The sequence below is a fragment of the Campylobacter sp. 2018MI34 genome (assembly GCF_016598975.1).
Lineage (GTDB): Bacteria > Campylobacterota > Campylobacteria > Campylobacterales > Campylobacteraceae > Campylobacter_D.
In genome coordinates this window covers 56,238-163,084 of the sequence record NZ_JAENKS010000001.1, presented here as the reverse complement: position 1 = coordinate 163,084, position 106,847 = coordinate 56,238, and the positions used below count along the sequence as shown (strand labels likewise).

The following is a 106,847-nucleotide window of genomic DNA, read 5'->3' as shown; positions in this document are numbered from 1 at the left end:
TGAAACTACAATGGGTGTTAGTGTAGGACTTAATGCTGATAAACAACACGATCACATTAAAGATACTTGTATCCCTACTTTTATCTTTTATAATGGAACTTTATTGTTTATTGGAAGTGTGATAGCACTCTTTTTATAGAATTTTTAGAAACTTTTTATAATGGGTATAGGAACTTCTTTTGGAACTATACCTATTATCACAACTCTTTTTGTTCCTATTTGTTTAGAATTAAATTTTTCTCTTGCTTTAATAGTCTTTATAATAGGAGTTGCAGGAGCACTTGGTGATGCAGGAAGTCCAGCAAGTGAAACTACAATGGGTGTTAGTGTAGGACTTAATGCTGATAAACAACACGATCACATTAAAGATACTTGTATCCCTACTTTTATCTTTTATAATGGAACTTTATTGTTTATTGGAAGTGTGATAGCATTATTTTAGGAATTTTAATGCTTTTAATTAAAAGCATTAATTATTTCTCTTCCTTATATAAACAATGCTCAAATATAAATTTATGATCATCTGGCAAAGCTTTAAATAAAGCATTAGCCAAATTTCTTATCTCCCAAAGAGCTGATTTTGAACTTCTAAGAGTGATAAAATTTTGCAAGCTTCTTGCATTGATACTTAAAGTAAGCTCTGTTTTATAGCTTTCTGGTAGGCAATATTTAGCAATATCTAAGCTAATACTCTTTTGCAAAATAAGACGTAAATTTTCTAAAGCCTTTATACTAGCATTATCTACCTCTTCGTTGCTACAAAGCACGAGATAACGGCTTGCATTTTCAAAATCTCCTATTTTAAATTCATCTTCATTTCTAAGTTCTTTTAAAGTATAGCGTGTGCTTTTCACACTAGGACTAGTATGACGATGGCGTGCAACCTCTTGCAAACAAGCTCTAGAAATCCCTTGTATATAAAAAGTATAGTTTAAATGCTCTAAAGTAGAAGAATGTTTAAATTGATTGCCTACACGATTGATTAATTCTTTATCTTTTTCTCCTCCACAATCACCTTTTTCAAAACTTTGCCAACAGGTTCTAGTGGCATGAGAGCACACAAAAAGTGGGGTATGATGAAGTAAAGTAATTTGCATAAAAACTCCTTATTTTTTGGAATTTTAACATATATTATCTTTTATTTTTACAATTTTATTTTCAAAACCTCTTTTTATAAGTTCATTCTCTAATGCAAAAATACATTTTAAAAAACTTTGTTTTTGAAGACTTAATAAACCCTCAACCAATCTAAAATACTCCATATATTCTCTAATAAAAAGTAAATTTTTACTCAAAAGTTCTTCTTCATTTTTAACATTTATCACAGAAATTTTAGCCAAACTAAGTTCAAGTTGAAAAGAACTGGGTTGTAAAAGCTCTAAAAGATCTTTAAAATTAAATAATTCTTGTTTTAAATTTTCTAAATCTTTGATTATCTTTTTTGCACATTCTAAATCAACATTATTTTGTTCTATGTGATTTATCTTTTGATTGATTTTATCAATAAATTTTTTACAATTTTTTATACTTTTTATAATTTTTACAAAAGCTTTCAACAAAAACTCACTTTGTTTAGCAAAACTTAATACACCCAAAGGCAAATAAGGTTTTTTTGCATCTTTTAAAAGCTCTTTAATACATAAAGCAAAAGGTTTTTCTATGCTTCCTTCTATCCTTAATCCACCCTCAGTAGCATTATAAACTTCTATACCATAACTTTTTGCTTCATTGATCATTTGTTCTAAAACTTGCTTAAAATAAACCCACGCCTCTTGGGTTTTAGCCTGTGTTTTTCCACCATAAGCTAAGGCTTTTAAACCGCAATAATAACCACTTTCATATTTTGCAGAATGTTTATAATCTTTTGGATGAGAATCCCCTTCATCATTAAAAGCTAAATCTTGACCTATAAAAATAATATTTTTAAAAGCTAAATTTAAAGCCATCACAAAAGATAAATGCGCCACACTAACAGAATAAAAAGCATAAGAAAAAGGTTTTAAATCAAGATAAAAAGCAAAAAGATAATCTCTTGGTATAAGCATAAATGAACGATTATTTTTTTCTAAAAATTCACAAGCCTTAGGAGATACTACTCCTGCTAAAATAAAAGTTATATCTTTATCAAATTCTTTAAAATCATTGTTAAAAAATTCAGCCGTAAAATCAGTTCTTTCTACCATACAAACATAATCAGGCTTAATACCCTCTTTAGCCAAAATAGGATAAGCACTATCAGCACAAAAAATTACAGCTTTTTTGGCATTTTCTTTAAGCAAAGGAAGTTGTTTTGTTAAACTAGGTCCGGTTGATACTATAATAGCATTTTCAAAAAACTTAAAACGTTCTTTAGTGAGATTTTTAAAACTAGGATGTGTGATCATTTTAGGCAAATTAATTATAAAATTTTCTAAACCCATTAAAACATCTTTTGGATCATTTCCATTGGTTAAAATCTCTTTTTTTAAATAAGACATTATAGTTTCATTGACTTTTAAAATATCTTCTTGAAATTTAAAATAATACGCGCTCATTAATTCTAAATGATAAACCTTTGCATATCTTATAAAAATAGGAATAGAATAAAAATTAGCATAATCATTTGCACTCATTTTATTAGTATAAAAAATGATTAATCTTTGCTCTTTTAAAAAATTTGAAAAATCAAATAAATGAAATGCTATATAAAGAATTTCTAATTCTTTTTCAAAAACGATAATATGCTTATGATTTAAATTTTGAAGCAAAGCTTGGAGCAAAACCCCATTTCCAAAACCATAAAAATAAAGTATAGGATAAAGTGCAAAATGATTTTGATATTTTAAAAGCTTTTCATTAATTTCGCTTAAAACATTTTTATAAAGACTCTCACCCCCCCCCATAAGGTTGATATCTAAATTATGCTCTCCTAAAACAATCTTAAATTTAGAAACTTTAAGCTGGTTTAAATCTTGTTTTAAAATAGGATTTTGCAAAGCTTTTAGATTTTTATTAAAAAGGGCTTTTTGGGTATTTGTAAATTTCATATTTTACCTTAAAAAATTATAAATTCTTACACAAAATTACTTTATAAATAATAAAACAAAAAGTTTTTTTGGGTTATAATAAAACAAAAAATTAAGGTAAATGAATGAAGCTAAAACAAACAAAATATATCTTTGTAACAGGGGGAGTTCTTAGCTCTTTAGGCAAGGGTATAGCCGCAGCATCCATTGGAACACTCTTAAAAAATTCAGGACTTAATATAGGAATTTTAAAAGCTGATCCTTATATCAATGTAGATCCTGGAACAATGAGTCCTTTTGAACACGGAGAGGTTTTTGTCACAGATGATGGAGCTGAAACCGATCTTGATTTAGGACATTATGAGCGTTTTTTAGATGAAAGTTTGTCTCAAAGTAATAATTTTACAACAGGACGTGTTTATCAAAGCGTGATAGAAAAAGAAAGACGCGGGGAGTATCTTGGAAAAACTATACAAGTAATTCCTCATATAGTAGATGAAATCAAAGATAGAATAAAAAATGCAGGGAAAAATAAAGATATACTCATTGTAGAGATCGGAGGAACCGTTGGAGATATAGAGGGATTGCCTTTTTTAGAAGCCATACGCGCATTAAAGCTTGAAGTAGGCAAAAATAATGCTATGAATATTCATCTTACTCTTGTACCTTTTATCAAAGCTTCTGGAGAACTTAAAACAAAACCTACTCAGCATAGCGTGGGAGAATTGCGTCGTATAGGTATAAGTCCTGATATGATTATTTGCCGTAGTGAAAAACCTCTTGATAAAGATTTAAAAAATAAAATAGCTATTTCTTGTGGAGTTGAAAAAAATTGCGTTATAGAAAGCATTGATGCTACAAGCATTTATCAAATCCCACTTAATTTTTTAAAACAAGATATTTTAAGTGCTATTGCAAACATTTTAGATCTTAAAAATTTAAAACCTGATATGGAAAATTGGAATAATCTTGTTAAAAGAGTGATTGCTCCAAGTAATGAAGTAAAAATTGCTTTTGTTGGAAAATACATTGATCTTAAAGAAAGCTATAAAAGTTTAACAGAAGCACTAATTCACGCTGGAGCAGCACTTGATACTAAGGTTAATATCAAATGGATAGATAGTGAGAAATTGCAAAATTTAGATTCTTTAGAAGATTTAAAAGATGTAAATGGAATTTTAGTCGCTGGTGGATTTGGTTATAGAGGGGTTGAAGGCAAAATAAAAGCAATAAATTACGCAAGAGAACATAATATCCCTTTTTTAGGAATTTGTCTTGGAATGCAACTTGCCCTAATTGAATTTGCAAGAAATGTTTTAAAATTACAAGATGCTAATTCAAGCGAATTTGATGAAAAATGTCAAAATCCTATTGTTTATTTGATCGATGAATTTATTGATTCTAATGGAACCAAACAAATTAGAACAAGCAAAACTCCATTAGGCGGAACTATGCGTCTTGGTTCTTATGAATGTGAGATAAAAAAAGATAGCTTATTAAGCAAAATTTACAATAATGCTAAATCAGTCAAAGAAAGACATAGACATCGTTATGAAGCTAATCCAAAATATAAAAAAATGTATGAGGATAAAGGACTTATTATATGTGGTGAAAACAAAGGACTTATTGAAGCTATAGAGCTTAAAAATCATCCTTTCTTTTTAGCAGTGCAATTTCATCCTGAATTTACTTCAAGGCTTGAAAATGCAAATCCCGTAATTTGTGGATTTATAAAAGCAGCATTAAGCAATGAATACAATTAATAAAGAAGATATAAAAAGAATTTTAAAACTGCGTTTTGAAAATGATATGCATAAGAAATTATGCGATTTGCCCTTGCCTTCTTGTTTAAAAGATATTTATAAAGGGGCAAATCGTATCAAAGAAGCTATAGAAAAAAATCAAAAAGTTGCTATAGTAGGTGATTATGATGTCGATGGAATTATTTCTTGTGTAATACTATCTGAATTTTTTGATGATCTTGGTTTTGATTATATAGTCAAAATTCCCAATCGTTTTAAAGATGGTTATGGACTTAATGAAGAAATCATTAAAGAATTAGATTGTGATTTAATTATAACCGTTGATAATGGTATAGCTGCTATTGATGCCGCCGAACTTTGTAAAGAAAAAAATATTGATTTAATCATAACCGATCATCACACGCCTTTACAAACTCTACCTGATGCCTTTGCTATCATAAATCCAAAACAAAAAGATTGCGAATTCCCTAATATAGAAATTTGTGGCGCACAAGTAGCTTGGTATCTAGTTGCAGCCTTAAAAGAAGTTTGCAAAATAAAATATGATTTATCTAAATTTATAGAACTTCTAGCTATCGCAATTATTGCTGATATGATGGAACTTAGAGATTTAAATCGTGCTCTTGTTAGAAAAGGAATAAAATATATAAACAAATCAAATAGAGCTGCCTTTAAAGCGATAAAACTTTACTATCAAAAAGATAAATTTGGACTTGATAATATAAGTTTTTTAATAGCACCCCTTATCAATAGCGCTGGAAGAATGGATGATGCTAGCATTTCTTATCATTTTTTACATACTAAAAAATTACAAGAAGCGCAAAATTATTTAGAACAAATTGTTAATTTCAATGAAAACAGAAAAGATGAAGAAAAACAGCTTTTTGAAGAATCTCTAAAACAAATTGATGAAAAAGATGCTTGCATCATAGTAGGAGGGGCAAACTGGCACGAAGGGGTGTTAGGGATAGTTGCTAGTCGTCTTGCTAAACATTTTAAAAAACCAGCCTTTGTATTTTCAAAAAATGAAAATAAACTCAAAGGTAGTGCTAGAAGCGTTGGAAAAATAGATATTTTATCTTTAATCACAAAAGTAAATTTCTTGCTTGAAAGCTATGGAGGACACAAAGGTGCAGCTGGATTTAGCCTTGATTTTAAGCATTTAAATGAATTTAGAACTTTAATCTTTGAAGAATGTCTTAAAATTCCCAAAAATGAATTTAATGATGCAGATGAAATTTTAGGAATTTTAGATCCTTTTGAAATTGATTTTGAAATGCTTGAAATTTTAGAATCTTTTGAGCCTTTTGGATATAAAAATCCAAGACCTTTTTTCATTTTAGAAAATTTAAATGTTAAAAATAAAAAACTAATAGGAAAAGAAGAAAAACATTTAAAACTTATATTAAATAAAAACAACAAAACATTGGAAGCTTTATTTTTTAATTTTGACAAAGAACCAAATTTAAATGAAAAAATTACCTTAGTTGGAAGTATTTCAAAGAATGAATACAGAGGTTTAATAGTTCCTCAATTTATCATTAAAGAAATTTTTTAATTTAACTTTTATTTATTATTTGTTAATATAGTCTAATATACTTAACAAATAAGAAAGGAGAGTTAATGAGAAATATTATTTTTATAATAATGTTTTTACTTTTAGGAGTAAGTATGCTAGAAGCAAAACCAAAAATCGTTATACTAGCTACAGGTGGAACTATAGCTGGATCTATAGATAATGAGTTAGAGACAACAGGATATAAAGCAGGGGTATTAGGAATTGAAACTTTAATCAAAGCTGTACCACAAATTAAAGATTTGGCACAAGTTAGTGGGGAACAAATTGCAAATATTGATAGCTCTAATATGAATGATGAAATTTGGCTAAAACTTGCTAAAAAAGCTAATGAACTTCTTAAAAAAGATGTTGATGGCATAGTAATCACCCATGGAACTGATACTATGGAAGAAACTGCTTATTTTTTAAATTTAACTATTAAAAGTGACAAACCTGTAGTTTTAGTAGGCGCTATGCGTCCTGCAAGTGCTATGAGTGCAGATGGTCCTAAAAATCTTTACAATGCTGTGGCTCTAGCTGCAAACAAAGAAGCTAAAAACAAAGGCGTGATGATAGCAATGAATGATAAAATTCAAGGCGCAAGAGATGTGAGTAAAACTCATACTTTAAATGTCGATGCTTTTTCTTCTCCTAACTATGGAAATTTAGGATATATTGTAGATGGAAAAGTATTTTTTTATAATACAAATTTAAAAGAACATACCAAAAAAACTCCTTTTGATGTAAGTAAATTAAATACTTTACCAAAAGTTGATATACTTTATACTTATTCTAATGATGGCAACGCTGTTGCTGCTAAAGCTTTATTTGAAAATGGAACAAAAGGTTTAGTTATAGCAGGAAGCGGAGCTGGAAGCATCCATCAAAATCAAAAAGAAATGTTAAAAGAACTTATGAAACAAGGTTTAAAAGTTGCTATAAGTTCAAGAGTATCAGCAGGATCTGTTGCTGTAAGTAAAGAAGATAAAGATTTAGGCTTTATTGATACACAAGGTTTAAATCCACAAAAAGCAAGAGTTCTTTTAATGTTAGCTCTTACCAAAACAAACGATATAAATACTATACAAAAATATTTTGAAAAATACTAAAAAATTTTAAGCCTTTTTTAAAGGCTTTAATATTTAATATTATTAAGCTTTAAAAAATCTCTTAATTTTTCGTATTCTCCTCTTTCCAAAAAGCGGTATTTTCCTGCTTTTAAAACTCCTAAATCAAGTGCTCCAAAAGCCACTCTTTTAAGATCCATCACTTCTAAGTCAAAATGTGCAAAAAAACGTCTTAGCTCTCTATTTTTACCTTCATTAATAACAACTCTAAGCTTAGTATAACCTCCACTTGAACCAAAAATTTCATACTCTAAAAAAGGAGCAAAACTCATAGAAGTAATTTTTGTTTTCGCGTGAGCTCCTTTTTTTTCATTTTTAATTTCAAGTCCATTTTGCATAGCCTCTATCACATTTTTACCCACTACGCCTTTAACTTTTAAATAATACTCTCTTTCTAAATCACTATGCATTAAAGAAGAAGCTATCACAGGAGAATCGGTGAGTAAAAGCAAACCTTCGCTAGCAAAATCAAGCCTACCAACACTTAAATAATTGCGAAATTGCTTTGGTAAAGTATCATAAATGATTTTTCTACCTCTATCATCTTTTTTAGAAACAATTTCGCCTTTTTGTTTATGATAGATAATCACACTAAAGCTTGTTCTTTTTTGAAGTTTTTTGCCTTTAATAAAAACTTTATCATCAAATTTTACCTCATCGCTTAAAAGGGCTATTTTGTTATTTATTTTTACTAAACCTTGTTTAATAAGTTCATCTGCCTCACGACGCGAATAATGGCTATTGTGTGATATGAATTTGTTGATTCTCATTTTTTACCTTATTTTATTAAAACTTAATCTATAATTTTAACATTTTTATTATTCGCGTTTGCTTTTCGCAATAAAAATCTAAAAAATTAGTAAAAAAAATCATTTATTGAATATTAAATATGAAAATATAAAAAACTAACTTATTTGATAAATTGCATCTTTTCTTAAATAATAATATAGCCAAAAGTTAAAGTAATTGCATTTTGACGTATTAATAAAATTGCAATATGAACTATATTATTTCAATGATTACTCTAAAATAAAAAATATAAACTTTGAAATAAATCATATTTTAATAATTTTTCATATATAAATTCATTTTAAACAATACAAAAACTATTGTTATTAATTAAATTAGAAAAAACAAATTATATTTATATAATACAAAAATCATATATCAAAACTATCAAAAAATTGACATTAAATTAGCAAAATATTTCTCTTGATTAAGAACGAAACAGAAAAATTAAGACAATTTAAATCGTTGAAAATATAAAAAATAAATAATACAAATTTGTATCATAATTAATAATTTTAAACTAATCTAAAAATCTCAATAAAAATAATTTAATGGACTTTCTTTTAAGAAGATAAAAACAAAAGCATAAAATACTTCCAATATAAAAAGCTAAATTACATGAAAAGAATTTATAAAAATAAATCATTAAATTTTAGCAAAATATAAACTATAAAAACAAAAATTCAAAGCTCTAAAAAGCTTTGAATAAATTTACATCACAAAAATAGTTGGAACTATAGTTGGGTATTTTTTGATCTTTCTAAAAATATGCTTTCTTAATACCTGTCTGATTTGATTTTCTAAAAATCTTGAATCATTTAAAACCTCATCTTTAACATTGCTAAAGAACTGAGCTAAAACTTCAGCCATTTCTTTTGAAAATGCGTGATCTTGTCTATCAGCTACTAATCCATAACTAAAAACTCTAGGCTTATTAACAAGTGTTTTTGAAGCTTTATCAAGTTGAGCTATGATAACAACTATTCCATTATCAGCTAAATTTTGACGATCGATTACTACATCATCAGCGATTTGTTTATTGATTTGATTATCTACAAAAACTTTTCCTGTTTTAACTGTTTTTACACGTTTAATATATTTTTGACAAATCTCAACCTGATCTCCATCACTCATAAGATAAATATTTCTTTCAGGAACTCCGCACTTCATAGCTGTTTCTTTATGCTTGGTGATATGATTGTATTCTCCATGAACAGGTAAGAAAAATTTTGGTTTTATTAGCGTTAGCATAAGTTTTTGCTCTTCTATGCTTGCATGGCCACTTACGTGAATTTCGCTAAATTCTTGATATGCCACTTTAGCACCCGCTTTAAGTAAATAATCAAGCACTGCAGAAACATTTGCCTCGTTACCTGGAATGGCTTTAGCTGAAATGATAATTTGATCGCTTGGTTTAATTTTTATAAATTTATGCTCATCTGTTGCCATTCTATATAAAGCGCTCATTGTTTCGCCTTGGCTTCCTGTAGTTACAATCAAAACTTCATTATCTTTATATTTATTTACCTCATCTGCATCAATAAAAATTTTTCTATCTAGTTTGATATAGCCAAGTTCCATTGTAGTATAGAGATTTCTCTCCATAGAACGCCCTATAACACAAACTTTTCTACCATATTTTAAACCATAAGTGATTGCTTGATAAACGCGGTGTATATTAGAACTAAAAGTGCTCATTATCACTCTACCTTTAGTCTTTGAAAAAATTTGATCAAAAGTAGGGCCAACCGAACTTTCACTTTTTGTATAGCCCTCTTTATAAGAATTCGTGCTATCACTTAAAAGACATAAAACTCCATTTTCTCCATATTGTGCTAAACGTCCTAAATCGCTAGGATAACCATCAATTGGAGTTTGATCTATTTTAAAATCTCCTGTGTGTATAATAGTTCCTGCTTTAGTTTTTATAGCTAGTGCAGAAGCATCAATGATAGAGTGGGTAATATGAATCCATTCTATATCAAACTCACCTATTTCATAAATTTTTCTCTTTTCTACAGGTCTAAACCATTTTCTTTCACTTTTTAAGCCGTGTTCTTCAAATTTATTTGAAATCATTCCCAAAGCCAAAGGGGTTGCATAAATTGGAAATTGAAATTCTTTAAAAAAGTAAGGCACAGCTCCTATATGATCTTCGTGTGCGTGAGTAATAATAATAGCTTTAATTTTATCCTTAATCTTTCTAACATAAGAGAAATCAGGTATGATAATATCCACTCCGTGCATAGTTCCATCAGGAAAACTCATACCTATATCTACAATAATAGCTTCATTATTTGTCTCAAAAATGGTGATATTACCGCCAATTTCACCCAAACCTCCAAGAGGAGTTATGCGGATTTTATGTTCGCTTGAATTATTATATTTAAGAGGATTTAAACGATTTTCGTGAGAAATACGATTTGCCTCTATACATTCAGCAAGAGCAATCTGCCAATCTTCATTTCCGCTTAATTTAGAAGGAAGATTTTTTCTTTTTTTCTTTTTTTCTTCTTGATTATTTTGAGTACTGACATTTGAGTTTTCTGAATTTTGAATATTTTTTTTCTTTTTATTTCTATATTTATAATGCTTGTTGTTTTTAGAGTTAAAATTTATTTTTTGTTCTTGATTTTCTTGACTATTTTCGCTCATATTCATCCTTTAATTTTTCATAAATTTTAAGGTATGAATCAACGCAAATTTCGTGGGGTCTAGCATTTTCTTTTATATTAAGACTATTTAAAATTTCTAAAACCTTATTTCTATGAAGACTTAAATTTTTAAGAAGTTGTTTCCTTGGAAATTTAAAACAATCTTTTAAAAAAACTTTAAAATCTTCTATATTACAAAGCTCCCTAAATTCTTTCTCCTTTATCAAACTCATCACAGATGAGATAACCTTTGGCTCAGGATCAAAACATTTAGGATCTACATCAAAAAGTATTTTTCTTTTGCAAATCAAAGCACTTAAAACCCCCAAAGAAGAAAATTCTTTCTCTCCTTCTTTAGCACAAAATTTAAGAGCCATTTCTTTTTGCACCATAACGATAAGCCCTAAACAATTCTCATCTTCTAAGGCTTTTAAAATCAAACAACTTGCTATATAATAAGGCAAATTGGCAATCAAAAAATACTTATTTTCATCAAAACTTCCTTTAACCTCACTTGCGTTTTGATGCAATAATCTTAATTTTCCACATTCGATTTCTTTTTGAAATTTCTTTTGCAAAAGTGGTATAAGATCTTTATCAATCTCATATGCCTTAACAAAGGAAATTTTTAAAAGCTCTTGCGTTAAATCACCTAAGCCAGGCCCAATCTCAACAATATTATTTGTTTCTTTGGGTATGGCTTGGATGATTTTATAAACTATTTCTTTACTATTTAAAAAATTTTGTCCGTAACGTTTTTTCGCTTTAATCATAAAAAATTATTTTATCTAAAAATTCTTAATTAAGTCTTTTTAGATAAAATTCTAAAAATAAATTAAGAAAGGATTAAATGATAGTTTGTGCTGGAGGTAATGAAAACTTTTCATTTGCTAAAGCTATAGGCATAGGCCTAGTAGAAGCAGCTTGCAATTTAACTAAAATTTGCCAAACTTATAATCCATCAAATCTAGTATTTATAGGAACTTGTGGTTTATATGAAAAAGGTAAAATTTTAGAAATTTATAAAAGCTCTTGTGCTTATAATATTGAATTTTCAAAAATTTCAAATAATTTTTATACACCTGCACAAAATGAAATTTATCTTAAAAATGAAAATGTTTCTCGTGAAACAATTAAAATAAATTCTTCAAATTATATTTGCCAAGATAAAAAAGCCGCTAAAGAATTTGCTAAATTAGGTTTTTTTGCTGAAAATATGGAAGCTTTTGCGGTTTTAAGTGTGGCTAAAAATTTTAATATTTTTGCAGAATGTATTTTATGTGCAACCAATTTTTGTGATGAAAATGCACATAATGACTTTATAGCAAATCACCAAAAAGCTAAAGAAAATTTAATACAATATTTAAAAAAATATAATTATCTTTAAAATTCAAGGAATAAATTTTGAAAGAAACTATAAATATTTTAGATCTTTTGCCCAAAGAATTAGAAGAAAGCATCAAACCAATGTTTCGCGTGAAACAAATTTATCAATGGATATATCAAAAATATGCTAATAATTTTTTAGAAATGAGTTCTTTACCAAAAAATCTAAGAGAAGAAATGAATGAAAAATATTATTTTAATCCTCTTAAAACAATCTATAAAGAACAAAGTAAAGATGGAAGTATAAAATATCTTTTTGAACTCAAAGATGGCTTAAGAATAGAAAGTGTGCTTTTGCCAATGAAAGAAGAAAAATTTAATGAAAAAGGTATAAAAATTGCCAATGCCAAATATACCATTTGTGTTTCTTCTCAAGTAGGATGTAAAAGTGGTTGTAGTTTTTGCTTAACAGCAAAAGGTGGCTTAAAAAGAAATTTAAGTGCTGGGGAAATAGTAGCACAAATTCTTTGGATCAAAAAAGATAATCAAATTCCTTATGAAAGACGTGTTAATATAGTATATATGGGAATGGGAGAACCTCTTGATAATCTTAATAATGTTTCAAAAGCCATTAAAATACTATCTCATAACGATGGATTATGCATAAGTCCTAGACGCCAAACTATAAGCACAAGTGGTTTGGCAAATCAAATCAAAAAATTAGGAGAAATGAATTTAGGAGTGCTACTTGCTATATCCTTACACGCTGTAAATGACACTTTACGCAACGAACTGATGCCTATAAACAAAGCTTATAATATAGCTTCTATTATGCAAGCTGTACGTGAATTTCCTATAGATCAAAGAAAAAGAGTTATGTTTGAATATCTTTTGATTGATAATATTAATGATAAAATTGATCATGCAAAAGAACTTGTCAGACTTTTAAATGGTATTAAAGCTAAAGTAAATTTAATACTTTTTAATCCGCACGAAGGAAGCTTTTATAAGCGTCCGAATTTAGAAAATGCTATCAAATTTCAAGATTATATAAGCTCAAAAGGAATAACTTGTACCATAAGAGAGAGCAAAGGACTTGATATTTCAGCAGCTTGCGGACAATTAAAAGAAAGAAAGAAAGAAAGAAAGAAAAATGAGTTGGCTTGATATTATAGAACTTATTTTTATATCTTTGGTTATTATAATAGGTTTTTGTGGAATGGTTTGGGTAATTGTAAAAGATAATAAAAATTAGTTTTTAATATGATTTTTGCAGTATAATAAGCAAAAAAGGTTTATTATGCCAATAAAACAATATAAATTTCATCCCGATGATACTAAATTTGATAAAAAAATGGTTGAAATTACAGAAAAAAAAGGTTTTAAAACTGCTGTATTTTCAATGGCTGCAATGACAATGCTAGGAAGTGTTGTTATTTCTTCGGCTCTTCCTGCCATTAATAAACATTTTGATATACTTTTAAAAAATCAAAGCGGAATTTTAACAGAATTTACGCTTGCTCATCTTGATATTTTAACACGTCTTGTTTTAACAATACCGGCTATTTTTGTAGTAATACTTTCTCCAATTGCTGGAATATTAATGGATAAATTTGGAAAACTTAAATTTATTTTTCCAGCTATGATAATTTGGACAATTTCAGGAGTAGCTGGATTTTTCTTAAATGATATTTATGCCATTCTTATTTCAAGAGCCGTATTTGGAATTGCAACGGCTTTTATCATGACAGGAGCATCAGCTTTGCTTGGAGATTATTATAGTAGGGGTGGATTTAATCGTCGCGAAAACGCTCTTTCTTGGCAAGGATTTTTCTGTGCTGCTGGAGGAGCCATTTTTATTTCTATCGCGGGTTATGTTTCTAGCTATTCTTGGCGTTATCCTTTTTTGGTTTATGGACTTGGAATTTTAATCACAATTTTAGCTTATATGTATCTATTTGAACCTAAAAAATTTAAATTTTATAATCATAGTAAAATAGAAGCAAAAATAAATTATTGGCAATTTTTTCCAATATATTTTATAGGATTTTTTATTATGGTAATTTATTATATATCTCCAACCCAACTTCCTTATTATATAGAAGATCACCTAGGGCTTGATCCAAAATATATAGGAATTTCTATGTCAGTTTCTGCCCTTTTTTATGGACTATTTTCTTTAAGTTATAAATATTTGATGAAATTTATAAATATAAAACAAATTTATATCTTAACTCTTTTCATCGTAGGAAGCTCCTTTATGCTTTTATATTTTATCCATTCCTTTAGTGCAGTAATGCTTGCTTTAGCACTACTTGGAACAGGTGGAGGAATTATGCTTGTTAATAATACAGCTTATTTATTTTCTATTTGTCCATCAAATGCTAGGGCTAGGGCTTATGGAATTTTAGCAAGTTTTATATTTTTAGGACAATTTTTAAGCCCTATAATCTCTCAACCTATAGTAAGACAAATAGGACTTATTGATGCATTTTTAGTATGGGCTATTGTAATTTATTTTGTAGCTATTTTATTTTTATTCTTTAAACAAAAAAGAGAAGTGGTATAAAAATATATTTACAATAATAAGAAGTTGATACATTTTTATTAAGTTATATTAACTAAAAAATGTATTATACATATTAAAAACCTTCAATACTTTTCACCAATCATTATTTTCACTGATAACTTAAAGAATATCTTTAAGTTTTAAAAAGAAAAAATAATAAAACTACTAAAATCTAAAGACTTTATCTTATAAAATCATACTTAAGCAAGAAAGCATTTTAAAATAACTATAATTTTATTTGATACAATAGAATAAAACTACCATTTAAAAACCTTTAACACTAGCAAAAAGATTATACCAAGTTTATTAAAGTATCCCTACTATATAGCTAACCAAAAAGATTTTAAAATTAGAAAAAGATTAAAGATATTTTTCTAATTTTTTAATAATATCCATAATAATTTATTGCTTTTCATCTTCACTTAAATTATCTTTGGTATTTTTAATAAAATATAATCTTATTATATATTGGTCAAAGTACTTCATCTCCTAATGGGTAAAGTGCGATACTAAAAACCTTCAAATTTGCAACAAGATGAATAGTGTCGTACTAGGGCTTATTACACAATTGATTTTAATAAGCTTTGCTAATTAAAATATCATCATTATTTTTAAAATTACAATTTCCTTGGATAAATTTTTATCATATCCATAAAATTCGTTTATAAAATGATCATAAACCAAATCGTAATTAGGCATTACAATATAATGTCTTAATAAATTTGTTTAAATTTTTTGCTAATTTTAAAAAAGGAATAAGTATCTAAAGTGGTATTTTTAAAGCAATACTAAAAGGATTAAACACTATAAAACGTTTAATTTTTTTGATTTAAAAAATTCTTAATTAAATTTTTATGTGCTATATTGGTTTTATCTGTGTTTTAAATTCTAAATTTTTAATCTTTTTATCAAAAATTCTAGTGTTTATTTTCCTAGTGTAAAAAACCAACCTATCTCTTTTGTTCTTTTATTAAAGACGTTTAAGAAGTTTTATCCAAAGTGTTTTGATTTTAAGTATTGTATAACTTTTAGTATTACTTTTAATAAAAAATCAATTAAAAAAGCATTTGCTTTATATGAAATAATATAATCTAAACTATATCGATTAATTTTTTCTAAATTTTCTTATTTTATGGGATTTTCTAAAATTTCAATATAATTGACAAATTCCAAACTCTTTACAAAGAAATAAAGTGTTATTTCTTGTAAAAACAATAATTTGTGCATTATAAGCATATCTAAACTTGCTATCATAAGACATCGGGTTTTAATGACACCTCTCCCCATTGAAATCTTTTATTATCACTCCTTTAAGATAACTTAAGCTAAAAATTTTAGCTTAAAACCAAAAACTACAATAGAATTCAAATTTCAAAATCTTAGAAATTTAATTCATTATTATTTTAAATCTAAAATTTATAAATATCTTTTTAATTTTAAAAGCACTTCATTTATAATCTTTAAAATATCATATGTGCTCAATTCTTCTTTAGTTTTATTTAGCAAAACATAATCCTTGTTAAAAGTTTCCCAAAAAATTATATCTTTTTCACTAAATAAACCTATGCTTGATTTTTCCAAATTTGAAGCAAGATGAATCACTCCCGTACTAGGAGATATAACACACTTTATTCTTTTAATAAGCTCACAAATATTTAAAATATTGTCATCATTTTTAAGATATAAATTCTTTGTGGATTTTCTTTAAAAAATGTCTTAAATTCTCGTATAAAATCTTTATGAACAGCTTCATAGCTTGGTATAATTATATAAATATCTTTGAATTTAGAAATAATTTCTTGGCAAAGCCTTAAATAATCTACTAATTTTAAAGTATAAAAAGCTGAAATAGAAAAAGGGTTAAGAAGTATTAGATTTTTATCTTTTATATTATTTTGATCTAAAAAATTATTTATGACATTTTTATTATAAATATTTGTTTTAATTTTTATATCAAAATTTAAATTTTTAATTTCTTTATCAAATAATTTAGGATTTATTTTTCTTGCATAATAAAGCATTTTAAATTCATCGTTTCTATTTTTATAAAATCTTTTAATAAAAGAAACAAAGACGCACTTGCATTTTAAAGAAAAAATAGAAATAGGACAATTTCTAGTAATCACTTTTTTAGCATTAGTATTTATCAAAAATTTAAGTATAAAAGTTTTAGCATGAAAAGAAATAATAAAATCTAAATTATACTTATTAATTTTCTCTTTTATGATAGGATTTTCACTAGAAGTTAATGAAGGAATTTCTTCAAATTCATCAATAAAATCAAAACAAGATATTAAATCTTTTAAATTACTTTTTCCAAAAAAAACTATTTCTGCCCTATAAAATGTTTTATCACATATAAAGCTTTTAAAGAAATTAAACTATCTCCTATACCATAAGGACAAAAAAATCCTATTACCCCCCCCCGTTAGTTTATTTTTCATTTCAACTCCTTAATTATTAAAATATAATTTCTTATAAGTTTTAATTATAAAAAATTTAAAAATTCTTTTTTCATATCTTTTTTGGAGATTATATCAAAAAATTTATTTTTGTATTTGAATTTCAAACGATAAGAATGCAAAAGCAAACGCTTAGCTCCGCAAAATTCTATCCTTTCTTTTTCTTCCATTTTTTTATCTAAAATTCTTTCAATTTGATCTTTGTTTAATCCGTATAAAGGGTCTCCTAAAATTTTATGTTTCATGTGAAACAAATGAAGTCTTATTTGATGTTGTCTTCCTGTAAAAGGCTTACAAAGCAAAAGAGTTGCATTAAATTCTGGATAAAATTCTAAAATTTCAAATTTAGTAAAAGAATGCTTTCCATTTTCACAAATGCACATTCTAGTTTTTACATCATCATAATTTTTAACCAAATCCATTTTTGTATCAACACTGAAATTTTTATTTATTAATCCTTGTGCTAAAGCTAAATATTCTTTTTGAATTTCTTTTTTTTCAAACATAGTTTTAAAATCTATTTGAGAATTTTTATGTTTTGCTACAAGTATAAGTCCGCTTGTTTCTTTATCAAGTCTATGGGCTACACAAGCTTTATTACCCCACAAATGCCAAATTTCATCACTTAGGCTATACTCACAATGCCTACCATTAGGATGAGTTAATACTCCACTTGGTTTTTCAAGTACGGCAAAATCTTCATTTTCAAAAACAATTTCTATACCTCTTGGTTTATTTTCATAAACTATAAGTTCAATTTCGCCATTTAAAAATTCATTTTTTTTATTAACCAAATTTCCATTACAAAAAAGTCTTTTTTTATCTATAAGTTTTTGAGCTTCATTTATAGAAATTTTTAAGTTTTCCATAAGAACTTCAAATGCCTTTTTTCCATTATTTGATAGCTTAATTTTCGTATAAGGCAACTTTAACCTTTTTTAAATTTTTTTAGATAAAATCATATTTTTTTATTAATAAAATTATAACCAAAAAGGTTTAAAATGGTTCAAAGATATAGCAGAGAAATAATGGCTAAAAAATGGGACTTAAGGGCTAAATATGACGCTTGGCTTAAGGTAGAATTAGCCGCAGTTAAAGCTTGGAATAAGCTTGGAATTATAAATGATGTAGATTGTAAAAAAATTTTAGAAAATGCTAAATTTGATATTAATAGAATTGATGAAATCGAAAAGACTACCAAACACGATGTCATAGCTTTTCTTACAAATGTTAGTGAAAATTTGGGAGAAGAAGGTCGTTTTTTACATTATGCAATGACAAGTTCTGATTGTATTGATACTGCTGTAGCTTTACAAATAAAAGAGAGTTTAGAAATAATTTTAGAAGATTTAGAACAACTTTTAGATGCAATTAAAAAACGTGCCTTAGAGCATAAAAACACTCTAATGGTAGGAAGAAGTCACGGAATTCACGGCGAACCTATAACTTTTGGTTTAGTAATGGCAATTTGGTATGATGAAATAAAAAATGCAAAAGATCTCTTGCTTCACGCAAAAGAAGTAATTAGTTATGGAAAAATTAGTGGAGCTATGGGAAATTTTGCTCACGCTCCTTTGGAATTTGAAGAAGAGGTTTGTAAAATTTTAAATTTAAAACCAGCCCCTGTTTCAAATCAAATAATTCAAAGAGATCGTTACGCACAAGTAATTTCAGCTATAGCAATTTTAGCCTCAAGCTGTGAGCAAATTGCTGTAGCAATTAGACATTTTCAAAGAACAGAAGTTTATGAAGCTGAAGAATATTTTTCACAAGGACAAAAAGGAAGCTCAGCTATGCCACATAAAAGAAACCCTGTTTTAAGTGAAAATATTACAGGACTTTGTAGGATTTTAAGATCCTTTGTAACACCAGCTTTAGAAAATGTTGCTCTTTGGCATGAAAGAGATATAAGCCATTCAAGTGTAGAAAGATTTATCTTACCTGATGCTTTTATTACTGCTGATTTTATGTTAAATAGACTAAAAGATTTGATTAATAATCTTTTAGTTTACCCTAAAAATATGATGAAAAATTTAAATCTTACAGGTGGATTAGTTTTTTCAGGAAGAGTTCTTTTGGAATTACCACTTAAAGGTTTAAGTCGTGAAGAAGCTTATAAGATTGTCCAAAGAAATGCAATGAAAGTTTGGAATGATTTACAAGATGGAAAATCTGCTCTCAATGAAAAAAATGAAAGTTTATTTTTAATTGCTCTTTTAAATGATAAAGATTTAAGATCAAAACTCAATGAAGAAGATATTAGAAAATGTTTTGATTATTCTTATTACACAAAAAATATTGATGCAATTTTTGCAAGAACATTTAAATAATTTTAAAGGTTGATTATGAAAGTTATTAAAAGAAATGGACGCACCGAGGAATTAGATATCTCAAAAATTAAAAAATGTACTTCTGATGCTGTTAAAAATTTAGAAGGGGTAAATCTAAGCGAATTAGAACTTGATGCAAAAATTCAATTCCGCGATGGAATAACTACTGAGGAAATACAAAAAACTTTAATTAAAACAGCAGTAGATAAAATAGATATTGATTGTCCTAATTGGACTTTCGTTGCAGCTAGACTTTTTTTATTTGATCTTTATAAAAAAGTAAATGGCATGAATCGCTACAATCATTTAAGAGAATACTTTGAAAAAGGAGAAAAAGAAGGTAGAATCTTACTGGGACTTAAAGAAAAATATGATCTTGATGATTTAAATGATTATATAAAACCTGAAAGAGATATGCAATTTACTTATCTTGGTATTAAAACCCTTTATGATAGATATCTAATAAAAGATAGCAAAGGTATGCCTATAGAACTACCTCAACAAATGTTTATGGCTATTGCAATGTTTTTAGCTCAAAATGAATTTAATCCTACAGAATGGGCAAAGAAATTTTATGATCTTATTTCTAAATTTGAAGTAATGCTAGCTACTCCTACTCTTTCAAATGCTAGAACCACACGTCATCAACTTAGCTCTTGTTATATAGGAAGCACACCTGATAATATAGAAGGGATATTTGACTCTTATCAAGAAATGGCTTTGCTTTCTAAATTTGGTGGTGGTATAGGCTGGGATTGGTCTAAGGTGCGTGCTATGGGTGGAAGCATAGATGGGCACAAAAATGCAGCTGGCGGAATCATACCTTTTTTAAAAATTACTAATGATATAGCAGTGGCGGTTGATCAACTAGGAACTAGAAAAGGAGCAATTGCAGTTTATATAGAACCTTGGCATATGGACATTAGTGATTTTATAGATTTACGTAAAAATTCTGGAGAAGAAAGAAGAAGAGCACATGAACTTTTTCCTGCATTATGGATTAACGATCTTTTTATGAAAAGAGTCAGAGCCAATGATAAATGGACTCTTTTTGATCCTGCTGATACTGCTGATTTATGTGATTTATATGGGGAAGAATTTGAAAAAAGATATGAAGAATATGAAAAAGATGAAAGCATTGTTAAAGAAATCATAGAAGCAAAAGAACTTTGGAAAAAAATATTACTTAATTATTTTGAAACAGGTATGCCTTTTTTATGTTTTAAAGATAATGCCAATAAAGCCAACCCAAATGCGCACTCAGGTATTATTAGAAGTTCAAATTTATGTACAGAAATCTTTCAAAACACTGAACCAAACTATTATCAAATTAAAGTTGTTTTCGAAAATGGTAAAGAAAAATATTTTCATGAAGAAGAAATAGTTACTGTCAATGGAAATTATCAAAAACCGGCTAAAAAAATAAGTACTTTAGATAACATAGATGGTGATAAAGTTTATATAGTTGAAAAATTTAAAAATGATGGCAAAACAGCAGTTTGTAATCTAGCAAGTATAAATTTAAGTAAAGTTTATACACAAGAAGATATAAAACGTGTTGTTCCAACTGCTATAAGAATGCTTGATAATGTAATTGATCTTAATTTTTATCCACATAGAAAAGTAAAAGATACAAATTTAAAATCTCGTGCCATAGGACTTGGAGTAATGGGAGAAGCTCAAATGCTCGCAGAGGCTAAAATTTATTGGGGGAGTGATGAGCATTTCAATAAAATTGATGAAATAATGGAACAAATTAGTTATGAAGCAATTAATACAAGTTCAAATTTGGCCATAGAAAAAGGAGTTTATCCTGAATTTAAAGGATCAAATTGGAGTAAAGGAATTTTTCCAATAGATCTAGCAAATCCAAAGGCCAAAGCTTTAACACTAAAAGAAGGATTATTTGATCAAAGTATGTGTAATTGGGATAAATTGAGAGAAAAAGTTAAAAAAGATGGTATGAGAAATGGATATTTAATGGCTATTGCTCCTACTTCTTCAATCTCTATTCTAGTAGGAACAACGCAAACTATAGAACCTGTTTATAAAAGAAAATGGTTTGAGCAAAATTTAAGCGGAATGATACCTGTAGTTGTTCCAAATTTAAATTTAGAAACTTGGCAATATTATACTCCAGCTTATGAACTTGATCAAAAAATTCTAGTAAAAGCTGCTGCTATACGAGGAAAATGGATAGATCAAGGACAAAGTCTTAATATATTCTTGTCTCTTGATAAAGCAAGTGGTGGATATCTTAATGAAATTTATCAATTAGCTTGGGAATTAGGGATTAAATCAACTTATTATCTAAGAAGTGAAAGCCCTGACAGTGAAAAAGTTAATGTTGCAGATAGAAGCATAGAGTGCGAAGGTTGTCAATAATGGCTTAAAGCCATTATTGTTCTGATGAGCAAGTAGCATTGAAGTCTTGCATAGCATCATTATTAATATCTTTCATAGGATAATTGCAACTTATTCTAATCTTTCCTTTAGCATCTTCCATATTTTGATCAGCAAAAGCATTAAATATAAAAATACTTGATAAAACTAAAAAAGAAATTAAAAATTTCATTTTATTCTCCTTATTATGTATTTAGTGTTATTTATATTATAAAATTAATTTTTATAATTTATGTAGTTTTAATTATTTAAACTATCATAATAGTTACCAAATGAAACATACTAATATTTGATTTATTTACTATTCATTCAAAAGTTAACACATATTTTAAAAAGCTCTAAGCTTTTTTTTTGTATCTTTATTATTTTTAAAAATCAAAAGGATGAAAATGTTAAATTCTATACAATTAAAAAACGAGATAAAAAATGTATAAAAATAACTCACTTGCGGAACTAACTTTTAGAGGAATGCTTCTAGGAAGTATTTTAACCATTATTTTTACAGCTTCTAATGTTTATTTAGGTCTTAAAGTAGGACTTACTTTTTCATCTTCAATTCCCGCTGTAGTAATATCTATGGCAGTATTAAGTTTTTTTAAAAATTCAAATATTTTAGAAAATAATATGGTTCAAACTCAAGCTTCTGCAGCCGGAACTTTATCTTCTGTTATATTTGTTATACCTGGGCTTTTTATGTGTGGTTATTGGACCGAATTTCCACTTTGGCAAACTTTTTTAATTTGTCTTTGCGGAGGAGGTTTAGGAGTTTTATTTACCATACCTTTAAGAAGAGCTATGGTAACTAAAAGCAAACTAGTATATCCAGAAGGAAGAGCAGCAGCTGAAATTTTAAAAGTAGTCAATCAAGATCAAAGCAATAAAAAAAGTAAAAACGGCGTAAAAGAAATAATTTCAGGTTCTTTTATTGCAGCTTTTGTTAGTCTTTTAAGTAGTGGTTTTAAGATATTAGCTACTGAAAGTAATTTTTCATTTATATGGAATAAAATGGCTTTTGGTTTTTCTACTGGTTATTCTTTAGCACTTTTAGGGGCTGGATACCTTGTAGGACTAGCAGGGGCATTGGCACTTTTTTTAGGAATGTTTTTAGCTTGGGGAGTTTTTACGCCTTATCTTTCAAATTTAGATTTCGATAGTGCTAAAAGTGCAACAGAATTGGCTACAAGTGTTTGGTCAGCAAAAGTAAGACTTATAGGAACAGGAGCTATAGCAATAGCCGCACTTTGGACTTTAATAGAACTTTTAGATCCTGTAATAAAAGGATTAAAAGAAATTATTAAAAACACCAAAATTTCTAATACTCAAAGCCTTGATCCTAAAGATACTGATCTCTCTTTAAAAAGTATTTTTATCCTATTTATTCTTATGACTATAGGACTTTTTATTGCTTTTTATAATTTCGTAACTGATGCAAATTTAAGTCTTTCAAATCATATTATTTTTGCTATATCTGGAACTTTAATTGCAATCTTGATTGGATTTTTTGTAGCAGCAGCTTGTGGTTATATGGCAGGACTTGTAGGATCTTCATCTAGCCCTATTTCAGGAATTGGACTTATAGGTATAATTGTTTCTTCTTTGGTAATTTTATTTTTAGGATCACAAGAGAAAATTTTTGCAGATGCATCATTATCTAAATTTGCTATTGCTTTAGCTATTTTTACAACTAGTGCGATTTTAGCAACAGCTGCTATATCAAACGATAACTTACAAGATCTAAAAACAGGACATTTGGTTGGAGCTACTCCTTGGAAACAACAAGTTTCTTTACTTATAGGATGTATATTTGGGGCTTTAGCTATAGTTCCTGTGTTAAATTTATTATATCAAGCTTATGGTTTTAAAGGTGCTATGCCAAGACCTGATATGGATATTTCTGCTGCTTTAGCTGCTCCTCAAGCTAATTTAATGAGTACAATAGCACAAGGAATTTTTAATCATAATATAGCGTGGAATTACATTATATTTGGAGCTTTAATTGGTGTTGCTATTATAATTATTGATAAAATTTTAAAAAAATATCAAAAATCTCTACCTCCTTTAGCAGTAGGTATAGGTATTTATCTGCCTCCAGAAGCAATCATACCACTTATAGTAGGTGGGATTTTAAATTATTATGTAATGAAATATCTTAAGAAAAAATATGCACACAATTCTCACAAAGAAGAAAAAATTGCAAAATGCGAGCAAAAAGGAATTTTATTTGCTTCAGGACTTATAGTTGGAGAAAGTATTTTTGGAGTTATCATAGCAGGTATTACAGTTTTTTCTGTAAGCAATCAAGGAAGCGAAGAACCTTTAGCTTTGAATTTAGGTTTCACAGATAATGGAATTTTAGCATCTATTGTTTTTATAGCTGTTATGTTATATTTTGTAAAACGTATAGTAAAAAAGGACTAAGATGGAAAATCTTCACGCTTTAATGCTTGGAATCATAGAAGGTTTAACCGAATTTTTACCTATATCTTCAACAGGACATATGATTTTAGGAACTACTATTTTAGGATTAGAGCAAAATGAATTTTTAAGAAGTTTTTTAATTATAATTCAACTTGGTTCTATCCTTGCTGTTTTATTTGTATTTTGGAATAACCTTTTTCAAAATATTAAACTATGGGTTAAACTTGCTGTAGGATTTTTTCCTACTGGAGTTATTGGATTTTTTCTTGCCAAGCATTTAGATCTTTTGTTTAATGGCTATGTAGTTGTCATAATGCTAATACTTGGAGGTATAGTATTTATTATTATAGAAAGATTACATAAAAATAAAAATTATCAAATTAACTCCTTAGATGAAATATCTTTTAAACAAGCTTTTTGTATTGGGCTTTTTCAATCTTTAGCTATGATTCCTGGCACCTCAAGAAGTGGGGCAAGTATTATTGGGGGGCTTTTATTAGGATTTAATCGTAAAATCGCAGCTGAATTTAGTTTTTTACTTGCAATTCCAACCATGATCATAGCTACAGCTTATAGCATTTACAAAGAACCTCACATTCTTAATGCCAATGAAACTTTAATTCCTTTAGTTATAGGATTTATAACAGCGTTTTTTGTTGCTATTTTTGTTATAAAAATCTTTTTGAAATTTATTTCAAAATTTAGTTTTATTTCTTTTGGAATTTATAGAATTTTTTTAGGATTTATATTTTTATATTTATATTATTTTGGAATTTTAGATGCTCAAAGCCATTTCTAATTTTTTAAAAATAAACTTAATTTTAAAAAATATTAAGCTTTATAAAGTTAAAATTAAGTTTTTAATCAAAACTTACAGAGTAAGTAAGCAAAGGCAATAAATGGAACAAGAAATCATCGCTTTTTTACAACAGGATAAAATCATTGATACACAAAATACAAATTGCAAAGATTTAAAAGCTATATATTTTGATAATTCTAATGAAAGTTTAGAAGTAATACGTCACTCTTGTGCACATTTAATGGCTCAAGCAATTAAAAGTCTATATCCTGAAGCTAAATTTTTCGTAGGACCTGTAATAGAAGATGGTTTTTATTATGATTTTCGCGTAGAAAATAAAATCAGTGAAGAAGATTTGATAAAAATAGAAAATAAAATGAAAGAACTAGCAAATTTAAAGCTAGATATTACAAAATATGAAATCTCTAAAAAAGAAGCTTTAATTAAATTTAAAGATGATGATCTTAAACAAGAAGTTTTATCAAAAATTCCAAATGAAATTGTAAGTATTTATAAACAGGGCGAATTCGAAGATCTATGTCGTGGTCCTCATTTGCCAAATACTAAATTTCTTAAATTCTTTAAATTAACAAGAATCGCAGGGGCTTATTTAGGTGGCGATGAAAAAAAAGAAATGCTAACACGCATTTATGGAACTGCTTTTGCAGATAAAGAAAGCTTAAAAGAATATTTGCATATTATAGAAGAAGCTAAAAAAAGAGATCATAGAAAACTAGGAAGCGAACTTAAACTTTTTACTTTTGATGATGAAATAGGTGGAGGGCTTCCTATTTGGCTTAGTAATGGAGCAAGACTTAGAAGCAAATTAGAACAAATACTTTATAAAGCTCATCGTTTAAGAGGATATGAACCTGTGCGTGGTCCTGAACTTTTAAAAGCAGATGCTTGGAAAATTAGCGGACATTATGATAATTATAAAGAAAATATGTATTTTACTCAAATTGATGAACAAGAATATGGAATAAAACCTATGAATTGTGTAGGACATATTAAAGTTTATCAAAGTGAAGTTAGAAGCTATAGAGATTTGCCTTTAAAATTTTTTGAATATGGCGTTGTACATCGTCATGAAAAAAGCGGGGTTTTACACGGATTATTAAGAGTTAGAGAATTTACTCAAGATGATGCACATATTTTTTGTATGCCAAGCCAAATCAAAGAACAAGTACTTGAAATTTTAAATTTTGTTGATAAGCTAATGCAACTCTTTAATTTTTCTTATGAAATGGAAATTTCAACCAAGCCTGAAAAAGCTATCGGTGATGATGAAATTTGGGAAATCGCAACAAAAGCTTTAAAAGAAGCTTTAGATGAACAAGGTTTAAAATACAATATCGATGAAGGTGGCGGAGCATTCTATGGTCCAAAAATTGATATTAAAATTACTGATGCCTTAAAAAGAAAATGGCAATGTGGAACCATACAAGTTGATTTTAATCTACCTAATCGTTTTAAATTAGAATATACAAATCACGAAAATGAGAAAAAACAGCCCGTAATGCTTCATCGTGCAATTTTAGGATCTTTTGAAAGATTTATAGGAATTTTAACCGAACATTGTGGAGGAGAATTCCCATTTTTCATAGCACCAACTGCAGTAGGTATAATACCAATTTCAGATAATCACAAAGCTTATGCTAAAGAAATTTATAAAATGCTTTTAGAATTAGATATAGATAGTGAAATTTATGAAAAAAATGAAAGTTTAAGTAAAAAAATTCGCACTGCTGAGAAACAAAAATTACCAATGATTTTAGTTTTAGGAGATGATGAGGTCTCAAAAAGAAGTATTGCTCTAAGAGATAGAAGAACCAAAGAACAAAAGAATTTAAGTTTAGATGAATTTATAAATTTAATCAAAGAGAAAATAAGTGAGGTATATTTTTGAGTAAAGAAAAAGAAATATTGCTCAATGATGAGATAAGAGCAGATGAAATAAGATGTATAGGTGATGATGGAAAAGTTTATGGGATAATTAGTAGCGATGAAGCCTTAGAAATAGCAAATCGCTTAGGGCTTGATCTTGTTATGATAGCTCCAGATGCAAAACCACCAGTTTGCAAAATAATGGATTTTGGAAAATTTCGCTATCAACAAGAAAAAAAACAAAAAGAAGCAAAGAAAAAACAAAAAATTATTGATATAAAAGAAATTAAACTTTCAGTAAAAATCGCTCAAAATGATATTAATTATAAAGTTAAACATGCTCTTGAGTTTTTATCACAAGGAAAACACGTAAGATTTCGTGTATTTTTAAAAGGACGTGAGATGTCAAGTCCCGAAGCTGGTATTACTCTACTTGAAAAAATTTGGACTATGGTAGAAAATGTAGCTAACCGCGATAAAGAGCCAAATTTTGAAGGTCGTTATGTAAATATGTTTGTAACACCAAAGAAATCTTAATGGTTTTTTAAATGCCAAGAAAAAATTTAATAGAAAATAAAAATTAACATAAAGAAAAGAATTTACATTCAAAAAAAAGATGACTTAAATATAGACTTAGCTATGCAAAAAACTAAAGAATATTTAGAAAAAAATTTTCATTAAATAGATATGAGAGGGGGTTGCGAATTTTATAGATGGTAAATATTATTTTGAAATAGAGAAAAAAATAGAAATTTCTTTTAATTAATAATATTAAATCAACAAAAATTCGCGTCCAATTTGATATGAATTTTATAGATAATACTATAAAACCAGATGGTGGAGTATTCTTTTTAAGAAAAAAAGATGATGAGAATTATAAAAAAGTTCTATTGATTACAGATGCTAAAAGACAAGGAGCTAATGATACTAGAAAAAAGAAGGCAAAAGCAAACAAGTTGCTGGAAATGCTATAGAAAGACTAGGAAAAAATTTAACAGGTATTAAAGCTATGTTAAATCATGAAAAAATAACTCCTTTTGTATGTTTTGGCTGGGGATGTGATTTTGTAAGCAGTGAAAAATCCGTTTTAGCAAAATTAAATGTTTTAAATGAATTTTATTATCTAAATAAAACTTATATTTTTAAAGCAGATGGCAATAGTGATCATAATTATTTTTCTCCTGTTAGTATGTATTTTATAGAAAATAAGTGGGAAGTAAATGAAATGTTTGAAATTATGAAAGAAATTGCTAAAACATCTTTAAGGTATTATATCTTTTAATATGGCTACTGAAAACCCTAACTTTTTAAAAGAACAAATCATTACTTATCTTGGTAATAAAAGAGCACTTTTAGGCTTTTTAGAACAAGGATTTAATTTTGCTAAAAAAGAATTAAAAAAAGATAAATTTAGCTTTTGTGATATCTTTAGTGGTTCAGGTATAGTCAGTCGTTTTGCAAAAGCACACTCAAATTTTATTATAGCTAATGATTTAGAAAATTATTCAAGAATTATTAATGAATGCTATCTTAGCAATAAAGATGAAAATTTAAATAAAACTATAAAAAAATATCATAAAAATCTAACTCAAAACTTAAGACTTCAAAAAGGCTTTATTAGTAAGCTTTATGCTCCAAAAGATGAAAATTTTATCCAAAAAGATGAAAGAGTTTTTTATACTATTAAAAATGCAATGTATTTAGATACTTTAAGAGCAAAAATTGATAATGATATTCCAAAAGAATTTAGACATTTTTTTATAGCACCTTTAATCTATGAAGCAAGTGTTCATTCTAATACAAGTGGAGTTTTTAAGGGTTTTTATAAAGGAAAAAATGGTATAGGAAAATTTGGAGGAGAAGCTGGCAATGCTTTAAAACGAATTAAAGGTGAAATAGAACTTAAAATGCCTATTTTTTCAAATTTTTCTTGTGAATTTAAGGTTACACAAAAAGATGCAAATATACTTGCAAAAGAACTTGATAATATAGATGTAATTTATCTTGATCCCCCTTATAATCAACACCCTTATAGCTCTAATTATTTTATGCTAAATTTAATTGCAAATTATAAAGAACCCAAAGAAATTTCAAATATAAGTGGAATTCCAAAAGATTGGAATCGTAGTGTTTATAATAGTCAAAAAAATGCTGAAAATGCTTTATTTGATCTAATTTATAATTTAAAAGCTAAAATCATTTTATTATCTTATAATTGTGAAGGCTTTGTTAAAAAAGAAAATTTTTTAAAACGTTTACAAAATCTTGGAAAATGTTTTTTATTGGAACAAAAATATAATACTTTTAGAGCTAGTAGAAATCTTAAAAATCGCTCTATTTATGTCAATGAGCAACTTTATATTTTAGTTAAAAATTAATATTTCATCCTTAAATTTGCTCCGTGTGTTAAAGCTATAGCAATAGCATCTGTAATATCTAAAGGTTTAATATCTTTTGAAATTCCTAAAAGTCTTTTTACCATAAAAGCAACTTGTTCTTTTGTCGCTTTTGCTTTTCCTGTTATTGCTTTTTTAATTTGTAAAGGAGTATATTCTTTAAATTCACCATGAATTTGTAAAATTTTTAAACTTAAAGCTCCACGAAATTGTGCAAGTTTTAAAACTGTTTTTGGATTATAAGCAAAAAATATATCCTCTATAGCTACCTCATCAAATTGATGATTTTTAAAGATTAAATCTAGTCCTTCACAAAGCTCTGTAATTTGATATTGAAGTGTAGAAGGTTTAATCTTTATAAGTCCTGCTTCTATAAGAGTATTTTTATTTTTATCACTTTCTATAATAGCATAACCACAAAAACGAGTTCCTGGATCAATTCCTAAAATTTTCAAAATAAACCTTAAAAATGTGAAATTCTTTTCTAAAGATGTGAATAATTTTAACCTTTTTTTATAAAATTAAAGATAAAATTTAAAAAATATATTAGATAGGATTCAATGGATATAAATAAAATACTTGATTTTTTAAAAAAAGAACTTTCAGAAAATGAGTATGAAAATTATATTTTACCTCTTAAATTAAATGAAAAACAAAGTAAGGCAGATCTTTTAGTTTTTAATGCTTCAAATGAATTTCTAGCTAAATTTACTCAAACAAAATACGCTCAAAAAATTTCTTATTTTTATGAAGTACAAACTGGTATCAAAGCAAAAGTTATTATTCAAACACAAAATACAAAAACCCATTCTAAAGCTAGTAAAATAGATATAATGCAAATTAAAACACAAAGCACTATATTAAATCCCTCTTTTACCTTTGATAGTTTTGTTGTAGGAGATTCGAATGAATATGCCTATGTAACCTGTAAAGCTGTAGCTAACAAAGATAAATTAGGAAAACTTTATAATCCTATTTTTATTTATGGAGCAACTGGGCTTGGTAAAACTCATTTACTCCAAGCTGTTGGCAATACTTGTTTAGAACTTGGCAAAAAAGTTATTTATGCTACAAGTGCAAATTTTGTTAATGATTTTACTTCTCATCTAAGCAATAAAACTATGGAAAAATTCCACGAAAAGTATAGAAATTGTGATGTATTACTCATTGATGATGTTCAATTTTTAGGAAAAACAGATAAAATTCAAGAAGAATTTTTTTTCACTTTTAATGAAATTAAAGATAGATTAGGTCAAATTATTATGACTTCAGATAATCCACCAAATATGTTAAAAGGTATCACAGAAAGATTAAAAAGTCGTTTTGCAAATGGAATAATTGCTGATATTACACCGCCTGAACTTGATACAAAAATGACAATTATAAGAAAAAAATGTGAATTTAATGAAGTAAATTTAAATAATGAAGTTATTAATTATATTGCAACTTCTATGGGAGATAATATAAGAGAAATTGAAGGTATGATTACAAATCTAAATGCTTATTCAAGACTTATTAACCAAGAAATAACTTTAGATATAGCAAAAAGTTTAATGAAAGATCATATCAAAGAGAAAAAAGAAAATATTACTATAGAAGATATACTTAATATTGTTTGTAAAGAATTTAATATAAAACCAAGTGATATAAAATCAAACAGAAAAACAAAAAATATAGTAACTATAAGACGCATTGTGATTTTTTTAGCAAGAGAGCTTACAACTATGTCTATGCCTCAACTTGCAATGTTTTTTGAAATGAAAGATCACACAGCAATTTCACATAATATTAAAAAAATTAATGAACTTTTTTTAGAAAATTTAGAACTTAAAAATAAAATTGAAGAACTTAAAAATAAAATTTTAACAAAAAGTCAAAGTTAAGTGAAAAAATGTGAATAAAAATGAAAAATTAAAAAAGAGAAAACTATGATAAAATAAATTTTTAAAACACTTTTTCACATTTTCAATATGCTTATTATTATGATGAAATTAAATTAAAAAGGAGAAAAAATGAAATTAAGTATAAATAAAAATACTTTAGAATCTGCTATTATTTTATGTAATGCTTATGTAGAAAAGAAAGATTCTAGTACTATCACTTCTCATTTACTTTTTGAAGCAAATGAAGATAAACTTACAATCAAAGCAACTGATTTTGAAATAGGAATAAATTATAAAATCAGAAAAATTCGTATAGAATCTTCTGGTTTTGCAACAGCAAATGCAAAAAGCATTGTTGATGTAATCAAAAACTTAAACAATGAAGAAGTTACACTTGAAACTATCGATAATTTTTTATTTATAAGACAAAAAAGCACAAAATATAAATTACCAATGTTTAATTATGAAGATTTTCCAAATTTCCCACAAACAGAAGGTAAAAACAAATTCGATATTGATTCTAGTGATTTAAGCAGATCTCTTAAAAAAATTCTCCCAAGTATAGATACAAATAATCCAAAATATTCTTTAAATGGTGCTTTTTTAGATATAAAAACTGAAAAAATCAATTTTGTAGGAACAGATACAAGAAGATTAGCTATTTATACTTTAGAAAAAAATAATGAACAAGAATTTCACATTTGTATCCCTAAAAAAGCTATTACAGAAATGCAAAAACTTTTTTATGAAAAAATCGAAATATTTTACGATGAAAATATGCTTATAGCTAAAAATGACAATTTTGAATTTTTCACAAAACTTATTAATGATAAATTCCCAGATTATGAAAAAGTTGTGCCAAAACAATTTAAACAAGAAATTATTTTACAAACCGAAGATTTTATAGATTCTTTAAAGAAAATTAGCGTAGTAACAGAAAAATTAAAAATTCATTTCCTAAAAAATAAAATTATATTTGAAGGTATTAGTCTTGATAATATGGAAGCAAAAACAGAGCTTGATATAGAACTTAATTTAGAAGAAGAATTTGCTCTTAGTGTTAAAATTAAATATTTATTAGATTTTCTATCTTCTATTGAAGAAAATGAATTTAAAATCAGTATTAATGAACCAAATTTAGCTTTTGTTGTAAGTTCAGGAAAACTTGAAATGGTTATTATGCCAATGATTTTATAATTTTTAAAAATCATAAATTTAACTAAAAGGAAAAATATGCAAGAAAATTATGGCGCAAGTAATATTAAAGTTCTAAAAGGTTTAGAAGCTGTTAGAAAGCGTCCTGGTATGTATATAGGAGACACCAATATAGGTGGTCTTCATCATATGATTTATGAAGTAGTAGATAATTCTATTGATGAAGCTATGGCAGGGCATTGTAATACTATTGATATTGAAATTACAACTGAAGGAAGTTGTATAGTAAGTGATAATGGTAGAGGAATTCCTGTAGATATGCACCCTACAGAAAATATGCCAACTTTAACTGTTGTTTTAACTGTTCTTCACGCAGGGGGAAAATTCGATAAAGATACTTATAAAGTTTCAGGTGGTTTGCATGGTGTTGGGGTTTCAGTTGTAAACGCTCTTTCTAAAAAACTTGTAGCCACAGTCGAAAGAAATGGAGAAATTTATCGTCAAGAATTTTCAGAAGGTAAAGTTATCAGTGAATTTGGTGTAATAGGAAAAAGTAAAAAAACAGGAACAACCATAGAATTTTGGCCTGATGATAAGATTTTTGAAGTAACAGAATTTGATTATGAAATCTTAGCTAAAAGATTTCGTGAACTTGCATATTTAAACCCAAAAATTACTATAAATTTTAAAGATAATCGTATAGGAAAATACGAAAGCTTTCATTTTGAAGGTGGAATTTCTCAATTCGTTACAGATTTAAATAAAAAAATAGCTTTAACTAAACCAATTTTTTTCAGTGTAGATGAAGAAGATGTAAATGTTGAAGTAGCTTTACTTTATAATGACTCTTATAGTGAAAATTTGCTTTCTTTTGTAAATAATATTAAAACTCCAGATGGTGGAACTCACGAAGCAGGCTTTAGAATGGGTTTAACACGCGTAATAAGTAATTACATAGAAGCTAATGCAAGTGCTAGAGAAAAAGATAGTAAAATTACTGGAGAAGATATTCGTGAAGGACTTATAGCTATAGTAAGTGTTAAAGTTCCTGAACCACAATTTGAAGGACAAACTAAAGGAAAACTAGGTTCAACTTATGTACGTCCTATAGTTTCAAAAGCTTCTTTTGAGTATTTAACTAAATATTTTGAAGAAAATCCTATAGAAGCAAAAGCTATAATGAATAAAGCCTTAATGGCAGCACGCGGTAGAGAAGCAGCTAAAAAAGCAAGAGAATTAACACGTAAAAAAGAAAGTTTAAGTGTAGGGACTTTACCTGGTAAATTAGCTGATTGTCAAAGTAAAGATCCAAGTGAAAGTGAAATTTATCTTGTAGAAGGGGATTCTGCAGGGGGTTCTGCAAAACAAGGTAGAGAAAGATCTTTTCAAGCAATTTTACCTTTAAGAGGTAAAATTTTAAATGTTGAAAAAGCAAGACTTGATAAAATTTTAAAATCAGAACAAATTCAAAATATGATTACTGCTTTTGGTTGTGGTATAGGAGAAGATTTTGATATCTCAAAACTTAGATATCATAAAATCATCATTATGACAGATGCTGATGTTGATGGATCTCATATACAAACTCTACTTTTAACTTTTTTCTTCCGTTTTATGAAAGATTTAATAATAAATGGTCATATCTATTTAGCTCAACCTCCTTTATATCGTTATGAAAAAAGAGGACAAAAGAAAAAAGAAATTTATTTAAAAGATGAAAAGGCTTTAAATGATTTTTTAATTGAAATGGGTATAGAAAATTCTAACTACCAAGGTATAGGACTTAATGATTTAAAAGATTTTTTAAAAATCGTTTCAGCTTATCGTTCTGTACTTAAAGAACTTGAAAAAAGATTTAATATCATTTCAGTGATTAGATATTTAATTGAAAATCCAGATTTAATTAAAAATTCAAATGAAGAACTTTTTAACATTATAAAAGTTTATCTTGAAAAATCAAATTATAATATTTTAAATTCTTATATCAATGAAAATGAAATTCGTATTTTTGTTCAAACTGAAAATGGACTTGAAGAACTTTTAATCAATGATGATTTATTTACTCATCCTTTATATGTTGAAGCAAATTTTATCTCTGATAAGATTAAAGAAAGAGATTTGAAATTTGAAAAAGATATTTTAGAAATTTTAGAAGAAGTAGAAAGTAATGCTAAAAAAGGAGCTGATATTTATCGTTATAAAGGTCTAGGTGAGATGAATCCTGAACAACTTTGGGAAACAACTATGGATCCTAGTGCAAGAAGACTTCTTAAAATTACCATCGAAGATGCACAAAGTGCTGATGATACTTTTAATCTCTTTATGGGTGATGATGTAGAACCTAGACGCGATTATATCCAAGCTCACGCTAAGGACGTCAAGCATTTAGATGTGTGAGAATTTAGAGATAATTTATGAAAAAATATAATTTTTTAGATTTAATTATAGAAGTTTTAAAAGAAAGTAAATTTCCTTTAAGTGCAAATGAAATTTGGCAATATGCTTTAGATAAAGGTTTTGAAAAAAAACTTCAAACTTATAAAGATGGGAATTTAAGTAAAACTCCAGTTGCAAGTTTAACTGCTAAAATTTATGTAAATTTAAATAGTAAAAATTCTCTGTTTTCAATAGTTTCTAAAAGACCAACAAAATTTTGGCTTAAAGAAAGAGAAAATGAGCTCGATTTAAAAAATATTGAAAATATATCAACTAATAAATTTTCAAATTTATTGATTCAAAAAGAAATTAAATTTAAAGAAAGGGATTTACATCCTTTACTTGTTAAATTTTTATTTGAAAGTGAAAATTTTAATCTTTATTCTAAAACTATTTTTCACGAAAAGTCTCAAAGAGGTAAAAGTGGCGAAAATGAATGGATTCATCCTGATATAGTTGGTGTGCATTTTCCTTTTAAAGATTATGAAGATGAAACTTTTACACTTTGTAAAAATTTAAATCAAATTTCTTATAAAATTTATAGTTTTGAGTTAAAAGTCAAACTTGATTTTTCTAATTTAAGATCAAGTTATTTTCAAGCTGTAAGTAATTCAAGTTGGGCGAATGAAGGATACTTAGTTGCTTTAGAATTTGATGATGAAATTATGAAAGAACTTTGGAGACTAAATAATGCTTTTGGTATAGGTTTTATAAAGCTTGATACAGATATTAATAATTCTAAAATAATTATTAGAGCAAAAGAAAAACAGAATTTAGATTTAATAACACTCGATTTATTAGTGAGCAAAAATGAAGATTTTAAAAATTTCATACAAAATTTAAGTAAAGATATTAGTATAAGTGATATTGAACGTATTGGATATAAATTTTATGATGAAATTTACAATGATGAAAAAATGCAAAAATATTTAAAAGATAAAAAAATTATTTAATGATTTTTTTAATAGCTGGAGAATCACATACTGGAAAAACCTTACTTGCTCAAAAACTTTTAGAACTTTATCATTATCCTTATATAAGCTTAGATCATTTAAAAATGGGATTTTTAAAAGGAATTTTTCCTAAACCTTTTGAAGTTGATGAAGATATAAAAATCGCTAAATTTTTATATCCTATTATTAGAAGTATCATACAAACTAATTTAGAAAATAATCAAAATCTTATTTTAGAAGGAATTTATCTTTATCCTAAATATATTAATCTTTTAAAAGAAGAGTTTAAATCTAAAATAAAACATTTAAATTTACTTTTTTCTAAAGAATATATTCTAAAAAATTATGAGTTGATTTATGAAAAAGAAAGTGTAATAGAAAAACGTTTAGCAAGTGAAAAAATAATTCTAAATGAACTTATAAAAGATCATCTAAAATTAAAAGAAGAATGTTTAAAATACCAATGTAATTTTTTAGAATTTAAAGAAAATTATGAATTAGAGTTTGAAAAAGCCTTAATTTTTTTTAATTAGTTTTTGTATAATTTTACTCTTAGAAAAAAATACTATTAGCAGATAAATATTCGTCTATATTTGTAATTAATTTTAAAATTAATAAACTAAAATTATTTAAAAGGAGCATAAATAATGCGTTATGGTGAAAAAGAGATAAAAGAATTTGATGTAGATAAACACTTAGAGCTTTGGCCAAATGATGCTAAAAGTGATTATGTGATTAAGATTACTTTGCCTGAATTTATGTGCTGTTGTCCAAGAAGTGGGTATCCTGATTTTGCGACAATTTATTTTGAATATATTCCAGATAAACTAGTAGTTGAACTTAAAGCTATAAAATTATATATTAATTCTTTTATGTATAGAAATATTTCTCACGAAGCAAGTATCAATGAAATTTACAATACTTTAAAAGATAAATTAAAACCAAAATGGATTAAAGTTGTAGGGGATTTTAACCCACGTGGTAATGTACATACTATCATAGAATGTCGAAGTGATATGATTGTGCCAAAGTAAATTTAAAAAATGGATAAAAATTAAATCTAAAAATAATAAATTTTTATCTATTTAATTCAAATTCAATTATTAAATTTTTATACTTTAATCGTACTAATTAAGATTATTTTTTAAATAATAAAAAATAAATTTTATATAAAATACTTTTTATTTTTAAAAATTTATTACCAATTATAAAGTAATAATTTTAATTTTTATCCTTATTTAAAGGATAAAAATTAAATATTTTTATAAATTCTCTTGACAAGCAAAATATGAATTTATTATACTTTCGTTTTATTTTTAGTTAGTTTTTAAACTAACGAGTTCTTTTAAAAGGAAAAATTATGGAAAGAATTAGGCTTAAGCTTAAAGCTTATGACCACAGAGTCCTAGATAGAACAGTTGCAGCGATTGTAGAAGCTGTTAAAAGAACAGGTGCAGATATTAGAGGTCCAATACCATTACCTACTAAAATTAAACGATATACAGTTTTAAAATCCCCACATATTAATAAAGATTCTCGTGAGCAGTTTGAAATTAGAATTCACGCACGTTTATTAGATATAGTGGCTGCTACTCCTGATACAGTTGATTCTTTAACTAAGCTTGATTTAGCTCCAGAAGTTAATGTTGAAGTTAGAGCTATGGGTAAAAAAGGATAGAATATGGAATATATTGTAGAAAAAATAGGTATGAGTAGAACTATCACAAGTCCTAGTATTGCCGTAACTTTATTAAAAGTTGTGAATACTAAAGTTTGTGAAATTGATAATGGTAAAGCATTAGTTGCTTATCCTAAAGGTAAAAGAAGCAACAAATGTATAAAAGGTCAACAAAAAAAATACAATCTTTCAGCCGAATTTAACCGCTTTGCAACTTTAGAAGTGGCAAATACAGAAATAGGTGATTTAGATGAAACTCCTTTGAATGAAGCAAAAATTTTAAAAGTAAGTTTTAATTCTAAAGGACGCGGTTATAGCGGTGTTGTTAAAAGACATAATTTTGGTGGTGGTCCGGCATCTCACGGAAGTAGATTTCACAGACGCCACGGATCAATTGGTAATAGAGAATGGCCAGGTCGTGTTCAACCAGGGATGAAAATGGCAGGACATTATGGAAATGAAAAGGTTAGTGTTAAAAACGAAGTTGTATCCTATGATGCACAAAATAAAATTTTAGTTGTTAAAGGTGCAGTACCAGGATATAATGGTGCCATGGGTAAAATAAGGATTGCAAAATGAGTAAAATAACTATTTTAGATGAAAAATTTGATAGAGCTGGAGAATTAGATCTTCCTGCTAAATATGCAGAAGTAAATCCACACAATCTTTATTTATATGTAAAATCTTATCTTGCTAGTCTTAGAGCAAATACTGCTCATACAAAAGGTAGAAGCGACGTAAGTGGTGGTGGTAAAAAACCTTGGAGACAAAAAGGAAGAGGTGGGGCAAGAGCTGGTTCTACAAGAACAAATGTTTGGGTAGGAGGTGCTGTAGCTTTTGGTCCTACTAATAATAGAAATTATTTCCAAAAAGTTAATAAAAAGCAAAAAAGATTAGCACTTGAGAGAGCTTTAGAAGAAAAAGCTTCAAAAAATTCTCTTTTTGTAGTTCCTTCATTAACTATAGAAAGTGGTAAAACTAAAGATGCTAATGCTGTTATTAAAAAATTAGGGCTTAAAGATGCTTTAATTGTTAAAGATATGCTAGATGAAAAAACACTTTTAGCTTATAGAAATTTGTCAAATTGCTATGTTGTTGATATAAACGAAGTTAATGCATATCTTGTAGCTGTTTTTAATGCAGTTATTTTTGAAAAATCAGCATTAGATTCAATTACAAAAGAAGGATAATTATGGCAGATATTACAGATATTAAAACTATACTTTATACAGAAAAAAGCTTGAATTTACAAGAAAATGGTGTCGTAGTTATTCAAACTTCAACAAGAATGACTAAAACAAGTTTAAAAGTAATATTAAAAGAATATTTTGGCGTAAATGCACAAAGTATTAATTCTTTAAGAACTAATGGAAAAGTGAAACGTTTTAGAGGTCGTACAGGACAAAGAAACGATTATAAAAAATTCTATGTAAAGCTACCTGAAGGTGTTAGCTTAGAAAATATGGAGGCTTAAAATGGCAATTAAAACTTACAAACCATATACTCCAAGTAGAAGATATATGACAGGTTTAAGTTCTGAAGATATTACAGCAAAACCAAGCGTAAGATCTTTGCTTGTAAAACTTAAATCTCATTCGGGTCGTAATAGTTATGGAAGAATTACAAGCCGTCATAAACAAGCTGGAGCTAAAAAACTTTATAGAATTATAGATTTTAAACGTCGTAAATTCGATATAGAAGGTAAAGTTGAAACTATAGAATATGATCCTTATAGAAATTGTAGAATTGCTTTGATTTCTTATAAAGATGGAGAAAAAAGATATATTATTCAGCCAAAAGGTCTAAATGTTGGAGATATAGTAGCTTCAGCAGAAAGTGGGCTTGATATAAAGCCAGGTAATGCTATGAAGCTTAAAAATATTCCTATTGGAACTATAGTTCATAATATAGAATTAAAGCCAGGCAAAGGTGCTCAAATGATACGTTCAGCAGGAGCATATGCACAACTTATGGGCAAGGAAGAAAAATATGTTATTTTAAGACTTGCTAGTGGTGAGATGAGACAAGTTTTAGCTGAATGTATGGCAAGTATTGGTGAAGTTGGAAATGAAGATTGGGCTAACATTACCATAGGTAAAGCAGGTCGTAATCGCTATAGAGGAATTCGTCCTCAAACCAGAGGTTCTGCTATGAACCCAGTTGATCACCCACACGGAGGGGGAGAAGGTAAGAAAAATTCAGGACGTCATCCTGTGACTCCTTGGGGTAAACCTACTAAAGGTGCAAAAACACGTCGTAAAAAAGCAAGTGATAAATTAATAATTTCAAGAAGAAAAGGAAAATAAGATGGCTAGATCGTTAAAAAAAGGTCCTTTTGTAGATGATCATGTGATGAAAAAAGTCATCGCTGCAAAAAAGAATAATGATAATAAACCTATTAAAACTTGGTCAAGAAGAAGTACAATTATTCCTGATATGATAGGTTTAACTTTTAATGTTCATAATGGCAAAAGTTTTATTCCTGTTTATATTACAGAAAACCATATTGGTTATAAACTTGGCGAATTTGCACCAACAAGAACATTTAAAGGCCATAAAGGCTCTGTTCAAAAGAAAATAGGTAAGTAAGGGATAAGATATGAGTAAAGCTTTAATTAAATTCATAAGATTGTCTCCAACTAAGGCAAGACTTATTGCAAGAGAGGTTCAAGGTATGAATGCTGAACTTGCAATGGCAAGTTTAAAATTTATGCCAAATAAAGGTGCTAAATATATTGCTAATGCTATTTCAAGTGCAGTAGCTAATGGTAGTTTTGAAGCCAATGAAGTTATAATTAAAAGTTGCCGTGTTGATGCAGGTTCTGTTCTTAAAAGATTTAGACCACGTGCTAGAGGAAGTGCAAGTCGTATTAGAAAACCTACTTCTCATATTTTAGTAGAGGTTGCTAAAATAGAAAAAGAAACAAAAAATAATAAAAGCACTAAAAAAGCAACAGCAAAGAAGGAAAGCTAAATGGGACAAAAAGTAAATCCGATTGGTTTAAGATTAGGAATTAATAGAAATTGGGAATCAAGATGGTTTCCTAGTAAAACAAGTTTGGTTGAAAATATTGGTGAAGATTACAAAATCAGAACTTTTTTAAAAAGAAAACTTTATTATGCAGGAATTAGTCAAATTTTAGTTGAAAGAACAGCTAAAAGATTGCGTGTGACTGTTGTAGCAGCAAGACCAGGCATAATTATTGGTAAAAAAGGTAGCGATGTTGATGTTTTAAGAAAAGATCTTCAAAATTTAATTGGTAAAGATGTTAATATCAACATTAAAGAAGAAAGAAAAGCAGGAGCTTCAGCTCAACTTGCAGCAGAAAGTGTTGCAACTCAATTAGAGAAGAGAGTAGCCTTTAGAAGAGCAATGAAAAAGGTTATTCAAGGAGCGCAAAAAGCAGGAGCTAAAGGAATTAAAGTTTCTGTTTCAGGCCGTTTAGGCGGAGCTGAAATGGCAAGAACAGAATGGTATTTAGAAGGTCGTGTGCCACTTCATACTTTAAGAGCAAAAATTGATTATGGTTTTGCAGAAGCTAGAACTACTTATGGAAACATAGGAGTAAAAGTATGGATCTTTAAAGGTGAAGTATTACAAAAAGGAATGCAACCTGAAAAAACTGAAGAAAATGCTCCGGCTAAAAAAACAACAAGACGAAGAAGGAGTAAATAATGTTAATGCCAAAAAGAACGAAATATCGTAAAATGATGAAAGGGCGTAATAGAGGTTATGCTTGCAGAGGAACAGAATTTACTTTTGGTGAATTTGCATTAAAGGCCACTGAAGCAGGTCGCATTAATTCACGTCAAATCGAAGCTGCGCGTATAGCTTTAACTCGTTTTGTTAAAAGACAAGGTAAAACTTGGATTAGAGTTTTTCCTGATAAGCCTTTAACTAAAAAACCTTTAGAAACTCGTATGGGTAAAGGTAAAGGTGCAGTTGAAGAATGGGTAATGAATATTAAACCAGGACGTATTATTTATGAAATGGCAGGAGTTAATGAAGAAATGGCAAGAAAAGCTTTAACATTAGCTATGCATAAATTACCTTTTAAAACTAAGTTTGTTACAAGAGAGAGCCAAAATGAAATATACTGAAATTAAAGATAAAAATGCAGCCGAGCTTGCAACAATGCTAAAAGAAAAAAAGGTGCTTTTATTCACTTTAAGACAAAAGCTAAAAACTATGCAACTTACTAATCCAAATGAGATTAGACAAGTTAAAAAAGATATTGCTAGAATAAGTACGGCAATTAGCGTTTTAAAACAAGGATAGAATATGGCATTTAAAAGAGAAATTCAAGGTATTGTTGTTAAGATTGCTGGGGATAAGACAGTAAGTGTTTTGGTTGAAAGAAAAGTTGTTCATCCAAGATATAGAAAAATTGTTAAACGATTTAAAAAATATTTAATTCACGATGAAAGAAATGAGGCTAAAGTAGGAGATGTTGTGGTAGCTATAGAATGCAGACCTATTTCTAAAAGAAAATCATTTCGCTTAAAATCTGTATTAGCTACAGGAGTTTAATAATGATTCAAAGTTTTACAAGACTTGCAGTTGCTGATAATAGTGGTGCAAAAGAACTTATGTGTATTAAGGTTTTGGGTGGTAGCAAAAGAAGATATGCTACAGTAGGCGATGTAATTGTTGCATCTGTAAAAAAAGCTTTACCAAATGGTAAGGTTAAAAAAGGTCAGGTTGTTAAAGCAGTCATAGTTCGCACTAAAAAAGAAATTCATAGAGAAAATGGATCTTTAATTCGTTTTGATGAAAATGCTGCTGTAATACTTGATAGCAAGAGAGAGCCTATTGGAACACGTATTTTTGGACCAGTGGGAAGAGAAGTTAGATATGGTGGCTTTATGAAAATTGTTTCACTAGCACCGGAGGTATTATAATGGCAGTTAAATTTAAAATTAAAAAAGGTGATAATGTAAAAATCATTACAGGAGATGATAAAGGTAAAACAGGAAAAGTATTAGCAGTTTTTCCAAAAAAATCTCAAGTGATTGTTGAAGGTTGCAAAATAGCTAAAAAAGCTGTAAAGCCAACTGAGAAAAATCCAAATGGTGGTTTTATCAATAAAGAAATGCCTATGGATATTTCCAATGTAGCAAAGATTGAGGGGTAGAATTTATGATGAGATTAAAAGAAAAATATGATCAAAACATAAAAGCTGCTTTAGTTAAAGAATTTGATATTAAAAATCCTATGCTTATACCTAGTATCGAAAAAATTGTTATTAGTGTAGGAGCAGGAGAATTAGCTAAAGATCAAAAAGTATTGCAAAATATTGCTGATACTATTTCTTTAATTGCTGGACAAAAAGCCGTTATAACTAAAGCAAAAAAATCTGTTGCTGGTTTTAAAGTGCGTGAAGGTTTTCCTGTAGGTGTTATGGTGACTTTAAGAAAAGATAATATGTATGCTTTTTTAGATAAGCTTATTTCTATTGCTTTACCAAGAGTAAAGGATTTTAGAGGTTTAAGCAAAGATGGCTTTGATGGACGTGGAAATTATAATTTTGGTCTTGATGAGCAACTAATGTTTCCAGAAGTTGAGTATGATAAAATTTTAAGAACTCACGGGATGAATATTGCTATTGTTACAACAGCACAAAACGATAAAGAGGCACACAGATTATTAGAACTTATAGGTGTGCCATTTGCAAAAGGAAGATAAAAATGGCTAAAAAATCAATGATTGCTAAAGCAGCACGCAAACCTAAATTTAAGGTTCGTGGATATACAAGATGTCAAGTTTGTGGGCGTCCTCATTCAGTTTATAGAGATTTTGGAATTTGCAGAGTTTGTCTAAGAAAAATGGGCAATGAAGGATTAATTCCAGGTCTTAAAAAAGCAAGTTGGTAAGGAAAAAATAATGATCAATGATATAATTTCAGATTCACTTACTCGTATTAGAAATGCAAGTATGAGAAAGCTTGAAACTACTAAGCTTTTACATTCTAATGTTATAGAAGCTTTAGTGGGTATTTTTCAAGCAAAAGGTTATATTGAAAGTTTCAATATTATTGAAGAAGATAAAAAGAAATTTGTTAATGTAGTTTTAAAATACGATGAAAAAGGACAAAGTGTTATAAACGAAATTAAAAGAGTTTCTAAACCAGGTCGTCGTGTTTATAAAGGTAAAGATGAAATTAAACGTTTTAAAAATGGTTATGGAACTATAGTAGTTAGCACAAGCAAAGGTGTTTTGCCAAACGATGAAGCTTTTAAAGCAGGAGTAGGTGGCGAAATTTTATGTACCATTTGGTAATCTTACTTTTTATGGCATTGGGTATCCATTCTTTAAAAAGTAGAAATATCCTAGACAAATAAAAAGGAAAAATATGTCTCGTATAGGTAAACAACCAGTTTCTATTCCAGATGGGATAGAAGTTACAATAGAAGGAAATTTCTTAAAATTTAAAAAAGGAAATTTAATAAAAGAGCTTGATACAAAAGCTAATGTTAATGTTGAAATTAAAGATAAGCAAATTATTTTCTCTCCAAAGGGTGAAGACAGACAAAGTAGAGCTTATTGGGGAACTTATAGAGCGCTTGCTTATAATGTGATTGTGGGAATGACTCAAGGTTTCTCAAAAACTCTTGAAATCAATGGTGTTGGTTATAAAGCAGCATTAAAAGGCAAAGTATTAGAATTAATACTTGGTTTCTCACATCCTATTAATTATGATATTCCAGAAGGTATTGAAATTGTAGTAGATAAAAATAATATCATTGTAAAAGGAAGTGATAAGCAAGTTGTTGGACAAGTTGCTGCTCAAATTCGTGAGTTTAGACCACCAGAGCCATATAAGGGTAAAGGCGTTAAATATTCTGATGAGCGTATTATCCGTAAAGCTGGTAAAACATCTAAGAAGTAAGGATAGGGTATGAGAATAAATATATTAAAAAGAAAAATTTCTTTAAGAATTAAAAGAAAAAAGAGAATTAGAGTAAGAATTTCAGGAACTGAAGTTTTACCTAGAATTTCTGTGTTTAAATCAAATAAAACCCTATATATACAAGCTATTGATGATGTTAAAGCTGTAACTTTAGCAGCAATTGATGGACGTAAGATAAATGTAAAAGCAAATAAAGAGGGTGCTAAAAAAATAGCTGCTGAATTTGCAAAAATTTTAAAAGCTAAAAAAATCGAACAAGGTATTTTTGATAGAAATGGTTATGTTTATCATGGTGTAATTGCAGCTTTAGCTGAATCTTTAAGAGAAAATGGCATTAAGCTATAACCCAAAGGAGGATCGATGGAAAAATATAATAGAGAAGAATTTGAAGAAGTAATCGTCGATATTGGCAGGGTTACTAAAGTTGTTAAAGGTGGTAGAAGATTTAGATTTACTGCTTTAGTTATAGTAGGAAATCGTAAAGGTTTAGTAGGTGTAGGCTATGGAAAAGCTAAAGAAGTTCCTGATGCTATTCGCAAAGCTGTTGATGATGCCTTTAAAAATATGGTTGAAGTAAAAACTAAAGGTTCTACTATCGCTCACGATGTTGAAGTTAAATATAATGCAAGTAGAATTTTACTTAGACCAGCAAGCGAAGGAACGGGAGTTATAGCAGGTGGTTCAACACGTCCTATTGTGGAACTTGCGGGTATTAAGGATATTTTAACTAAATCTTTAGGTTCAAATAATTCAGCTAATGTGGTTCGTGCTACAATCAAAGCTTTAACAATGTTAAAAGGATAAGAAGATGAATTTAACAAAAGCAGCGGGTTCAACGCATAAAACTAAAAGAATTGGCCGTGGTCAAGGCTCTGGTATGGGTAAGACTGCCACCAAAGGAGGAAAAGGCCAAACTGCAAGAAAAGGTTATAATGAAAAAAGAGGTTTTGAGGGAGGACAACAACCACTTCAAAGAAGATTACCAAAAGTAGGTTTTACTTCTAGAGTGGAAAAACCTTATGTAATTAATGTTGAAAAAATTGTAGCTATTAAAGAATTAAGCGAAATTAGCTTTGAAAGCATTAAAAGCATACATAAAATTTCAAAAGCTGTTAAAAAAATAAAATTAATTGGAAAAAGTGCTAAAGATTTAGCCTCTAAAATTAAAGATCAAAATATAAGTATTAGTGGAATAAAATAATGAATAAAGCATTGACGAATAAAATTTTAATTACCTTAGCGTTTTTATTCGCCTATAGGGTTTTAGCTTATGTGGCTGTTCCTGGCGTCAATGCTGATGTAATTGCAGAATTTTTTAATAATAATCAAAATAATGCCTTAGGTTTGTTTAATGTTTTTAGCGGAGGAGCAGCTGAGCGATTTTCTATTATTTCTTTAGGGATTATGCCTTATATTACAGCTTCTATTATTATGGAACTTTTAGCTGCCACCTTTCCAAATATTGGAAAAATGAAAAAAGAACGTGATGGTATGCAAAAATATATGCAGATTATCCGTTATGCAACTATTTTTATAACTTTAGTTCAAAGTGTGGGTGTGGCTATAGGTTTGCAAAGTTTACACGGACGCGGAGGCGTTAATGCCATTATATTAGAGGATACAAATACCTTTATAGCTCTTTGTGCTATTTCTATGCTTGCAGGAACTATGCTTTTGATGTGGATAGGAGAGCAAATTACACAAAAAGGTGTTGGTAATGGTATTTCTTTGATTATTTTTGCTGGAATTGTTTCAGCTATTCCAAGAGCTATAGAAAATACTGTGGGTCAAATTAATTCAGGGGAAATGAATTTTTTAAGTGCATTTGTTATCTTTGTTTTGATACTTTTAACTATAGGTATTATAATTTATGTAGAATTAGGAGAGCGTCGTATTCCAATTTCTTATTCGCGTAAAGTTGTAATGCAAAATCAAAATAAACGTATTATGAACTATATTCCTATTAAATTAAATTTAAGCGGTGTTATACCTCCTATTTTTGCAAGTGCGATTTTAATGTTTCCAGCTACAATTTTACAATCAAGTACCAATTCTTATTTACAAGCTATTAATGATTTTTTAAATCCAAATGGTTATATATTTCATATTCTAACATTCTTTTTTGTTATTTTCTTTGCTTATTTTTATTCTTCTATAGTGTTTAATTCTAAAGATATAGCAGAAAATCTTAAAAAGCAAGGAGGGTTTATACCAGGAATTAGACCTGGAGAAGGAACGGCAAATTATTTAAATGAAATTGCATCAAGACTTACTTTATCAGGTTCTATTTATCTTGGGCTTATAGCTACTTTACCTTGGGTTTTAGTTAAATTTATGGGAGTACCTTTTAATTTTGGAGGTACTTCTGTTTTAATTGTTGTTCAAGTTGCCCTTGATACAATGAGAAAAATTGAAGCTCAAATTTATATGAGCAAATACCAAACTCTTAGCGCAGTAGGTTTATAGACAAAGGAATTTTTCTTTGTCTATAATTTATCAAAAATATTTAGCAATCTTTATCTTGCACAATACTTGATAAAATTATTTTTTATTATTTGATCAATTATTTTTATAAGCCTTAATGCTTTTTAGTTTATATAAGCTTAAAACTTTTACGATGAAGTCTGCAAGGTCCAAATTTTTGAATCAATTCTTTATGCTTTTTTGTGCCATAAGCTTTATTTTTTTCAAAATTATAATAAGAAAATTCTTTAGCCAAAAAATTCATCACCTTATCTTTACTGACTTTTGAAAGTATGCTAGCTGCACTTACTTGAGGAATTTTAGAATCAGCTTTTATAAGAGTTCTTATACCATTTATACCATAATTTGTATTGCCATCGTATAAAAAGTCACTATCTTCGTTAAAGTGTTTTTTTATAAGCATTAGACCTATTTTTAGACAAGAGCTAAGCCCTAGAGTATCAATTTGTTCTGATGAAAAGCTAAGTATTAGATAGTTTGAATTTTTAATGATTTGCGTATAAAGTTCTTCTCTCTTTTTTTCGCTTAGTCTTTTAGAATCACAAAGTCCTTTTATATTTTTGTGAAGTTTACAAGCTGATAAAAACATAGGACCAGCTAGAGCTCCACGTCCTGCTTCATCTATACCTATTAAATTATTGCTTATTGTAAGTTCATCTTCTTTAAATAAATTCATAAAAATATTGTAGTGAATTTTATATTTTATTTTCTTTAGTGTTAAAATTAAAAATTGATTATGAATTTTTATATTTTTTAATTCTATGAGATTAAAATCTGTTTATGGAATTTTAAGTAAAAATAGTATTAATTTTTAGTTTTTAAAATTAATTTTTGTAAATTATAAAGCATTATAAGCACTAAATTAAAAAGTTTAAAACCCTAAAATAGGGTTTTAATTATTCAACGCTAATAGAATCTTTAATATTTGTAAATATTTTTTCACTAATACCATTTACTTTTTTAATATCTTCTATGCTTGTAAAATTTTGATCTTTTCTATAGGTTATAATAGCTTTAGCTCTTGATTCACCTATACCATTAAGAGTTTTTAATTCTTCGATATTTGCTGTATTAATATTAATTTTGGCAAATAATGCATTTAAAAGAATAAAAAATAAAAATCCAATCTTTTTCATTTTTTTATCCTAAAAATTCTCTTTTAAAATATTCTTTTGGAGCTCTGCATAAAGGACAAGTAGCAGGAGCTTTTTTACCACGATGAATATGACCACAAACCTCACAAACCCAAAGTTCTTCTACTTCGCTATTAAAAAATTCTTCTTCTTCTAGCATTTTTTTAAGAGCTAAATATTCTCTTTCATGTTCGATTTCTACTTTTCCAATAGCTGTAAACAATCTTGCTATTGCTTTTTTGCCTTCATCTTCTGCAATTTTTGCAAAATTTGGATACATAATACTATGTTCATAATTTTCGCCTTCTGCAGCGCTAATTAAATTTTTTGTTGTAACTTCTAAAGGCTTTCCATCAACGATTTCGTGATAAGCTTTAAATTCAGCTCTTGCATGCCATTTTTCATTTTCAGCCGCTTCTCTAAAATGTTTTGCTATTGCGTGCCAACCTTCTTCTTGTGCTATATCTGCAAATAAATCATATTTATTTCTAGCCATTGATTCGCCTGCAAATGCTTTCATTAAATTAACCGCAGTTAAATCTTTTGTTATGCATTGCATTTCTTCATTACAACAAACTAATTTACCACCACCAACATTTTGAACTTCAACTTCATTGCCACATTTATTGCATTTGTAAGTTTCATATTGTCTCATTGTTTGTCCTTCGTTTATATAGTGTTAAACTTTATGATTTTATAACAAAAAAATTCTTTTGTCAATTAATAATTTTTATTACTTATTAATTTATTTATAATATTTTTATTATAAAATATTAATTTTTAATTTTAAAAATATTTAATTTTAAAATTAATATTATATAAAAAATTTAATTTTATTATTTAAGAAAGAGGTTATTTTTATAATGAAAAAGCTGATATTTTTAGTTTTTATTTCAATTCTTTATGCAGATGATATGATAACTCCTATATCTAAAGTCTCTTACAATAAAGAAAAGGCTATTTTGGGAAAGAAGCTTTATAATGATACAAGTTTATCAAAAGATGGAACAGTATCTTGTAATACTTGCCATAGAATTGATAATTTTGGAGTTGATAATAAAGAATTTTCAACTGGAGTGAAAGGGCAACTTGATAAACCTTTTAATACTCCTACTACTTTTAACTCGGTATTTAATTTTGTTCAGTTTTGGAATGGTAGAGCCAAAGATTTAAAAGAACAAGCTAAAGTACCATTTTTTAATCCTATAGAAATGGGTTTAGAATCAGAAGAAGAACTAATTCAGAAAATTAATACCAATACTTTATATGTTGATGATTTTAAAAAAATTTATGGCAAGGTTAATATAGATAATATAATGGATGCTATAGCAGAATTTGAAAAAACATTAATTACTTTAAATTCACCTTTTGATAGATATTTACAAGGTGATAGTACTGCTATATCACAAAAAGCAAAAAGAGGATATGAAGCCTTTAAAAATAATGGTTGTATAGCTTGTCATCAAGGAATAAATATTGGAGGTAATATGTATCAAAAAATTGGAATTTTTGAAGAATATCCTAATCAAGAAGTTTTAGGAAGGTATGAAATAACTAAAAATCCTGAAGATAAAATGGTTTTTAAAGTTCCAAGTTTAAGAAATGTTGCAAAAACAGCTCCTTATTATCATGATGGGTCTATTCCAACTTTAGATGCTTGTGTTCAATTTATGGCTTATTATCAACTTGGTAAATTTTTAGATCAAGAAACTGTTGATGAGATTGTAGCTTTTTTAGAAAGTTTAACAGGAGAATATAATGATCAAGTCAAATAAAAGTTTTTTCTTGTATCAATTTGTTTGCTTAGCTGTAATTGTTTTTGTTTTTGTTTTGGCATTATTGTTTTTTATTTTTAGTAATCATTTGAATTCTAAGAGAAATGAGCAAGTTGCAAATTTATTAAATAAATTAGAAATTTTAGATTCTAGGATTGATCAAATTTTTGAAAAGAGATTTAATTTTGTTAATTATGATTCAAGCGTAAGCTTGGTTAAAGAATTTGAAGATTCTTTAACCAAGCTTCGTAATTTCTCAATAGATGTTTCAGAAATTGATAATATTTTTAAAACTAAAGTAGAGCAATTAGAAAAATTTAAATCAGCAAATTCTATCGCAATTAATTCAAAAATTTATCTTTATGAATTAAATAAAAATATATTAACAGAATATTTAAACAATCAATTAACAGAGTATCCTAAAATACCTGAAGTTCTTAAAAATACAAATGAAATTTTAACAGTTTTAGCAACGCAAAGCATTTTAGAAAAAACCACTTTAGATATTCTTAGAAAATATATCAATAATTTAAAAAATATAAATATAAAAAATGAAGAGCTTAGTTTATTTTTAAAACATTTTCAAATGATTGTCGATCAAATTTATATTATGCAAGTAAATTCTTCAATGTATTTAGATAATACCTTGGAGACAAAAATTATTGATTTTAAAAATATGACTAATAAAAAATTAGCAACAAAAATGCTTAATAATCTTTATTTTGCTTTAGCTATAGTTTGTATCACTATTGTTTTATTGGGATTATTTATATTAATAACACTTAAAAAAGTTGTTATTCCTATTTCTATTTTAGAAAAGTTAAGTGCTAATCTTGCTGGAAATGAGGCAAATTTAAAAGCAAGATTAAATATTAACCCAAAAAGTGAATTGGGAAAAAGTGCAGGTTATATTAATACTTTTATTTCTACTGTTGAAAATTCCGTTCTTGAGGCAATTCATAGTGCAGAAATGTCTTATAAGAATTCAAAATTACTTAAAAATAATGTAAGTTTATTAGAAGAGAGTTCAAATTCTCAAAATGAACAAATTAAAAGTGTAAGAGGTATCACAAAAGCTCTAGATAGTCATATAGATTTAGCCCATAATCTTGCCCAAGAAAGTATTAATAATATGCAAGATATGAGTATATTAATGAATAAAGTAGAATCAACTTTATCAGATCTTGTAGGTTTGATAAATGAAAGCAATGAGAAAGAACAAAATATTGTTAAAAATATGGATTATTTAACTCAAACTGCTGATAATATTATTTCTATTACAAGCTCCATAAGGGATATTGCAGATCAAACCAATCTTTTGGCTTTAAATGCTGCCATTGAAGCTGCTCGTGCAGGAGAGCACGGAAAAGGTTTTGCTGTTGTGGCTGATGAGGTAAGGCAGTTGGCTGATAAAACAAGTAAATCTTTGGTTGATATTAATACAACTGTTCAAATGATAGTGCAACAAATTAATGATAATAAATCTTTAATGGATACTATTCATGATTCTATGAAAGAAACTTCTCTTAAAACAAATGATTTGCAAAAAGAACTTGTAAATTCCATGTATAAATTAGAATCAAGTAAGCAATCAGCTCAAACAATGAAGGATAAAAGCGTTGAAATAAAAGATAAAATGTTAAATTTAGGGGGTAATATTGATAAGGTAAGCGAACTTGCTAACTCGGTTAAAGAACTTTCAATGGAAATAAATACTATTTCAGAGGATGTATTAGAAGGCGCTTCAAAGCTTTCTGAAAAATTAGGAAGTTTTAAGTAATTGATAATAAAATATTTAATTTTTTTAATAAGGAGGCGTTATGGAGTTTTTAGAGCTTTTATTGGTATTGATTGCTTTAATCTTAATGATTAAAAAACCAGAAAAAGAAAAACTTGCTTTTACTTTGGTAATAATAGCTTGGTTAATGATGGTTTTTTTCTATGTTGGTCACAAAACTGGTGCACTTTTAACTATAATGAATTTATAAAGAAAGGGCTAAAATGAACGAGATTAATAAAACAAAAAATTTTTATACTTTAATGTGTTTAGCGGGTTTTTTAATCATACTGTTGCCCGTTGGAATTGCGAATATGGTTTTTGGCTATATATTGGGTGATAGTCCTTGTACTCTTTGCTGGGGTCAAAGAGAAGCTATGATTTTTATAGGAGTAATAGCCCTTTTTATAGTCCGTTATGGTATAAAAGGAAAATATTTAGCTGCTCTTTTAATTATGACTGCTATTGGTCTTTATCAGTCCTTTGCTCACTATGGAAATCACGCTCATCGCGATTTAGATCAAGGTTTTGGATTAGCTGTTTTTGGAATTCATACATATTTTTGGGCTGAAGTTGTATTTTGGGCTGTTGTATTATTATTAGGTGTAATTTTTGCTTTTGCTCCTAAATTTAGTGCTTTTGAAAAAGAATTAAATGGAGAACAATTTAGAAGATTTACTAAATTTAGTTTTACTGCTGTATTAATTAGTGCTTTAATTATAGCTTCAAATGTTTTTCAAGCTTTTGTAAGTACCGGAATTCCTCCATATGTGGGACAAGGAGATCCAGTAAGATTTACCTTAAATCCAAAATATGTTATTTGGAGCACAGAAGGCTGGAATGGCTTATGGCAAAATATATCTTTTTTAGGAAAACGTGATGTTAAGGCACCTGATTATGCTTTTGCTCCTGCAAGTGAAAAATTAGGGATTAAATTTGATAATAACATTAATAATTCTCCATTTGCTAAGATTGATAATGAATTAAGTATTGCAAAAGAAGAAACTATATCATTTTATAAGCCTATAAATACGCTTGATTATATTAATAATGAATTTATAGCAAGTTCTAAATGGGATGTTGCTTTTCTTGATGATAATTTTAAAATCAAAGAAAGTTTCGAACTAGATCCTTATTTTTCAGCTACTATTGATCCTATCATAGGAATTATTCCTTATATGAATGATAAATTTATTCTTATGGGTTCAAATAAATCATTTTTAAGATTTAAGAAAAATCCTAATGCTGATGATGCTTTGCAATATGCTGATTTTATAAAAGGTTCAAACAATTTTGAAGGTCAAGGAAAAGGTTTAGGTCGCGGAAGATTGGATACTGTAAGATCTAAATTTAATCATGTATTAAGTATGACCGCGGATAATAATTATTTTTATCTTGCAACAACTCCAAACAATAAAGATGCAAAAACTTTTGTTATTTCTAAATTTTCTTTAAAAGATTGTGTATTGTCTGGAGAATTTACACCTAAAGCTGAGCTCAAGGAAGGAAAAACTTTAGGAGATCTTTATATAACTTCAATGACTTATAAAGATGGTTTGATTTATGCATTAAGTAAAAATCATAATGTTATTGCAGTGATTGATCCGGAAAAAGAAGAAGTGATAAAAGTTATTTCTTATCCACAAGTTATTACAAATGCAAGAAGTATTTTCTTTAAAGATGGATCAATAAATATTCTATCTTATCAGAATAACGAAAATAAACTTTATGTTTTAAATTAATGATAAACCCTAGTTTTCTAGGGTTTATTTTTTAGTTTTAATTTTATTAATTTATAGCCAAAATCATCAATATATTCATTAAAGCCTTCAAAGCCCATTTTTTTATAAAATTTTATAGCATTTAAATTTTCTTTATTAACTTCAACTTTTTGTATATTAAAATCATTTAGAACTTTTTTTATAAGCTTTTCTCCGTATTTTTGACGAAAATATTGAGGATCAATAAAAAGCATTTTTATAATATCCTTATAAAATCCCAAAAAGCCCACTAAGTTGTTGTTTTTATAATAAAATAAAAATTGAAGTTTTTCTAGTCCATTATTTTTTAGATAGTCTTTTATGATATTGAAATTTTTTTTATCTAAAAAGTGATGAGTAGCTAAAACGCTTTTTTCCCAAATATTAAGTAAAGATTTTTTTTCATTTTCATTTAGTTTTTTTAAATATTTTATTTTGTTTGAATAAGGAATTTTATCTTCTAGATCGGCTTGATTAAATCCTTTTAAGCGAAGCAGACAACTATCACATTCACCACAAGCTTCATTTTCATTTTCATAACAAGACCAAGTAAGTTCTAAAGGGATATTTTTTTTTAAAGCCAAAGAAACAATTTGCTCTTTTTTTAGATTGATTAATGGGGTTATGATTTCAACTTTATAATTTTTGCTTGTTCCTTCATTAATAAATTCTTTTGTTTTTTTTATAAATTGAGCTGTGCAGTCTGGATATCCGCTACCATCTTCTTCGACTACTCCTATAAAAATAGCTTCGCATTTTTCTTTTTCTGCCAAAGAGCCTGCTATGCTTAAAAAAATTCCATTTCTAAATGGCACATAGGTAATAGGTGGTGTATCGTTTGAGTGAAGTTCATTTTTTGGTATAGGTAAATTTGTATTTGTTAAAGCATTTCCTCCTATTTCTTTTATAAAAGAAGTATCTAAAATATAAGATTTTTCTACTCCTAGGTTTTTACAAATTTGTTTAAAACATTCTCTTTCTTTATTTTGTGTGCGTTGATTATAATCAAAGTGCAAAGCTATTATTTTAAAACCTTGTTCTTTTGCCAAATAAGCACACGTAGTGCTATCCATTCCTCCGCTTATAATGCAAAGTGCTTTTTTGCTCATTTTTGTCCTTAATATTATAAAATTTTTATCATAATTTTTAAATATAAATTTTATAATATTTAAGGATCAAAGTAAAATAATAAAAATAAAAAAAGGTATTTTTATGCTTGTAAGTAGAATTTATAAAATCGCCTCTTGTAATGATAATGAGCTTAATATTGCAAGAGAGTCATTGTTAAAATTTAGGCTTACTTATAATGATAATAAAAAAATAGAAGCCTTGCTTTTTATTATAGCAGGTGGGGCAGAAGATATGAATTCTTATGTTTATGTAGAGGATTATGCAGCAAGAAATTATAATGTTGCTACTATAAATGTTAATTATCACTGCATTGGAAATAGATCTCATTTAGGAGCTAGTTTTTGTATTGATGAGCTAGATAAATTTATCTTAAAATCAAGTCTTAAAGCTATAAATTTAGATTTTGATACAAGTTCTATTAATTCTTATGAAAGTTTAAATCATTCTTTTTTGCGTTTAGATTACTTGTTATCTTATTTAAAAAGTAAAAACTATATTTCGCAAGATTATCGTTTACCAGCTCATGTGAGTTTTGATCCGCAAGAAAAGAGTATCAAAACTTTGGAATTATGCAAGCACAAGATTTATTAAATGTTTTACTTTTTATTAGAAAAAATTCTCCTTTTGATACTTATACAGGGGGGGGGATTAAGAGTATAATGCTAGGAAATTCTTATGGAGGATATTTGGCAAATTTGGTAGCTAAAATTTCGCCTTGGAATGTAAATGCTATTATAGATAATTCATCTTTTGTGAATTTTTCAAATTATATTTGGCGTTTGATAGGTTTTGGAAAAGAACTTGATTTCACTAAATTTCACAGTATTATGATAAAACTTTATTTAAAAATATTACTCTTTATTTAAGCGATAAAACTTTTTGGACAAGTAACAAAGAAAGCAAAAATTACTTTTCCATTGCTAGAAAACTGATAAGAGAACCTTTGAATAAAGATCATATAAAAATTCAATCTAAATGTTTTAAAACAAAATATATTTCTTATCATAGTGTTTTTGATGAGCGTGTTTCTTATAAAGATAAAAAAGAATTTTATGACCTTTTAAGACAAAATGGTTTTGATGCTACTCTTCATAGTGTGGATAAAATTGATTCTAAATTTATTAAAAATTTAAAGCACGGTATGGGCATTTCTACAAAATTGCTTATTAAAAAAGAATTACCTTCACTCTTGCTTGAATTTAAAAAGCAAAAATATATAAATGATAAAAAACAAATTACTTATTTAAGCGATGATTTATCTTATACTTTCAAAGAAGAAAATGATAAAATCATCTTAAAAATTATAAAGGATATAAATGATTAGCATAAATTTAATAGAACATATTTTTAAAGCTGCATCAATTAGCAGATGGAATGATTATCCAAGAATGACAAATTTGGTTGAGCTTGATAAACAAGCGCATAAATTTATTATTGCTTATTTTATTGCTAAAATGGAGCAAAATGTTAATATGAGAGTTATTATCGAGGGTGGAATATTTGAATTTTTAAGTCGTGTTGTTGTAACTGATATACGTCCAGATGTTTATCACGAGATATTAAGGCAAAAAAAAGATGAGATTAATAAATGGGTATTGAGCAAAGTAGAACCTATGATAGGTCATATTGAAAATGGAGAATTTTTAAAACGTTTTGAAGAATATTTAAAAGCTAATACTTATGCTAAAGAAAAATTGATTTTAAAAGCAGCATCTTATTTTGCAACAAAGTGGGAATTTAATATAGTTTATCAAACATCATCTTTTTTAAATGATATAGAAGAAATTAAAAGTAAAGTTGAAGAAGAATTAGAAGATTATTATGAGCTTATAGGTGTTAGAAAAATTGCCTTAAATCAAAAAATTGCCAAAATTATTGAGTTAAGCGGAAGACTTCGTTTCCAAAAACGCTGGGCTCAAACACCTAGAATTCCAGAAACTGCTGTTTTAGGACATATGCTAGTAGTAGCTATTTTGGGATATTTTTATTCTTTAGAAATAAAAGCTTGTGATAAAAGACTTGAAAATAATTTTTATTGTGCTTTATTTCACGATTTGCCCGAAAGTTTAACTAGAGATATTATAAGTCCTGTTAAATACGGCGTAGATGGGCTTCATACTATTATTAATGATTATGAAATGAAACTTATAAATGAAAGAATTTTACCTTTAATTCCTGAAAATTTAAGAGCTGAATTTGCGTATATTTTAGGAATAAGAGAAGGAAGAGAAAATGAGGGAGTTTTTGTAAAAAATGAATTTGAAAACCGCACCTATAAAAATAAAGTAGTAGAGCTTTGTAGTGGAAGTTTAGCTTCTTTTAATCAAAATGAATTTGGAGCTATTGATGGTAAAGCTTTAAAGCATTGTGACAAATTAGCAGCTTTCATTGAAGCTGGCCTTTCCATTAGTTATGGAGTGCGATCAAAAGAATTAGAAGATGGATTTAAAGATATGTTTAATTTTTTTGAACAAAATAAAACTATAGATGGGGTAAATTTTTTAACAATTTGTGAAGAATTTAAAAAATATTTTAGCTTAAATATTTAAACCATTAAAATTTTTTTAAATTAAAATTTAATATATTTTAAATAAAAATATATTAAATTATTAGAAATTTATTGAGGAGGTAAAAAATGAAAACCAATGATTGTCAAAAACATATTGTTTTGTCTTTTTTTATAGGAATTTTAGCTGGAGTATTTGGTGCTATTGTTAAGTGGGGTTGGGAAGTTCCTTTTCCTCCTAGAAATCCAAATTTTCCTTGGCCATTGGATTCTTTAGAGAGAACTACTCCTCCTAAAATTTTTTTAGAACAGCTTGGTTTGCCAACAGATTTAACTTATATTTTTTCTGGAATAGAATTGCCTCTTTCAATTTTTATTGTTCACGTAGGATTTTCTATTGTATTTGCTGTAGCTTATTGTATGATAGCAGAGTATTATCCTCGCATTAAAATGTGGCAAGGTGCTGTTTTTGGATTTTTTGTTTATCTTTTTGCTCATGTTATGGTTATGCCTTTAATAGCAGAAGTTCCGCCACTTTCGCAAATTCCTTTAGATGAGCATATTTCTGAATTATTTGGTCATATAGTTTGGCTTTGGGGTATAGAAATAGTTCGTAGGGATATTAGAAATCGTATTACCAAGGAAATAGAATAAAACCTTTTCCCAGGTGGCTGCGGCACATATTAAATTTAAGTGCTCTGCTGTATTCCTACCCTGAAGCGATGTTTAAAAAAAATATTGCACAGGTCTGAAAAAAGGCTCGTGCATTATATCATAATATACTTAAAAAGTCTTTAGTTGCAAAATAGACCGATTTTAATAAATAAATTATGATATTTTATATATAATATTTAGTTTTGCAAATTATATATTTTTTTATAAAATATTCTTATAAAGAATAATTATTATAAGGAAAAATTATGAAAGTTATTAATTGGAGTAAAGATTTTAGCATTAAAAATATGCAATTAGATAAACAGCATGAGCTTATTTTTGAAATTGCTAATGTTTCAAATGATTTGGTCCAAAAAATTAAAGATAATAAAATGCAATATAAAGATGATTTAAAACAAGTTCTTGCAAAATTATTTCAATATATAAAAACTCATTTTAAAGATGAAGAAAAATTTATGGAAAGTATCGATTTTCCATTAATTGAAGAGCATAAGAAATCTCATAAAATTTTAATAGAAAAAACTAAAGATCTTTTGGCGCATTCAGATGATATTATAAAAATGTCTCATGAACTTTCTATATTAGTTAATGGTTGGATTTTAGATCATTTTGCCAATGAAGATTTGTGGATTGCTAATTTTACAAGTAAGGCTGTGCATCTTAAAGAAATTCATTATACGCTGGATCAGTATATAAAATTAAAATCAATTAGACAAGATTTAACAACTGAAAAAACTTATGATTATATTTGCAATTGTCCTTTATATATCCATACAGTTCCACAAACAATACATGAAGAGCTTGTTAGTAGGGAAAGTGATTTAAAGTGTAGCAAATGTGGTCAAATCTTAGTGCATTTAGATAATTTTGATTTAAATCAAAATTCTGAAGAATTAAATTATATTTTTGAAAACATATTAAAAGAACAAGATTTTATAAATATTAAAAATGATGATATTGGTAACATCATGGGGGGGGGTATAGATGAATTTTCAAATAAAAACTTTGGAAACATTCAATCCTTTTGAAAGCTTAAAATATGAACAATCATTTACAAAAGAACCCCTTGATTTTAGAATTCTTGACTTTAAACTTTTATGCTCGAGTATAAAACCAGCAAAAACAAAAATTTATGAAAGAAAAGATTTTGATTTATTTTATGCCGATGATTTTTTTGTAAAAAATTATGACACTATGGTGCAAAAATTTCTAATAGAAATTTATCCCAAAAAACGAAAAGATACTTTTACAATTAAGCTTAAAACTAATACTGATTTTACCTATTTAAAAGCTTGTGTTAATTTTGCAGATAATTTTAAATATTATTCGCATTTAAAATTTGATATTTTGCAAAGTATTTACAAGGCAATGATTAAACAGAAATTTTTAATCTTAAGGTTTGATAAAAATTTGTTTGAAAAGATTGATAATTTTAATTTATTAATGCAAGAAAATCCATCCATTAAAGAAATGGAATTTGAGATTGCTAAAGGAGTTGATAAAATTGAGCATAAAAGTGATGAAGTTATTTATCATAGAGATGTCAATGAGGCGTGTTTTAGCGAAAATGTTAGTTATGATGAAGGAAGATATTGCAAACCTATTAAAGAAAATGAATTACTTTTTGAGTATGTTTATAGAATTCAAGGAAAAGAAGGGCGCAATTTAAAAGGAGAAATTTTAAATATAAATCCTGTTGTCTTTTTAGATAATCCCTTTGTTATAAAAGATGAAAGTATTTATGTAGAGGAGCTAGAAGATAGGATTAAATATTTTAGCGCAAATTATGGATTTTTAAATAAGGATCGTATAGGATATAGTGTTGCAAATAATTTAAAAGTATCACAAATAGGATTAAAAACAACAGGATCTATTAAAACAAATGTTGATGAAAATATAAATTTAGAAATTACTAATTTTGATATAAGTGATGATGCAATTAAGTCAGGTATTGTAAGTGTAAAAGCTTCTGATATAAAAGTAAATGGTAGTATTGGAGCAACAAAGCTTCAAGGAAGAAATATCTACATAAAAGGTTTAACTCATGCAAAAAGTGAAATTTTTGCACAAGATGCTTTTATTCTAACGCATAAGGGAAGATTAGAAGCAGATACTGTATATATAAAAAATTTAGAAAATGGAACTGTTATAGCTAAGAATGTTTTTGTTGAAAATTGCATAGGTGCGAAAATAGAGGCTGAAAATATTTATATTTGTAATTTATTAACAGATAATGTTTTATATCCTAAGAAAAATTTAATTGTTACAAATGTTTTAAAATTTAAAAATAATATCCATATTTCGCCTATATTATCTATAGAGAATAATATGACCATAGAATATGAAAATATTAAAAAATTAAGTCTTAAAATTAAAAATAAACTTAATGAAACGATAGGTAAAATGCAAAATTATTATGATTATTTAATCAAAAATCAAGCTAAAATTATCAAACTTCAAAAAAAAGAAAATTCCAATACCATAGAAGCGAAATTTTTGGATCTTTATCATGATATTATAGAAAAATATAATCAATTTAGTGTTATATATAAAAAATTAATAAAATTAAAGCATCAGATTGATGTTAAGTTAAATTTTTTTGATGAAATGGTTTATAATGTAAAAATTTATATAAGAACTGAAAATATAGGTGAAGATAATTTTTTAAAATTTTATCCAAAGATTAATACCAATTTTGAATTAAAACATAATATCAATATAAAAGATTGTGGAAAAGTTTTTTACCTTGAAAAGGGGAAACAAATAGATTATATTAAATCAAGTTATTCTTATAATGAAAGTGAAATTGAAGAGATTAAAGAGCTTTTCGAACAAATAGAAAAAGATAATCTTTGATTATCTTTTCATATTAATAGCTTTTTGAATCATTTGATCGCTTGTTGTAATACTTTTTGAACTTGCATCAAAAGCTTTTTGCATTACAATAAGATTTGAAAGTTCTACACTTAAATCTACATTAGATTGCTCTAGATATCCTCCTTTAAATTTAGCCGTATTAACTATTTCTCCATTTTTCATTATAAAAGTAGGATCTCCGCTATTTGCAGTAGCTGCAAAAATATTGTCTCCTATTGCTGCTAAACCTTGTTCATTTATGAAGTTATAAAGAGCAAGTTTTCCAACTATACCATTTTTGCCATTGCTAAATTGTGCAATTATGCTTCCATCATCAGATATACTGTATTGTTCAAAGAATCCTTCTGCTACACCATCTTGTTGTGTAACTATATTTTTTTCAACCCCTTCTTTTATATAAATTCCACTATAACCTGAACCTGGCTTATTAGGATCATATGGGGTTCCTAGATCTATATTAATAGTTCCACCATTTGGATTTGCAATGCTTGTGATATTGTTTTGAAGCAAAGCTCCATTTTTATCAAAAACCATATTTCCTTCAGTTGGATTACCTATGGCTTTGCCATTAGAGTCATAAATTTGTGCAATAGCTTTATATTGTATATTATCACCTTCTTGTGGTAGAACTCTTTCGAGTGTAACCCTTAAAGTACTTTTGCTTCCATCTGCATTGTAAATAGGAGACTCCAAAATATCTTTATTAGCTTTTTGTTGTTCTGTAGCAATTTGAGCTGTATCAAGTTTTATGCTATTTTCATCTAGACCTTTTAGATCAAGTTCATTGCTTGTAAAATTTAAATTTTCATCTAAAGTTGCTTCAAAACTTGTCTTAACTCCATTATCATCTGTAAAATTTAAAATAATTCTATCACCTGCTTTAGCGCTATATACATCTTCTTTGCTAACGTTTCCGCTAACTATGTATTTTCCATCTTCAGTTTTTGTAATATTAAATTTACTAGGATCAAGATCTATTTTAACCACCTCTGTTGTTGTATTGGTGTTTAAACTTCCACTCCATTTTACATTTTGAGTTACTTGAGGAGGTAGATACATATTTACAGGAACCTTAATAGCTCCTTGGGAAGTTGTTGTTCCTAAAGCAAAAGAATTGTTTGAGTTAATTGTAAAACCGCTATTTACAGGAGAGCCTGTATCAAGATAATCCCCCATAAGTCCAGCAACTCTATCGCTGTAGTTAATGTCAGTAAAGGCAGGATTCATCGTCCCTAAAACATAATTTCCATAAGAATCTACAAGATAACCATTCGCATCTCTTCTAAAAGATCCATTTCTTGTATAATAAGCTCCTCCATCTGATCCTAAGACCCCAAAAAAACCTTTTCCTTGTAAAGCTACATCAAATTCTCCATCACTTGCAACAGGTGAACCTTGAGAAAAATCTAATTTTGATGAAGCTGAAGTTGATCCATATCCACTTTGACCAGGATTTGTAGATTGAGATACAACGGTTTGATAAAAGACATCTTTAAATTCTGCGTTTGAATTTTTAAAACCTATGGTATTAACATTAGCTATATTATTAGCTGAAATGTCTATACCAAAGCTATTTGACTTTACTCCAGAAATTCCATTGTAAAATGCATTCATCATAGTTTATGCCTTTTCTTCTTTATCACTATCTCCTGTATCCCCAGTATCTCCTGTATCAGAAGAATCTCCATTTGAGCTCGAGCTATCTCCCACTGTAGATGAGGATGAGCCAAGTTTATAGTCGCTAATTTCACCAATATCATCAAAGCTTACATATTGACCACCCATTTTTGCATAAGCAACCCCGTCAACAAATTTAATACCCTCTATAGGATAGGTTCCATAGTTTGCAGTAATTTTTTCACCATTTTTATTATTATAAACTACTTTTACACTATACTCTCCATCTCCAGCATAAACGCCATCATTGTCTCTACCAGGCCATTCTAAAGTAAATAAACCTTTTGAAACTTCTTTTCCTTCGTTACTTTTTTCTGAGAATATTAATTTATTATTTTTATCATAAACCTCTAAAGTAATTCCTTTATCATCAGAATCTTCAGGGAGATACATTTTAAGTGCAATAACTTCATCAGCACCAGTTAATTTAATAGTATTTGCATTAACTGTGGCCATTTTTCCTATAGCTCCAACTGCTGCAGTGCTCATACTTGTGCTAAAAGAATTAGAAAGTTTTTCCATAGTTTCAACCATTTTTTGCATAGTGGTATTAGTATTTTGTTGCATTTCAAGTGCACTAAGCTGTGAAGTTTGGGTAAGCATTTTGTCACTATCCATAGGATCTGTTGGATCTTGATGTTGAAGTTCTATTAAAAGAAGTTTTAAAAATGCATCTTTATCTAAAGTAGCATTTGGATTACTTACCACACCAGAACTACTACTACTCGTGCTAGATGAACTATCTGCTCTAGTTGTTTTATTAATTTCGCTGGTGCTGGCAGTATTTGTCCAGTTAAGGTTGCTATTCCAAGTTGTTGTGGCCATTATCAAATCCTTTTTTTGTTAAGTTTTTTTAATTAAAAGCAAAAAGTATTCCAACTTAGAAATATTTTGCTAAAACAAGCTCTAAATTAACTTTTTCACTTTCATTTTGCCCATCTAAAGTATCTTTAAAGCCATATCCGCTACGATTTTTTCCTTGATCTTGATTTTGCTCTCTTTTTCCTTGATCGCTAAAATTCATTTCAAGTCCAGTAAATCCCATATTTACAAGGGAATTTTTAAATTCAGCTTGATTTTGTATAAAAAGATTCATAGTATTAGTATTGGAATTAAAATTAATATGTAAATTATTTCCTCTTTGAACTAATGTAACTTCAACCTCTCCTAAATTAGATGGATTAAGAGTGATGTTAATTTTTGTAATAGGTGCTTTATATTGTTCTATGGCTTCTTTTAGGTCATTTGAAAAATATTGTAAAGTTTCTTTTACGCTTATAGAATTTCTAGTTTGATTATGATTTATTCTGCTTAACTCTTTGATTAAAGAATTTAAATCTTCAGAATTTTTTTCTATGGTCTTTTCTTCTTTATTTTGATTGTTTGAATTTTGATTGAAATCTTTATTTTGATTATTATCAAAAGTAGAGTTATTGTTTTTATTTGATTCTTTTAAAATTTTATCTATATTTTCTAAATTAATTTTTTGTTCAAAATTAGTTTGTTTCAAGTCTTTATGATTTTCTTGTTTATTGTTAAATTCTTTCTGATTTAAATTAACAATTTGAGAGCTTTTTATTGTCTCATTTTTGTTAAAGTTGCTATTTTTTATTGTTTCTTCTTGTTTAATAATTTGTTCTTTTTTTTGTGTATCATTGATTTTGCTATCTAAATTTTTATCAATATTTTTTTCAACTTCATTTTTAATATCTTTGGAAGTAAGTTGAGTTTTTTCTTGTTTGATTTCATTTTTAATATTTTTTAGTTCTTGATCATTTTCTTTTAATTTATTTTCAACTTCATTTTTAATATCTTTGGAAGTAAGTTGAGTTTTTTCTTGTTTGATTTCATTTTTAATATTTTTTAGTTCTTGATTTTGCAAAAGACTATCTTTAAAATCTTTGATTTTTATATTTGTGTTTTCATTTAGATCTAGACTATTGGTTTTTGTGTTTTCTTTTTTATCTTTAGTTAAAAGATCGAGATTTTTTAGAGTTTCAGAAAGTAAAGAATTCGCATTGTTTTCTTTGGTTTTGTTTTGAGTTAAAGATAGTTTTGTGTTGGTATTGATCTCTTTATTTTTAATAAGATGAGTGATTTTATTGTTGATAATTTCTTTAAAAACATTATCAATAGAATTTTTAAAAAAATTTGCTTTATTTAAGTTTGGAAAAGTAGCTTTTAAATCGAGCAAGCGATCTACTTTTATGTTTTTAACATTCAAGCCTAGATCTTTTGCTATATTTAAAAGTTCGCTTAAATTATTTGCTTGTTTTAAGGCATTAAAATTAGCTTCTGTTTTAACAATTTGTGTTAATTGAGAGCTTAAATTTCCAAGTTTAATATCAGTTGTATTTGCTTTTAGTTTATCAAGCATAGAAAGAATTTGCATAAAAGAAGCTGATTCAAAAATACTTATTTTATCATTTTCATCAAAAGTTCCTTGCTGAAGCTTATTTAAAGCTTCATTAACAACTTCTTTTTTACTAATTTTCATATGATCTGGTAAAAATTCATTAGTCTCTTCGATAGATTGTAATAAAGAATTTAAAAAATCTTCTCGTTGATCTTCTTTGTTGTTTTCATTTTGATTTTTTGTATCCTTAACCTCAGTATTTTTGCTTTCTTTGCTTTTATCTGTTTTATTAAAATTTGTTTTGGAATTACTTGGAGTTGGATTTAAATTTAATATATCATTTTGTGAGGTTAGGCTTGACATAATAATCCTTAATAATTTAAAAATTTATTTTTTTTAAGTACAGGAAATCTTTCCTCTAAAAAATCATTATTATGAACTTTAATCATTTTATTGCTTATTTCTACGAGAATTTGTAATAGTTCATTTAAATTATTAGCATTTTGAATTTTTATAAAATTTTCATTATTGGATAATAGTTCTGTTAATTCACCTGAAATTCTTGCCATTTTTTTATTTTTATTTGATTTTAAAATTTCTAAAAGATTTAAAATTTCTAAAAGAGTGTTATTTTTTTTACTAACAACTTTAAGATTTAATTCTTCTAAAATTTCTTGTTCTAGTGGTTTTGACATTTTAATTCCTTCAATTTTGATTTTACACTAAGATTAAAAGCAATAAGCGTTCCAAGTTTTAATTTTTAATTTTTAAGTATTTTTTATATATAATTTTCATCTTTTAATTTTGAAGCTTTGGAGAAAATTTTGGAAAATATTAGAAATATTGCGGTAATTGCTCACGTTGATCATGGCAAAACTACAATGGTTGATGAATTGCTTAAACAATCAGGAACTTTTAGTGATAGAGAACAAATTTCAGAACGCGTAATGGATAGCAATGATATTGAAAAAGAAAGAGGTATTACTATACTTTCTAAGAATACTGCTATTAATTATAAAGGCACTAAGATTAATATTATTGATACCCCAGGTCACGCTGATTTTGGCGGCGAGGTAGAGCGTGTTTTAAAGATGATCGATGGAGTCTTACTTTTAGTTGATGCACAAGAAGGAGTAATGCCTCAAACCAAATTTGTAGTTAAAAAAGCCCTATCTTTAGGACTTAAACCTATAGTAGTGATTAATAAAATTGATAAACCAGCTGCAGATCCTGAACGCGTGATTAATGAAATTTTTGATCTTTTTGTAGCTTTAGATGCAAATGATGAACAGCTTGATTTTGCCATAGTTTATGCAGCAGCAAAAAATGGTTATGCAAAGCTTGATTTAAATGATGCAAGTGATAACATGGAACCTCTTTTTAAAACAATTTTAGAACGCGTACCTGCTCCAAGTGGAAATAATGAAAATCCTTTGCAATTACAAGTTTTTACTTTGGGATATGATAATTTTGTAGGTAAAATAGGTATTGCAAGAATTTTTAATGGAAGCATAAAGAAAAATCAGAATGTAATGCTTGCTAAAGCTGATGGAAGCAAAGTAAATGGTAGAATTTCAAAGCTCATTGGTTTTATGGGCTTAGAAAAAATGGATATTGACGAAGCGCATAGTGGAGATATAGTAGCTATTGCTGGTTTTGAAACTTTAGAAGTAGGGGATAGCATTGTAGATCCAAACAATCCTATGCCTCTTGATCCTTTGCATATAGAAGAGCCAACTTTAAGTATAGTATTTTCGGTAAATGATGGACCACTGGCTGGAACTGAAGGAAAACATGTAACTTCAAATAAAATTGCAGAGCGTCTAGAAGCTGAAATGAAAACAAATATCGCTATGAAATATGAAAATAGTGGTGAGGGTAAATTTAAAGTAAGCGGTAGAGGAGAGCTTCAAATTACTATTTTAGCTGAAAATATGCGTCGTGAAGGTTTTGAGTTTTGCATGGGAAGACCCGAAGTTATAGTAAAAGTTGAAAATGGAGTTAAAACAGAGCCTTTTGAACATTTAGTTATAGATGTACCAGATGAATTTAGTGGTGCTGTGATAGAAAAGCTTGGCAAAAGAAAAGCCGAAATGAAAACTATGGTTCCAACAGGAGATGGGCAAACAAGATTAGAGTTTGAAATTCCAGCACGCGGACTTATAGGCTTTAGAAGTCAATTTTTAACAGATACTAAGGGCGAAGGGATAATGAATCATAGTTTTTTAGAATTTCGTCCTTTTAGCGGTGCAGTTGAAAAACGCAATAATGGAGCATTGATTTCTATGGAGAATGGCGTAGCTTTAGGATATTCTCTTTTTAATTTACAAGATAGAGGCGTACTTTTTATAGATCCTCAGACTAAAGTTTATACAGGTATGATTATAGGAGAGCATTCGCGTCCAAATGATTTAGATGTAAATCCAATTAAAGGAAAAAATCTTACAAATGTTAGAGCAAGTGGAAGTGATGATGCTATTAAACTTGTACCACCTAGAAAATTAAGTCTTGAAAGAGCTTTAGAATGGATAGAAGAAGATGAGCTTGTTGAGGTTACTCCGCAAAATATTCGTGTGCGCAAGCGTTATCTTGATCCAACTCAAAGAAAAAGAATGGAAAAAGCAAAATCTTAATTGTATTTTGCTTTTAGCAAAATTATAGCTTAGAATTTTAGATTTATTTTTTATTTAAAAGCTTAAAGTCAATATAAAAAAGAATTCATTACAAATTTTATAGTTATAAATTTTAAATTTCAAGGTAATAATGCAAAATTTAGAAAAGCAAAGAGTATTTCTTATAAAGCGATTGGGTATTTTAAAATTTTTAAGTATTTTAGAAGCTTTTCTTATAGGGTTTTTGTCTTTTATTTTTATTAAGGATTTACTTATAGCTTTGATTTTGGCTATTTTTACGGGAATTTTTTTCTTTCGTTTTATAAGTAAAAAGTTAAAAAAGAATCAAAAAGAATTAGAATTAAATATTTTAAAGCTATTTTTATGTCGTTTTGGAGCAAAACTAAAACAAATTGGAATAAATCAAAAAGAGTTTGAAGCTTTAGCTTTAAGTGAAAAATTAGAAGAAATCAAGAGTTTTAATACTTTTAAATTTAATGATTTTACTATTTATGATTTGCAATTTATAGATGAAAGAAAGCGTTATTTTTGTGGGATTTTAATTAAATTTTCAAAAATAAATAAAGAAATTCGTTTTGATAACGAAGAAATAATTTATAATAAACTAAAAGATAAATTTTTTAGTATTAATTTTTGTTTTGGTAAGGAAAAAAACTATTTAATTTCTACTTTAACACATCCATTTTTTATTGATTTTAATCATAGCGTAGAAGATAATTTAAAAAATTTAGAAAAAAATCTACAAATGATTAAAAATAAATTTTTAAATTAATTTTTTATTTTTAAATAAATATTTATTTTGCTAAAATGATTTTAATACAAAAAAAGGAGTTTTAGCAATGAAGAAATTATTTTTAATTTTTATGCTAATTTGTTTAGCTAATGCCAAAAATTTTAAAGATTATAAAATCGGCGAAGAGCTTAATGATAAGCAAGGTGTTGAGTATTTTGAAGAATTTTCTAAAAGACCTATACAACAATGGCCAAGTAAAAATTTAAGTATCGATGATGTGCCAAAAGGAGAGGAGGGAAAATTAATTCGTTATGGCATACAACTTTTAAGTAAAACAGAGAGTATATTAGGACCCAAGGGTAAGCTTAAAATAACCAATAATGAAGTTAATTGCATAGCTTGTCATATGGATGATAATAATGGTTTGCCTGGTACTAAAAAATATGTTATCCCTTTTTTAAATGTTATAAATAATTATCCAAAACTTGATATAGAAACAATGAAAATTATTTCTTTAGAAGATAGAATTCGTGGCATGGGAGGAACAGATTCTCATAAATTTCCTGATAATTCTAAAGAAATGAAAGCAATTTTAGCTTATTTTAAATGGCTTAAAAAAGCTTATGGTATAAAAGATGGAGTAAGACTTGAAGGAGATTTTTTTGCTAAAATGGATTTTCCAAATCGTCCAGCCGATCCTGTGCGTGGAAAAAAACTTTTTGAAGAAAATTGTGTAGCTTGTCATGGTGAAAAGGGATTAGGCGTTAAAAATGAAAATTATACGCAAGGCGGGGGTCATCTTTATCCATCGTTACTTATTTATCCTGATGGAGGACATATGTCAATGATACCTTTTTTAGCAAGATTTTTAAAATCAGCTATGCCTTATGGTGCAAGTTATGATAATCCTATTTTAAGCAATGAAGATGCACTTGATATTGCAGCTTATGTTAATACAGGTTTTGTAAGAATGCCAATTACGACAACAGAAAATCGTGCAGGACTTGATACTGCTTATAGTAAGTCTCCTTCTTTAAAACCAGAATATTTTGCATCCCCACAGCAAAATTTAGATCCAAAAGAATATATAAAAGTTAAATATGGACCTTGGAAAAATCCAAATTATTTTCCAGGAGAATGATTAAGATTTAAAAGCTTGTTTTTTAAACAAGCTTTATTTTAATCATCAAATTTTTGTCCTAAAATATTTCCATTTATATCTGTATAAACTTTCATATTATTATTAAATTTAAATTTATAACCATTAATTTCTTTGCTTACTTCTATGATTTGCGCATTTGCTTGAGAAGCTTGAACTTTAGAAATTAAATTAGCAGGTAAAAAACCAGTTGGAATAGCTTTATAATTTCCATCAATTTCTTTCCATTCTCCATTGATAATAAAATCAATTTCTGTGCCATCATTTAAAGTAACATCAAAAGAATCAATATCTTTTTTTACAAGAGCTATTTGAGTTCCTTTAAAATAAGTTTGGATAAATTTTTGAGCATTTTGCGGTAAAGAATCAACCGAAACAACCATATCAGCATAAAGCATTGCTACTGTGGCTAAAATTGCAAAAAATATTTTTTTCATAAAAACTCCTTAAAAAATTTTTGATCGAATGAATTGTAATCATAATTTGTGAAGTGAATATAAAAAGAATGAGCAACAGTTAAAGTAAAAAATATCAATAAATTTTTGTTATTCTTATTAAAAATATAAATGAAATGTTTTTTATTATTTTTAATTTTAAAAATTTTTAAATAAAAATTATAATAAATTTTGATAATAGATATTAATTTTAAATTTAGAGTTATTTTAATATAATCATAAACTACAAAATTTGGAGTTTTTTATGGAATTTTTAAAAAATTATATAGATTTAATTATTTTTGTAGTTTTGGGCTTTATGGCTTTTATAGCACTTTGGTGTGTTATAGAAAGAATATTATTTTTCAAAAAGCTTGAATTTGGTGATTATAAAAATCAAGAAAAATTTGATGATGCAATAAGTGAAAATTTAACAACACTTTATATTATTTATTCTAATGCACCTTATATAGGGCTTTTAGGAACTGTTATAGGTATAATGATAACTTTTTATGAAATGGGTTTAGCTGGCAGTATAGATGTAAAATCTATAGTTATAGGACTTTCTTTGGCGCTTAAAGCAACAGCTTTAGGGCTTTTGGTAGCCATTCCTGTTTTGATTGCTTATAATGCTTTATTGCGTAAAGTATCACTTCTTAGCAATTCTTTTAGAATTTATAATGAGAATAAAAATGATTAAACTTCCAAAAAATGAAGGGTTAAACATAGTTCCTTTTATCGATATTATGCTTGTTTTGCTTGCTATAATTTTAAGTATTTCTACTTTTATAGCACAAGGAACTATAAAAATTAATCTTCCATCAAGTCAAAATAGCATAAATATAAACGATAAAGAAGAAAAAATTTCTATTGCAATTAATGCGCAAAATATTTTTTATATTGATGATAGAAAAATAAGTTTAGACGAGCTTAAAAATACTATTGATAATTTAAATCCTAAAGTTATAGTAGAATTAAAAAGTGATAAAGATGCTAAATTTGAAAGTTTTGTAAAAATTATTGATTTATTAAAAGCTAAAAATCACGAAAATTTTCAAATTTTAACTGAGAAAAAGAATGATTAATATATTGAAAAATCATAAGTTTCAAGCTTTCTATCTTTCTTTTTTGTTTTTTTTGCCTTTATTATTTTTATTATTTTCTAGTATTACTTTATTTAAAATAGAATTTAAGAATCAAGAAGTATTTTCTCTTTCAATGAGACAATTTACTATAAATTCTTCTCAAGATAACATTATTCAACAAGAAAAAGAGAATATCCCAATTCCACCTATCCCACCTATAAAAGAAAAAATTATTGAAAATCACAAACCAAAAAAACATAAAGAATTTAAAAAAAAGCCTCTAATTAAAGAAAATCTAAATAAATTTAATGAAGCCATTGTTTCAAAAGAAATTCAAAATTTAAATTCTAATTCAATTTCAAAACAAAATATAGAAACAGAAAGTGTAAATTTTAATGACAACCATCCTTTTTTACAAGAGATTAAAAAAGCTATACAAGATTCTTTAATTTATCCAAGACAAGCTATTAAAATGCGCATGATGGGTGTAGTTTTAATTGAATTTTTATGGAAACAAGAAGGAAAATTAGAGTATTTAAAAATTATAAAAAGTTCAGGACATAAATTATTAGATGAAAGCGCTCTAAAAACAATACAATTAGCATCCAAACACTTTCCAAAATATGATAAAAATATTAAAATTTTAATTCCTATTAATTATAAGCTTAAAAATTAATTTTTATTTGAAAAATAGTTTTTTAAAAAGTCTAATAAATATAAATTTATTATTAGATTTTTGATAAAGTTATTGTAATTATCTTTTTAAGATAATTACAAAATTATTCTATAAAGCCACTAGCTATGACTTTATCATTATCATAAAATACAGCCATTTGTCCACTTGCTAAACCATAAACTGGTTCGTGTAAAATTATATTAGCACTTTTATCATCATTGATAATTACTTTACAAGGTGTTGATTTAGAACGATAACGAATTTTTACTGCACAATCAAGCTCTTTAGCTTCTATAAAAAGATTAATATTTTTTAGATTAAAATTACTAACTTTAAGCTCTTCTTTTGTGCCTACTATTATCTGATTTTCTTTTGGTTTTATTTTTAAAACAAAATGAGGTTCATGTGCTCCGCGTACTTCAAATCCTCTTCTTTTTCCTATGGTATAGTGCATATAGCCTTCGTGTTTTCCTATAACTTTCCCGCTACTATTTAAAACTTCTCCTGGTATTTTTGTATCCATAAATTGATCTAAAACTTTAATATAAGTATCTTCAACAAAACAAATTTCAGAACTTTCTTTTTGGGTTGCAAATGATTTTAATTCTTCTATGGTAGAAGCAAAAGCTTTAACATCTTCTTTTTTCATTTCTCCAAGAGGAAATATAAGATATTTTAGAGCCCCTTTATCAGCATTAGCTAAAAAATAACTTTGATCTTTACTTTCATCAAAAGCTACTTTAATATATCCATTTTCAATTCTTGCATAATGTCCCGTAGCAAGTTTTTCACAACCTAAGCTTTTGGCAAATTCTAAAAGTTTTCCAAGTTTAATAAAACGATTACATAAAGCACAAGGATTAGGTGTTTTTCCTTCTTTATAAGTATTAACAAATGGCATATAGACTTTATTTTTAAAATCCTCTTGTAAATCTAAAATATGATAAGGAATATTTAAAAAATTTGCCACTTTTTGAACTTTTTTGATATTATCTTCGTGATAATTTGGTTTTCCATGAAGCTTCATATAGCATCCTATTACTTCATGACCTAAATTTTTAAGTTTATAAGCAGTTACTGAGCTATCTACTCCTCCACTCATTGCGACTAGAATTTTCATAATTGTTCCTTTAAAGTTTGAATGATAAAATCTAAGTCGTCAGTGATTTTATACTTTAACTCATCTCCTTTTGTAATAAGATTACATTCAAGCAAAGAATTTCTGACGAATTCATCAAAGCTTTGCCAAAAATCTTTCCCAAATAAAATAATAGGAACATCTTTTTTAAAACCGAGTTGTTTTAATGTAATTATTTCACATAATTCATCTAAGGTTCCAAAGCCGCCTGGAAAGATCACAAAAGCTAGACTCTTTTGAATAAGAGCCATTTTGCGTATGGCTAAGCTCTTAAAAGTGATATTATACTCTATAAAATCATTAAGTTTTTGTTCAAAGGGTAAGAAAATATTAAAACCTACAGATTGTATAGGAATTTTATTATTTTTATTTTTAAAAGCACCCTCGTTGGCTGCTTTCATAATTCCTCCGCCTCCACCACTAATAACACAAAAATCATTTTCAGCACACTTTTGTGCTAATTCTTTGGCTTTTTTATAATAAATATTATCCTCTTTCAATCTTGCTGAACCAAAAAAAGTTACAGCTTTTTGAAAATTAGGGATATTTTCAAATTTTTCAATATCAAGTTTTACATTTTTCATTTAAGTTGTTCTAATCTTTCTTTTTTGCTTCCTATTTCAGTTACTTGAACTCCAAAATTTCCATCAACTATAACAACTTCTCCATAGGCAATTCTTTTTTCTCCAATTAAAATTTCTAAAGGATCATTAGCCAATTGATTAAGCTCTACAACAGAACCTATATCCATAGTTAAAACATCTTTTAAAAGCATTTTTTTATTACCTATACGCACACGTACTGGAAGTCTTACATCCATAATAAGATTAATATTTCTAAGTTCTTCGCTTAGTGCGATTTTTTTATCGTTGTCTTTAGAATTTTCTACACTATCGGTACTATCATCTTCTTTTTTCGTGAGTAAATTATAAAAGCTTTTATCCATTACTAAAGAGATTTGTTCGTTTAAATCTTCTATTTTTACATCATAAAGATAAACTTTAATAAAATCTTTAAGTTCTGGCTGATCAGAATTAAATTTACAAGAATTAAAATTAAATTCTAATTTCGGAATTTCTTTTTGTGCTCCTAAGCTTGTAGAGAAAGCCGAAATAATATTTTGTATAGCTTCTTTAGCTGCATCCATTTCATCATCACCGAGTTGATCATTTTTGGTGATTTCTTCTTCCCCCATCATCCATTCACCAATTGCACTCATTAAAACAGCACTAGCTAGAATTCCTATTTTACCTGTTGGGTTCATATTAAAATCTACATATACTAAAGGAGGTTTTAGAGTATCTTGAGTTGAAATATCAAATTCTTTATATTCGCTAAATTCTGCGCTTTTTCCTGTTAAACCTTCTATTGTGCTTATACATTCATTTGTAAATAGTTTTAAAAATTCATCAATCATATTTCTTCTTCCTCTTCCTGAGTTTCTTCTTGATCATAAACATTAGCTTTTGCTTTTCTTTCTTCTTCATATTTTTCGAGAATCTCTTTAATTTCATCTTTGTCGGTTCTGATAAGTTCTAAAATTTTAATTGATTTTCTAAAACGATGCAAACCAATTTGTGCTAAAAAAACTTCTTTTTTATCAATGCAAACTATTGCTTTATCATCTGCCTCTCTATCAAGGCGTAAAATATCTCCTTGATTAAGCTCTAAAAATTCATGCACACTAATTAATGTTTTTCCTAAAATAGCTTCATAAACAACTTCAGCACGACCAATAAGAGTTTTTAATTCTTTATTGCGAGATTTTTTAGCTGAGGTTTCTCCCATCATAATATCACGATTTGCCAAACGAGAAAGAATAGATTCTAAATGCACAACTGGATAGCAAATATTTACCATACCACTTGAGTTTCCTATAATAATCTCCATTACAACCATAATAACAATTTCATTTTGAGAAACTATTTGAACTACATTCGGGCTAGATTCTTTTGCTTCGATACTAGGATAAATTTCAGTAACACTTGCCCAACTTTCTTTGAGTCTTTGCATAATAATACGCAAAATAGAATCCAATAAATTAAGCTCTATATCTGTAAGCTCACGTGAAGCTTCGTAGCTATCTCCTTGACCACCCAAGAGTCTATCGATCATTGGAAAAGCAATACTTGGATTAATTTCTAAAACGCAATTACCATCTAAAGGTTTAATAGAAAAAACATTAAAGCTTGTTGGACTTGGTAAAGACATTAAAAATTCACCATAAGTCATTTGATCAACGGAGTGAAGTTTAGTTTCTACTATACTTCTCATCATAGATGAAATTTGAGAAGCAAGATTTCTTGCTAATTTATCATGAATACCCTTAATTGTTCTTAATTGTTCCTTAGAAACTCTATTAGGCCTTTTAAAGTCATAAACGACTATATTTCTTTCTTCTTTATCTTCTTTATTATTAGAAGATACTGGAGTATCCGTATTATCATCTACAACTTCAAGTAGAGCATCAATTTCTTCTTGAGAAAGTATTTCAGCCATTAAGCAAGCCTTTCTCTTATTTTTTTAAGAAGTTTTTTGTGAATTTGAGAAATTCTACTTTCGCTAATTTGTAAAATTTCACTTATTTCTTTAAGATTGAGCTCTTCATAATAGTAAAGTTGAATTATTAACTGATCGCGTTCTTTTAAACCTTCTAAAATTTCATTAATTTTTTCTAAAAGTTCATCTTTTTCAATTTTTTCTAAAGTATTATCTTCATTATAAAGTTCAATTTGTTCATCTAAAGGAAGGGTATAGCTTATTGCATGAGCAGTTCTTACTTCTCTAACTTTTTCTATATCAAGATCTAATTTTTTAGCCAAGTATTCATCATCAGGCTCACTTTCGTATTCTTGATAGTATTCATCTATGAGATTATCAATACTCTTAATAATCTTTCTATTATTACGACTCATTACATCTAAGCTTCTTAAATAATCAAGCATAGATCCATTTACTCTTTTTCTTGCAAAACCCCAAAAATTATCATTTTGTTCTTTATTATATCTGCGTGAAAGTTTAATCATTTCTTCAACACCGGTGCTAATTAAATCATTAACATCTATGCTTGAAGGGAGTTTTTCTTTGAGTTTAAAAGCCATAGCACGTAAAGCAGGCATATAAGCTACAACAAGATCATCTTGTTCTTTTTTAATTATTTGCTCATAAGCTTTAGGCGGCTTTTTTAGCATTTTTACGTCTTTCCTTTGGATCATTCTTTTTAAGACTTTCTCTTTCCTGATTAAGTTTTTCTAAAATTATATCCATTTTTTTCTCGCGAATAATTAAATCATTGATAATATTATTGCTGGTTTTTTCATAATCATTTTTATTAAAAATACGACCGCTAATTTTTTTAATATCAATAAAATTCATTATAGCAATATGTGCAAAAATATAAAAAGCAAAAGTAATAAAGCATGTAAATAAAATAATATCAAAAGCTTCATCTACACTAATAACACTAAATGAAAGTCCTATAAAAAAACCACAAACAGTAAAAAATGCTACGTAATTTTCAGTTCTCATATTTTCTCTTTTGTTAAAATCTTTCTATAATTTTTCTAAAGAAATTTGAAAAACTTCTATTTGAGACATTGTTAAGCACTTTTTGTTCCAATCTATATAAAAGCTTTGAAGCAAGAGCTTTAAGCTCATCACTTGAGTTTGTATTATCATCAGTAAATAAAGTTCTTTTTTTGATACTTGAACTTATATCCTTACTATTTGATAAAAATCCTAAAAATTCTAATTTTAAAGGATTTTTTATATTTGCATCAGCAACTTTTTTAATATTTTCAAAGACTTTTAATCCCTCATTTTCATTTTTAACCATATTAAAAATCATTAATAAGTTTTCTTTAGTTTTAGAGGTGGTTTTAATAGTTGCATAAGCATCAGTAATTGCTGCTGGATCGGGAACAGTTACAATTATAACTTCATCTGACATTTCTAAAAAATTTAAAATATTACCTCCAATTCCTGCTCCTGTATCAATAATCAAAAAATCAAGCTCATCTAAAATACTTGTTTGATTTAAAAATCTTTCATAAATATTTTTATCATTATATTTTAATATTTCATCCCCGCTTTCTCCAGGTATAAGCCATAAATTTGGTTTTACTTCTATTAAAATATCTTCTAAGGAACATTCGCCTTTTAAAACATGCAAAAGATTTTTTTGAATACGTATATTTAAAATTACATCTAAATTTGCTAAGCCTATATCTGCATCAAAAAGACCTACTTTATAGTTATTAGAAGCTAAAACATTTGCTAAATTAGCACTTATTGTACTTTTACCTACTCCGCCTTTTCCGCTTGTAATTGAAATAAAATGTGTATTTTTGGATTTTCTTTTTCCATTTTCATTCATTAAATTTTTTAATTTATTAGCTTGATTATTCACTTGCTTTTCCTTTAAATCCTTCTAAAATACAACGCACTAAAAAGTCGCTATTTGCAACTTCTAAATCATCAGGAACTTCTTGACCTATAGAAAAAAAACTAAGAGGAATATTTGTTTCATAAATTAAAGAAAAAATATTACCAAAAACCTTTGTTTCATCAAATTTTGTAATAATAAGTGTATCGATATTTAAAAAAGAAAAATTTTTATAAATTTCGATCAAATCTTCATGTTTTGTATTAGCTGAAATTACCAAATTCACATCAATTTGTGCATTAGAATGAGATAAAAATTCTTTGGTTTTTGCTAACTTATTTTGATCATATTGAGAATTTCCTATGGTATCAACTAAAATCACTTCGCAATTATTTAGGCTTTTAATAGCTTCATCCAAATCTTTTGGTTCTATGCTATCAATAATAGGCAATTTCATCATTTTTGCATATTGAAATAATTGTTCCACGGCTCCAATTCTATAAGTATCTAAAGTAATAATTCCGGTTTTATAGCGTTTATCTCCATAAGCATAGCGAAAAGCAAGCTTCGCTAAAGTTGTGGTTTTTCCAACTCCTGTTGGGCCTACTAACATCATAATTTTTTGTTTTTTAATTTCACTTTCTACACGACAAGGCAAAATACTGCGTAAAAGTGAATAAAAATATTTTTGCACAGCTTCTTTATTGGTTTTCATAGCTGTTGGCATATTTTCAATAGTTGCTTTCATAATAGCTTCTAAATGTTCTTCTTTCATACCGCTTTCTTTAGCTTGTTTATAAATACTGGCAAATTCTGGCGGTATAACAAGATTTTTTCTTGCTTCAGCTTTATCATCCCACATCATATCAACAAGCAAATTCATTTTATCATTAAGTTTATTGATTTGCTTTTCAAATGATTCTATTTTTTTATTGTAATTTGGAGTCACCTCATAGTTTGGTAAAGGTGTATTAGTTACTTTTGAAATTTCACTGCTAACTTCTGATAATTTTTCTTTAATATTTTCAAGATTATTTTTTGGAAATTTTTCTTTTATAGGTTGAGTTTTTAGATTGGATGAAAAATCCAAAACTACATCTTCATCTTCTAACTTCTTTGAAATTTTTGATTGTTCTATTTTTTGATTTTGATAAGAATTAGTTTGTTGAGTTTGTTTATTTGGTAAAGTTTTACCCATTTTTTTAAGATGTTCTTCATAGTCTGATTCTTCTATGGCTACCATTACCTCATAAATCCCTTTGCGATTAATGGTTTTTGGCCTTATTTGTTTATTGGTTATAATTAAAGCTTTATCTCCATAGTCTTGCTTGACTTTAGGTATAATTTCTTCAGTATCTTCAACGGTAAAGGTATGGATAAGTTGTCCCATTAATTTTTCCTTTATAATAAGCCCATAGGCAAAATCACACTTATTCTATCTTTTACTCCAATATGAGGAACCTCACACCAAGAATCTTTTCTTACTTTTTGTGAAAAATATAAAAGATCAAGGTCTAAAGTTCTTGGAGCATTTTTAAAAGTTCTTTTTCGTTTAAATTTTAACTCATAATAAAGTAAAATTTTTAAAAGAGCTCTCGCGTGCAAATTAGTTGCAATAATCATTATAGCATTTGTAAAATCTTTTTGCTCTGTAAATCCAAATGCTTTATTAATTAAAAAAGGAGAGGTAGCTAAAATCTTAATTCTTTTATCATCTAGAAGTTTTCTAAAAAAAATATCAAAACGTTTTTTTTCAGGTTCTATATTGCTTCCAAGACCTATAAAAGCATAATATTTTTGTTTAATTACCCCTTTATTACAATAAGGAAAAAAGCGACTTTTTTCAAAGCGCATTGCTCCATTAATTTTTAACATTTTGTTGGTTTTGTTGCTCTTTAATTTTTTGAATTTGATCACAAATTTGTAAAACACCCATTAAGGCAAGATGATATCCAAAAGGTCCAAAACCTACTATACTTCCTGAACAAACAGGACTTAAAAGGCTTTTTTGTCTAAATTCTTCTCTGCGATAAATATTAGAAATATGAACTTCTATAGTTGGTAAGCCAACTCCAGCAATTGCATCTCGAATCGCAATAGAAGTATGAGAGTATGCTGCAGCATTTATAATAATGCCATCAAATATACCTAAACACTCTTGAATTTTATCTACAATTTCACCTTCAAAATTGCTTTGAAAAAAATCAAGCTCAACATTATTTTGAGAAGCAGCAATTTTCATTTGCTCATGAATTTCATCCATTTTCATTAAGCCATAAACTCCAACTTCTCTAAGACCTAACATATTGATATTTGGTCCTTGAATTACCATTATTTTCATAGTTTAAACCTTAAAAGTTAAATTCTTTAATTTAATATTATAACATTTTAAAATAAATTTTTGTTACAATTATAATTTTGAAAGGAAAGTATGAAAATAATTTATAGTGATAAAATATTTTTATGCAATGAAAAATTCAGTATTTTAGAAAAAAAAGCTTTGGCTTTTAATGAACAAATTATTGCTATAGATTCTTTAGAAACCTTGCAAAAAAAATATCCTAAAGCAGAACTCATAAAGTCTCACAAACATACTCTTTTGCTTCCTTCTTTTATCAATCCTCATACTCATTTAGAATTTAGTGCAAATTCTTATACTTTACATTTTGGAGAATTTTTAATTTGGTTAAAAAGTGTTATTAATTCAAGAGACGAACTTAGCAAAGAAGCTAAAAATAATTTGATTTTAGAAAAGCTAAATTGGATGCGTAAAACAGGGACAGCGACTATAGGCGAAATTTCAAGTTTTGGAAGCGATTTAAAACCTTGCGTTAAAGCAAGTGAAGAAGGAATGCGTATAATATTTTTTAATGAGATTTTAGGTGTTAGCGAAAGTCAAATTCCTAATAAAAAAGAAGATTTTTTAAAAAGATTTCAAGATGCATTAAAATATAAAAGCGAGTTATTTATTCCAGCAATTTCAATCCATTCTGCTTATTCTACCCACCCAAAGCTTGCTAAATTTGCTCTTGATTTGGCAAAGAAGCAAAATTTACTTGTTAGCACTCATTTATTAGAAAGCAAGGTTGAAAATTTTTGGTTAAGATTTGCAAAAGGGAAATTTAAAAACTATTTAAAAAATTTTACTTCCAATCCAGCACTATTTTATAATGTGGATAATTTTTTAAAACTTTTTAAAGATGTAAGAACGCTTTTTACTCATTGTGTTTATTTAAAAGAATGGAAAAATTTGGATATAAATTTGCATTCTATAACACATTGTGCTTTTTCAAATCGTCTTTTAAGCACAAGGAGTTTAAATTTAAAACAAGCTTTAAAAAGTGGTTTAAATATTCATCTTGGTACAGATGGATTAAGTTCAAATATCTCTTTATCTATGCTAGATGAAATGCGTGCTAATTTACTTATACATAAAGATTTTAATCTTTTAGAATTGGCAAAAAAACTTATTTTAATGGCAACGCTTTATCCAGCCAAAGCTTTAAATTTAGATCTAGGCGAAATTAAGGTCGGAAAAAGTGCCGATTTTAGTCTTTTTGAAATTAGAGAATGTGAAAATTCACAATTACCTTTGCAATTTATTCTTAATGCAAAATATGTTGAAAAATTATTTATCAAAGGAAGAGAATGCAAATTTTAAAATGTTTTTTTAATTTTTTTGGAAATGTTATTAAATTTATCAATACCTATTTTAAAACTTTTGTTTTTTTGTTTATTATTCTTTTAATTCTTATGCCAAATTCTACTTCAAAATCAAGTTTTGCAAATTTAGAACGTATTGATTTAAAAGGAGAAATTTTTGATAGTTCAAAGGTTTTAGAAAGGATTATCAATGCAAAAAATAACGACAATATAAAAGGAGTACTTTTTGTTATAGATTCTCCAGGTGGATCTTTTGCGCCAAGTATGGAGCTTGCTTTAGCTATTAAAAATTTAAAAGAGAAAAAACCTGTAATTGTTTATGCAAGCGGAACTATGGCAAGTGGAAGTTATTTAGCAGGAGCAAGTGCAAATAAAATTTTAGCTAATCCTGCAAGTTTTATAGGTTCAATTGGTGTTATCATGCAAGGAATAGATATAAGTGAGTTAGCAAATACGCTTGGCATTAAAGAGCAAAGTTTGCAAGCTGGAGAATTTAAAAGTGCTGGAACTTTTACTAGGGCTTGGACTGTTGAAGAAAAAAAATATTTACAAAATTTAATCAATCAAAGTTATGATCTTTTTACAGGTTTTGTGGCAAAAGAGCGTGATTTAAATCTTGATAAAAAAGATGCTTGGGCTAATGCAAGGGTATTTTTAGCTAAAGAAGCAAAAGATTTAAAGCTTATTGATGAACTTAGTGATTATGAGAGTGCTAAAAAAGAGCTAGAACATTTAGCAGGGATTAAAAATCCTATTTGGAAAGAAGAGGATAAATTAGATAAATTTTTAGAAAAATTAAGTGTTGAAAGTTCAAGTTTTATAAGTAAGACTTTAAGTAATACTCTAAAAGGTATAAATTTAAATACCTTTTAGACCAGTTTATCTATAAGTTTTATTTGATTAAAATCTTTGTTTAAATTTAAGCTTAAATTTTGCAAAGATTTTTCTTGTAATTTTTCAAATTCTTTAGGGTTTTGCATTTTTAATTTTTCTTGCTCAGCTGCATTTAATGCATTTAAACCTTTTTCTTGTGCTTTTTTGAGTAAATCTTCTTTATTGTCATTTGTTTTGATTTTATCCTTTTGTTCTTCTTTATTTATTTTTTGAGGGTCTATTCTATCGGTAACTTTTTGAGTTCCATTTAAACTTTCTCTAAGTTCGCTTAATAATTCTTTATTGCTTTTAGATTTTTCCTCTCCAAGTTCTATTTTTCCATCTTTATCAACATCTTTATCAATTAAAAAATTAAGCTTTTGTGTGATTGAAGCATTATCATTTATAACATCTCCTTTATTTTTACCAAGACTTTGTAAGCTTTGGTTTATGGTAGGAGTATCTTTTTTAAAAAACATTGTAGTATTATTTTGATAAAAGCTAGAATTTATTTTTTCATTACTAAGATTAAGAGCAGAGTTAAACCAAGAAGCAACGAAATTTTGAGCTTCGGCATTTAATCTTATACTACCATCTTCTTTTGTTATATAATTTGTATAAGATCTGAAATTTTCTTGCAAACTTTTAAAATTTTCTTGACTTAAATTAATAGCTATTAAATTTTTATTTTTGTCTTCAAAAATCACTTTTATCCCATCCATTTTTTCGCTTGAAATTTGCAAAGGAGTGGTATTTTCATTTTTTAATTTAACAAGCTCTTTTTTTTCTATATGCAGGTCTTGATAACTTAATAAAGTGTTTTGAGAATCAATCCTAGTAAACATAAATCTTCCTAAAAATTTATTTGCATTTAGCAAATAAATTAAGACGACACATTCGTCTTTGATGATTGTTTAATAAAGAATTACATTTTTCAAGTTTTGTTTCAAAATCGGAGCATTTTTTAGATATATTTGTTTCAATATTTTTAAATTCTGCATTTAAAAAAACTACGCTTAAAACGGCTAAAACTAATAATTTTTTCATTTTTGCTCCTTTTAAGTTTATAGCTTTATTCTATATCGATTAAACTTAACTATTTTTTAACTTTTCTTCTAAAAAATATTTTATTTTTTCTTGAGAATAATTTTGCAAAATATAAATTTGTTTATTAAGAAGTAAAAGATTAATAAGATTCATAGTTAAGAGTAAAAAACCTAAAAGTATTAAAAAACAATTAAGCATATTAAAATGATTTAAAATTGCAAGTATGATAAAAAATATATTTAAAAAACATAAAAAGGCAAAATTTAACAAATGAATTTTTTTTGCTTTTTTAAAATTGTTATAATTATTTGAATAATTATTAAAAAGTATGATTTTTTTCCCAAGATTTGAGATTATAATTTCATCATTTTCTTTAAAAATATCAGGGTTTTTATCACTATAAATAAAACTTTCATCATAAGAATTTAATTTATCTTTTTTAGCTTTGATCTTATAAAAAAAGTTTTCTTTTTTTTCTAAAATAATTTCTTTTATTGTTAAAACCCTTAAATCTGTTTTTGCATATAAAAAAGTATCAAAGCTCATAAATGCCATAGCTATCTTCTCCTAAATTAGCTTTAAAAAGTGGGTTTAAATTTAAAGATATTTTGATGTTTTCTTTATCATTTAGTGTTGAGCTTTGGAAGATTAAAAACATATCTATTTCATCTTTAAAGGTCTTTAAAAAACTTTCTCCGCCCTCATACATTATAAATTTTGTTTCTTTTGGAATATGTGTATAAATTTTGCGATTTAAAACTTTAAATAAAGGGATATTTTTATCAAATTCTTCTAAATTTTTATGAGTTTTTATGCAAATATTAGGAGCTTTACCTTTGCAAAGTCTTGCATCAAGTATGGGTTTATCCACTCTTATGGTATTGCCACCAACTACAAGAAGATCAATTACGGATCTTATTTTATGAGCATAAGTGCGACTTAATTCATTGCTTACTATTTTACCATAGGGTGAGCCATTCATAGAAAGAGCAAGTTTAAAAAGTTTAAATTGTTCTTTTTGCCATTTTAAAAAAGGTTTTAAAAGTTTTTTACCTTCTTCTTCTAAAATTCCAAACTCAACCTCAACACCTTGTTTTTTTAAATACAGAGCCCCATTACTTGCTATTTTATTTTCATCTTTAACACTTATAAAAACTTTTTTAAATTTAAGTTCGCTAAAAAGTTTAGCACAAGGAGGTGTTTTTCCTTGATGAGAACAAGGTTCAAGTGTTACAAAAGCTATACTATCTTTAAAAATTCCTTGATGATTTTTACAAATAAATTCGTGTAAAGCATTAGGCTCTTTTGGTAAAGAAATTTCAGGTTTTAATCTTTTAAATGCTTCGCTGATAGCATTTAACTCTGCGTGATTACATCCTGCTTTTTCGTGAGCTTTAATGCTTAAAATTTTTTCATTTTTATCTAAAATAACACAACCTACAGCTGGATTTGGGTAAGTTAAAAATTGATATTTCCAAGCTTCATTTAGAGCCAATTGCATATAAAAATTTTTCATTTTTTTAAAGCTTCTTTATCAATAACTTCAGCAAGCATTTTTGGCATTTGTTCTAATATAAAATTATAACTTTGTTCTTCATTATAAGAATCTAGTGAAAGCTTTAGTTTGATTTTTTTGCTACTTACTATTTTTCCTGTAATGGCATTAATAATTTTAAAATTAATAAGGGCATTAGCACTTCTTGTTTTTGTTATAAAAAAATTTGTTGTATTGATATAAAATTCATTCAAATTAATTACGATTAAAAAATCTGTAATTTGTGAGTAGATTTTGTTTTTATCTTTTTCATATTTTAAAAAATCAGAAATATTTAAAATATGGAATTTATTATCTATACTAAACAAATCAAGATATTTTTTATTTTGATATATTCCATTGGCTTTAGAATTTATAAAGCAAAGTTTTGAATTTAAGAAAAAATTTTTCATAAATAAAGAAGAAAATTTATCAGCTTTAATATAAATTTGATTTAAGGCTAGGCCAAAATGAGGTTTAAAACCTACAAGTATAGCAAAATCAGTTTTTAAATCTTTAAGATTATTTTCTTCTTTGTTTATTTTTGAACTATTAAAAAGAGCTTCTTGTTTATCAATATCTATTAAATTGTTTTGTTTTAAATCAATGATTTCAAATGAATCTTCATTTGATTTCATATTTAAAATTTTTTTCTGTGAAAAATCATTGGATAGTAAAATATTAAATAAAAAGAGAATTAAAAATAAAATTTTCATTTTTATCCTTATAAAAAATCTTTTAAGAATTTTTTATCTGAAAGTGCTATAAAAGGTAAAGCTTTATAACTTTCTTGATTGTAATTTAATAATTTTAAATTCAAATCCCCCATAAAGCCACCCATTTGATTGATTAAAAAATCTCCTGCTGCTATATCCCATATACTTAAACTTTCATTTCTTTTATATACACCAGCTCTTCCTTCTAAAATAGCACAAAATTTAAGTCCAGAGCCTATATTTAAAGCTTTTAAATTATATTTTTTTGCAAAATCTTCATCTTCTTTACTGAGATGATTTACGCTTAAAAGAGCGGTGTTTTTATTTTGGTTTATTAAATCCTCATCTTTTTTTAAAATTGTATTATTCTTATAAACAGGAGTATGTAAATGAGCATAAAAAACAGTATTAGTACTAGGACTTTGAATAAGAGCTAAAATAGGTCTTTGTTCTTTTATAAGAGAGATCATAACGCAAAACTCATCTGAATTTTTTAAAAATCCACTTGTGCCATCTAAGGGATCAATAAGCCAAAAATATTCTAAATTTTTTCTTTCTTCATATTTTAAAATTTTTTCTTCTGAAAAAATTTTAAAATTGGTTTGCGAGAGTTTTTGTGTAATGATATCATTAGAAACCATATCTGCTGTTGAAACTAGGCTTTTATCTTCTTTTTTCCAAATTTCTACAGAATCTCTAGTTTGCATTATGGCTTTAGATGCTAAAGTGGCAGCTTCAAGTGCTAAATTTAAATATTGATCTAAATTCATTAACCCTCCTTTTTTATGTTTGATACAATTTTTATTAAACTTAAAACTATAATAACCTCAAATAAAGCTGTTAAAATTAAAGCCGCATATAAATTCGAAGAAATAATTTTAGCATTAAAAGATAAAGTTGCTGCAGCAATGAGCAAGGTTAAGGGCATAGAGTGACTTAGGCCAAATAAAATTGAGTTTTTAAAGCCAATATCTTTTAAAAAAATCATAGAACAAAGTATTCTTAAACACATCATTAGAAGCATTAGTGAGAAAGAATAGAGTATAATTTTATATTCTAAAAGTATTTTGATATCAAAAGTTGATCCTATATAGATAAAAAATACAGGAATTAAAAATCCATAGCCAAAACTTGAAAGTTTGTGTTCTAAATCTTTTTTATGGTTAAAGAAAGTTGCCATAAAAGAACCAGCTATAAAAGCTCCAAGTGCAACTTCTAATTTTGTAATAATCATTGCTATAATGATTAAAATGAAAATAGCAATACAAAATCTTATATCTTTTTCGTTTTTATCTTCTTCGGGCATTAAAATAGTTTTTAATCCTGGATACCACCAAAATAAAATACCAAGAATTTTAAAACTTAATAAACAAAGACCTAAAAAGATATTAAGGTATAAAATGCTTTGTCCTACACTAATAATGCTTGTATCTTCTCTTAAAAAAGCTCCTGCAATAGTAATTAAAACTATACTAATTACTTCAGCTAAAGTGGCTACGATCATAGCTGTATTAAGCCAATAGCAATTTTTGCCAAAATCTTTAAAAAGTATAGATAAAAGACCAACACTCATTATAGGTATGATTAAAATAAATACAAAATGAAGCTTAAAAATCCATACAATTAAAGAAGCTAGAGAATAAAGTAAAAATATATAATAAAGACTTTGTTTAACAAGTTTTTTTTCCATATTGAAAAAATCTCTTAAATTTACCTCCATGCCTGCAATAAACATTAAATAAAAAAAACCAATATTAGCCAAAAGTTTAAAATTTTCACTTTCTTCTATAAAATTAAAATAAGCTACAATAGAGCCTAAAATAATTTCAGTTGCAGAAATAGGCAAACGTAAAGATTTAGCAATATAAGGAGAAAGGAACAAACAACAAGCTATTGTTGTAAGAATTTTTAAATCAATTAAATCTTGATGCTCAATGACATTCTGAAGCAAAACTAAATCCCATTTGTTTAAGTTTTTCAATATCTTTAGAGGCTACTTCTCCTTTTGTAGTAAGATAATCCCCTATAACAATAGAAGAAGCTCCTGCTTCAAAAATTTCATATTGTCTTTCTTTTAAGATAAACTCGCGTCCTCCTGCTACCATAATAACAGAATCTTTTAAAGCAGTTTTTGTATCGCGTATTATTTTTAAAGCTTCATCTGCACTTAGCTTAGGAACTTTTAAATTTAAATTTTCATTAGAAATAAAAAAATTAATAGGAGTTGAAAAAGGTTTTAATTCTTGTAAAGATTTTCTAAAACTTATTCTATCTTCTTCACTCTCACCCATTCCATAAATTCCTCCGCAACAAAGCATTAATCCTGCTTCTTTGGCATTAAGATTTGTTTTAAATCTACTCTCCCAAGTATGAGTGGTGCAAATTTTTGGAAAAAATTCTTTAGAAGTTTCAAGATTATGATTATAGGAGAAAATTCCTGCTTTTTTAAGTTCTTTAAGTTGTTCTATATCTGCCATTCCATTGCAAGCTATAAGAAGTAGATTAGGAACTTCTTTTTTAATTGTATGTGCAGCTTTACAAACATATTCTAGTTTTTCATCATCAAGTCCAAGTCCAGCAGTTACTAAGCAAAAACCTAAAGCTTGATTTTTTTTAGCTATTTTAGCTTCTAAAACAATTTGTTCTATATCTTTTCTTTTATATTTTAAAATATTTGTTTTAACAAAAGAGCTTTGAGTGCAGTATTTACAATCTTCACTACACCCTCCACTTGCTATATTGCATATAGCACAAAGCATAATTTGCATTGCTTCTCCTATTGGGTAATTAAAATCACATTCTAACAAAAAAGCCTTAATTTTAATAAATTTATCTTTTTTGATATTTTAGATTTAAGATATTTTTAACATTGTATTAATTATTAAAATAACAAATTTTAATGAAATTCATTGATATCATTTTTATATTTTTTTGTAAAAAAAGCTATTCTTCTTTTACAACTTCTTTTTAAGCGGATAAAAAAAATCATTAATAGCATTTTTATTTTAATTTTTAATGGCATTTTTACACTTTTTAAAATTTTTTTCCAAGCAGATGCATTTCCTATAAAACCGTTATAAGAATCATTGATTATATAATTTATAATACACAAATTTTCATCAATTTTAAACTCATTTATATAAATTTCATTTTCGTTTAAATTTCATTTGAATCAATATTTATAAAATAATACTTTTTATTATTCCCCCCGCTGTTTATTTTTAAAAGAAGAGGGATTTTTATTAAAAATTTTTTCATTTTCTCAAGTTCAAACTGACCACAGTGTATAAAAGTAATATTTTTGGCTAAAAATAATTTTTGTTTAATTTTATTCCAACGATAAATACTTTGTTCATTAACTCTTTTGCTTTGAATTTTTAAATCTTCATTGGTAAAGAAGCGATGAATAGATAAAATGTTATATTTAGTATCTTTAACATGAATTGGCTCATCTACTTTATTGCTTTTTTGGGAATGTTTGACTACTTCATAATTTAAGAAAAAATCTTTAAAATCATTGCAAAATAAATCATAAATTATATCTAAAATCCCCGCTTACTATCCAATCAAGCGGAGAAGAAAGTGATCTTAAATGATTTTTTCTTAAATGATGTGCAGTGCGACAAGCAGAACCTAAGCTTAAAATGATATCAGTTTTAATAATACTTATTTTTGAAATTTTTTGTATTTTAATCCTTTTAAACTTTAATTTTGCATTGTTTTTATATTTTAATTTATAAAATTCTATAAAAATGGATAATTTATTATTTCCATTTTTATAGCAAGACTAATCTTTAATTTCTTGTTTTGTTTTGCATTTAGGGCATTCTAAAAAAGTGCCTTTTTTAAGTTCTTTAATCACTAAAATTTCATTACATTCTTTGCATTTTTCTTCACTTGGTTTATATTTACTTATAAAGTTGCATTTTGGATAGGTACTACAACCATAAAATTTTCCACGTTTTGAAAAACGTTCTACAAGTTCTCCTTTTTTACAACTTGGGCAAATTATACCTGTTGAGTTTATTTTGGTTTTTGTAGGGTTTTGTTCTTCATTTTTATTTTCATTTTTTAAATTTCTTGAGTATTTGCATTTTGGAAAATTTAAGCACGCTATAAATTCGCCAAAACGCCCTTTTCTTATAACAAGTTCACCACCACAATCAGGACATATTTCGCCTAATTTTGTTATAGTTTTTTGACTAACAATTTTTGTTTTTCCTTCTTCTATTTTTCTTATAAAAGGATAATAAAATTCTTTTAAAGTTTCTTGCCAATTAGCTTTATTTTCAGCAATTTCATCAAGTGTGTTTTCAAGATTTGAAGTAAATTTACTATCTACTATATCACTAAAGTTTTTTTCAAGCATTTCAGTAACTACAAAGGCTGTTTCGCTAGGAATTAATTGTTTTTTATCAATCTTTACATAATCACGACTTGTAAGTATAGAAATAGTAGGAGCATAAGTAGAAGGGCGTCCTATACCTAAACTTTCAAGTTTTTTTACAAGTCCTGCCTCAGAATACCTTGAAGGAGGTTCTGTAAAATGGGAATTCATTTCTAAATTTTGTATTTTTAAATTTTCACCAATTTTAAGATCAGGTAAAATTTTATCTTTATCCATATCTCCATATACTTTATAATATCCATCAAATAGTATTTTCCTACCACTTATTTTAAATACAGCTCTATCATTTTTTATAAAAACATTTTGAATTCCAGAGATAGCAGGATTCATCTGAGAGGCTAAAAAACGATTATAAATTAAAGCATAAAGTTTTAATTCATCTTTATCTAAAAATTTAGTTGCTATTTCTGGAGTAAAGTCTAAATTTGTAGGTCTTATTGCTTCGTGTGCTTCTTGTGCTCCTTTAGATTTTGTTGTATAAATATTAGCTTTGTTTGGTAAGTATTTTTCTCCAAAATTATTTTTAATAAATTCTCTTGCATTTTGCACCGCTTCTTTGGCTAAATTTAAACTATCTGTTCTCATATAAGTGATTACACCCATTGTGCCTTGGTGTGTATTTACACCTTCATAAAGTTTTTGAGCTATCATCATGGTTTTTTTAGGATTAAATCCTAAACGATTACTAGCACTTTGTTGTAAAGTTGAGGTCATAAAAGGTGGTGGCGGAGATATTTTTCTTTCTTTGCTTTCTATTTCATTTATAAAATAATTATCATTTTTACAAGCTTCAAAAATAAGTTTAGCACGATCTTTATTGGTAATAGTAAGTTTTTCTATTTTTCCTTTATCAAATTCAATAAGTTCTGCTTCTAAGTCTTTTTTAAAAATCATATCGATACTAAAATATTCTAAAGGAATAAAAGCACGAATTTCTTTTTCTCTATCTACTATGATCTTTAAAGCTGCACTTTGAACACGTCCAGCGCTCAAGCCTTTTTGAATTTTTTGTCCTAAAAGAGGACTTAATTTATAACCTACAATGCGATCAAGTAAGCGTCTGGTTTGTTGTGCATTGACTGAGTTCATATTGAGTTTTCTTGGATGTTTTAAAGCATGATCAATAGCACTTTTTGTAATTTCGTGAAATACAATACGAGGAAGTTTTTCTTCATCTTTTCCTATAGCTTTTGCTATATGATAAGCTATAGCTTCACCTTCTCTATCTTCATCCGTTGCAAGAAAGATTTCTTTAGCATTTTTAGCTTTTTCTTTTAATTCTTTTACTAAAGAACTATGATCACTTGTAATTTTATATTCAGGAATGAAATTATCATTTTCTATTTTGATTCCAAAGCTTGTTTTTGGTAAATCTCTGATGTGACCTTTAGAGGCTATAACTTCATAATCTTTTCCTAAGAAATTTCCTATGGTTTTTGCTTTAGCTGGAGATTCGACTATGATTAGGTTTTTTTTCATTCTTTGCCTTTTGTAAAATAAAATGTTTAATTTAGCTAAAAAAAATTAAATTTAACTTACATTAAATGTGCATCTTTGACATAAAGTTTCTAGATATTTTCCTTCTTTAAAGCCTTGTTTAATTTTTTTTGATTTTTGAGAATTAATAATGCTTGTAAAAGATTTTTCAAAGATATTTCCAAGGTTAATACAAGCTTTAGCATCTAAACAGCAAGGCACAACTACGCCATTGCTTAAAATTCCAATTTGCTTAATGAGCCCATAACAAGTTCCTTTAGTATTTATAATTTCATCTTCTAAACTAGGCCATTTAAATGATTTTTTTTGATGCAATATTATATGTCTTGCAAGACGATTTTTTGCTAGTTTAGGATCTATTTTAGTATTAAAATATGAGTTTAAAAATTGATAAAATTCTAAATTTTCTTTAGGAAAATTAAAATTTTCATCTAAATTCCAAAGCCTAAGATTAATAAAACTTTTAGCATTTTGCTTAAGATGTTCTTTAAAAAAAGTTAAAATTGGTTCAAAATAATCTTTTAGGCTTAATTTATTTTGACTTAAAAAGGCTGTGATTGAAATATTGATTTGGTAAATATTAGAATATTTTAAAAGTAAATTTTGATTTTTAGTATTAAAGTAAAAACCACTTGTTGTAAGCTCTAATTTCATATTTTTTTCATAAGCTATTTGAATATATTTTTCAAGATTAGATAAAAGTAAAGGATCGCCTAGCAAATGAAAAGTAAAAAGTTCTGCTTTATTTGAAATTTCTTCAACTAAAGCTTTAAAATTTGATAATTTCATAATTCCTCTTATGTTTTTCATCGAAGGACAAAATTCACATTTTAAACCACAAATATCGCTAAGTTCTATATAAATTTTTTTAAATTTCATTATTGTCCAATTTAAATTTTTAAAATAATTTTATATTATAATAAATTAAAACCAAACACTAAGTTATAATAGATTTTTAACTTTTTTCAAGGCTTTTAAGGAAAGAATTGAAATGGGTATATTGTCTAATTCTTTAAAACTTTTAAATTCATAGCTTTTATCTTCTTTATCTAAAATTTGATGATAAACTTTAACATTAATTTTGAATTTGGTATAGCCGTGTTTAAAATCAGCTATTGGTTTCATATTTTCATTTAAATTAAATTCATCATCCTTAAAAAAGGGAAAATTATATAAACCTTTATAAAGTTTTTTAGAGCTTTTTTGGATGCTAAATTTCTTTTGAAATTCAAATAAAACAAGATTTAAATTTAAATTTTCATATGATATTTTTTTAACTTTTGGATAAAGTTCTGTATTAAATTTTCCTAGACAAAACTCATAAATTGGACAAATTCCACATTTTGGATTTTTAGGCAAACAAATCAAAGCTCCTATATCAAGTAAAGCTTGATTATGATCAAAAGCATTGTTTAAATTTAAAATTTTTTCAGCTTTGAGTTCTAATTCTTTCATATTAGGACTTTCTAAAGCAAATAGTCTGCATAAAACACGTTTTATATTGCCGTCAACAAAACTTACTTTTTCATCATATCCAAAGCAAGCAATAGCTCCAGCCGTATAAGCTCCTATACCGCTTAAACTTTTTAAATCTTTAATATTTTTTGGCAAAGAACCATTAAATTTTTGCATACAAGCCATAGCTGCTTTTTTTAAATTTCTAGCTCTAGAATAATACCCAAGTCCTTGCCATGCTTTTAAAAGTTTATCTTCATCTGCATTTGCAATGCTAATTAAATTTGGAAATTTTTCTAAAAAAGGAAAATAAAATTTTTCTAAAACAGATTTTACTTGAGTTTGCTGAAGCATAATTTCACTGATATATACCCCATAAGAGCGTTCAATATGGTAAAGTCTTTTATCACATAAAGAGCTTTGTAAATTTCTCCAAGGTAGCTCTTTTCTGCCATTTTTTTCATACCAAATAAGAAGATTGTTTTGTAATTTAGTTAGGGTTTGTTTTTGCATAAAAAGAGTATAGCAAAAAAATAAAATTTATAGCAATATATTTTAATTTTTGCCCTAAGACAAATTTATAAATATTAAAAAAGTAATTAAATTTTAATTAATTTAACAAAAATTTAATAAAAATATACAAAAAGCTTGTTTTTTCATTTTTAAAATAAAATATTATTAAAACATATTATTAAAATATATTATTAAAAAATATCTAAAAAATAAATTTTTATTTTGAAAATAGAAATCTTTGTGATATAATATTTACAGAATATTTACAGAATATTTACAGAATATTCTGTAAAGGAATGGATAAAATGGAAGATTATAGATTAATCCCAGCTTGGGATGAGTGCTATAGTATTAATAATAAAAAAATTGATGCTCAGCATAAAAGACTCTTTGAACTTGCTGCAAAAGTTGAAAATGCAGTTTATAAATTTGTTAAACGTGATGAATTAAAAGAAATTTTAACAGAACTCTTCAACTACATGAAAGAGCATTTCCATGATGAAGAAAAATTTATGGAAGAGATCCAATATCCTTATCTTCAAGAGCATAGACAAATGCATAAAAATATCATATATGAAATGTCTAGATTGATTCAAAATATAAAAACCACAAATGATCTTAAAGAAAGATTGTATTATATGATGTCAAATTGGCTTTATAAACATATCTTAAAATATGATCTTAAAATAGCAATTTGGGCCAATGAAAATAAAACGAAAACTTTAAATGATGAAAAATCAGTCCAAAATCAACCCATAATACATGAAAATTTAGAATTTATTTATTCTTGTCCTTGCAAAATAAATCATAGATTAAATTTTAAAGAACATATGAGTATGACTAATGATGATACAACTATAAAATGCAAAAAATGTCATCAGCTTTTAGTTTTTATTAAGAGTGAAGAAAAAACTTATAAAGGATAAAGATTGCTACCAAAATGGGATAAGAGTTATAGTGTTCACAATAGTAAAATTGATGCTCAGCATAAAAAACTATTTGAACTTGCAGCAAAAGTAGAGCATATGCTTGATAAACCTGTATATAAAGATAAAATTAAAACCTTGCTTATGGAATTTTTTAATTATATGAAATATCATTTTAATGATGAAGAAAAATATATGTCGGCTATTAAATATCCTTATTTTGAAGAGCACTGCAGGATTCATAAAGAAATCACCCAATCTATGATAGAGCTTATACAAAATATAAAAACCACAAATGATTTAAAAGAAAAGCTTTATGCTATGGTAAAAAAATGGCTTTTAGAACATATACTTTATGAAGATATGAAAGTAGAGCAATGGAGAATAGGATCTTTAAGTTCTGATAGTGGGGCTGATATAAGTTTTGAAGAAATCAAAGATGAAGATGATGAGTTAGCAATTTATTTTTACACTTGTCAATGTTTAGGACAAATTCACGATGTGCCTTTTGGAATTCATAAAAAGATTCAAGATAAAAATGCTAAATTTAGATGTAAAAAATGTAATCATATTATAGGATTTTTAAAAAAAGGATAAATAATAGAATATTGATTTTTATATTTCTTTGCTAAAATTAGCTTAAATTTTTAACAAAGGAAAGAAATATGCTAACTTTTTTTAAGGGTTTGGGTGTAGGTTTTTTATGTCTATTGCTTTTTATTTTAGGGGTTATTTTTAATGTTGAGTTTTTAAACAAGAAAAAAGATTTAAATAGTAGTTTGAACTCCAATAGATATTTAAGCTTTTCAAGGAATATTAAAGAAAGTTCAAAAATAAGTCCTGATGTGTTTAATGCGCATATTAATTTTTGGGCAAATGAGCTTTTAAGTACAAAAATTTCTTTAACTCAAGAAGAAAAAAATCAAATCTCTAATACTTTTAATCAAATTTTACAAAGAGCTAAACAAGATAAATTTTGTACCGGTGGTTCTTATAGCTTGGAGCCAAATTTCTCTTATAAAGATGGAATTCAAATTCCAAAAGGACAAAGATTAAACGCTTATTTAAATTGTGATATAAAACCAGAAGAATTAAGTGCATTCAATGCTTTTATCAATGATTTAAATGCCATTGTAGCAAAAAGTGATTTTGTAAGCGTTTCAATGCCTTCTTTAAATGCTAAATTTTCTGATGAGCTTTTAAAAGAAAGCAAAGAAAAACTTTATGATAAACTTTTAGCAAAATCATTAGAATATGAAAAAAAATATTCTAGCGATTTAAATAGAACTTGTGCTTTAAGATCTTTAAATATCACCCAAAGACAGCCAAATGCAATGATGCCAAGGGTTTTAAATTCAAGTGCTAAAATGGATGGAGTAGAACTTTCTTTGCCTATCGTAACAGAAGGGGATCAGAAATTAGAAGCTATTGTAAGTTATATTTGTAAGTAAATAAAAATAAATCTTAACAATATTTTAAGTTTAATTTGTTAAGATTTCATCTTTACTTACTTATTTTATATAAAGTTTTTTCGCGGGAATAGCTCAGGGGTAGAGCACAACCTTGCCAAGGTTGGTGTCGCGAGTTCGATTCTCGTTTCCCGCTCCATTATCACCCGCCCGGGTGGTGGAATTGGTAGACACAAGGGACTTAAAATCCCTCGGAATTTTTCTTCCGTGCCGGTTCAAGTCCGGCCTCGGGCACCATATTCAAGGCGACATAGCCAAGCGGTAAGGCATGGGCCTGCAAAGCCTTGATCTCCGGTTCGAATCCGGATGTCGCCTCCAGCGATAGATTTCTTTACAATTTTTTCGGGAGATGGCTGAGTGGTCGAAAGCGGCGGTCTTGAAAACCGTTGAGGGTCACACCTCCAGGGGTTCGAATCCCTTTCTCCCGGCCACGTTTTGTTTTCTAGTTTCTAAATTTTGTTTTAAGAATTGAATTTTTATCTTTAGCTATTTTTTAAAAATTTAAAATCTTTGGAATTTTAAATTTTTAAAAATGTTTTAACTTTCAAACGCTCTATAATTTTTAAGTGAAATAAAAGTTTTAAAATATATATTTATAGATTTTATAATATTATTACAAATACAGATAAAAGGAAAACAAGAATTCATTTTATCAAAATTTTATTGTAAATTTAAAACTTTTTTTAAAGGATAAAAATGAAATTAAATACTTTTTTTATATCTTTAGCTATCATTTTGGCAAGTTTGATTTTAGCCTTTGGTTTTAATAAGGCTTTAAATGACTTTAAAACGCTTGAAAGAAGTGTAAGCGTAAAAGGTCTAAGTCAAAAAGATGTAGAAGCTGATACTTTGATTTTTCCTATAAAATTTACAAGATCAGGCAACAATCTTACAAGTTTATATGAAGAACTTGAAAAAGATAAGCAAAATATACTTAAATTTTTGCAAGATCAAGGCGTAAGAGCTGATGAGATAAGCTATAATGCCCCAAATATCACAGATAAACTAAGCGATCCTTATAGAAATGACAATCAAGTAGCCTTTAGATATATAGGCACAGGAAATTTGCTCATCTATACTAAAAATGTTAAACTTGGAAAAAGCATACTAGAAAAAATTTCAACACTTGGAAAATTTGGTATAGTGATAAAAATAGAAAATTATGAAATAGAATATCTTTATACAAAATTAAACGAGATAAAACCAAAGATGATAGAAGAAGCAACGCTCAATGCCAGAAATGCAGCTTTAAAATTCGCACAAGATTCAAATAGCACACTGGGTAAAATTAAAAAAGCTTCTCAAGGGCAATTTAGCATCAGCAATAGAGATAAAAATACCCCTTATATCAAAACCATAAGAGTGGTTTCTACTATAGAATACTACTTAAAAGACTGATTGTAAAGCTTAGCTAAGCCTTGAAAGCTTAGCTTGGCACTATGGAATTTTTGCGTGCGGTTTTTTGGAGTGAAAATATACAAAGCAAAAGAATAATGCTATATAAAACACTAGTGGATTTTATGGCACTTTGGATAATTTCATCTTGATTTATAGTTTTTAAAATCCCTTTAAAATTTGATTTAAATTTCAAAAGAGCTAAGACACTTTTTAATTTATCTTGACTATCTTTTTGATCAAAAAGAGCTATTTGTTCAGGCGATAGTTTTTTAGATATAGAAAAATTGCTTTTTATTCCATGTAAAAAATCTACTTCTTGGGTAAAATTTAATTTTGAAAATTGGTTAAGTTGAGCAGATACAACGCTATTGTTATTTTTATTGTCTATTTTTTCTATGATATTTTTTACATTTGATGTGTTGTTCTCTAGTTCATTTAAAACTTTTTTATAATCACTTTCATATTTATCATCATACACTTTAGATAAAATTTCTTTTAATTTTTCTTTATTTGCTATTATCAAAGCCTTAGCTGAATTTAATTCCGTAAAAGAAATATTTATATATTCTTTGGTGAAATTAAAATCTTTTTGAGATAGTTTTGCAATGTTTATAATGGCACTTGTATTTAAGTCATTTAACCTTTTTTCAAATTTACTTTCATAAAGTTTATCTGATGAAAAAATTCCTGCAAAAGGATTTATAAGTTGAGGTTTTAAAATAACAACTCCAATTAGACAAGTGTAGGCAAACAATCTCGAAATAAAAACAAAAAGTTTAATTTTACAGATAAATAAAAGATAGGAAATTAATACACTTGCAAAATAAATTAAAAAATAAAAAGCTGGAATGTATATTGATGATAAAAATGATACTATGCTGATTATAAAAAGACCGCAAATAAGAAATAATAAACTAGCACCATACTGATATAATTTCCTTGTAAGGCTAATAAAAATAATTAATAACATTAACAAAACGATATAATTCGTTGCAGCTATTGTCATTGGACCAAAAGATAATATAAAATCCATATTATTTAAAACTAATAAACCGAAAATAGCATATGATGAAATCATTAAAATTGTAAAATTTAAAATTTTTAAGAAATTTGTATGATGATTACTAGTATTTCTATAAACTTGTAACAAAATACAATCAAACCATAAGGTAAAATCTACCATCTTTTTTCCAATACTTTTAATTTTTCTATAAAATTTTAAATACCTAAGTTTTAAAATTCTGTCAATTGAAGCTATGTAAAATATGCAAGATAAAATAATTTGTATTATTTTATATATACCGTTTATAACATTGTAAAATATTTTAATAATTGCAAAAATTGATTTTCCCATAATCATTATAAAATAAACAACAAAATCGCAAATTTTTACATATATGTCGCCTAGATTTTGAAGTTTTGAAAACATACCTTTTAACTTAATAATTAATTTTTTTATTTTCAGTTTTTTTATTTTTCGATTATTTCTAATGACACCTTTATTATCATCACCTAATTGAATTTCTAACTCTTTTTCTTTTGCATAAAGTTCTAGCTTGTGCCATTCTTGAGCTTCTAGGGTGTTATTTTGCATTATTAAAACATCTTTAATAGTTCTAAAAGAATCTTTTAAATTTTTAATACATCTTAATTTATATTTATTTTGAATTTTAATTTCCTCTTTTTTATCCTCGATTCCCTTGATTTCTCCTTTATAGCTTTCATCTTGATAATTATCTTTTATATATTGCTCCACTGATTTAAAATCAAGTTTATCTATATCAATATTGATTAAATTTATGGCTTTTGGTTCTTTAAAATAACAAGCACTAAAATTTGGATCTTTTTCAAACGTTGCTCCATAAAAACAAGCCGTTTTTTCAAATTCGCACTCGTGAAAATCGGCGTAATCTTTAAAAACAGAATTATTGAAATAGGTATTATCTTTAAATTTGGACATTTTAAAACTAACTTTATTTTTAAATTCAAAATTCATAAAATTAGCCCTTTCTTTTATTTCGCAAAAATCGAATGTAAAAGCACCTTTTATAACGGCATTAGGAAAGCCATATAAATTAAAATCATTAAATTCACATTTTTGAAATTCAATATTTCCATCTATATGATTATTGATAGATATTTGTTTAAATTTGCAGTCATTAATGCTAATTTTATCAATAACTTCAACTCTCCCATTAAATTGCAAATATAATTCATTGCAGTTATTAATAAACAATTTATCAAATTTGACATTATCATTAATGATCAAAGATAGTTTTTTCACATTGTCAAAAACTAAATCTTGCTCAAAAAGCATATTGTTTAAATGTATTTCTAAAATCTTATTTTTATCATAATGCCATTTAAGGTTATCATTATTGGCATTAAAATAACAAACATCTTTTACAGAATATTGCTTTTCATTATTTAATTTTGTGTTTAACATTATATATTTTTCAAAAGTGATTTTTGAATCAATATTTTTTTGGGATAAAAAATTACTTACTAAATCCATTATTTTCCTTCTATGATTTTTATATCATCTTCGGTGAGATTGTAGAGTTTATAAACCAAAGAATTGATTTTATTTTCTAGTTCTTGAGTGTTTGCGTTTTTGTTTTGTTCTTTGGTTTTTAAAATTTCATCGACTAAATTTATAAGCTCGTTTGCTAATTTTTCATTTTTGGAATTTATTTTGGGGATAGGGAGTTTTTCTAAAAACGCCTTTTTATATCTAAAACCATTTTCCCCTAAATTTCCGCCTGCATAAAATATTTTAAAAATAAAAGCGACAAAGTCGTTATTTAAAAAAGCAATGAGATATTTTAAATTTTTACCTGTTAAAATAAAACTTGTGGCTTCTGCATAAAAATTCAAATCTGTATCTAAATAAAATTGCGGTCTTCTTACAATTTCACTATAAACTATCTTTTCTTTTTCAAATTGTGATAAATACTCTCTATTTGGATTATTGTCTAACTCAAGCCAATGATGTTGTCCCAAATATGGCTTTTGCTCTGTCACAGGTTTATTGGTGCATTGCCCTCTAGCTTGAAGTTTTTCTTTGTATTGTTTTAAATGATTATATATGGCTGGATAATCTTTTTCTAAAATTTTATAACTTCCAAATTCAAAGACTATTATCCAAAGTCCCGCCCACTCGTAACTATATCTTTTTATATCGCGTCCGCGTAGCATTTTGCGTATGAGTTTAGCGGTGCGTTCTTTTTCGGCTTCATCTTTGCAATTTGCTAAAATTTCATTTCTTTTTTCAGTGGCGATGATAAAGGCTTCATTTAAGCCCGTTTTTATCCCATAGTTTATATTAAGTCCATACCAGTCTTTAAGCGGAGTTCCTATGCGTTCTATCTTAGCCTTTAAGACGCTAGTATTTTCATCGCTAAAAGTGAAGCTTTCTTTGCTTAAAGACTTTTGCGAAAATTCTGCAAAGTCCTTATATAAGCCAATGTTATAAGCACAAGCTTTTAAAATTTCATTATTTAGAGCAAGGTATTTGAATTTATTATCTTTGCTTTTTGATTTTTCAAAACAAAGTATAGAAGTATCCACGCTAGCACTATCAAAAACTTTTACGCCGTTTAGATCAGTGTATTCTAAAACCTTAACATTTTTAAGTAAAAATTCACGCAAAGCTTCTCCGTATCCTGCGCGCGTGTATTTGTTAGAAGTGATATAACTCAATACCCCCCCCCCTATCTTTTAAGACGTTAAATCCTAATTCATAAAAATAAGTATAAATATCACTTGTTCCTTTATAAACTTTATAGTTTTTAGCTAGATGAGGTTTTAGTTCTTTAAGCTCTTCTTGTCTTATATAAGGCGGATTGCCAATGATTAGATCAAAACCTTCGAAATTTCCATCATCGTCTAAAATTTCAGGAAATTCAAAACGCCATTCAAAAGGATGATTGTTTTCTAGATTGAAAATATTGTCGTATTCTTTTTTAAGATTTGCAAATTCTTTTGTGGCTTCTTTTTCGTCAAAGTCAAAAAGAGTCAAATTCGCACTAACAAAGAATTTCAAATTTTCATCATCTATGGCTAAGAAATTGCCGTATTTTTTAGAGTATTTTTCACATTTATCGTTAAAACCTTTCATTTCTTTTTTAAATTTATCCGCAAAGCAGAAATTTTTAAAAGAAATTTTGAGATTTTTTATCTCTTGGTTGATGTGGCTTTTATCTGTGTAAAATCCCTCTTTATAGTCTTTTACTATGCGTTTGTATTTACTCATACGTTCTTTGATATTAGGATAATGGTTTAAGCTTTTACCTGTTTCAAAATAAGATACCAAAGAATTTCCGCATTTTATATTTATATCGATGTTTGGCAGGGTTTTAAGATCGTGATAAGCTTCATCATCAAAGTTTTGGTAAAAGCTGTGTTTTAGTAATTCTATCCAAAGCCTTAGCTTGGTAATTTCACAAGAGTTTGGGTTGATATCAACCCCAAAAAGATTATTTTCTATGATATCTTTTTTGGTATAAAAAAGTTCTTGCTGGATAAGATGGACTTTATCTTTAGGCGTGCTTGGACGTTTATACTCTATAAATTCGCCTTTATGATTGGTGATTAGAATTTCATCGTTTTGCACTTCTAGATAAAATTCTTCATCAAAAAGATTTAACTCATCATAAATGCTAAGTAAACAATTTAAAGCAGAAACTAAAAAATGCCCGCTTCCTACGGCAGGATCACAAATTTTTATAGAATTTAAAAGCTCTTTTTGTATCTTTTTATCTTCTTTTCTTAAAGACTTTCTTAGTTCGCTTATATCCTTAGCATCAAGATCAAATTTGGCATTAAATTTATCAAGCACGATTTTTGTGATACTTTCTTTACACATATAAGAAGTGATAAAGCTTGGTGTGTAAAAGCTTCCTTCTTTATAGCCGTTTAGTTTTTCAAACACATTTCCTAAAACACTTGAGCTTATGAGTTCTTTTTGGCTTAAAATTTCACTTTGTTCATCATCGCTACCAAAATCAAAGCTATCTAAAAATTCAAACAAGTATTCCAAAAGCCCAACTTGTCCTTTTTTGATCTTACATTTATTATCTTTTAATATGGTGTTTTTGTAGTAAAAAAGCTTTAAATCATTGCTCAGGCTTGAAATTTCAAGCGTATTTTCTATGCTTTGTTTTTCAAATAAAGAAGAATTTAGATAAGGCAGATAAGCAAATACACTTTTCTTTCTTTTGCTTTTTTCTTTAGCCAAAATCTCAAAGAAAAGTTCGCTAAGTTTATCAAAATCAGGGATTTTTTTAAAATTTAAAAATTTCAAATTTTTATTATCATTAAAACGCACCAAATTTGACTCTATAAGTTTTAAAAACAAAATGCGATTTAGCCATAAGATCAAAAGTTTTAAAATGGTTTCAAAATCTTCTTTTTGAAGTTTAGAATTTATAGCGGTATAAAAAGTGCCTTGTTCTTCTTTACTCTCTTGGCTTTTTGTGATAATGAGTTTTGAGTTTTGTTTGCTCTCATAAAGCCCTAAGATGTATAAAAGCTCTTTGTAAAAGGCATTGTTTAAGGAATTTGCATCATTGGGGTTAAATTCATTGTGTAAAAAATCTTTATTAAAAATTTTAAAAATAGTTTTTAAATTTTTAAAATTTTGCTTTTCTTTGTCATTAAAGATCTTTAAATCTATAAAAAAGCCTTCTAAATTTTGCTTTTTATTTTCTATAAGCTTAGAGCATTCTTTGTAAAATTCTTCTGTGTTATTGATAAGAGAGTTGCTATCATTAAAAGTGTTGATAAGTTTTTTGAAATTTGTATCATTAAAAAATGACTCTTCAAAAACTTTTGCTTTAAAAATATAAAATTCATAAAAATTAGTGATGATGATAAATTTTAGATTAAAATTATGTTCTCTTTCTCTAAGATAATAAAGTATGCTTTCGCAAAGTGCTTTTGAATTTAAAGAAGTTGGCGTGATAAATTCTTTAGAGCCTTGTTTTTTAGCTTCGATTATGACTTCTAAATCTTCTTTATTGATAAGACTTAGATCAATCTCACTTTTGCCTTTTTGTTTATGTTTTATAGCGGTATTAAAATTTAAAGCTTTTAAAAAGGGTGCAAGAGCATTAGCTACTAGATAGTCTTCATTTTGATTTTTAGAGTTTTCAAGATCATCTAAGTAAATGTTTAAAAGCTTTTTGAAACTATCAAATTCATTTTGTGTGATTTGTTTTTTAAGATAATAAGGATTAAAAAAATCTTTTTGATTTAAATTGATAAATTTCATAAAAATCCTTTAAAATGAGTAAGTTAGAGTATGATTACTTCTTCTTCTAATAAAATTCCAAATTTTTCAAAAACTCTTTTCTTAGCAAGTTCTATAAGAAAAAGTGCATCATCAAAGCTAGCATTTTTTTTGTTGATTAAAAAATTGGCGTGTTTATCACTTAGCATAGCGTCATTTTTGCTAAAGCCTTTAAGTCCTACAGCTTCGATTAAAGCTCCTGCGAAATTGTCTTTTGGGTTTTTAAAGATAGAGCCAAAGCTTGCTCCGCTTGGTTGGTTATTTCTGGCATTTTTTAAAAATTCATCTTTTGTTTTATCAAAACCAAAGCAAAGCTTAAATTCAGCCCAAAAAAAAGGTGTTTGCAAAGGACAAAAGCGGTAAGCAAAATTTATATTTTCACGTATAATTTCACCTTTAGCGGTGGCAATTTTGATTAAATTTTGACTGATGCATTCTTCTTTAAGTCCTGCATTCATTTTTAAAAGCCCACCAAGTGTGCCTGGGATTTTTTGCAAAAACTCAAAGCCTAGAAGATTGTTTTCTTTAGCAAAGCGATAAATTTTACTTGCTTTTGTTTTGCAACCTATGCGTAAGATAATAAAGTCTTTATTTTTATCAAGTATTTCTATAAAATCAAAAATATCTCCTAAAATTCCCATTTTTTTAGGTTTTGGGCTAATTAATAAATTATTTGCCCCGCCTATTAAAAAGCCATCAAATTCTTCTATTTTGTTTAAAACTTGAACTTCAAATTTATCACCTATACGCACGGATGAGTATTTTTTGAAGTCTATTATCATTTGATAAAGGTTGGAATTTGATTTAAAATATTTTCAGTAAATTCTATCATTGTTGTTGTCATCCAAGGCATCAAAAAGATGATTACAATTACAACTAAAATGATTTTTGGAACAAAAGAAAGAGTCATTTCATTTATCTGTGTTGTAGCTTGAAAAATACTTATAATAAGTCCTGCTATGAGTCCTGCAAGAAGCATAGGCAAGGAGATTAACAGTGTAACTTTAAAAGTAGCAACCCCAAGGGCTACAAGAGTGCTCTCATCCATAATTTTCCTTTAAGAATATCTAGCATTTTCGTATTCGCTAGGAATAAGATAATCATTTGTGTGGATTATTTTATCATAAAACTTATGTTCATATCCTAGTTTAAAAAGTGTATCAAGGGCTTTAGTTTGAATTTCATTTAAATAAATAGAATTTTGATTGGCATATAAGGATAAATAAGTTTTTAGTTTTAATTCATCTACGCGTATTAGCTTTCTTTCCATTAGCATAGGAATTAAAATTTTAGAATTTAAATATGCTATTTTAACGGCATTGATAAGATCTTTTTCTATTTGGATCGCATCTGTAATGGGTAAAGAGCGACGCAGAGCCATCCCACCTAAAGGTAAGGGGAGATTTTCTTTTGCGAGCTCTAGCCAAATATCCCAAAGTTCTACTTCTACACAAAGTTTTGTATCAAAGTCTAAAATGCTTTCGTGGATTAAAACTCCAGCATCCACTTCACCTTCTAATACCGCTTTTTCAATTTCTAAGAAATTTTTATAAATAATTTTAGCTTCTGGATATTTTATGCGAAAAATTAAAGCATTTGTGGTATTTGCTCCACTTAGCGCCACTTTAAAATTTCTTTTTAATTGTGTTTCTTTTTTTTTAATAAGTTTTGGTCCATAGCCTTCACCAAAACTCATAGCTGTGCGTAAAAGTGCGTATTCTTTAGCGATTAAAGGGTAAAGTGCAAAAGAAATAGCACTAACATCATAATAATTTTGAAGAGCTAATTCATTTAAACTTTGTATATCTAAGGCTTTGTTTTTATAATCAAATTCATTTCCAATCCAGCCAAATTTAATTGCCATATACATAAAAATATCATCAGCATCAGGAGAATGAGCTATAGTGATCGTTTTTTTCATTGATGAGTTGATCCTTGATTTTTCTTAATAAAATATTTTATAGAATTTCATTTAAAAATTTATAAAAACTTTAATTTTATGATTTTATTTTAAAAATATTTTTTCGAAGTAATGCATTATTTAGCTTTATTTTGTTAGAATTTAGATTAAATTATTTTAAGGGAAAATAATGGATGACAATAAAAGAAAATCCTTAGATGCTGCTTTAAAAAGTCTTGATAAAGCTTTTGGAAAAGGAACGATTTTAAGACTTGGTGATAAAGAAGTTGAGCAAATTGATAGTATTAGTACAGGTTCGGTTGGGCTTGATTTAGCTTTAGGAATAGGGGGAATTCCAAAAGGAAGAATCATTGAAATTTATGGGCCTGAAAGTTCAGGTAAAACAACGCTTACTTTGCATATCATTGCAGAATGTCAAAAAGCAGGTGGGGTTTGCGCATTTATCGATGCAGAACACGCTTTAGATGTTAAATATGCTAAAAATTTAGGAGTAAATACAGATGATCTTTATATTTCTCAGCCTGATTTTGGGGAACAGGCTTTAGAGATCGTAGAGACGATAGCTAGAAGCGGGGCTATTGATTTGATTGTAGTTGATAGCGTAGCAGCTCTTACTCCAAAGGCTGAAATAGAAGGAGATATGGGCGATCAGCACGTAGGACTTCAAGCAAGATTAATGTCTCAGGCTTTAAGAAAGCTTACAGGTATAGTGCATAAGATGAATACCACAGTTATTTTTATCAACCAAATTCGTATGAAAATAGGTGCTATGGGTTATGGAACGCCTGAAACAACTACTGGCGGAAATGCTTTAAAATTTTATGCATCTGTGCGTTTAGATGTAAGAAAAGTTGCAAGTTTAAAACAAAGCGAAGAAGTAATTGGAAATCGTGTTAAAGTTAAAGTAGTTAAAAACAAAGTTGCTCCGCCTTTTAGACAAGCTGAATTTGATGTAATGTTTGGAGAAGGATTAAGCCGTGAAGGTGAGCTTATAGATTATGGTGTTAAATTAGATATAGTAGATAAAAGTGGAGCGTGGTTTTCTTATAAAGATAAAAAGCTAGGGCAGGGTAGAGAGAATTCAAAAGCTTTCTTAAAAGAAAATCCACAAATTGCAGAAGAAATTACTAAAGAAATACAAAATTCGATAGGTATTGAAGGAATGATAAGTTCTTCACAAGATGAGGAGGAAGATTGATGTTAATAATAGAAGATGTAAGAGCATTTGAAGTTTTAGATAGTAGGGCAAACCCTACAATAAAAACAGAAATAGTATTAAATGATGGTAGCGTGGGTTCAGCTATAGTTCCAAGTGGTGCAAGTACTGGTTCAAAAGAAGCTTTAGAGCTTAGAGATAATGATGAAAGATTTAACGGAAAAGGGGTATTAAAAGCTATTTCCAATGTCAATGAGCTTATAGCTGAAAATATCATAGGGCTTGATGCTTATGATCAAATTCAACTTGATGAAACTTTAAAAGAGCTTGATGGCACAAGTAATTATTCTAATTTAGGGGCTAATGCAACCTTAGGTGTTTCTATGGCTTTAGCACGTGCAGCGGCTAACTCTTTAAATATACCTTTATATAGATATTTAGGTGGTATAAATGCAAGTATTTTGCCTGTTCCAATGTGTAATATTATCAATGGAGGAGCTCACGCAAATAATAATATCGATTTTCAAGAATTTATGATTATGCCTTTTGGATTTACAAGTTTTAAAGAAGCCTTGCGTTCTGTTTGCGAAGTTTATGCTTCTCTTAAGAAAGAATTAGCATCTTTAGGCCATTCTACGGCATTAGGAGATGAAGGAGGATTTGCTCCTAATTTAGCAAACAATGAAGAAGCTTTAAATCTTTTGATGACTTGTATTAAAAAAACAGGCTATGAAAAAAATATAAAATTAGCCCTTGATGTTGCTAGTAGTGAGTTTTATAAAAATGGAAGCTATCATTTAGAAGGAAAAACTTTTTCAAGTGATGATTTGATTGAAAAATATATAGAGCTTTGTTCAAAATATCCAATTTGTAGTATAGAAGATGGCTTAGCTGAAAATGATTTTGAAGGTTGGATAAAACTTACTCAGAAATTAGGGGATAAAATTCAGCTTGTGGGCGATGATTTATTTGTAACTAATGAAAATATTTTAAGAGAAGGTATTTTTAAAAAAATGGCAAATGCTGTTCTTATTAAGCCTAATCAAATAGGAACTATTACAGAGACTATGAGAACGGTGCGTTT

Annotated in this window: 109 protein-coding genes, 4 tRNA genes, 1 other RNA gene and 5 pseudogenes (1 of these 119 only partly in view); 72 read left to right on the top strand and 47 right to left on the bottom strand. The window is 27.3% G+C overall.

Annotated features, from left to right (window positions below):
- The first annotated feature begins 10 nt into the window (after positions 1 to 10).
- Together JG676_RS00945 and JG676_RS00940 are read left to right on the top strand one after the other, a co-directional pair.
- Entirely contained in the window at positions 11 to 139 is a 129-nt protein-coding gene (locus tag JG676_RS00945) for a Na+/H+ antiporter NhaC family protein (RefSeq protein WP_373563783.1), read from the top strand.
- Between the two features lie 12 nt (positions 140 to 151).
- Positions 152 to 442, top strand: a pseudogene (locus JG676_RS00940) (Na+/H+ antiporter NhaC family protein); the annotation flags it as partial.
- A gap of 31 nt (positions 443 to 473) precedes the next feature.
- Here the strand turns inward: JG676_RS00940 and thyX are convergent.
- Positions 474 to 1,097, bottom strand: coding sequence for an FAD-dependent thymidylate synthase (thyX, locus tag JG676_RS00935; protein WP_200217045.1), 624 nt, complete (start codon positions 1,095 to 1,097; stop codon positions 474 to 476).
- A gap of 24 nt (positions 1,098 to 1,121) precedes the next feature.
- Positions 1,122 to 3,026 (bottom strand): motility associated factor glycosyltransferase family protein, encoded by a 1,905-nt coding sequence (locus JG676_RS00930; protein WP_200217044.1) that lies wholly within the window; start codon positions 3,024 to 3,026, stop codon positions 1,122 to 1,124.
- Between the two features lie 104 nt (positions 3,027 to 3,130).
- Here JG676_RS00930 and JG676_RS00925 point away from each other — a divergent pair, with 104 nt between their 5' ends.
- The 3 genes from JG676_RS00925 (at position 3,131) to JG676_RS00915 (ending at position 7,435) form a co-directional block, all read left to right on the top strand.
- Positions 3,131 to 4,768 carry a CTP synthase gene (locus JG676_RS00925; protein WP_200169144.1) on the top strand — a complete coding sequence of 546 codons (1,638 nt, stop codon included), beginning with the start codon at positions 3,131 to 3,133 and terminating at the stop codon, positions 4,766 to 4,768.
- On the top strand, positions 4,755 to 6,326 hold the full coding sequence (gene recJ, locus JG676_RS00920; protein ID WP_200217043.1) for a single-stranded-DNA-specific exonuclease RecJ: 1,572 nt from the start codon (positions 4,755 to 4,757) through the stop codon (positions 6,324 to 6,326). The genes JG676_RS00925 and recJ overlap by 14 nt, the downstream gene beginning before the upstream one ends.
- 113 nt (positions 6,327 to 6,439) lie before the next feature.
- Positions 6,440 to 7,435: a type II asparaginase gene (locus JG676_RS00915; RefSeq protein ID WP_200217051.1), complete on the top strand. Its 996-nt coding sequence runs from the start codon at positions 6,440 to 6,442 to the stop codon at positions 7,433 to 7,435.
- Between the two features lie 26 nt (positions 7,436 to 7,461).
- Here the strand turns inward: JG676_RS00915 and JG676_RS00910 are convergent, their stop codons facing one another.
- The 3 genes from JG676_RS00910 to rsmA form a co-directional block, all read right to left on the bottom strand.
- Positions 7,462 to 8,223, bottom strand: coding sequence for a pseudouridine synthase (locus tag JG676_RS00910; protein WP_200217042.1), 762 nt, complete (start codon positions 8,221 to 8,223; stop codon positions 7,462 to 7,464).
- A 730-nt stretch (positions 8,224 to 8,953) separates the two neighbouring features.
- On the bottom strand, positions 8,954 to 10,903 hold the full coding sequence (locus tag JG676_RS00905) for a ribonuclease J (RefSeq protein ID WP_200217041.1): 1,950 nt from the start codon (positions 10,901 to 10,903) through the stop codon (positions 8,954 to 8,956).
- Entirely contained in the window at positions 10,884 to 11,669 is a 786-nt protein-coding gene (gene rsmA, locus JG676_RS00900; protein WP_200217040.1) for a 16S rRNA (adenine(1518)-N(6)/adenine(1519)-N(6))-dimethyltransferase RsmA, read from the bottom strand. Before rsmA ends, JG676_RS00905 begins: the two co-directional genes overlap by 20 nt.
- Positions 11,670 to 11,746: 77 nt before the next feature.
- Here rsmA and JG676_RS00895 point away from each other — a divergent pair, with 77 nt between their 5' ends.
- The 3 genes from JG676_RS00895 (at position 11,747) to JG676_RS00885 (ending at position 14,791) form a co-directional block, all read left to right on the top strand.
- Positions 11,747 to 12,283 (top strand): purine-nucleoside phosphorylase, encoded by a 537-nt coding sequence (locus JG676_RS00895; RefSeq protein ID WP_200217039.1) that lies wholly within the window; start codon positions 11,747 to 11,749, stop codon positions 12,281 to 12,283.
- A 17-nt stretch (positions 12,284 to 12,300) separates the two neighbouring features.
- Positions 12,301 to 13,389: a 23S rRNA (adenine(2503)-C(2))-methyltransferase RlmN gene (gene rlmN, locus JG676_RS00890; RefSeq protein ID WP_200217038.1), complete on the top strand. Its 1,089-nt coding sequence runs from the start codon at positions 12,301 to 12,303 to the stop codon at positions 13,387 to 13,389.
- 133 nt (positions 13,390 to 13,522) lie between these two features.
- The gene (locus JG676_RS00885; protein ID WP_200217037.1) at positions 13,523 to 14,791 is read left to right on the top strand and encodes an MFS transporter; all 1,269 of its coding nucleotides are present in this window, start codon (positions 13,523 to 13,525) and stop codon (positions 14,789 to 14,791) included.
- A 1,416-nt stretch (positions 14,792 to 16,207) separates the two neighbouring features.
- Here the strand turns inward: JG676_RS00885 and JG676_RS00880 are convergent.
- From JG676_RS00880 to JG676_RS00870, 3 genes are all read right to left on the bottom strand, one after another.
- Entirely contained in the window at positions 16,208 to 16,393 is a 186-nt protein-coding gene (locus JG676_RS00880) for a hypothetical protein (RefSeq protein WP_373563778.1), read from the bottom strand.
- A 53-nt stretch (positions 16,394 to 16,446) separates the two neighbouring features.
- Entirely contained in the window at positions 16,447 to 16,917 is a 471-nt protein-coding gene (locus JG676_RS00875; protein ID WP_200217036.1) for a hypothetical protein, read from the bottom strand.
- Between the two features lie 362 nt (positions 16,918 to 17,279).
- Positions 17,280 to 18,179 (bottom strand): RluA family pseudouridine synthase, encoded by a 900-nt coding sequence (locus JG676_RS00870; RefSeq protein WP_200217035.1) that lies wholly within the window; start codon positions 18,177 to 18,179, stop codon positions 17,280 to 17,282.
- A gap of 75 nt (positions 18,180 to 18,254) precedes the next feature.
- On the opposite strand from JG676_RS00870, the gene purB reads away from it, so the two are divergent.
- Together purB and JG676_RS00860 are read left to right on the top strand one after the other, a co-directional pair.
- Positions 18,255 to 19,583 (top strand): adenylosuccinate lyase, encoded by a 1,329-nt coding sequence (gene purB / locus JG676_RS00865; protein WP_200169154.1) that lies wholly within the window; start codon positions 18,255 to 18,257, stop codon positions 19,581 to 19,583.
- 15 nt (positions 19,584 to 19,598) lie between these two features.
- Entirely contained in the window at positions 19,599 to 21,968 is a 2,370-nt protein-coding gene (locus tag JG676_RS00860) for a ribonucleoside-diphosphate reductase subunit alpha (RefSeq protein ID WP_200217034.1), read from the top strand.
- A 13-nt stretch (positions 21,969 to 21,981) separates the two neighbouring features.
- On the opposite strand, the gene JG676_RS00855 is transcribed toward JG676_RS00860, so the two are convergent.
- Complete coding sequence (locus tag JG676_RS00855) at positions 21,982 to 22,158, bottom strand: hypothetical protein (RefSeq protein ID WP_200217033.1); 177 nt, start codon at positions 22,156 to 22,158, stop codon at positions 21,982 to 21,984.
- Between the two features lie 254 nt (positions 22,159 to 22,412).
- Here JG676_RS00855 and JG676_RS00850 point away from each other — a divergent pair, with 254 nt between their 5' ends.
- The 7 genes from JG676_RS00850 (at position 22,413) to JG676_RS00825 (ending at position 29,468) form a co-directional block, all read left to right on the top strand.
- Positions 22,413 to 24,404, top strand: a complete 1,992-nt coding sequence (locus JG676_RS00850) for an OPT family oligopeptide transporter (protein WP_200217032.1) — start codon at positions 22,413 to 22,415, stop codon at positions 24,402 to 24,404.
- Position 24,405: 1 nt separating this feature from the next.
- Positions 24,406 to 25,203, top strand: a complete 798-nt coding sequence (locus JG676_RS00845; RefSeq protein WP_200217031.1) for an undecaprenyl-diphosphate phosphatase — start codon at positions 24,406 to 24,408, stop codon at positions 25,201 to 25,203.
- A gap of 100 nt (positions 25,204 to 25,303) precedes the next feature.
- The gene (gene thrS, locus JG676_RS00840) at positions 25,304 to 27,112 is read left to right on the top strand and encodes a threonine--tRNA ligase (protein WP_200217030.1); all 1,809 of its coding nucleotides are present in this window, start codon (positions 25,304 to 25,306) and stop codon (positions 27,110 to 27,112) included.
- Positions 27,109 to 27,627, top strand: coding sequence for a translation initiation factor IF-3 (gene infC / locus JG676_RS00835; RefSeq protein WP_200217029.1), 519 nt, complete (start codon positions 27,109 to 27,111; stop codon positions 27,625 to 27,627). Before thrS ends, infC begins: the two co-directional genes overlap by 4 nt.
- A 266-nt stretch (positions 27,628 to 27,893) precedes the next feature.
- The gene (locus tag JG676_RS08880) at positions 27,894 to 28,064 is read left to right on the top strand and encodes a hypothetical protein (RefSeq protein ID WP_246801775.1); all 171 of its coding nucleotides are present in this window, start codon (positions 27,894 to 27,896) and stop codon (positions 28,062 to 28,064) included.
- Positions 28,061 to 28,372 carry a restriction endonuclease gene (locus tag JG676_RS08875; protein WP_373563781.1) on the top strand — a complete coding sequence of 104 codons (312 nt, stop codon included), beginning with the start codon at positions 28,061 to 28,063 and terminating at the stop codon, positions 28,370 to 28,372. Before JG676_RS08880 ends, JG676_RS08875 begins: the two co-directional genes overlap by 4 nt.
- A gap of 1 nt (position 28,373) precedes the next feature.
- A complete protein-coding gene (locus JG676_RS00825) occupies positions 28,374 to 29,468 on the top strand; it encodes a DNA adenine methylase (protein WP_200169161.1) in 1,095 nt (364 codons plus the stop codon).
- On the opposite strand, the gene ruvC is transcribed toward JG676_RS00825, so the two are convergent.
- Positions 29,465 to 29,941 (bottom strand): crossover junction endodeoxyribonuclease RuvC, encoded by a 477-nt coding sequence (ruvC, locus tag JG676_RS00820; RefSeq protein WP_200169162.1) that lies wholly within the window; start codon positions 29,939 to 29,941, stop codon positions 29,465 to 29,467. The genes JG676_RS00825 and ruvC overlap by 4 nt on opposite strands.
- A 105-nt stretch (positions 29,942 to 30,046) precedes the next feature.
- Between ruvC and dnaA the strand changes: the two genes are divergently transcribed.
- The 27 genes from dnaA (at position 30,047) to secY (ending at position 46,968) form a co-directional block, all read left to right on the top strand.
- Positions 30,047 to 31,369, top strand: coding sequence for a chromosomal replication initiator protein DnaA (dnaA, locus tag JG676_RS00815; protein WP_200169163.1), 1,323 nt, complete (start codon positions 30,047 to 30,049; stop codon positions 31,367 to 31,369).
- Positions 31,370 to 31,498: 129 nt separating this feature from the next.
- A complete protein-coding gene (dnaN, locus tag JG676_RS00810; RefSeq protein ID WP_200217028.1) occupies positions 31,499 to 32,566 on the top strand; it encodes a DNA polymerase III subunit beta in 1,068 nt (355 codons plus the stop codon).
- Between the two features lie 36 nt (positions 32,567 to 32,602).
- Positions 32,603 to 34,921 (top strand): DNA topoisomerase (ATP-hydrolyzing) subunit B, encoded by a 2,319-nt coding sequence (gene gyrB / locus JG676_RS00805; RefSeq protein ID WP_200217027.1) that lies wholly within the window; start codon positions 32,603 to 32,605, stop codon positions 34,919 to 34,921.
- Between the two features lie 17 nt (positions 34,922 to 34,938).
- Positions 34,939 to 35,913: an HTH domain-containing protein gene (locus tag JG676_RS00800; RefSeq protein ID WP_200217026.1), complete on the top strand. Its 975-nt coding sequence runs from the start codon at positions 34,939 to 34,941 to the stop codon at positions 35,911 to 35,913.
- Positions 35,913 to 36,446, top strand: a complete 534-nt coding sequence (locus tag JG676_RS00795; RefSeq protein WP_200217025.1) for an adenylate kinase — start codon at positions 35,913 to 35,915, stop codon at positions 36,444 to 36,446. The genes JG676_RS00800 and JG676_RS00795 overlap by 1 nt, the downstream gene beginning before the upstream one ends.
- A 114-nt stretch (positions 36,447 to 36,560) precedes the next feature.
- Positions 36,561 to 36,947, top strand: coding sequence for a preQ(1) synthase (queF, locus tag JG676_RS00790; protein ID WP_200169168.1), 387 nt, complete (start codon positions 36,561 to 36,563; stop codon positions 36,945 to 36,947).
- 326 nt (positions 36,948 to 37,273) lie between these two features.
- The gene (gene rpsJ, locus JG676_RS00785; protein WP_200169169.1) at positions 37,274 to 37,591 is read left to right on the top strand and encodes a 30S ribosomal protein S10; all 318 of its coding nucleotides are present in this window, start codon (positions 37,274 to 37,276) and stop codon (positions 37,589 to 37,591) included.
- Between the two features lie 3 nt (positions 37,592 to 37,594).
- Positions 37,595 to 38,170 (top strand): 50S ribosomal protein L3, encoded by a 576-nt coding sequence (gene rplC, locus JG676_RS00780; protein WP_200169170.1) that lies wholly within the window; start codon positions 37,595 to 37,597, stop codon positions 38,168 to 38,170.
- Entirely contained in the window at positions 38,167 to 38,781 is a 615-nt protein-coding gene (gene rplD / locus JG676_RS00775; protein WP_131163229.1) for a 50S ribosomal protein L4, read from the top strand. The genes rplC and rplD overlap by 4 nt, the downstream gene beginning before the upstream one ends.
- Positions 38,782 to 38,783: 2 nt before the next feature.
- A complete protein-coding gene (locus JG676_RS00770; protein ID WP_131163230.1) occupies positions 38,784 to 39,065 on the top strand; it encodes a 50S ribosomal protein L23 in 282 nt (93 codons plus the stop codon).
- Position 39,066: 1 nt separating this feature from the next.
- Complete coding sequence (gene rplB, locus JG676_RS00765; protein WP_200217024.1) at positions 39,067 to 39,897, top strand: 50S ribosomal protein L2; 831 nt, start codon at positions 39,067 to 39,069, stop codon at positions 39,895 to 39,897.
- A gap of 1 nt (position 39,898) precedes the next feature.
- Positions 39,899 to 40,180 carry a 30S ribosomal protein S19 gene (gene rpsS, locus JG676_RS00760; RefSeq protein WP_131163232.1) on the top strand — a complete coding sequence of 94 codons (282 nt, stop codon included), beginning with the start codon at positions 39,899 to 39,901 and terminating at the stop codon, positions 40,178 to 40,180.
- Between the two features lie 10 nt (positions 40,181 to 40,190).
- Entirely contained in the window at positions 40,191 to 40,565 is a 375-nt protein-coding gene (rplV, locus tag JG676_RS00755) for a 50S ribosomal protein L22 (protein WP_200217023.1), read from the top strand.
- Positions 40,566 to 41,267 (top strand): 30S ribosomal protein S3, encoded by a 702-nt coding sequence (gene rpsC / locus JG676_RS00750; protein WP_131163234.1) that lies wholly within the window; start codon positions 40,566 to 40,568, stop codon positions 41,265 to 41,267.
- Positions 41,267 to 41,692: a 50S ribosomal protein L16 gene (gene rplP / locus JG676_RS00745; RefSeq protein WP_200169173.1), complete on the top strand. Its 426-nt coding sequence runs from the start codon at positions 41,267 to 41,269 to the stop codon at positions 41,690 to 41,692. Before rpsC ends, rplP begins: the two co-directional genes overlap by 1 nt.
- Complete coding sequence (gene rpmC, locus JG676_RS00740; RefSeq protein WP_131165627.1) at positions 41,679 to 41,870, top strand: 50S ribosomal protein L29; 192 nt, start codon at positions 41,679 to 41,681, stop codon at positions 41,868 to 41,870. Before rplP ends, rpmC begins: the two co-directional genes overlap by 14 nt.
- Before the next feature lie 3 nt (positions 41,871 to 41,873).
- Positions 41,874 to 42,122, top strand: coding sequence for a 30S ribosomal protein S17 (rpsQ, locus tag JG676_RS00735; protein ID WP_200217022.1), 249 nt, complete (start codon positions 41,874 to 41,876; stop codon positions 42,120 to 42,122).
- A 2-nt stretch (positions 42,123 to 42,124) separates the two neighbouring features.
- A complete protein-coding gene (rplN, locus tag JG676_RS00730) occupies positions 42,125 to 42,493 on the top strand; it encodes a 50S ribosomal protein L14 (RefSeq protein ID WP_131163238.1) in 369 nt (122 codons plus the stop codon).
- On the top strand, positions 42,493 to 42,726 hold the full coding sequence (gene rplX, locus JG676_RS00725) for a 50S ribosomal protein L24 (RefSeq protein WP_131163239.1): 234 nt from the start codon (positions 42,493 to 42,495) through the stop codon (positions 42,724 to 42,726). The genes rplN and rplX overlap by 1 nt, the downstream gene beginning before the upstream one ends.
- A 5-nt stretch (positions 42,727 to 42,731) precedes the next feature.
- Positions 42,732 to 43,277, top strand: a complete 546-nt coding sequence (gene rplE, locus JG676_RS00720; RefSeq protein WP_200169175.1) for a 50S ribosomal protein L5 — start codon at positions 42,732 to 42,734, stop codon at positions 43,275 to 43,277.
- 2 nt (positions 43,278 to 43,279) lie between these two features.
- Entirely contained in the window at positions 43,280 to 43,465 is a 186-nt protein-coding gene (locus JG676_RS00715) for a type Z 30S ribosomal protein S14 (protein WP_131163241.1), read from the top strand.
- Positions 43,466 to 43,475: 10 nt separating this feature from the next.
- Positions 43,476 to 43,871 (top strand): 30S ribosomal protein S8, encoded by a 396-nt coding sequence (gene rpsH / locus JG676_RS00710; protein WP_200169176.1) that lies wholly within the window; start codon positions 43,476 to 43,478, stop codon positions 43,869 to 43,871.
- Positions 43,872 to 43,944: 73 nt separating this feature from the next.
- Positions 43,945 to 44,481 carry a 50S ribosomal protein L6 gene (rplF, locus tag JG676_RS00705; protein WP_200169177.1) on the top strand — a complete coding sequence of 179 codons (537 nt, stop codon included), beginning with the start codon at positions 43,945 to 43,947 and terminating at the stop codon, positions 44,479 to 44,481.
- Between the two features lie 9 nt (positions 44,482 to 44,490).
- Positions 44,491 to 44,847, top strand: coding sequence for a 50S ribosomal protein L18 (gene rplR, locus JG676_RS00700; protein WP_200217021.1), 357 nt, complete (start codon positions 44,491 to 44,493; stop codon positions 44,845 to 44,847).
- A gap of 15 nt (positions 44,848 to 44,862) precedes the next feature.
- Positions 44,863 to 45,306, top strand: coding sequence for a 30S ribosomal protein S5 (gene rpsE / locus JG676_RS00695; RefSeq protein WP_131163245.1), 444 nt, complete (start codon positions 44,863 to 44,865; stop codon positions 45,304 to 45,306).
- Between the two features lie 4 nt (positions 45,307 to 45,310).
- Positions 45,311 to 45,703: a 50S ribosomal protein L15 gene (gene rplO / locus JG676_RS00690; protein ID WP_200169179.1), complete on the top strand. Its 393-nt coding sequence runs from the start codon at positions 45,311 to 45,313 to the stop codon at positions 45,701 to 45,703.
- Positions 45,703 to 46,968 carry a preprotein translocase subunit SecY gene (secY, locus tag JG676_RS00685; protein WP_200169180.1) on the top strand — a complete coding sequence of 422 codons (1,266 nt, stop codon included), beginning with the start codon at positions 45,703 to 45,705 and terminating at the stop codon, positions 46,966 to 46,968. The genes rplO and secY overlap by 1 nt, the downstream gene beginning before the upstream one ends.
- A gap of 127 nt (positions 46,969 to 47,095) precedes the next feature.
- On the opposite strand, the gene JG676_RS00680 is transcribed toward secY, so the two are convergent.
- The 3 genes from JG676_RS00680 to JG676_RS00670 form a co-directional block, all read right to left on the bottom strand.
- Positions 47,096 to 47,662 (bottom strand): ribonuclease HII, encoded by a 567-nt coding sequence (locus JG676_RS00680; RefSeq protein WP_200217020.1) that lies wholly within the window; start codon positions 47,660 to 47,662, stop codon positions 47,096 to 47,098.
- A gap of 220 nt (positions 47,663 to 47,882) precedes the next feature.
- Complete coding sequence (locus tag JG676_RS00675) at positions 47,883 to 48,122, bottom strand: DUF655 domain-containing protein (protein WP_200217019.1); 240 nt, start codon at positions 48,120 to 48,122, stop codon at positions 47,883 to 47,885.
- 4 nt (positions 48,123 to 48,126) lie between these two features.
- The gene (locus JG676_RS00670) at positions 48,127 to 48,774 is read right to left on the bottom strand and encodes a ferritin family protein (protein ID WP_200217018.1); all 648 of its coding nucleotides are present in this window, start codon (positions 48,772 to 48,774) and stop codon (positions 48,127 to 48,129) included.
- Positions 48,775 to 48,982: 208 nt separating this feature from the next.
- Here JG676_RS00670 and JG676_RS00665 point away from each other — a divergent pair, with 208 nt between their 5' ends.
- From JG676_RS00665 to JG676_RS00650, 5 genes and pseudogenes are all read left to right on the top strand, one after another.
- Positions 48,983 to 49,894, top strand: a complete 912-nt coding sequence (locus JG676_RS00665; RefSeq protein WP_200217017.1) for a cytochrome-c peroxidase — start codon at positions 48,983 to 48,985, stop codon at positions 49,892 to 49,894.
- Positions 49,878 to 50,498, top strand: a pseudogene (locus JG676_RS09160) (DAHL domain-containing protein); the annotation flags it as partial. The gene JG676_RS00665 and the pseudogene JG676_RS09160, both read left to right, overlap by 17 nt.
- A gap of 633 nt (positions 50,499 to 51,131) precedes the next feature.
- A complete protein-coding gene (locus JG676_RS09155; RefSeq protein WP_373563780.1) occupies positions 51,132 to 51,674 on the top strand; it encodes a methyl-accepting chemotaxis protein in 543 nt (180 codons plus the stop codon).
- Positions 51,675 to 51,714: 40 nt separating this feature from the next.
- Complete coding sequence (locus JG676_RS00655; protein ID WP_200169185.1) at positions 51,715 to 51,882, top strand: dihydroneopterin aldolase; 168 nt, start codon at positions 51,715 to 51,717, stop codon at positions 51,880 to 51,882.
- 13 nt (positions 51,883 to 51,895) lie between these two features.
- A complete protein-coding gene (locus JG676_RS00650) occupies positions 51,896 to 53,413 on the top strand; it encodes a disulfide bond formation protein B (RefSeq protein WP_200217016.1) in 1,518 nt (505 codons plus the stop codon).
- Between the two features lie 17 nt (positions 53,414 to 53,430).
- Here the strand turns inward: JG676_RS00650 and JG676_RS08870 are convergent, their stop codons facing one another.
- Both JG676_RS08870 and queC read right to left on the bottom strand, forming a co-directional pair.
- Positions 53,431 to 53,754, bottom strand: coding sequence for a GNAT family N-acetyltransferase (locus tag JG676_RS08870; protein ID WP_373563779.1), 324 nt, complete (start codon positions 53,752 to 53,754; stop codon positions 53,431 to 53,433).
- 114 nt (positions 53,755 to 53,868) lie between these two features.
- Positions 53,869 to 54,540: pseudogene (gene queC / locus JG676_RS08865) on the bottom strand (7-cyano-7-deazaguanine synthase QueC); the annotation flags it as partial.
- A 103-nt stretch (positions 54,541 to 54,643) separates the two neighbouring features.
- Between queC and JG676_RS00640 the strand changes: the two are divergent.
- The 3 genes and pseudogenes from JG676_RS00640 (at position 54,644) to JG676_RS00630 (ending at position 57,722) form a co-directional block, all read left to right on the top strand.
- Positions 54,644 to 55,886, top strand: a pseudogene (locus JG676_RS00640) (DUF2920 family protein).
- A complete protein-coding gene (locus tag JG676_RS00635; RefSeq protein WP_200217014.1) occupies positions 55,879 to 57,111 on the top strand; it encodes an HD domain-containing protein in 1,233 nt (410 codons plus the stop codon). The pseudogene JG676_RS00640 and the gene JG676_RS00635 overlap by 8 nt, the downstream one beginning before the upstream one ends.
- An 86-nt stretch (positions 57,112 to 57,197) precedes the next feature.
- Positions 57,198 to 57,722 (top strand): DUF1440 domain-containing protein, encoded by a 525-nt coding sequence (locus JG676_RS00630; protein WP_200169189.1) that lies wholly within the window; start codon positions 57,198 to 57,200, stop codon positions 57,720 to 57,722.
- A gap of 3 nt (positions 57,723 to 57,725) precedes the next feature.
- Here JG676_RS00630 and ffs read toward each other — a convergent pair.
- An RNA gene (gene ffs / locus JG676_RS00625) (signal recognition particle sRNA small type) lies at positions 57,726 to 57,823 on the bottom strand.
- A gap of 165 nt (positions 57,824 to 57,988) precedes the next feature.
- Between ffs and JG676_RS00620 the strand changes: the two genes are divergently transcribed.
- A complete protein-coding gene (locus JG676_RS00620) occupies positions 57,989 to 58,771 on the top strand; it encodes a hemerythrin family protein (protein WP_200217013.1) in 783 nt (260 codons plus the stop codon).
- Positions 58,728 to 60,599: a flagellar assembly protein A gene (locus JG676_RS00615; protein ID WP_200217012.1), complete on the top strand. Its 1,872-nt coding sequence runs from the start codon at positions 58,728 to 58,730 to the stop codon at positions 60,597 to 60,599. The genes JG676_RS00620 and JG676_RS00615 overlap by 44 nt, the downstream gene beginning before the upstream one ends.
- Here JG676_RS00615 and JG676_RS00610 read toward each other — a convergent pair whose 3' ends face one another.
- The 4 genes from JG676_RS00610 to JG676_RS00595 are packed head-to-tail and all read right to left on the bottom strand — an operon-like array spanning position 60,600 to position 65,348.
- Positions 60,600 to 62,237 (bottom strand): flagellar hook protein FlgE, encoded by a 1,638-nt coding sequence (locus tag JG676_RS00610; RefSeq protein WP_200217011.1) that lies wholly within the window; start codon positions 62,235 to 62,237, stop codon positions 60,600 to 60,602. It lies immediately after the preceding gene.
- 3 nt (positions 62,238 to 62,240) lie between these two features.
- The gene (locus JG676_RS00605; protein WP_200217048.1) at positions 62,241 to 63,125 is read right to left on the bottom strand and encodes a flagellar basal body rod modification protein; all 885 of its coding nucleotides are present in this window, start codon (positions 63,123 to 63,125) and stop codon (positions 62,241 to 62,243) included.
- A gap of 52 nt (positions 63,126 to 63,177) precedes the next feature.
- Entirely contained in the window at positions 63,178 to 65,016 is a 1,839-nt protein-coding gene (locus tag JG676_RS00600) for a flagellar hook-length control protein FliK (RefSeq protein WP_200217010.1), read from the bottom strand.
- Positions 65,017 to 65,024: 8 nt separating this feature from the next.
- Complete coding sequence (locus JG676_RS00595; protein ID WP_200217009.1) at positions 65,025 to 65,348, bottom strand: hypothetical protein; 324 nt, start codon at positions 65,346 to 65,348, stop codon at positions 65,025 to 65,027.
- 129 nt (positions 65,349 to 65,477) lie between these two features.
- Here JG676_RS00595 and typA point away from each other — a divergent pair, with 129 nt between their 5' ends.
- The 3 genes from typA (at position 65,478) to JG676_RS00580 (ending at position 69,160) form a co-directional block, all read left to right on the top strand.
- Entirely contained in the window at positions 65,478 to 67,286 is a 1,809-nt protein-coding gene (typA, locus tag JG676_RS00590; RefSeq protein ID WP_200217008.1) for a translational GTPase TypA, read from the top strand.
- Positions 67,287 to 67,416: 130 nt separating this feature from the next.
- Positions 67,417 to 68,058 carry a poly(A) polymerase gene (locus JG676_RS00585; RefSeq protein ID WP_200217007.1) on the top strand — a complete coding sequence of 214 codons (642 nt, stop codon included), beginning with the start codon at positions 67,417 to 67,419 and terminating at the stop codon, positions 68,056 to 68,058.
- A gap of 67 nt (positions 68,059 to 68,125) precedes the next feature.
- Positions 68,126 to 69,160 (top strand): c-type cytochrome, encoded by a 1,035-nt coding sequence (locus JG676_RS00580; RefSeq protein ID WP_200217006.1) that lies wholly within the window; start codon positions 68,126 to 68,128, stop codon positions 69,158 to 69,160.
- A gap of 38 nt (positions 69,161 to 69,198) precedes the next feature.
- On the opposite strand, the gene JG676_RS00575 is transcribed toward JG676_RS00580, so the two are convergent.
- Positions 69,199 to 69,615 carry a PepSY-like domain-containing protein gene (locus JG676_RS00575; RefSeq protein WP_200217005.1) on the bottom strand — a complete coding sequence of 139 codons (417 nt, stop codon included), beginning with the start codon at positions 69,613 to 69,615 and terminating at the stop codon, positions 69,199 to 69,201.
- 262 nt (positions 69,616 to 69,877) lie between these two features.
- Here JG676_RS00575 and exbB point away from each other — a divergent pair, with 262 nt between their 5' ends.
- The 3 genes from exbB to JG676_RS00560 are packed head-to-tail and all read left to right on the top strand — an operon-like array spanning position 69,878 to position 71,373.
- Positions 69,878 to 70,312 carry a TonB-system energizer ExbB gene (gene exbB, locus JG676_RS00570; RefSeq protein ID WP_200169199.1) on the top strand — a complete coding sequence of 145 codons (435 nt, stop codon included), beginning with the start codon at positions 69,878 to 69,880 and terminating at the stop codon, positions 70,310 to 70,312.
- On the top strand, positions 70,305 to 70,697 hold the full coding sequence (exbD, locus tag JG676_RS00565; RefSeq protein ID WP_200169200.1) for a TonB system transport protein ExbD: 393 nt from the start codon (positions 70,305 to 70,307) through the stop codon (positions 70,695 to 70,697). The genes exbB and exbD overlap by 8 nt, the downstream gene beginning before the upstream one ends.
- Positions 70,690 to 71,373 (top strand): energy transducer TonB, encoded by a 684-nt coding sequence (locus tag JG676_RS00560; RefSeq protein ID WP_200217004.1) that lies wholly within the window; start codon positions 70,690 to 70,692, stop codon positions 71,371 to 71,373. The genes exbD and JG676_RS00560 overlap by 8 nt, the downstream gene beginning before the upstream one ends.
- A 103-nt stretch (positions 71,374 to 71,476) precedes the next feature.
- On the opposite strand, the gene mnmA is transcribed toward JG676_RS00560, so the two are convergent.
- The 10 genes from mnmA to aroQ are packed head-to-tail and all read right to left on the bottom strand — an operon-like array spanning position 71,477 to position 79,236.
- On the bottom strand, positions 71,477 to 72,493 hold the full coding sequence (gene mnmA / locus JG676_RS00555) for a tRNA 2-thiouridine(34) synthase MnmA (RefSeq protein WP_200217003.1): 1,017 nt from the start codon (positions 72,491 to 72,493) through the stop codon (positions 71,477 to 71,479).
- Positions 72,490 to 73,095: a TIGR00730 family Rossman fold protein gene (locus JG676_RS00550; RefSeq protein WP_200217002.1), complete on the bottom strand. Its 606-nt coding sequence runs from the start codon at positions 73,093 to 73,095 to the stop codon at positions 72,490 to 72,492. The genes mnmA and JG676_RS00550 overlap by 4 nt, the downstream gene beginning before the upstream one ends.
- A complete protein-coding gene (gene fliY, locus JG676_RS00545; protein ID WP_200169204.1) occupies positions 73,092 to 73,928 on the bottom strand; it encodes a flagellar motor switch protein FliY in 837 nt (278 codons plus the stop codon). The genes JG676_RS00550 and fliY overlap by 4 nt, the downstream gene beginning before the upstream one ends.
- The gene (gene fliM / locus JG676_RS00540) at positions 73,925 to 75,010 is read right to left on the bottom strand and encodes a flagellar motor switch protein FliM (RefSeq protein ID WP_200169205.1); all 1,086 of its coding nucleotides are present in this window, start codon (positions 75,008 to 75,010) and stop codon (positions 73,925 to 73,927) included. The genes fliY and fliM overlap by 4 nt, the downstream gene beginning before the upstream one ends.
- A complete protein-coding gene (locus JG676_RS00535) occupies positions 75,010 to 75,702 on the bottom strand; it encodes an RNA polymerase sigma factor FliA (protein ID WP_200169206.1) in 693 nt (230 codons plus the stop codon). Before JG676_RS00535 ends, fliM begins: the two co-directional genes overlap by 1 nt.
- The gene (locus JG676_RS00530; protein ID WP_200169207.1) at positions 75,683 to 76,039 is read right to left on the bottom strand and encodes a hypothetical protein; all 357 of its coding nucleotides are present in this window, start codon (positions 76,037 to 76,039) and stop codon (positions 75,683 to 75,685) included. Before JG676_RS00530 ends, JG676_RS00535 begins: the two co-directional genes overlap by 20 nt.
- 13 nt (positions 76,040 to 76,052) lie before the next feature.
- Complete coding sequence (gene flhG / locus JG676_RS00525) at positions 76,053 to 76,919, bottom strand: flagella biosynthesis ATPase FlhG (protein ID WP_200217001.1); 867 nt, start codon at positions 76,917 to 76,919, stop codon at positions 76,053 to 76,055.
- A complete protein-coding gene (gene flhF, locus JG676_RS00520) occupies positions 76,912 to 78,285 on the bottom strand; it encodes a flagellar biosynthesis protein FlhF (RefSeq protein WP_200217000.1) in 1,374 nt (457 codons plus the stop codon). The genes flhG and flhF overlap by 8 nt, the downstream gene beginning before the upstream one ends.
- Before the next feature lie 11 nt (positions 78,286 to 78,296).
- Entirely contained in the window at positions 78,297 to 78,770 is a 474-nt protein-coding gene (folK, locus tag JG676_RS00515) for a 2-amino-4-hydroxy-6-hydroxymethyldihydropteridine diphosphokinase (RefSeq protein ID WP_200169210.1), read from the bottom strand.
- Positions 78,757 to 79,236, bottom strand: coding sequence for a type II 3-dehydroquinate dehydratase (aroQ, locus tag JG676_RS00510; RefSeq protein ID WP_200216999.1), 480 nt, complete (start codon positions 79,234 to 79,236; stop codon positions 78,757 to 78,759). The genes folK and aroQ overlap by 14 nt, the downstream gene beginning before the upstream one ends.
- 90 nt (positions 79,237 to 79,326) lie before the next feature.
- On the opposite strand from aroQ, the gene JG676_RS00505 reads away from it, so the two are divergent.
- Together JG676_RS00505 and sppA are read left to right on the top strand one after the other, a co-directional pair.
- Positions 79,327 to 80,556, top strand: a complete 1,230-nt coding sequence (locus JG676_RS00505) for a metal-dependent hydrolase (protein ID WP_200216998.1) — start codon at positions 79,327 to 79,329, stop codon at positions 80,554 to 80,556.
- Positions 80,544 to 81,431, top strand: coding sequence for a signal peptide peptidase SppA (sppA, locus tag JG676_RS00500; RefSeq protein ID WP_200216997.1), 888 nt, complete (start codon positions 80,544 to 80,546; stop codon positions 81,429 to 81,431). Before JG676_RS00505 ends, sppA begins: the two co-directional genes overlap by 13 nt.
- Here sppA and JG676_RS00495 read toward each other — a convergent pair.
- The 11 genes from JG676_RS00495 to mutY form a co-directional block, all read right to left on the bottom strand.
- The gene (locus JG676_RS00495; RefSeq protein ID WP_200216996.1) at positions 81,428 to 82,276 is read right to left on the bottom strand and encodes a hypothetical protein; all 849 of its coding nucleotides are present in this window, start codon (positions 82,274 to 82,276) and stop codon (positions 81,428 to 81,430) included. The two genes, sppA and JG676_RS00495, sit on opposite strands and share 4 nt — an antisense overlap.
- Before the next feature lie 16 nt (positions 82,277 to 82,292).
- Positions 82,293 to 82,478: a hypothetical protein gene (locus JG676_RS00490; RefSeq protein WP_200217052.1), complete on the bottom strand. Its 186-nt coding sequence runs from the start codon at positions 82,476 to 82,478 to the stop codon at positions 82,293 to 82,295.
- A gap of 45 nt (positions 82,479 to 82,523) precedes the next feature.
- Entirely contained in the window at positions 82,524 to 83,033 is a 510-nt protein-coding gene (locus JG676_RS00485; RefSeq protein ID WP_200216995.1) for a hypothetical protein, read from the bottom strand.
- Positions 83,014 to 83,994 (bottom strand): bifunctional diaminohydroxyphosphoribosylaminopyrimidine deaminase/5-amino-6-(5-phosphoribosylamino)uracil reductase RibD, encoded by a 981-nt coding sequence (gene ribD / locus JG676_RS00480; RefSeq protein ID WP_200169216.1) that lies wholly within the window; start codon positions 83,992 to 83,994, stop codon positions 83,014 to 83,016. The genes JG676_RS00485 and ribD overlap by 20 nt, the downstream gene beginning before the upstream one ends.
- Positions 83,991 to 84,728, bottom strand: a complete 738-nt coding sequence (locus tag JG676_RS00475) for a hypothetical protein (RefSeq protein ID WP_200169217.1) — start codon at positions 84,726 to 84,728, stop codon at positions 83,991 to 83,993. The genes ribD and JG676_RS00475 overlap by 4 nt, the downstream gene beginning before the upstream one ends.
- A gap of 8 nt (positions 84,729 to 84,736) precedes the next feature.
- Positions 84,737 to 85,498, bottom strand: coding sequence for a 3'(2'),5'-bisphosphate nucleotidase CysQ (locus JG676_RS00470; protein ID WP_200169218.1), 762 nt, complete (start codon positions 85,496 to 85,498; stop codon positions 84,737 to 84,739).
- A complete protein-coding gene (locus tag JG676_RS00465; RefSeq protein WP_200217047.1) occupies positions 85,498 to 86,679 on the bottom strand; it encodes a cation:proton antiporter in 1,182 nt (393 codons plus the stop codon). The genes JG676_RS00470 and JG676_RS00465 overlap by 1 nt, the downstream gene beginning before the upstream one ends.
- The gene (locus JG676_RS00460; RefSeq protein WP_200216994.1) at positions 86,660 to 87,496 is read right to left on the bottom strand and encodes a biotin synthase; all 837 of its coding nucleotides are present in this window, start codon (positions 87,494 to 87,496) and stop codon (positions 86,660 to 86,662) included. Before JG676_RS00460 ends, JG676_RS00465 begins: the two co-directional genes overlap by 20 nt.
- 1,019 nt (positions 87,497 to 88,515) lie before the next feature.
- The gene (gene topA, locus JG676_RS00450) at positions 88,516 to 90,615 is read right to left on the bottom strand and encodes a type I DNA topoisomerase (protein WP_200216993.1); all 2,100 of its coding nucleotides are present in this window, start codon (positions 90,613 to 90,615) and stop codon (positions 88,516 to 88,518) included.
- Between the two features lie 51 nt (positions 90,616 to 90,666).
- Entirely contained in the window at positions 90,667 to 91,512 is an 846-nt protein-coding gene (locus JG676_RS00445; RefSeq protein WP_200216992.1) for a radical SAM/SPASM domain-containing protein, read from the bottom strand.
- Between the two features lie 63 nt (positions 91,513 to 91,575).
- Entirely contained in the window at positions 91,576 to 92,601 is a 1,026-nt protein-coding gene (mutY, locus tag JG676_RS00440; RefSeq protein WP_200216991.1) for an A/G-specific adenine glycosylase, read from the bottom strand.
- Positions 92,602 to 92,906: 305 nt separating this feature from the next.
- Here mutY and JG676_RS00435 point away from each other — a divergent pair, with 305 nt between their 5' ends.
- The 8 genes from JG676_RS00435 (at position 92,907) to JG676_RS00400 (ending at position 96,394) form a co-directional block, all read left to right on the top strand.
- Positions 92,907 to 93,527, top strand: a complete 621-nt coding sequence (locus tag JG676_RS00435) for a bacteriohemerythrin (RefSeq protein ID WP_200169225.1) — start codon at positions 92,907 to 92,909, stop codon at positions 93,525 to 93,527.
- A 3-nt stretch (positions 93,528 to 93,530) separates the two neighbouring features.
- On the top strand, positions 93,531 to 94,124 hold the full coding sequence (locus JG676_RS00430; RefSeq protein WP_200216990.1) for a bacteriohemerythrin: 594 nt from the start codon (positions 93,531 to 93,533) through the stop codon (positions 94,122 to 94,124).
- Positions 94,125 to 94,192: 68 nt separating this feature from the next.
- The gene (locus tag JG676_RS00425; RefSeq protein WP_200216989.1) at positions 94,193 to 94,978 is read left to right on the top strand and encodes a hypothetical protein; all 786 of its coding nucleotides are present in this window, start codon (positions 94,193 to 94,195) and stop codon (positions 94,976 to 94,978) included.
- An 82-nt stretch (positions 94,979 to 95,060) separates the two neighbouring features.
- A tRNA-Gly gene (locus tag JG676_RS00420) sits at positions 95,061 to 95,135 on the top strand.
- Between the two features lie 9 nt (positions 95,136 to 95,144).
- A tRNA-Leu gene (locus JG676_RS00415) sits at positions 95,145 to 95,233 on the top strand.
- 7 nt (positions 95,234 to 95,240) lie between these two features.
- Positions 95,241 to 95,314 (top strand) — tRNA-Cys (locus JG676_RS00410).
- 25 nt (positions 95,315 to 95,339) lie between these two features.
- Positions 95,340 to 95,427: transfer RNA gene (locus JG676_RS00405), tRNA-Ser, on the top strand.
- A 265-nt stretch (positions 95,428 to 95,692) separates the two neighbouring features.
- Positions 95,693 to 96,394: an SIMPL domain-containing protein gene (locus JG676_RS00400; protein ID WP_200216988.1), complete on the top strand. Its 702-nt coding sequence runs from the start codon at positions 95,693 to 95,695 to the stop codon at positions 96,392 to 96,394.
- 28 nt (positions 96,395 to 96,422) lie between these two features.
- Here the strand turns inward: JG676_RS00400 and JG676_RS00395 are convergent, their stop codons facing one another.
- From JG676_RS00395 to JG676_RS00375, 5 genes and pseudogenes are all read right to left on the bottom strand, one after another.
- Positions 96,423 to 98,909 (bottom strand): pentapeptide repeat-containing protein, encoded by a 2,487-nt coding sequence (locus JG676_RS00395; RefSeq protein WP_200216987.1) that lies wholly within the window; start codon positions 98,907 to 98,909, stop codon positions 96,423 to 96,425.
- A pseudogene (locus tag JG676_RS00390) lies at positions 98,909 to 102,668 on the bottom strand (Eco57I restriction-modification methylase domain-containing protein). The gene JG676_RS00395 and the pseudogene JG676_RS00390 overlap by 1 nt, the downstream one beginning before the upstream one ends.
- A gap of 23 nt (positions 102,669 to 102,691) precedes the next feature.
- Entirely contained in the window at positions 102,692 to 103,468 is a 777-nt protein-coding gene (locus tag JG676_RS00385) for a UDP-N-acetylmuramate dehydrogenase (RefSeq protein WP_200216986.1), read from the bottom strand.
- Complete coding sequence (gene fliQ / locus JG676_RS00380) at positions 103,465 to 103,734, bottom strand: flagellar biosynthesis protein FliQ (RefSeq protein WP_131164006.1); 270 nt, start codon at positions 103,732 to 103,734, stop codon at positions 103,465 to 103,467. Before fliQ ends, JG676_RS00385 begins: the two co-directional genes overlap by 4 nt.
- Positions 103,735 to 103,743: 9 nt before the next feature.
- Positions 103,744 to 104,607: a menaquinone biosynthesis family protein gene (locus JG676_RS00375; RefSeq protein ID WP_200169231.1), complete on the bottom strand. Its 864-nt coding sequence runs from the start codon at positions 104,605 to 104,607 to the stop codon at positions 103,744 to 103,746.
- A gap of 169 nt (positions 104,608 to 104,776) precedes the next feature.
- On the opposite strand from JG676_RS00375, the gene recA reads away from it, so the two are divergent.
- Positions 104,777 to 105,805: a recombinase RecA gene (gene recA / locus JG676_RS00370; protein ID WP_200169232.1), complete on the top strand. Its 1,029-nt coding sequence runs from the start codon at positions 104,777 to 104,779 to the stop codon at positions 105,803 to 105,805.
- Positions 105,805 to 106,847, top strand: partial view of a phosphopyruvate hydratase gene (eno, locus tag JG676_RS00365; RefSeq protein ID WP_200216985.1) — the 5' portion only. 202 nt of this gene lie beyond the right edge of the window; the window shows 1,043 of its 1,245 coding nt (coding positions 1-1,043); it begins with the start codon at positions 105,805 to 105,807; its stop codon lies beyond the right edge, outside the window. The genes recA and eno overlap by 1 nt, the downstream gene beginning before the upstream one ends.

What these genes read in the sequence shown, in the direction of transcription:
- JG676_RS00945 (WP_373563783.1), top strand. Translation starts at nt 11, where the DNA reads ATGGGTGTTAGTGTAGGACTTAATGCTGATAAACAACACGATCACATT.
- thyX (WP_200217045.1), bottom strand. Translation starts at nt 1,097, where the DNA reads ATGCAAATTACTTTACTTCATCATACCCCACTTTTTGTGTGCTCTCAT.
- JG676_RS00930 (WP_200217044.1), bottom strand. Translation starts at nt 3,026, where the DNA reads ATGAAATTTACAAATACCCAAAAAGCCCTTTTTAATAAAAATCTAAAA.
- JG676_RS00925 (WP_200169144.1), top strand. Translation starts at nt 3,131, where the DNA reads ATGAAGCTAAAACAAACAAAATATATCTTTGTAACAGGGGGAGTTCTT.
- recJ (WP_200217043.1), top strand. Translation starts at nt 4,755, where the DNA reads ATGAATACAATTAATAAAGAAGATATAAAAAGAATTTTAAAACTGCGT.
- JG676_RS00915 (WP_200217051.1), top strand. Translation starts at nt 6,440, where the DNA reads ATGCTAGAAGCAAAACCAAAAATCGTTATACTAGCTACAGGTGGAACT.
- JG676_RS00910 (WP_200217042.1), bottom strand. Translation starts at nt 8,223, where the DNA reads ATGAGAATCAACAAATTCATATCACACAATAGCCATTATTCGCGTCGT.
- JG676_RS00905 (WP_200217041.1), bottom strand. Translation starts at nt 10,903, where the DNA reads ATGAATATGAGCGAAAATAGTCAAGAAAATCAAGAACAAAAAATAAAT.
- rsmA (WP_200217040.1), bottom strand. Translation starts at nt 11,669, where the DNA reads ATGATTAAAGCGAAAAAACGTTACGGACAAAATTTTTTAAATAGTAAA.
- JG676_RS00895 (WP_200217039.1), top strand. Translation starts at nt 11,747, where the DNA reads ATGATAGTTTGTGCTGGAGGTAATGAAAACTTTTCATTTGCTAAAGCT.
- JG676_RS00885 (WP_200217037.1), top strand. Translation starts at nt 13,523, where the DNA reads ATGCCAATAAAACAATATAAATTTCATCCCGATGATACTAAATTTGAT.
- purB (WP_200169154.1), top strand. Translation starts at nt 18,255, where the DNA reads ATGGTTCAAAGATATAGCAGAGAAATAATGGCTAAAAAATGGGACTTA.
- JG676_RS00860 (WP_200217034.1), top strand. Translation starts at nt 19,599, where the DNA reads ATGAAAGTTATTAAAAGAAATGGACGCACCGAGGAATTAGATATCTCA.
- JG676_RS00855 (WP_200217033.1), bottom strand. Translation starts at nt 22,158, where the DNA reads ATGAAATTTTTAATTTCTTTTTTAGTTTTATCAAGTATTTTTATATTT.
- JG676_RS00850 (WP_200217032.1), top strand. Translation starts at nt 22,413, where the DNA reads ATGTATAAAAATAACTCACTTGCGGAACTAACTTTTAGAGGAATGCTT.
- JG676_RS00845 (WP_200217031.1), top strand. Translation starts at nt 24,406, where the DNA reads ATGGAAAATCTTCACGCTTTAATGCTTGGAATCATAGAAGGTTTAACC.
- thrS (WP_200217030.1), top strand. Translation starts at nt 25,304, where the DNA reads ATGGAACAAGAAATCATCGCTTTTTTACAACAGGATAAAATCATTGAT.
- JG676_RS08880 (WP_246801775.1), top strand. Translation starts at nt 27,894, where the DNA reads ATGAATTTTATAGATAATACTATAAAACCAGATGGTGGAGTATTCTTT.
- JG676_RS00825 (WP_200169161.1), top strand. Translation starts at nt 28,374, where the DNA reads ATGGCTACTGAAAACCCTAACTTTTTAAAAGAACAAATCATTACTTAT.
- dnaA (WP_200169163.1), top strand. Translation starts at nt 30,047, where the DNA reads ATGGATATAAATAAAATACTTGATTTTTTAAAAAAAGAACTTTCAGAA.
- dnaN (WP_200217028.1), top strand. Translation starts at nt 31,499, where the DNA reads ATGAAATTAAGTATAAATAAAAATACTTTAGAATCTGCTATTATTTTA.
- gyrB (WP_200217027.1), top strand. Translation starts at nt 32,603, where the DNA reads ATGCAAGAAAATTATGGCGCAAGTAATATTAAAGTTCTAAAAGGTTTA.
- JG676_RS00800 (WP_200217026.1), top strand. Translation starts at nt 34,939, where the DNA reads ATGAAAAAATATAATTTTTTAGATTTAATTATAGAAGTTTTAAAAGAA.
- JG676_RS00795 (WP_200217025.1), top strand. Translation starts at nt 35,913, where the DNA reads ATGATTTTTTTAATAGCTGGAGAATCACATACTGGAAAAACCTTACTT.
- queF (WP_200169168.1), top strand. Translation starts at nt 36,561, where the DNA reads ATGCGTTATGGTGAAAAAGAGATAAAAGAATTTGATGTAGATAAACAC.
- rpsJ (WP_200169169.1), top strand. Translation starts at nt 37,274, where the DNA reads ATGGAAAGAATTAGGCTTAAGCTTAAAGCTTATGACCACAGAGTCCTA.
- rplC (WP_200169170.1), top strand. Translation starts at nt 37,595, where the DNA reads ATGGAATATATTGTAGAAAAAATAGGTATGAGTAGAACTATCACAAGT.
- rplD (WP_131163229.1), top strand. Translation starts at nt 38,167, where the DNA reads ATGAGTAAAATAACTATTTTAGATGAAAAATTTGATAGAGCTGGAGAA.
- JG676_RS00770 (WP_131163230.1), top strand. Translation starts at nt 38,784, where the DNA reads ATGGCAGATATTACAGATATTAAAACTATACTTTATACAGAAAAAAGC.
- rplB (WP_200217024.1), top strand. Translation starts at nt 39,067, where the DNA reads ATGGCAATTAAAACTTACAAACCATATACTCCAAGTAGAAGATATATG.
- rpsS (WP_131163232.1), top strand. Translation starts at nt 39,899, where the DNA reads ATGGCTAGATCGTTAAAAAAAGGTCCTTTTGTAGATGATCATGTGATG.
- rplV (WP_200217023.1), top strand. Translation starts at nt 40,191, where the DNA reads ATGAGTAAAGCTTTAATTAAATTCATAAGATTGTCTCCAACTAAGGCA.
- rpsC (WP_131163234.1), top strand. Translation starts at nt 40,566, where the DNA reads ATGGGACAAAAAGTAAATCCGATTGGTTTAAGATTAGGAATTAATAGA.
- rplP (WP_200169173.1), top strand. Translation starts at nt 41,267, where the DNA reads ATGTTAATGCCAAAAAGAACGAAATATCGTAAAATGATGAAAGGGCGT.
- rpmC (WP_131165627.1), top strand. Translation starts at nt 41,679, where the DNA reads ATGAAATATACTGAAATTAAAGATAAAAATGCAGCCGAGCTTGCAACA.
- rpsQ (WP_200217022.1), top strand. Translation starts at nt 41,874, where the DNA reads ATGGCATTTAAAAGAGAAATTCAAGGTATTGTTGTTAAGATTGCTGGG.
- rplN (WP_131163238.1), top strand. Translation starts at nt 42,125, where the DNA reads ATGATTCAAAGTTTTACAAGACTTGCAGTTGCTGATAATAGTGGTGCA.
- rplX (WP_131163239.1), top strand. Translation starts at nt 42,493, where the DNA reads ATGGCAGTTAAATTTAAAATTAAAAAAGGTGATAATGTAAAAATCATT.
- rplE (WP_200169175.1), top strand. Translation starts at nt 42,732, where the DNA reads ATGATGAGATTAAAAGAAAAATATGATCAAAACATAAAAGCTGCTTTA.
- JG676_RS00715 (WP_131163241.1), top strand. Translation starts at nt 43,280, where the DNA reads ATGGCTAAAAAATCAATGATTGCTAAAGCAGCACGCAAACCTAAATTT.
- rpsH (WP_200169176.1), top strand. Translation starts at nt 43,476, where the DNA reads ATGATCAATGATATAATTTCAGATTCACTTACTCGTATTAGAAATGCA.
- rplF (WP_200169177.1), top strand. Translation starts at nt 43,945, where the DNA reads ATGTCTCGTATAGGTAAACAACCAGTTTCTATTCCAGATGGGATAGAA.
- rplR (WP_200217021.1), top strand. Translation starts at nt 44,491, where the DNA reads ATGAGAATAAATATATTAAAAAGAAAAATTTCTTTAAGAATTAAAAGA.
- rpsE (WP_131163245.1), top strand. Translation starts at nt 44,863, where the DNA reads ATGGAAAAATATAATAGAGAAGAATTTGAAGAAGTAATCGTCGATATT.
- rplO (WP_200169179.1), top strand. Translation starts at nt 45,311, where the DNA reads ATGAATTTAACAAAAGCAGCGGGTTCAACGCATAAAACTAAAAGAATT.
- secY (WP_200169180.1), top strand. Translation starts at nt 45,703, where the DNA reads ATGAATAAAGCATTGACGAATAAAATTTTAATTACCTTAGCGTTTTTA.
- JG676_RS00680 (WP_200217020.1), bottom strand. Translation starts at nt 47,662, where the DNA reads ATGAATTTATTTAAAGAAGATGAACTTACAATAAGCAATAATTTAATA.
- JG676_RS00675 (WP_200217019.1), bottom strand. Translation starts at nt 48,122, where the DNA reads ATGAAAAAGATTGGATTTTTATTTTTTATTCTTTTAAATGCATTATTT.
- JG676_RS00670 (WP_200217018.1), bottom strand. Translation starts at nt 48,774, where the DNA reads ATGAGACAATATGAAACTTACAAATGCAATAAATGTGGCAATGAAGTT.
- JG676_RS00665 (WP_200217017.1), top strand. Translation starts at nt 48,983, where the DNA reads ATGAAAAAGCTGATATTTTTAGTTTTTATTTCAATTCTTTATGCAGAT.
- JG676_RS09155 (WP_373563780.1), top strand. Translation starts at nt 51,132, where the DNA reads ATGGATTATTTAACTCAAACTGCTGATAATATTATTTCTATTACAAGC.
- JG676_RS00655 (WP_200169185.1), top strand. Translation starts at nt 51,715, where the DNA reads ATGGAGTTTTTAGAGCTTTTATTGGTATTGATTGCTTTAATCTTAATG.
- JG676_RS00650 (WP_200217016.1), top strand. Translation starts at nt 51,896, where the DNA reads ATGAACGAGATTAATAAAACAAAAAATTTTTATACTTTAATGTGTTTA.
- JG676_RS00635 (WP_200217014.1), top strand. Translation starts at nt 55,879, where the DNA reads ATGATTAGCATAAATTTAATAGAACATATTTTTAAAGCTGCATCAATT.
- JG676_RS00630 (WP_200169189.1), top strand. Translation starts at nt 57,198, where the DNA reads ATGAAAACCAATGATTGTCAAAAACATATTGTTTTGTCTTTTTTTATA.
- JG676_RS00620 (WP_200217013.1), top strand. Translation starts at nt 57,989, where the DNA reads ATGAAAGTTATTAATTGGAGTAAAGATTTTAGCATTAAAAATATGCAA.
- JG676_RS00615 (WP_200217012.1), top strand. Translation starts at nt 58,728, where the DNA reads ATGAATTTTCAAATAAAAACTTTGGAAACATTCAATCCTTTTGAAAGC.
- JG676_RS00610 (WP_200217011.1), bottom strand. Translation starts at nt 62,237, where the DNA reads ATGATGAATGCATTTTACAATGGAATTTCTGGAGTAAAGTCAAATAGC.
- JG676_RS00600 (WP_200217010.1), bottom strand. Translation starts at nt 65,016, where the DNA reads ATGTCAAGCCTAACCTCACAAAATGATATATTAAATTTAAATCCAACT.
- JG676_RS00595 (WP_200217009.1), bottom strand. Translation starts at nt 65,348, where the DNA reads ATGTCAAAACCACTAGAACAAGAAATTTTAGAAGAATTAAATCTTAAA.
- JG676_RS00585 (WP_200217007.1), top strand. Translation starts at nt 67,417, where the DNA reads ATGCAAAATTTAGAAAAGCAAAGAGTATTTCTTATAAAGCGATTGGGT.
- JG676_RS00580 (WP_200217006.1), top strand. Translation starts at nt 68,126, where the DNA reads ATGAAGAAATTATTTTTAATTTTTATGCTAATTTGTTTAGCTAATGCC.
- JG676_RS00575 (WP_200217005.1), bottom strand. Translation starts at nt 69,615, where the DNA reads ATGAAAAAAATATTTTTTGCAATTTTAGCCACAGTAGCAATGCTTTAT.
- exbB (WP_200169199.1), top strand. Translation starts at nt 69,878, where the DNA reads ATGGAATTTTTAAAAAATTATATAGATTTAATTATTTTTGTAGTTTTG.
- exbD (WP_200169200.1), top strand. Translation starts at nt 70,305, where the DNA reads ATGATTAAACTTCCAAAAAATGAAGGGTTAAACATAGTTCCTTTTATC.
- JG676_RS00560 (WP_200217004.1), top strand. Translation starts at nt 70,690, where the DNA reads ATGATTAATATATTGAAAAATCATAAGTTTCAAGCTTTCTATCTTTCT.
- mnmA (WP_200217003.1), bottom strand. Translation starts at nt 72,493, where the DNA reads ATGAAAATTCTAGTCGCAATGAGTGGAGGAGTAGATAGCTCAGTAACT.
- JG676_RS00550 (WP_200217002.1), bottom strand. Translation starts at nt 73,095, where the DNA reads ATGAAAAATGTAAAACTTGATATTGAAAAATTTGAAAATATCCCTAAT.
- fliY (WP_200169204.1), bottom strand. Translation starts at nt 73,928, where the DNA reads ATGATTGATGAATTTTTAAAACTATTTACAAATGAATGTATAAGCACA.
- fliM (WP_200169205.1), bottom strand. Translation starts at nt 75,010, where the DNA reads ATGGCTGAAATACTTTCTCAAGAAGAAATTGATGCTCTACTTGAAGTT.
- JG676_RS00535 (WP_200169206.1), bottom strand. Translation starts at nt 75,702, where the DNA reads ATGCTAAAAAAGCCGCCTAAAGCTTATGAGCAAATAATTAAAAAAGAA.
- JG676_RS00530 (WP_200169207.1), bottom strand. Translation starts at nt 76,039, where the DNA reads ATGAGAACTGAAAATTACGTAGCATTTTTTACTGTTTGTGGTTTTTTT.
- flhF (WP_200217000.1), bottom strand. Translation starts at nt 78,285, where the DNA reads ATGGGACAACTTATCCATACCTTTACCGTTGAAGATACTGAAGAAATT.
- folK (WP_200169210.1), bottom strand. Translation starts at nt 78,770, where the DNA reads ATGTTAAAAATTAATGGAGCAATGCGCTTTGAAAAAAGTCGCTTTTTT.
- aroQ (WP_200216999.1), bottom strand. Translation starts at nt 79,236, where the DNA reads ATGAAAATAATGGTAATTCAAGGACCAAATATCAATATGTTAGGTCTT.
- JG676_RS00505 (WP_200216998.1), top strand. Translation starts at nt 79,327, where the DNA reads ATGAAAATAATTTATAGTGATAAAATATTTTTATGCAATGAAAAATTC.
- sppA (WP_200216997.1), top strand. Translation starts at nt 80,544, where the DNA reads ATGCAAATTTTAAAATGTTTTTTTAATTTTTTTGGAAATGTTATTAAA.
- JG676_RS00495 (WP_200216996.1), bottom strand. Translation starts at nt 82,276, where the DNA reads ATGTTTACTAGGATTGATTCTCAAAACACTTTATTAAGTTATCAAGAC.
- JG676_RS00490 (WP_200217052.1), bottom strand. Translation starts at nt 82,478, where the DNA reads ATGAAAAAATTATTAGTTTTAGCCGTTTTAAGCGTAGTTTTTTTAAAT.
- JG676_RS00485 (WP_200216995.1), bottom strand. Translation starts at nt 83,033, where the DNA reads ATGGCATTTATGAGCTTTGATACTTTTTTATATGCAAAAACAGATTTA.
- ribD (WP_200169216.1), bottom strand. Translation starts at nt 83,994, where the DNA reads ATGAAAAATTTTTATATGCAATTGGCTCTAAATGAAGCTTGGAAATAT.
- JG676_RS00475 (WP_200169217.1), bottom strand. Translation starts at nt 84,728, where the DNA reads ATGAAAATTTTATTTTTAATTCTCTTTTTATTTAATATTTTACTATCC.
- JG676_RS00470 (WP_200169218.1), bottom strand. Translation starts at nt 85,498, where the DNA reads ATGAATTTAGATCAATATTTAAATTTAGCACTTGAAGCTGCCACTTTA.
- JG676_RS00460 (WP_200216994.1), bottom strand. Translation starts at nt 87,496, where the DNA reads ATGCAAATTATGCTTTGTGCTATATGCAATATAGCAAGTGGAGGGTGT.
- topA (WP_200216993.1), bottom strand. Translation starts at nt 90,615, where the DNA reads ATGAAAAAAAACCTAATCATAGTCGAATCTCCAGCTAAAGCAAAAACC.
- JG676_RS00445 (WP_200216992.1), bottom strand. Translation starts at nt 91,512, where the DNA reads ATGAAATTTAAAAAAATTTATATAGAACTTAGCGATATTTGTGGTTTA.
- mutY (WP_200216991.1), bottom strand. Translation starts at nt 92,601, where the DNA reads ATGCAAAAACAAACCCTAACTAAATTACAAAACAATCTTCTTATTTGG.
- JG676_RS00435 (WP_200169225.1), top strand. Translation starts at nt 92,907, where the DNA reads ATGGAAGATTATAGATTAATCCCAGCTTGGGATGAGTGCTATAGTATT.
- JG676_RS00425 (WP_200216989.1), top strand. Translation starts at nt 94,193, where the DNA reads ATGCTAACTTTTTTTAAGGGTTTGGGTGTAGGTTTTTTATGTCTATTG.
- JG676_RS00400 (WP_200216988.1), top strand. Translation starts at nt 95,693, where the DNA reads ATGAAATTAAATACTTTTTTTATATCTTTAGCTATCATTTTGGCAAGT.
- JG676_RS00395 (WP_200216987.1), bottom strand. Translation starts at nt 98,909, where the DNA reads ATGGATTTAGTAAGTAATTTTTTATCCCAAAAAAATATTGATTCAAAA.
- JG676_RS00385 (WP_200216986.1), bottom strand. Translation starts at nt 103,468, where the DNA reads ATGATAATAGACTTCAAAAAATACTCATCCGTGCGTATAGGTGATAAA.
- fliQ (WP_131164006.1), bottom strand. Translation starts at nt 103,734, where the DNA reads ATGGATGAGAGCACTCTTGTAGCCCTTGGGGTTGCTACTTTTAAAGTT.
- JG676_RS00375 (WP_200169231.1), bottom strand. Translation starts at nt 104,607, where the DNA reads ATGAAAAAAACGATCACTATAGCTCATTCTCCTGATGCTGATGATATT.
- recA (WP_200169232.1), top strand. Translation starts at nt 104,777, where the DNA reads ATGGATGACAATAAAAGAAAATCCTTAGATGCTGCTTTAAAAAGTCTT.